Source organism: Thalassoroseus sp. (assembly GCF_984380535.1).
Map to the genome: position 1 here is coordinate 57,672 of NZ_CFHRBF010000023.1, position 89,508 is coordinate 147,179.

Consider the following 89,508-nt stretch of genomic DNA (forward strand, 5'->3'; position numbering starts at 1 on the left):
GGGCGTTCGTGAAGTTGGAAGACGGGATCGAAGGTCTGGTCCACATTTCCGAAATGTCTTGGACCAAACGGATCAACCATCCGAGCGAATTGGTCAGCATCGGCGACGAAATCGAAGTCGTTGTGCTGGGCATCAATACCGACAAGCAAGAAATCTCGCTCGGTATGAAGCAAACCCAAGCCAACCCTTGGGATCATGTCGCCGAGAAGTACCCCACCGGCACCAAAATCGAAGGGACCGTACGGAACCTTACGAACTACGGTGCGTTTGTGGAGTTGGAAGAAGGTGTCGACGGGTTGCTGCACGTCAGCGACATGTCCCACACCCGCAAGATTTCCCATGCCAACGAGATGCTCAAGAAAGGCGATGCGATCAGCTGTATCGTGCTTTCGGTCGACGAAGACCGCAAGCGAATCGCTCTTGGTATGAAGCAACTCGAAAACGATCCCTGGGAAACCACCATCCCGGACAAATACCGCCCGGGTACGATCGTCAAAGGCGAAGTCACGAAGATCACCAACTTCGGTGTGTTCGTGCAACTCGAGCCGGAACTCGAAGGCTTGCTGCACATCTCGGAACTCTCGGACGACAAGATCGAGAACGCTGAAGAAGTGGTCAAAGTCGGCGAGGAAATCGAAGTTCGTATTCTCCGAGTGGACATCGAAGACCGAAAGATCGGTCTCAGCCGGAAACTCGAAGGCGACTTGGAAGAGATCGAACAGGAAGCCGCCGCTGCAACCGGTGCCAAACCGGAAGCGGCTCGTGCGACCAGCGAACCACTTTTGGGTGGAACCGGTGGCGGAGCGGGTCCGTTGTTCCAAATGCCGATTGGCGGACAACAGCCTGAAACTGCAACCGAAACGGAAACTGCAACCGAAACGGAAACCGCAACTGAGACCGAAACGGCAGAAACTCCGGAAACTCCGGCGGAAGCTGTCGAAGAGGCAGCGGAATCTGCTTCGGAGGAAGCCAGTTCCGACTCTGATGACGACGATTCCACGATCACGCAGTCTTAATACTGTCTGAATTGACATCACATTTTGATGCCTGGACCGGCTGTTGGACCTACCAACAGCCGGTTTTTTCGCGCTGTCGTAGGGGTTCTACCGGGTCTGAATCCGGTGTGGTTCGACGTCTGGAAGGATCGATCGGCATATTCGAAACGCACGGATCGATTCGGAAACTTCGCGTATCTTCTCCAAGATCCGGCGAAATCGGCGTTTCAGCGGCCTGAGACCCCGATTTGAGGCCGGATAATTTACCTAACCGGACCAAGCGTCACAATCAGCACAATAGTTGACGTAACTATTTTGGGATTTAGCAACTTAAGAAGTTCAAGGGTGTTTCGAGTCGCCGCCGATACCACTCACCAGTCCCGCAGAACCCGCTTCTACGAGACAACCCAAAACTGAGAAACAACCCTTCGGTGGAACGTCGGAAAATGGAGAGCGGCCTGGCCGTGAGTTTCCGACACCGAAAGGGATGCCCAAGCAGGGCCGCCTGCAAAGTCGCGACCCAAGGCACACCCAGCGCGGCTGCCGACCTTCGCTTCTGCGTGCGGTCTGTGCAGAGACCTGCTTCGATTCCAAGGGAAGGATACGAAACATGCGATGGATCCGTTGTTTTAGCGTCGCGAGTCTGATGGTTGTCGGACTCGCCGCTCAGTCTCAAGCAGGACTGTTCGACTGCTTCAAGAAAGATGCTGAATGCGGTTGTGCTGCTCCCGCTCCGATCTGCACAACCAGCTCGGCTTGTGCTCCGAAAACCGTTTGCAGCACGAAACCGGTCTGCGGTGATTCCGCTTGTGCTCCTGCTGGATGTGCAAGTTCGCCGAAACCACGTGGTTTGTTCTCTTGCTTCAGCAAGAAAGACGACAAAGGCTGTGCACCTGCCGGGTGTGCTCCTACCTCCGTCTGCGAACCAACCTGTGCAACGCCAGAGAAAAAAGGTCTCTTCTCTTGCTTCAGCAAGAAAGACAAAGGCTGTGCACCTGCTGAGTGTGCTCCTGCCACCGTCTGTGAACCGACCTGTGCAACACCGGAGAAAAAAGGTCTCTTCTCTTGCTTCAGCAAGAAAGACAAAGGCTGTGCACCTGCTGAGTGTGCTCCTGCCACCGTCTGTGAACCGACCTGTGCAACACCGGAGAAAAAAGGTCTCTTCTCTTGCTTCAGCAAGAAAGACAAAGGCTGCTGCCCAGAACCAACCTGTGCCGCTCCTTGCAACGCGACCGTTTGTGCTCCTGTGCGAGTTAGCAAACCAGTTTGCTGCACCACCGACCCTGGCTGCACGAAGACCGCTTGCGGCTCCTGTGCTGCTTGCACCACCCGTGCTCACGTCGGCATGACCGCTAAGAAGCCTGTAACCAACGTTGCTGTTGTCCCGAACCAAAGCGGAGCGAAAACCATTCAACCGCTGCCGTCCGCTCCTCCGAAACCAGCGACCGGAAACTACTTCCCAAGCCGGATTCAAGAGCAACAACCGACCGCTCGTCGGGATCAACTGAACGACCTGTTCGGCGTCCAAAAATAATTGACCGCTGAACGAACTGATCGACGGCTTTCCAACCGTCGTCCTCCAGAAGCGGCTGCCGAGTTCTCTCGGTGGCCGCTTTTTTTGTTTGATCAGCCGCCAACCGATGTTCACTCACGACGATGCATTCTCGACAACCGCCGGTCGATTGGAACCGGTTTCTGTCTCAGGTCCGCAGCTGGGTGTCGTTTCCCAATCGGGAGCTTCTCCGGTGATCAAGCGGGCGGATCGGTTGAAGGTCAGGTAGTTCCATCCCCATTGAATCAGCACCAGCAGACGATTCTGAAACTGCACGATTTGCATGAGATGGATGAATAACCAGATCATCCATGCGAAGAAACCGGTCAACTTCCAGCCACTGATGTCTGCGACTGCCGAACCACGTCCGATCGTGGCCATTGTGCCGCGGTCTTTGTATTTGAAGGGCGATGGTTTTGCGCCCCGCAAACTTTGTCGAATCGTGTCGGCAACATATTTTCCTTCTTGGATCGCCACTGGTGCCAACCCCGGCAAGGGCTTTCCTTCTTCCATTTCCACGCGGGCTAAATCGCCGATGACAAAAATCTCGGGATGATTCGGGACCCGCAGTTCTGAATCGACAATCAGTCGGCCACTGCGATCTGTCGCCGCTCCGGTCGCCTCCGCGAGTTTTTCCCCAAGCGGAGACGCCTGCACACCCGCTGCCCAAATAATCGTGTGACACGCAATCTGTTCGACATCGTCGTTCACTTTCAGTGTCACGGAAGTCGGCGTGATCTCGGTGACCATGACATTCGTGCGTACGATAATGTCACGTTTCTTCAAGTCGGCCTCCGCCCGGTCGGAAAGTTTGTCCGGGTAGTTCGACAGCACACGCGGGCTGGCATCGACGAGAATCACCCGTGCGTCCGCGGGGTCGATATGGCGAAACTCGGACTTCAGCGTATGCCGAGCGATTTCGGCCAATGTTCCGGCGAGTTCCGTCCCCGTTGGCCCCGCTCCGACGATCACGAACGTCAACCACTGTTTACGTTTGATAGGGTTGAGTTCCCGCTCGGCGTGCTCGAACGCGGTCAAGATCCGACGGCGAATTTCCAAAGCATCTTTAATACTTTTCAACCCCGGTGCGAAACTCTTCCACCGATCGCGACCAAAGTAGTTGTACTCTGCCCCGGTTGCGACCACGAGCGTGTCGTAAGTGATCTCCCCGTCTTTCAGAATAACCTTGCGATTCTCCGCATCGAACCCCGTCACTTCCGCGAGCAGCACTTCACAATTCTTCTGCCGACGGAAGACACTTCGCAACGGAGCCGCAATGTTCGCCGGCGACAACCCACCTGTCGCCACTTGATACAACAGGGGTTGAAATAGGTGGTGATTCTGACGATCGAGCAGAGTGATATCGACGTCGGCCTTGCGGAGCGATCGCACCACATTCAGCCCGGCAAACCCACCACCCACCACAACCACATGCTGTCGCTCACTCACAGGACCCGCACTCCCTTCTCGAAAGTCTCGAACTAGGGCAATTATAGGAATTGTGAGCGGCAATCAACCGTCTGCGTGTTTTATCGTTGCATGGAACTGACAGTCAGCCGGGGGTATGTGCACATTTACAGTTTTGGGGGAGTCTTGGGAAGGCTCACCGGCAGGACACAACGGAAACCGACATTTGGGAGTTGATCCGTCGAGCGACCGTGATCGCGACGCCAGACGGTCCAATCGGTGGCCGACCCTTTGATGACGTGATGGAAGTCGGGTTGGGCGGATTTTGGACCGGTCCAGTCGATCAGCGGCAAACTATCTGCTTTCGCAGCCAGTTGGAAGGCATCATCGCGATACCAGTCCGCACACCACTCGCGTGCGTTGCCGGCTAAGTCGTGAATGCCGTAGATGCTGACATCGTTACGGAATGATTGCACGGGATCGACTTGCCCCGGCTTCCGCGAGCGAGACCAGAATGGTTTTTCACTCCCCCAGGGATAACGATACCCCTTCGAGCCACGGGCAGCTTTCTCCCACTGAGCTTCAGTTGGCAGTTTCTTTCCGCCAAAAGCTTGTCCGCACCAGTTCGCGTACGCTTCCGCATCTCGCCAAGCGATACCCAACGCGGGGTGGTCGTCCGGGTCTTTTTCGTTGGCGGCTTCATCCGGCTTACGACCGCGGACCGCTCTCGATGCCGCTTGGTAGAATTGTTCGTACTGAGCGACCGTGACCTCGTGCACGTCCATGTAGAAGTTGCCGAGTTCCGTTTCGAGTTGCGGCTGAGTATTTGCATCACCTCCGTTCGTCCCCAACACCGATGCTCCGGCAGGCACGAGGGCCATTTCCATGCCGTCGATCTGCGTACGAATCCGCCAGGGCAAACCATCTTGGTTAAATCCGGCCGAAGTGATGATCTCAATGGTCGGCGGAATCTTCAAAGCCGGGTTCAATTGAGACTTCTGATCCGGTTCCGGTTCCTCAGGAAACACCGGCCAAAACGTGCGAGAATCAAACCCCTCTTTGGGAACCTCAGCGAGAAAGCGATTGGCATTCTCCGTCTCTGGCAGAATCTGGAAATCTTGACCGGGCGGTGAATCTTCCAGAATCGTGAACGAATTCGGCGGCGGTGGCGGGGCCTCTTTCGGAGTCACCGGCCGTTGGGGCGAATTGTTCGCAGGAGCTTGAACCGTGGGAACGGACGGCACCGTGGGCACCCGGGGCGGTGCAGGTGGTGGTTGAACCGGAGCAGTTTGCTGAGCGGTTTCGTCGTCCCCCCCTCCACTGCAACCGACGAGACCACAACACATTCCGACAAGAACGAGACCGCCTACGATTATTGAACGCATCCACATAGTTCTTCATCTGCAAAGTTCAGATTTCATCCAGCGAGCACCAATTATCGCTAGCCGCGAAGAAACTCACAATCCTTTTCGTGAAGACGTCTTCACAAACAGTCTTCGAATAGTCCGGTCGGAGCGGCGATCGGCTCTGGAATCTCAGTTGGAAAAGCGGGATGATTGCCACCAGACAATGAGTCGCTCATTCCAGCAAGCATCAAGGAGTGTTCTCCGTGAGAGTGCTTTACGGACGACAACTACGGGAACTGGCGGAGAAAGTCGAACAGGAATTCTTCCGTCTTGAAAAGGAGAGTTTCTGGCGGTCCGGCTTGATCAACGGCATCATCGCTGGAACAGCGGTCGGATTGGTCGCGTGGGCAGTGGCGGCGGTCGAGCAAAACTATTTCGAAATCGACCAGAACGACTTACTGCTTTTCGCGTGTTTGGGTTCGTCGGCAGCTTCGGTGGTCTTTGCACCACTTCAGAAAACCAACAGTCTCCGTTCCATCACAATTGCCTACACATTGGCGGCATTCGTGTGCATGTTGTTGTTCGGTCTTCGAGACTACCTCGGCAACGATGAACGTTTTTTCCCGATCCCGGTACAATGTGCGTTAGCGGTGGCGTTATCGATTTCCTGTATGCGGTGGGCTCAGGCAATGCACCCGGCAGCCGTCGGCAGCGGTATGGCGTTCGTTATTTACCACCGCGAGGTGCTCAGTTTGCTCTTGTTGATGTTGGCAGTGGTGGCGTTGATTTTCACTGTCAAAATCTTTGCGTACATCTATCTCGAGGAACTGGCCTTCAAAAACTTTTGGCGGGAATTCACACGGAACTACTACGGGAAAGAACTCCGCGTCTCTGTCGACAAAAAAGGAACCGAAGAGGAAATCACCGTGACTTCCGATCCGCAACGCCAATCGGATTGATGCCTAGATTCGATCGGCAGAATGTCATGGTTCTGCTTTACGCAACCCGAGTAAAAACCAAGTGGTTGCGGTAATCAGCAATACGGCGCCCATGATCAGGGCTGCTTGGCCGATCGGTGGACCGGTCCGCTCCAGAACCTCGATTTGCCAGTCGTTTGGCTGGTCGGTTGCTGCCACTCCCAGCATCGCCAGACCGCTCCCCAATCCGATGACCACCGAAAAACATAGACGGCTCACAAACCGATAAACTCGGTGAAGTGATCGCTTCCCAAATGACCAAATCGACCGACCGAACCCAGACAAATTCTTGCCGAGTTTATGCCAGTCGATTTCAAAGTGATCGATCTCCTCGACGTAGCCTTCGATGTTATTGGTCTTCCAGAGAAGAAATGCCCCCGCAACGCCCGCTGCTAGTACGCCCAAGATCAAGGGGGTTTCTTCGAAGATTCCGCAAGCCACAAAGGCCGCGATTGATCCCAAGACCAAGCCGGAGCCGACTCGGCGGACCATCCAGGCGAAGTGTGTCGGCGGCGATTCGATTCTTGGTTGTTCCGAGGGAACCTCGGAGAATGCGGAAGATGGATACATTTCCAAGCCACTCCTAATCAGGCCTCACGAACGATCACGCGGTTACCTTCCACGCGTACCACTTCGATGGGGGTACCAGTATCAATATAACCACCGTCACTAACCACATCGACCAATCGCCCATCAAGGAGCGCTTTGCCGGCCGGTCGTAGCGTGGTTTGTGCTCGACCGGTCAGACCAACCATGCCGCTTCCGTGGGGATCGTTGATCAAATCTGGACGTAATTGCGGCCCATCCGCAGTTGCGGTGCTTCCGGGCGGAGTGAGAATCATCGCCCCCATGATCGGCATGTGTGGCAGGAACCGATTCAGCACCACCGCAATCAATATCACGGCACCGATCGAGAGGCTCACCGTCGTCAAGTTCCGCGCGAGCAGAACCATATCGCGTCCTGGTTCAGAGTGCCCAAAGGTTTGACTGGCCATCACGACGGACATCAACAGCAACACCCCCCCGGAAATTCCGAAGACACCAAATCCTGGCATCACAAAGATTTCAAGGGCCATCAGAATCAGTCCGAAGGCGAACAGGATCACTTCCAACCAACCGGCGGTTCCGCCCATGTACTTGCTCCAGAAGAACAATGCAAAGAACAACGCCGAGCCGATCGCCATCACGCCCGTCATAAAGTGCAATTCGATAAACAAACAGACCATCGCCAAGGTCAACAGGGTGCCGGTCCAGGCAGGGTTATTGAGGTTGAACACCATCGAATCGACCCACGTTTCCTTCATGGGAATCAGTTTTTGATCGGCGGGGATTCCCAGGCGTTCCTTGAGTTCACTTTCGTCGGCCACCGCCGGTTCGGCCAATTTGTACTTGTGAGCTTCGGTTCCGAAGATGGTCAGCAATAAACCATTCCGCGACTCCGGCACGATCGCCCCGCGAATCCATTCGCCGTTCGAGGCATGGATTTCATCTTCGGTCATGAACCAGACCGCTCCCGTGTCGCGGTTCGTGACTTCGTAGACTTCGAGATTTCGATCGACCATCGATTTCATGATCGCCGCTGGTCGGTTCTTTTTCTCGGCAAGTTCTTGCATTAGCTTTCGCATGTAGCTCACGATTTTTTCCGGGGCATGCTCGAAGGCTTCCCCCGGACGCATTTCGATTGGCCCTGCATCACCGATCTTTGCATGCGGCTCCATGTAGAGTTCATCACAGGCCAGCGAAATCACGGCGGCAGCACTGATGGCATCTTGAGGCACGTAAGCAACAGTGCGGACGGTGTCCGGATCGAGATCGGAAATCGTGTAAGCAATTTCCTGCATCGCATCCAAACGACCGCCAGGCGAATCGACTTCGAAAATCAGCAGATTCGCCCCCTGCCCCAACGCTCGTTGCACTTGTCGTTTGATGAACGCCGCCTGCGGACCATCGATAACACCGTCAATCCGCAACAGGCGAACTTTCAACTCGCCTCCTAATGTAGCCACCTCTCGAAGAGCCGACTTAGGCAGTTCATACAGTTCCGCCAACTCGGATCGCGATTCTGCCGTCTGCGTGACGAGGACATCCCAATCACGAGCCGTCTTCCCCGTAAAAACGCCCTTCATCCCGGCGTCGAGCAACGTGCGTGGTTCGACCGTGGCTTTCGTCTCCTGCAGCACTCGCAGTCTGTTGTTGGTGATGATTTCTGTTTGTTCGGGGCCGTCTTTGGTTTGGCGATACTTCACCTTGAGCAAACTCACCGAGGGATCAATCATTTTCCGAGCAACGGCTTCGTTGACTTTCGGATTGTGTGCCTTCTGCACTAGACTGATGATGTCGCTTTCCTCGTCACGATCGAGCGGTTGACCACGCCCGATGTCCCCCAGTTCGGCATCGGGATGCATGATGATCTCGCGACATCCCAACGCGAGCACAACGTTGTTTCCGGTGACATCTTCCGGAATCCAGGCAACAGTATTGACGGCGGAGATCTCGGTAGACGTGAGGAATCTGGCCAGTCCCTGAACTTGGTAGAACGGACTCGTGCCCGGCGTGATTTCCAGCACCAACACGGCCGACTGCCCACGACGTTCGGCTTCGCTTTGCAAATTCAAAGCGGCGTTCCGCACTCGCGCAAACTGAGCATCGCCCAATGGGCTTTGGACCTTGAGAAACAACGCGAGTTTTTGGCCGGGTGTTTCACTGTCAGGCGTGTCAGCTTCGTTACTTGGCGGAGCGGTAGCGTCCTCGAGCGTGGGTTTTGCCGGGGGATCATCCGCGAACAACCGATTCGCCCCCACGGCCAATAGACAAACCGCGAACAACGCAGCCGCAAGACTCCGCAGGAAAGGTAATGTTCGTTCCATCGCGGACACCGTTTGAGTGAGTTTCATCATTAAATCCGAGTTGCGTCATTATACACCCGCTGGAAAATGCGGGTCAAATCGCGGATTGGGAAACTTCGTGGGTCGCCTCTTGACAATGACGCCGGTTGATCGATCATCATAGATGTATTGAACAACAGTAACTCCATTTCGTTCGCAACGGTTTCCGTCTGGGTCGGACCGGAAAACATGACTTTTCCGTTTTACCACAGACCGGAATATGGTTTAGACAATTCGGTGCCCCACCGGGTTCTCAGAAAATAGGAGAGAGAGTCACATGCCGGAGTTTCCCTCCGAAGCCGACACGGCTGTCATCGATGAACCAATCGTTCGCCCGAAAGCCGAACCGAAAAAGAAGCCTCAGGAAGACACAAAAAACCGCACGAAGCGACAACCTCCTTACGCCGTCATCGTGCACGACGACGACTTGCACACTTATGAATACGTGATTGAATGTCTGCAAAAAGTTTTCGGTTATAACATCGAAAAAGCGTTCACTCTGACACGCGAAATCGACACGGCCGGTCAATCCATGGTGTGGTCGGGAGCGATGGAAGTCGCTGAGTTGAAACGCGATCAAATCCGCAACTTTGGCGATGACTTGTACGCCTCCATCCCGGTCAAATTCCCGTTGGGAGTCACCATCGAACCGCTCCCCGGCGACTAACGGATCCTCCCCGCACCCGTGTGAACGCATTCCGCGAAAGAAAAGTTCATGGCAACCCAGCAAAAATTACTCACGGCCGAGGAGTTTTTCGAAACAATTCCGTCGACGGAATTCTGTGAGTTGATTCAGGGAGAGGTTGTTTCAATGAATCCGCCAGGACACCGACATGGCCGAGTCGTCGCACGAATTTGCCAATCGCTCTGGAATTTCGTCGACCAACATGATGTGGGTCATGTAGCTGGTGCGGACTCCGGCGTCATCACAGAACGCGATCCCGATACGGTGCGTGGGGCGGATGTGATGTTTCACAGTTACGACCGCATTCCGAAGGGTGCCGAGATTGTGCAGTACCCAACGGTCTCACCGAATGTCGTCTTCGAAGTGCGTTCGCCGAGCGACCGTTGGCCGGACATCCATGAGAAAGTCACTGAGTATCTGCAAGCCGGCGTGGATTGCGTCGTCGTGCTTGATCCCGAAGACCAAACCGCCCGCCTATTCTACACCGACCGAGGCAACGAAACCCTGACCGCCGATGATGAACTCACGCTACCCGCACCGCTCGATGGCTTCCGAGAACGCGTTTCGCGATTTTTCGAGTGAACTCGCAGAGTGCGTGAAGAGAAACGCAACGCACCAAGCAGGTTGACGATGAACGGTGGCAAAAACACAGCGTGTTTAAGTCGGTGCGTCACGCTTCGCTGCACGCACCCTACGAATCTTGATTTGGCTTCGGTTCGATGAGTTCGCCGTTTTCATCGTAGTCGGGAATTTCCTCCGGCGGAATCTGCACGACTTTCCCGTCCCGATAACTCACCACCGACCGCCCCATCAACTTGTGCTCCCGCATCGCTTTGCCAAGACTGCGGTTCATGGCGTCCGTAACGGCTTCGACGTCGGATAGTCTTCGCTCGATTTCTGCGGAACTTAGTCTGTTTCGATTGCTCATACCGATCACGATATCACAAGCTAACTCGCTTGACGCATAAAAAAACCGCCGGTGGGAACCGGCGGCTTGTGAGAGATTTCGGTATGTCTGACTCAGCAACGATCAGCGGTTGACGCCGATGTAGAAGCTGAAGATTTGACGGTCGTCGGTGTCTTGATCGACGATCGGCACAGCCCAGTCGAAGGCCAACGGAACCGGACCCAAGGCGGGCACGGAGACTCGCAAACCGGCACCGACCGAAGCCCGGAAGTCTTCGAAGGCGACGTCGTCTTCGACGGTCCCGAAGTCGGAGAACACCACACCTTGCAGCATATCGTTGGCAAGCAACGGGAACTGATATTCCACGGTCCCGAGCGCCATCCACGTACCACCGAGTCGCACGCCGACTTCTTGCGGACCGACGCCGCGGAAATCGAAGCCACGGAAGGTTTGGAAACCACCAGCGAAGAAGCGTTCAAAGATTGGCGTATCATCGCCAGTCCAACCGACCTGACCACCGACGGCGAGAGTATGCCGTCCGCCGCCATCCGGTCGTTCACGGAGCGTAAAGTATTGCCGAGCTTCACCCTCGATTCGCGGATAGTCGAAGTCGCCGAAAGCTTGTTCGTAGCTCAGTTCTGCCCGGTGTCCTGAACCTGGCAAGAACGCTGCATCACGAGTGTCGTGCACAACGGACACACGCCCGGTCGACAGGAAACTGTCACCCACCGCATCGGCAAGAAGCTGCGGAGCAATCACGTTCCCTGGCAGCAACACCAAGTCGGCATCGTAAAGTTCAACGTTCTCCAATCGAATCGCAGCCGACGCAGACCATTGCGGCGAGAACTGGTAACCCACGTTGATCCGGCCACCTTCGCGTTGTTCGCTCCAGTCTTGGAAGTAACGTTGGTAGTAGAAACCGCTGAGGGTCAGGCTGTAATTCGTATCGAAGATGTAGGGATCGGTCCAACTCACCAAGTACCGACTGACTTCGGTCCCCGGCACGGCTTCCAAGCGGAAGCGTTGTCCGCCACCTCGGAACGCGGTGCCATCGAGGATGTCTTGGAAACTCCGCGGCGGACGGAACAAGTCGAAGTTCTGTTCGCTGAGCACAATCGAACCAACCAACCCGGACGAACTGTTGACCCCCACCCCGAACATCAATCGTCCGGTTTGAGCTTCGGTCAATTCGTAGAGCAAGTCCAACTCACCTTGTCGCGGTTGACGGAGTGCCGGGTCGAGCGGGTCCCCTTGCGGGTTCTGTTCGATCAGCGGATTCAACGGCGGAATGAAAGGTTCGAAACTTTGACCGCGGAAGATCAGTAAGTCGTCATCCATTTGAGCGACCGGCATCGGTTCGTTCGCACGGAGAACAGTGTAGACATCCGGGTATTCGATGGCCTGAGCCGGATCGAGTTGCGGTTGGTATTGGGATTGCGGCTGCGAAATCGGCTTCACAATTGGAGCCTCTCCCGCATGCGGCGTCGGCACATTCTGCAAAGGACGGAACGCACCGGGAGCACCGTCGGGGCTTTGCCCACGAATGTTGGCACCGCGTTCGAGTTCCGGTTCGACCCGCTGCATATTCACCTTCGGAGCCGTCGGGCCGCTGCGTTCGAACAACCCGGCACCGCCGAGACGTTTACGACTCAGTTCAATGTCTCGTGCGTTGGCCAACTCGCCGGGACGAGTCAACACGCGGTTGAGCACCACGGATTTCTTCGTGTGCGGATGCTCGCCTCGAAAGACGACATCGACCCGCCGAATCCGATAGACCATGTCTTCATCGATCTCGTAGACCAAATCGACCACGCCCGGTTCTTCGAGGAATCGCGGTGTCGCATTGACCTTGGCGTACACACGACCGAGTTCACCATACTTATCCTGCATGGTGTTGATGTCTTGAGCGAGGAATCGGGCATTGAAGTAATCCCCTTCCTGCAACTTCATGTCGACACGGTGGTTCTGCTCGGGGATGACTTCGGAACCGTACACATCAATTCGATTGACGCGGTAACGAATGCCTTCTTCGATGATGTAATTCACATGGGCGTGTGCTCGCTCGCCGGGCAGAGGAACCCAATTCCCATCGGCGAATTGCACGTCTTCCGTGATCTTCACGTCGAAGTAGCCCAGCCCGTGGTAATACTGTTTCAGGGCGGCGATATCTTGCGGAATCGTCGCCTTCTCGTACTGTCCACCGACCAACCCGAGAAACGCCGTCTTGCTGACAGTTTTCGTTTTGAGCAGCGTATCGGGGAAGGTTTCGTTGCCGGTGAAACCGATCTTCGTCACGACAACTTTCGGACCTTCCGTGATCTTGAAGACCACTTCGCGATCTTGCCGAGAACCGCCTTTTTCGAGTTCCACCGTGGCAAAAGCAAAACCTTTTTCCTTGCGGTAATACTCTTCTAACACCTGAGCCGCTTCACGGTTGGCGGCGACATCGAACGGGCTGCCCGGTTCGATCCCCGTGCGAACCGCAAGGTGCTTGGTTTTGATTTGATCATTTCCCTTGTATTCCACGCGACGAACGATCGGTCGTTCCACCACACGAAACACAAGCACCAAACCTTCTTCCGTTTGTCGCAGGCTCGGTTCGACACTCAGGAACCATGACGTGCCATAGACGGCTCGCACATCCTTGCGGATTTGGGCTTCGTCGACCGCACGACCGGCACGAGTCGTGATGTACTTCGCGATGGCAGACGCCGGAATCGTGACGTTGCCTTCGACACGCACGTCGACCAGTTCCGCACCGGTATCCGGCAGGTCGCTGGTGCGGATCGGTTTCGCATCGAAACTGGAAACTGGAGGCGAACTGAGCCGAGTCGGCTCTTCGAAGCTGGTCGGCACAGGGGCATTCGGTGCCGCTCCACCGGGAAAACCAGATTGGCCCAAAACCGGGGAGGTGATACACGCTCCAAGACTGAGCCCAAGGACGATCCGTCGAATCGCTCGCCACTTGTTCCGTGCCGAGTACGAATCAAACTGAACCATCGCGCGGCGTTCCTTGCCTAACGAACGGCTGTTCATGGTGCATCCATTCCGTCGTGCGATACGATGCAAACGTTGGTCTATTCAACGAACCGTGACACCGCCTCCTGCGGGTCACCAGACTTGCAATTGCTCGCAAGACTCGCCGAATCAAACAGACCGAAGTGTTTGCTGTCAGGTTTCAACCGGAAATTACAAGATTGGTATCGAGTCGAGAGTTGCAGCGAACGATTTCCGACGATGTGCTTGGATCGAAGCCGAATTGTCGTCGAAAACAAACTCCGTTTTCTGCCCTTCTCAATTCGCTTGAAGGGTTCCCGAACATATCGCAGTCCCGCCCGCGAGACGTCCGGTTCCGGCAGAAATACTGAAAATCCCCACTCGCAACAAGAGGAGTTTCCGCGAAATCACTCGGAAAATCTTTATTGACAAATCTCTCAAGATGGGAGAGATTTGGCTAAAGTCGAGCCGTTTCTCAGCCGGTGTGAGTTCCCGACAGACACCGGCTCTTCGGTGCCAACTTCCGACGAGAGTGGATCGATCTCGTCAGACGTTGGATGATAGAACGTGCGTTTCGCGCGAAACCCCAGCGAGCGATACAAGTCAATCGCCGCCTCGTTGGAACCGGTCACATTGAGCATGACACGTTGCATTCCCAGTGACCGGAAGCCATTCAAACACTTCAGCACCAGTGCCCGACCAAGCCCGCATCCACGATGTTCCGGCACCACGCCCACGTTCTGAATGGCCCCCAAGTACCGTGACTTCACGATCCCTTGAATCGTTGCACAGTCGAGGTTCGTACTCCAGGCGTCGAACGGAATTCGAGCGATAAGCCAAGTGACCTTGGGGGCGAAACGCTCATGCCGAGAGATACACCGCATCAGTCGATGACAATTCGCGTACGACTGGAAACTCGTAAAAAGCTTCGCATCGAACTCTTCCCGAAAACTCAGGTACTTCACCGCTGCATGACGTTCGAGAGCGGTGAACGTCCACGGAACCCAACGGTACCCTTCCGGTAGAATCGGCGCGGGGAGCGGCTGCTGAGAGAAATCTAATTCCATTCGCAATCGGCGAACGTAATTTACGGCAGCAGTCATGACCAATGCCTTGAAAAGGCTTTGATGGGGCGCGGGTTCGACAAACAACACCAGCGTCGCCTGGAAAGCCGATCAGACGGATTGATCGATGACGATTTCGCATCGTCAAAAAACAAGAGGCGAACACCGACGTTTCGGCTATCGCCCCATTCTACCCTGCCAACTGAAGTCGTCAACGTGCTTGTGTCCACGCCGCACTAAGAAGCGGAGACGAACTACCCCCGACTGCGGTTACTTTGCCAGCTTTTTAGCGGCCCCGGCCATGCCTTTGGAGACGGTATCAATTGCGTCGGCGGCGTCCAACCCGGCGAGAACGAGGAACGCTTCGGAAAGAACCCGCTTTGTTTCTGCAACACTAATTTGAGTTTTGTCGGTGTCGACGCGGCGGGCAACTTCGTTCTGGAAATCGGAAATCTTCATGGGTGCATCCTCTCAGAGTGAAAACAAGAAAATGGTGGAACCTGCCACCATATCAGCACTTGCGCGCTTCATCGTCCGAAAACTGATAAGAATGTCAAGATAGGATTCTACGGATTCAATGAATTTCGCCGGTTTTTCGGCAAAATCAAAGCCCATCGTTCGAAATCCTACGAGCCCATTGGGTTGCGGAGCATCTGAGCGGCTCGGAAGACGTAAATCACACCACTGTAAACCGTCAGTCCAATCGCCAGCCAAAGCGATACGTCTCGGAACGTCGGCATCCATGACCAAACCGCAACGACTTCCGGACTCAGGGCCAACAACACCACCGTGACGGCTAAGCACTGGGCGGCCATTTTGAATTTACCGCTCCAACTCGCGGAGAAGTCGATGCCATGCTGCTCCATGAAGCCACGCAGACTGGTGATGAACATTTCGCGGCCGACGACGATCAGCACCATCCACGCATTTACGCCACTTCGTTCGACACCCAAACCAAGCAAGAACACGAACGATCCGCAGATGATGATCTTGTCGACAAAGGGATCCAAGATGCGGCCCAATGTCGTGACCAAGCCATATCGCCGAGCGACCCAACCATCGAGGAAGTCTGTCGCGGCTGCGAACAAGAACAACGCAGCCGCCGTTCGCCACCAACCGTCGATATCAATCAAAATGAACAATACAATCGACAACGCCAATCGACTGATGGTGATGGCATTGGGAAGGTTGAGGGCTCCGCTGGTCAAAGGACCAATCCGCGGAGTTTGCGTTTCCGAGCTGATTTGGGGATCTGTCGTCGACATCACGGCGCCTTTTCTGAATCGATCTTCTTGCCGACGAATCTCGATGTGTGCGAGAGCGATGCTGCCATGGGAAAATGATCGGTAGTGACTTCCCATTCCCGACGCCGACTCGGAATTAAGGATGGAAGATGGAGCATCGCTAGTATGAAACCGCAATCCTCGATCTTTGATCCTCAATACCGAAACTCGAAACGTTCGGAATGGGCCTGTAACTACCGTCGTCAATTCCGTATGAAAGTCGTGCTCAGTCCTCGTCGGCCTCCTCGCTGATGGGCACTCCAATCAAATCATAACCGCGACGCTCAAGAATCTCGACCGGAACGAATTCTCCAATTGGAAGATTTTCGCCTTGTACGAACACGGTGCCGTCAATCTCCGGCGCATCCGCGTAAATGCGGCCAGCGTACAAACCGTCTTCGAGTTCCTCATCGATGAGCACATCCAACTCGTATTCGAGCAGCGTATCTCCGAAGGCAAATGCAATGTCCTGCTGCAATGCCATCAGTTCGTCCACGCGGGCCTGTTTGACTTCCTCCGGCAGATGCCCATCCAACTTGACCGCAGGCGTGCCGGGTTCGAGCGAGTACGGGAACACCCCCATTCGTTCAAAGCGAGACTCGTACACGAAATCCTTGAGTTCCTGAAACTCCTCTTCGGTCTCACCGGGGAACCCCACTACGAACGTCGTTCGCATCACCAGATTCGGAATCCGCTCACGGAGTTTGGTCACCAGTTCAATCGTCTGTTCTCGATTGACCCGCCGCTGCATCCGTTTCAAAACACGACTGCTGATGTGCTGAAGGGGCATATCGAGATAGGGAATGATCTTCTCGGATTCGGCGATCGTCTCGATGAGCTCATCCGTGAAGTGAATTGGATAGAGGTACATCAGGCGAATCCACTCGATGCCTTCGACCTTTTCCAACTCCTTCAACAACTGCACGAGCCGCACTTCGCCGTAGAGATCCAAACCGTAATACGTCGTGTCTTGCGCGACGAGAATGAGTTCTTTGGTCCCGTCGGCTGCCAACTCCTCGGCTTCCGCGACGACCATCTCGATCGGCTTCGTGACGTGCTTGCCTCGCATGCTGGGAATCGAGCAGAACGTGCACGTCCGGTCGCAACCCTCGCTGATCTTCAGATACGCAAAGTGATTCGGCGTAATTCGCAATCGAGCGCGATCGTCGAGGGCTTGAATCGGAGCCGGTCGGAAGACGTTGCGTTGTTCGTCTCGCATTTCCTCGGCTGACGGTCGTTCGGTCTGCCCGACATCCCGCACCAACCGATCCGCGACCTGATTGATTTCATCGCGACCGAACACACCGACGACGTGATCGATCTCCGGCAGTTCGTCTCGCAGTCCGGCCGCTCCCAACCGCTCGGGCAAGCAACCGGCGACGATGACCCCCTTCGTCTTCCCAGCTCGTTTCAAATCGAGCATTTCCCGAATGACGGCTTTCGATTCCTCCCGGCTGCTATCGATGAAGCCGCAGGTGTTGACGATCACAAAGTCCGCCCCCTCTGGCTCCGACACGAGCGAATACCCCTCGACCGCCAATGTGCCGAGCATCTTCTCGCTGTCGACCAAATTCTTCGGACACCCCAAACTCACAAACGCATAACGCCCCTTGGCATCGGACACTTCAGGGGCATCCACGAGCGTTGGCTGGGTCGGCTGGGATTGATCGAGAATAGGAAGCTGTTGCATGGATTTCTCAGATGAGCTGTCGAACCCCCGATGGATACCGGCGATTCATGAACAATGCGTTTTCAGAGAATGAATGGAGATCATCCCCAGAAATATTTTTCCCGTGAACGATTTTACTGACCACACGCGAAACTCGACAGCAGAAACTTAATCGTCTTTCCCGGCATCGAGGACAGACAGGAAGGCTTTCTGCGGAATCTCGACTTGGCCGAATTGTTTCATCCGCTTTTTCCCTTCCTTCTGTTTCGCCCAGAGTTTGCGTTTACGGGTGATGTCCCCGCCGTAACATTTGGCCGTCACGTTCTTGCGGAGGGCGGAAATCGTTTCGCGGGCAATCACTCGGCTGCCGATCGCGGCTTGCAGTGGGATCTCGAACATGTGTTTCGAGATTTCTTCCTTGAGGCGTTTGCACAATGACCGACCGCGTTTTTCGGCGTTCGAGCGGTGCACGATCGTCGACAGGGCATCGACCTTGACCCCTTTGACGAGAATATCCATCTTCACCAAATCGGCGTCGCGGTAGCCGATGATGTCGTAATCCATCGTGCCATAGCCCCGTGTGGCACTTTTGAGTTTGTCGTACATATCGTACACAATTTCCGCCAACGGCAACTCATATACGATCTGTGCCCGGGTTGTGCCCAGGTATTCCGTACTTTTGTAAATCCCGCGACGGTCCTCGCAAAGGGCCAATAGCACGCCAATATTTTCTTCGGGAATGATGAACGTCACGCGGGCAATCGGTTCGCGGAACTCCTTGATTTGCCCCGCGTCCGGCACATCCTGCGGGTTGTCGATCTCAATCTCTTCATCCTGCTGATTGAGAATCCGATAGGTCACGTTCGGGGCGGTTTGGATGAGGTCGATATTCTGCTCGCCCTCCAACCGTTGCTGGATGATCTCCATGTGCAACATCCCCAGAAAACCGCAGCGAAAACCGAAACCAAGGGCGTCACTGGTTTCCGGTTGGAACGTAAAGCTGGCGTCGTTCATGCTCAGCTTTTGGAGTTCGCCACGAAGTTTTTCGAAGTCGGTCGCGTCGATCGGGTACATCCCGCAGAACACCATTTGCTGCGGCGTTTGGTACCCGGGCAACGCTTTTTCCGGTTTGCGTTCGGGATTACACACCGTATCGCCGACATGCACGGTCGAAAGGTCTTTGATACCGGTGAGAATGTAGCCCACTTGCCCCGGCCCGAGCTTCTTGCAGGGCGTGAGATGCGGACGGAATTGGCCGAGTTCCAGCACTTCATTCACCGTGCCGGCTTTCATGAATTGAATCTTTTGGCCGACCTCGACAGTTCCTTCAACCACCCGCACATAAGTGATCACACCGCGGAAGCCGTCGTATTTGCTATCGAACACCAATGCCCGCAACGGATCTTCGGGTTTGCCACTTGGCGGGGGAATGCGTTTGACGATCGCTCCGAGCACGTCTTGCACACCCAACCCGGTTTTAGCACTGCACTTGATCGATTCGAACGGATCGAGACCGAGAACCGTTTCGATTTCTTCCATCACTTCGTCGATTCGCACCACTGGCAAATCGATTTTGTTGATGACCGGCACAAGTTCGAGGTCCGCTTCAATGGCTGCGTAGGCATTCGCCACGGTTTGAGCTTGAACGCCTTGAAACGCATCGACCAACAACAACGCCCCTTCGCAAGCGGCGAGACTTCGCGACACTTCATAGTGAAAATCGACGTGCCCGGGTGTGTCGATCAAGTTCAGCTCGTACTCTTGCCCTTCGTGCTTGTAACGCAACGCGACCGTTCGAGCTTTCACCGTGATTCCCCGGCTGCGTTCGACGTCTAAATCGTCGAGCAGTTGAGATTTGAACTCCCGTTCGGTAATCGCCCCGGTTTGCAGCAGGAATTGGTCGGCCAACGTGCTTTTGCCGTGGTCGATGTGGGCGATGATCGAAAAATTCCGAATGAACTGCGGGTCCATAAACTGTCCGTTTGCAATCGCAAAGAAAGAAATGCTCTGGTCGGTCCCACCATGCGGACCTTCAGCGCGGTGCCTATTATAGTTGAAGACGCCCGGTCGGGAATAGGGGACGGCAATCAGGGATCAAGAGTCAGGGGCAGGAATCAGATTGAAACTGACTCCTGTCGCCCGAACCCTGTCTCCTGACACGTGTTACCGGCCTCCTGCCGCCTGACTCTTGTCCTCTGGGGCGAAACTCCACCAAAAGGTCTTCGGAATGGAACCGGCAATGATCAGCAGCAAATGAGCGAAGATCACTGCAAAGAGCATTTTGATCACGCCGTCGGTAAAGCCGTACGAGTGCAGGCCCTTCCCGAGTTGGTTCACGCCGAACCAAGACCAACTGACCGCAATGTTCCCCGCAATCGCCAGCACTGCGAGACCACGATCTTTCACCATGCCACCCCACCGGGCATGGAGCACCAATGCGTTCCAAAGCACGATGATCAGAGCCCCGTTTTCTTTCGGGTCCCATCCCCAGAAACGGCCCCAACTGTCGTCCGCCCAGAGTCCGCCGAGCACCGTACCGACGAAACTAAAGAAGATCGAAAACGCCACGGTCCCGTAGATCATGCGGGTCAGTTCGCGATCCATCTTCGGCGTGAGCTTTGGCGTGAACATGCCGAGAACGACGTACACAATCCCCAGCAACCCGGCGACGTAAGTCGTGGAGTAACCAAGAGTAATGCACACCACGTGTGTTGCCAGCCAGAACCCAGTATCGAGAACGGCTTGCAACACTTTGATCGTGTCACCACCTTCGTTGAGGACTTCCGTCGTCAGCAGGTGAGCAATCGTCAAAGTACTGCAACCCGCGACAGCCGCAGCGAGGTTCCCAATACCGATTTTCCAAATCAACTCGAAGACCAACCCCAGGGCGACACATCCCCAACCGATAAAGATGGCCGAGGAGTACAAGTTCGTCACCGGCGGGCGACCGGAAATGTAGATTCGCCCCCATAGTGCCAGTGTGTGCAGCACGAAGGTAAACGCAATCAGCCAGAATGCACTCGCGTTGAGCACCCGACTCCACCCCAACCAGGCCCCCATCGAAAGAATCGCGGCGAACAGGTAAAGGAACAGCAGGTGATAATCCGGAGCCATCTGATTGAAGTACGCTTCGAAATCGGTCCGTTCAACGTCCAAATCCCCTTTTGCCTTGCCGGGAAGTTCTGGAGAAATTGACTCCACAGCGGCGTGATAATTCGCAACCGCTTCGTTGAACGCTTGTGGCTCATCCGCTGCATAAGCGGCCAAAATTCGAGGCAAGACGTTGGTCGAAGTTTCATCCGACTCGGCATCGCTGGGCAGATCACGCAGGACCGCATTGACCAACAGTTGTGCGCGTTGCCCCATGCGACCGGCTGCATCTTCAATTTTTGATTCCCGATTATCGCCGGGGAATGTGTCGATTGCCTCTTCGAAGATTTTCTGCACGACACTATCGGGCAATTTGGCCGCAACCGTTGTTGCGTTGCCATCTCGACCGGCATCGGCAATGGCTTCCATCACGGTTTTCCATTCACCGTCGATGCCCTTGAACGAGCCACGATCGAGTTCGAAACGGGCAAGGTCCGAAAGCGGAATTTGCTTCGCTTGTTCGCCGACCGTTTCCGCCGCCTTGTTTCGCATCATTTCGAGATAGTCGTAAACCTTGCTGACTTCGATTTCCGTCAGCAATTGCGGCAGGCTTTTGCGGGCGATGTTTTTGGCGGTTTCTTCGAGACCGTGTTTTTCGACCAACTCCGCCAGCGTCAGCCGTGACGCGGCCAACACATACGGTTGCCATTTGCCAACGGTCGGCGAGTAAATCAACATCGGGAACGCATCGAGCATCTGGCTGTCTTGCAAATTCGCGACCAAGCCGAGATTGTTAATTGCCATCCGTCCGGTGAACGGGACGGTTTTCAACATTTCCCGCCGTTCCTGAACGATGGAAATCCGCCGTCGCAAGTCGAGCAGTCGACTGTGATAAATACTGCGGAACGGAGCCGGATCCCCCTTCGCGTTCTTGACGGCCTCTTCCGCAGCGGCTTTCGCATCTTTACCAACTGCCTGGGAGAGTTGTTTCTCGGCTTCCTTCTTTGCGACTTTATCCGCGGCGGCTTGGGCCTGAATTTCCGCGGCCGCGATCTCACGATTGATGATGTCTTCTTTCTTGATCAACTCCGCGTACGAATACAGATGCCGATCCCGGTCGAACAAGTCGAGTTTCGCGAGCACCTGTGGGTGATCGATCCGGATGATCTTGTGATCGAGCTCCTCTTCCGGCAGCGTCATCAAGTCGAGTAACCACTTCGTCGCCGGCAAACGGACTTCTTCCGTTTCCCCGTCTTTTTCGACTTCTGCAAGAAGTTCCTGTCGACCGGAAAGCATTCGCAGTGTGGTGCGGGCGACCGTGTCAATTGGCTTCACGCGGCCTTCATTGACGACCGGAATCTCACCGAAGTTGTAGTAACTGAATTGCCCTTCCTCGACCGAAGGCACCCGAGCCTTCCCAGCGAGCCAACCGGCCCAAAGAAAGACGATGAGCAACGGGACGCCGAGATACAATAACGCGTCTCGCTTTGTCGGACTTTGGTCATTGGGATCGTCAATCCCCATTTTCCGACGTGCGTATGCTTCGTCGGCTTTCTCGCCAGCCACTCGACCAAGTCGTCCAAACAGAAAACCCAGCAGATAGAACTGACTATGCTGTTCGAGTCCTTGCGTCTGAAGCCGGTCACGTTGCCGCCGATCCAAAAATCGTAGCAGGATCACGCCGAAGTGGGCCAACATGCCAACGGCGACGATCATGCAGGAGACGTAAGGAATCATCCAACTGCGGTTTTCGACGACCTGCAGTGTGGTTGTCTCCACACCGGTTCGCGGGTTGCGATCGTAACCGCTTTGATAGAACGTCTCGCCTCCAAAGCGAAGCGGGTTGTTCATCCAAATATCGACGGTGCTGGTCAGGTCCCGCGTTTTATCGAAGACTTGCACTTCGGAGCGATAATCGCGAGGCGTGTCCGTGCCGATGTAATCGGTTTTGCTGACATCAATCAGATGCAACGAATACGGCTTGTAAATCCGATGGAACCGCAGTGTTACACCATATTGTTTGCCATCGACGGTGATGACTTGCGGTTCGGAGAGGAACAAACTGAACAACCATGTGCCGCGTTTTTTCTCGGTCTTCTTGTCGATCACATCGACATACACGGCGGACATATCGACCATGCTAGCGTTGTCGGTCCCGGTGCTGATCGGCATCGGAAAACTAAACGCCTGCGTGCCGACGCCCTCGGTTGCGAGGTTCTTATCATCCGATTTCGCCGTTCGGAGGTCGGAGTTCTCGTAAAACTCTTTCACCACGAAATCGAACGGCAGTTTTTCGTTTGTGATCGGCTCGCCGGTGCGGTGACTTTTCTTGATCATCCATTCCGGCACGACGACTTCGCTGTACTGTTCGTCTTCTTCGTCGGCATCATGTTGGACAGCGAGTTCGATTTTGCGGATATCGAAGACGTAGTCTAGGGTTTGTCCTTCGCGGAGTGTCATGCGGGCTTCGACGGCACTCAGGCCGACGAGCAATTCACTGAGCATCATCAAACCGATTCCGCCGTGCAGCAGCACGACACCGGCACGCTTCTTGAACAACAGCGAGCAACCGGCCAGCAACACCATCGCGGCGAGCGTGGCTTTGATGAGTTGCCAAAGAATCCGCATGCCGGAGTAGTTCTCTTTGACGGATGTTTCGTCAATCCCCACAAACAACGCGGCGGCAGTCGCAGCGAAACCGACGGCGATGATCCAACAAAACACACGACCCGGCCAAACGGGTGTTTTCAAACGGGCTCCCACGTAACCAATAATCGCCCCGATCGCAACGAGCGAGACCAGAAACGCATTCCAAATTTCAACGGCTCCGAAGTTCCCAGTCGAGGAAAGTCCGTCTTTGTTCGAACCTTCACTAATCACCCACGCGGTGAGCAATCCACCGACGCCCAATAACACCGAACCGGCGATGGCCGCAGTTCCGCGACCTTGGACTTTAAAACGAATCAAGTGAGCTGCCAACAAGTTGGCCGCCATCACCACACCGACGGTCCAACCTTTGGGAAACCAAATGCCGCTGGTGATATCCGTCGCGATCGTATAACCGATCGCCATCGGCAAATAGACGGCCAACTTCACTGGCCAGTCCCAACTCTTCGGCATGAAGAGCAGCAGCAACGCCATCCAACCGAAACCCATAAAGATCGACGTGCCAAGCCGCACGGGGTCCATCGGCGAATCCAATTCCGGCCGCCCTTGCCCGGCGAAGAACGATGGCGGAAAGAGCAGTTTCATGTCAACGTGCACGAACCACTCTTTCGGGTGGACCATCTCCTTGACGACTTCCCAACTTGTTTCCGTGAATGCGGAGACGGAGGTGGTATCGAAAGTCGCGTCGGTCTCCAAGCGGAAGTACTTGCTGACGACCGTCCAAATTCCGTGGTCGGTTTGGGCAAGTGTGCCTGCAAGGACGATGAAAATCGCCAACGCAAACAACGCGACGGTCAATTTCAGCGACGCGAGAGTGGTTAGAATCTCCTGGATCGCGGACCCAAACCCGCCAATACGAGATTCTTCGGGCGTCGGCAAGTTTTCAGCGGATTTCGAATCCATGGCGTCGGCACTCATGATTGAAACATCCTCGATTGATCTCTGGATTCGGCTTTATCTTCATCGTGTGCAACGGCTCTAGCAGCCGTACTAAGTGACCCTAGTCACTTCCAGACCGCACGACTCACAGAGCCGTGGCACACATCTCATGTTTATTCGAACTTTGCAGAGCGAACGAAGTCGGCGAAGGCAGCTTGTTCTTGGGCAGCGAGTTTCGGTGGCCCGATCAGTTTGAAGAACCAGATGCGTCCGCCCTGGGGCACGATCGCCCCATACAAAGCATTTTCGGCACCATCGAAGAACATCAGATGTCCGGGTTGCCCGTCGACGGTGATCGGCTCGGTCACGGTTCCAACGGTGCTGTCGTCGACCGGGTCCAAACCGACCTGGCGTCGCCAGCGGTTCACATTCGGCAACAACGCACCCGCTCCACCACCAAGTGAGGTCACGGTGATCCGCAGCGATTCGTCGCCATCGACGACTTCATAAGCAGCGGCACTAAATTGGTCGTTTTGCGACTTCGTCCAATTGTCCGGAGCTTTCAAAATCGGTTCTGCACTCGCGGTGACCGTCGGACGCATTGGTCCGTTGTTCTCGCTGGGTGGCTGAGAAGTTGTGGGGGCAGTGCCGGCAAACGGAGGTTTCGGTGCAGACATCGAATCATCGCCACCGCTGCCGACAATCGAAACCACATACACGGTATTCGGATCCGCTCCGGAGTTCTCGCTGAGTTCGAACTGGACAACACCATCGGTGTCTTTGGACGGATCGTGATAGCTCTTTGCCAACATATTGAGCGGAGACAAGCCGAGCTGATTCCGCCAACGGTTGATGTTGTCTTTCAAGTAGTCGTCCCAACTGCCATCACTGACAGGCAACGGAATCACACTGACTTCCAGGGTATCGGGATCGGTCTCGGAACCCGTTTCGATGTTCAATGTCGCGAACCGTAAGCCCGTTTCCTCGGTCGATGTCCACCCCTCAGGAAGTGTCCATTCGGGTTTGCCATCGTCGTTGAATCGAATGCTTTTCACGAAGGTCTCGAAGGCGTCCTTAACGGCATTGACCTTCGGCTTGGCGTCTCGAATCTTGAAAAACCAAGCCCGATCGTCTTTGCGAACCACCGCGCCAAGGATTTGCTCTTCGAGCCGATTCTCCGCCAACAACGCCTTTTCCGTGCGAACAGTGTACTCGCTAATTTGATTGCGTGGACCACAACCAACGGACACGAGAGCACACAGACCTGCCAAAACAGTCACTAACGGTGTCACAGGCGGGACGCGGAGCGCAAAGATTCTAGGCATAAATTCAACGCGAGGCTGGTGTTGTGACCGGGCAATCTTGCCGGCATTGATTGTCGTAAAACGATCCCCCGTTGCTATTTACGCGGAACCGACACGAGCTGGAAGTTCACGGGCAGGAAAATGGGGCAGTCACGTGCGACTCCATTCCTGTGACCGACAGCATATCCAACTTCGCTCAAATCAAGCGAAATTGATGTCTGTTACCTTATTATAGTCGGCTCGGTTCCAAAAGGTACACGCTGTCGTCGGAGAACCTCCCGAAATCGACGGAGATTTCTCGCGGTCCAAATTGACGTTCGCACCAATAAAGAAGCCGTCGTCTCTGGGAACTTCCAGAAACGACGGCTTCGCAGGGTATGTGATACTCGACTTCGAGTCGCTCGTTTAGTTCGATTTCAACTCGAACGGGAATTCGTTCTCGCCGTCGGGAGTGACGGTAGCAGACAACTCGGTTCGGTCGTTGTACTTCAGCGGAATATACATTTCGCCGACCGGTTCCGGGGTGCCGTTGGAGTTGTCGAATTTGCCGGGAACTGGTCGCGATGCAATGATTTTCACTTCCATCGCGCCTTCCTCGGCTTCCAAGTCGTATTCTCCGTTCACGATCTCGCCCGAGAACGCTTTGCGTGGCGGTTCTGTTTGACGGAAAGTGATTCGGCCGGTTTCGATGGGTTCGCCATCGAACGTGGCCGTACCGCTGACGGCATAAGTGACCGGTCCCTCGGAAGCACCCCCACAACCGAGAGTAGCGAGAAAGACCGCGAACAATCCAATCCCGGGTGCACGAGGGGCGAGCATGGCGGGGAGTTCTCCGTTTTCAAAAGCAGCCGGATATTCAGCAGAAAGCCGGCTTGCGTGTTCGATTTCGTCTAAAACAGAAGGCATGACAACAACTAAGGTCTAAAACTCGCTAATAACTTGGCCATCGTTGCGGATGCCGATTCGCATCCAAATTTGCCGGTCGATCGTGTCGCTAAAGAAGCGGACGGAACCGTCAACCATTGCACCCTGCACACCGCCAGGATGGAAACTTCGGGCGAAGTTCCAGCGACCGGTGAGTCCACTTGTGTTACCGCTTTCACAGGGTGCATCATTGGGAGCAGCAGGGACCGAGGCGGCTTTGCAGGTGTAGACACGGTCGGGCACACTTGTGTTCGGTGGTTCTGCGGAAGAAACCCCATACGAACCGTGCGGTGCACCGCCCCAGTAGCCGCCCAGTTCTCCCCAGGAAGCACTCGTTCCGGTCCGAATGATGCCTTCCGAAGCCATCAGGGTGTTGGTCGAGCCATCAATACAGTCGCGGAATGACGTCGACGACTTTTCGAAGAACATCCCCTTTGGATCGCCATAGGCAATATCGCCGGCGGTGACCGAAATCGTCGCGGGGTTGGTGGTGGTATCGAGCGTATAAGCCCCGACACCTGCTGCCATCGCATAGTTACCCTGGAACGCCGTGGTTCCGCCGTTCGCTCCTTTACCTGGTGCTCCCGGATCCGACGGGCATGTCATCGCGGGCACCACAGTCTCTGCAATGTAAGCCGTTGCTGTATTGGCGGTTAAGGCGTGAATCCATTGCGTCGTATCGGTTTCGTAGGCTTCGGAGAGTGCGTTTTGCTCGATAAAAGGCAAGAAACGTTGGAACCAGCAGTCACGGATGTGCGTAATCGTTGAGGGTGACGAATCACTGCGGTGACCGTATGGAAACACTTTGAAAGTGCTTTGGTAATTGTGCATCGCCAATGCGAGTTGCTTCATATTGTTCTTGCATTGTGATCGGCGGGCCGCCTCACGGGCTTGCTGAACGGCAGGCAGCAGTAGAGCAATCAGAATTGCGATGATCGCAATTACGACAAGCAATTCGATCAGCGTGAACCCCACGCGGGACCGGGGGCGGAAATTAAGTTTCATTGAGGCATCTCCGGAAGGAAAACAGGCGGGATAACAGGCAGGTTGAAAACAGAGGACTAGGCAACAATGCATATTTCGCGCCGTGTTTTCACCTAGTCCAAAAAATCATTGGCAACAACGATTCTCCAAATCTGACAAGTAAAAAACGCAACCTTCTTCCTAACAAGAACTTGCAACACAACGTCGAGGCGAGTGTGCTTGAGAAAAAATTGGAGACCAGTCAACATCCGCACCGGAGGGGGCATTAGGTCGGAAATGCACGGCTGCCTGCTTTTCGGGCAGGGTTTGTCGTCGCAAAAGTCGTGCGTTGCTACGAATAAATTTTTGCCCGACTAACCACGAAGCAATTCCGGCTCACTTGCGTTGTCGCCGACGATGCGTGATCTTTGAAGTTTTCAAGAAGACACGCGACCATTCCCCCGGCAGTCCTCATGACTGATCACCAAGGAAACAATACAATGATCGACGGGCGAACGATTGGCCATTTGATTCTCACGATGGGTTTGATGCTCGTCGGTATGGCCGTCCGACTGTGTGCAGACGAGCCAACACCAAAAGACGAAACCTCGCTGGCCGATTACTACGGCTTCGACGCGCTCGAGATCTTCAAGTTGGAAGAACGATCGCAAGGTATGCTCGCGGGGGATTTGAATCACGATGGCAAAACCGATTTGGTGCTGATCGACAATAGCCATAGTCGACTTGATCTGCTCATCCAACGCGACCCTGATACCGCAACTCCCGAAGCCGATACCGACGACGTCAATGCCCTCGAGAATGCACCGCGGTTCGATCATCAGAAATTGTCTGTCGATGCAGAGATTTCCACGCTGGCCCTGGGGGACTTTAACGGCGACCAACTTACCGACATCGCCGCACTCGGGAAGCCGGATGAATTGACGATCTACTTCCAATCGCCCGAGAACGTACCAGCCTGGTCAAAGCGGTATGAAGTGCGGCTGCCAGACGTGAACGCTTCGCTGTGGGTGATGGCGGCAGGCGATTTGAATTCCGATCAACTCACCGACATTGCCGTTCTGGGCGAAAAGGCGACTTACGTGCTGTATCAACAGGCGGACAAGTCGATGTCGACACCGAAACGGTTGATGAACACCTCCGACGAACTTGGTTTGGCTCAAATTGCCGACCTCGATGCCGACGGCTTGAACGATCTGTGTTACACCGCCGGTGCATCGAACGATCGCGTGCTCTGTGTGCGTCGCCAGTCGCCCGACCATACGCTCGGCCCGGAGTTGGAATTCGACCTCAGTCGACCGCGTTCGCTGAGCATCGGCGAAGTCGATGGGAAACCCGGTAGCGAATTGTTGGTGGTCGACTCACGAACCAATCGCGTCAAAATCCTGCAAATGCGATCGGCAGACAAGAAAGATGAACTCGCGCCGCGACTGATTCAATACGGATTCGGCGATGGTGGTTCCGAACGCGAACGTGATCTGGCGACCGGAGACATTGATGGCGACGGTTTGGAAGATGTCGTGGCGACTGCACCATCATCCGCGCAAATCTTGGTCTATCGTCAACAGAAAGGCAGCGGACTTGGGCCGGCGGAGTCGTTTCCAAGTCTTGTCGGAATCACGCAGGTTCGGGTTGCAGACATCGACGGCGATTCTCGCGCGGAAGTGTTCGTACTCAGTCCGAAGGAAAAAACGATCGGGATCAGTCGGTTCGAAAACGGTCGGCTGACCTTCCCGGAAGCAATCACGACGAAGGGCGAACCGGAGGCATTCGAAGTCGTTCAGCCCGACGAAACTCAGCCGCCACAGATCGTGTGCTTGTCGAAGCTCGACGCGAAAAAATCTGGCGTGGAAACTCTTACGTTCCAAAAGGACGGAACAGTCAACGCTCTCAGCGTGCAACCCATTGAACTTCCCGGCACACCTCAGCGTTTGGTCGAAGTCGACGCCGATCGCGATGGCCGTCCTGATCTGCTTGCGTTCTTCAGTCTCGGACGACTTCCGGTTCTATTGAGTCGTGGCAAGGATTCGGACGTCTTGAGTGCAGTGAAAACGTCAGGCGGTATCCAATTGGGGAATGTCTCGTCGAGCGAACTTTTTGTGCTGCCACGAGACACCAACAAAGAACGCGGCGCATTGATCGTTGCCCGCGACGGTTTCGCCCGTGAGTTGATCCTTGGAGACGATGCACAATGGAGCGTCGTCGATCAATTCAATGCGACCGACTCGAACACGGAAATCGTTGGGGTGGCCGCTCTCGATCTGGATCAGCAAACCGGCGAAGAAATCGTGTTGGTCGATCGAGGCATCGGTCGCTTGCGAATCCTGAAACGGGCGGAAGCTCTGTACGAGCCTTGGAAAGAAGTCGAGATCGGTAAGTTTCCGTTTCTGGGAACGCGAGTGGCGGACGTCAACGGCGATGCGAAACCGGATTTGATTCTCGTCGGTCGGGGTAAGTTCGCGGTGCTGTATTCCGGCGGAGCGAAAGTGGAACTCAACGAATTGGCGAATTACGAGTCGCCACTCAAAAAGGTATTCTTCACGGACGCGGTCGCAGGCGACATCAATGCCGACGGCAAAGCCGACGTTGCGTTATTGGATGTGAGATCGCACTTCATCGAGCTTCTGGCTTACGACGAAAAACACGGTTTACGACATGCCACGCACTTCCCCGTTTTTGAAGGCAAGAGCTTCAGCGATTCCGCCGGTCCCGGTATCAATCCGCGAGAGGCATTGGTGGTCGATGTCACGGGTGATGGGCATCGTGATTTGGTGTTGCTGACCCACGATCGCGTGATTGTGTATCCGCAGCAGACCGCTGCCAAGGACAAATAATACCCATGAATCGAACGTGAAGAACAGCGTTGAACTACCGTGGAATCGAGGTCTTGGCAGTTGGGTAACTAGCTATTCGCAAGGAGTGTCTCATGAAAACTGTTTCACGTCGGACTTCAGTTGTTGTCTGCGTTCTCGTCGCGACTTCGACACTCATCATCGCTGGTTGTGAGGGGAGTCGCGACACAGAGACCGTTTCGATCCAAGGAAAAGTGACTTTTAACGGTGATCCCGTGCCGGAAGGATCGGTGCTGGTGTTCGAGTCCAAAGATGCCGGTGCATCGCGGACGACCACCCTCTCTGCTGACGGCGCGTATGCACTCAGTGGCGCATCTGCAATACCGCCGGGAAGCTACAAAGTCGCGATCACACCGCCCAGCAGCGACGAGTCAGAGTCGCCGGAGGAGAACGAGACAGACTTCTCCGTGCCTCAGAAATTCCAATCAACCTCGACGACCGATTTGACAGTCGACATCACCACCGACAAACGCACTTACGACATCGACTTCAAGGATTGATCGCATTTTCGATCAATTCGCTTTCGGAGCAACTTGCGGAACTTGCATGTATTGACCGGCGGTTGCACCCATGGAAATGTAGATGCTCATCAGCCCGTCGATCGACATATTCGCGGGCTGAACGTTTTCTGCGGGCACGAAGAACAATCCGCCCCCGACTGGGACCGGGGCGGTCGGTACAATGACGACTTGGTAGTCGCGATCGTTGATCCGATACTTCTGCGGTGAGACCAACAACGCCAATAACCCGGCCCCCGTTTTCTCGCCGAACCAACAAAATACCGGGGTCATCCCGGAGAGTTCGGCACTTTTCTTCTTATCGAGTAAACCGACGAATTGTTCCGTTGTGCCATAAATGCTCCCTAAAATCGGCACACGTCGAATCACTGCATTCGTCAATCCGGAGAACAGTCGTTGCATGCCCAACTGCAATAACACGCCCAATGCAAAGATCACTCCGAGGACAAATAGCCAACCAATGATGTAGGCCAGTACCGAATTCTGGGAATACCGTAACCCGACCCGACTGAGCACATCGCCAATTGCGGTACCGGGACCAACGAATCGCTGAGCGAAACTTACGACCCAACTGACGATCGCAACCGTAATCACCAAGGGTAAAATCGCCAGCACCCCGGCTACAAAGCAACCGAGAATCCGCCCCCAAATCGATTGAAAGAACTGTCGCATCCCACCCGCTTTCTGGTTGTTGATTCTATTGCTAGCAACGTCAGTCAGGCTAAGCCTGACGCAGGCCGTTTCACTTGCGTGGATTTGTCAGGCACATTCTGACCTACGAAATTAGTTGTTCTCGCCGCCGGATGGTTTATTCCGTGAAGACTTGATGACCGTCAGGACATCGTCGGCGTCGGTCAGCATTTGACGTTGGTCTTCGTAACGCACGATGAGTTTCCGGGAGAGAATTTCCTGAGCGATTACGCGACCTTGACCGATTTTCGTTACCACAGTGACCCCCACGCGGGGCAACTCGCGACGGTACTCTTCGTAGGTGTCGTACTCGTAACGCAAGCAGCATTTCAGCCGACCGCAGCGACCGGAAATCTTGTTCGGGTCGAGCGTGGCTTTTTGAATCTTCGCCATCTTCATCGAAACCGGCGGCATCTCTTGCAAGTGCGTGTTGCAACAGACGGGTTTGCCACAGTCTCCGTAGTCGGCCAGTAACTTGGCCTCATCACGCACACCGATTTGTCGCATCTCGATCCGCGTTTTGAACTCCGACGCCAACGCCTTGACCAACTCACGAAAGTCGACACGTTTTTCCGCCAGATAATAGAACACGATTCGCTCGCCACCGAACAGGTGTTCGACATCGATCAAGTCCATCTGGAGTTTCCGCTCGGTGATGCACTCCTGACAGACGGAAAACTCACGGCGTTCGAGGTCGCGAATCTCTTCGGCCAAGTCGCGATCTTCCTCGGTCGCTAGCCGAACGATGCGGCCCTTCGGTTCAGTTTGCCCGAGATAGTCTTGGGTGCGTTCGGTCGCGGAACACAGAACAGTTCCCCATTCCTGTCCGCGATCGCTGCGGATGATCACATCGGCATTGCGAACAAACCGCGTTTGTCCCTTGCCGGAGAACTCCGCAATGTGTCGTTGCAAACCGTAACGGACGATATATTGGTTCGACATGATTCGATTCGTTCGATCAGAATTCTCGATTTCCGTCTGACTCCGAATGAGTCTGGAGCCGATAGTATAACGCACCGCACGCTTCCCGTGCCATCAAGTACAGCATCCAATAAACCCGCTGTGCCCCCTAACTTCACCAGCCCGTTTATCCCCGTCCGCTTGTGGAAGCGTTTTCATCGCTTTACCATAAACAATCGATGAAGACTTCGTTTTCAGCGTGGCTCACAGTCCGCACAATGTGAAACGCATTTCCACAGTTCGAGAGGAGTTTTGACCCAATGACGCAATCAACTAATCGTCGTGACTTTTTGAAGCAGTCCGCCGCTGTCGGCGCGACCGCTTGGTGGGTGAGCACGCAATCGCTGGCCGCACAAGAGAAATCCCCCCTTGAGCGATTGAACATCGCGTGCGTGGGTGTGGGCGGAAAAGGCAATCAAGACTGCAATGAGTTGGCCAAGTTCGGCAACGTCATCGGTCTGTGCGATATCGATGCAAACGCTGCCAAGAAGCAAGGTATTCGTCACAAGAACGCCAAGCAGTATTCCGACTTCCGCGAAATGTACGATGACATCGGCGACGAAATCGATGTCGTCAGTGTCAGCACGCCGGACCATTCGCACGCAGTGGCCGCCCTGCCCGCCATGCGGATGGGCAAGCACGTTTACGTGCAAAAGCCGCTGACTTGGTCGGTTGAAGAAGCCCGTTTGATGCGGGAAGTCGCTGCCAAAGAAGGCATCGTCACCCAAATGGGTAACCAAGGCACCGCTGACGACGGCATGCGAACCAGCGTGGAAATCGTGCAAAGCGGCGCGATTGGCGACGTCAGCGAAGTCCACATCTGGACGAACCGTCCGATCTGGCCACAAGGCACCGGACGCCCGGAAGGTTCCGATCCCGTTCCGCCGAACTTGAACTGGGATATGTTCCTCGGCCCAGCTCAAGAGCGTCCCTACAAGAATGGCGTGTACACACCGTTCAAATGGCGTGGTTGGCTCGACTTCGGCACCGGGGCATTGGGCGACATGGCTTGCCACACTGCCAACATGCCAGTGATGGCGTTGAACTTGTTCGATCCGACCAGTGTGGTGGCGGAATCTGCCGGGATCGTGGAAAACGAAACCTACCCGGCGTGGTCGATCATCACCTTCCAATTCCCGGAAAAAGACGGTCGTGGCCCGGTCAAAGTCGTTTGGTACGACGGTGGAAAACTGCCACCGAAGGAATTGCTCGAAGGCGAATCTCCCTCGGGCAGCGGTTGTGTGATCGTGGGCTCGAAAGGCAAGATGTACTCCCGCGACGACTACGGCCGGACCCGTATCTTGTTGCCGAAGGACGAATTCGCGGACTACAAAGAGCCCGAGAAGACGCTCCCACGCACCAAAGGTCACTACGAAGAATTCATGATGGCCGCCAAAGCCGGCGATCCGAAAATGACCATGTCGAACTTCGGCTACGCCGGTCGACTGACCGAAACCATCTTGCTGGGCAATGTCGCCTTGCGAGCCGGTCAAAAGATCGAGTGGGACGCCGAAAGCATGAAAGTCACCAACATGGACGATGGCGGCGAATCGTTGATCCGTCGCAAATACCGTGAAGGTTTTGACATTGCGAAGTACCAAGAAGCGTAATTTCGTTTCGCCATTGTGATTGTTCTCAGCCGATACCTGCGGGTATCGGCTATTTTTATTGCTTCATCGTCCGAGCCTATTGCATACAATTCGCAACAGACGCACCAGAACGCGGGTTATGATCGATGCAACTGAGAATGGAGCACACGGATGCCGGCTTGGTTTGAGAACCTGAAGAATCACATCCGTTTGGCTGACATTGCCGACATTGCTTTGTGGACGATTCTCGTCTACTTCGCGATCAATTGGATTCGGAAGCGAGCTTCCTATGCCGTCGCGTTCGCGTTCATTGTGGCCGGTTTGCTGTATCTGGCTGCTCACGTGTTCGGTATGTACGTCACGCTGTTTATTTTCCGTGCCGGATTGACGGTATTGGCACTGAGTCTTGTCATCATCTTTCAGCAAGATCTACGACGAGCGTTCGAACAATTTTCGACTTGGCGTCCTTGGCGACAGAACCGGATGGCCGAGTCTGAGAAGTCACGCATTGCCATTATCGAAGCCGTCATGAGAATGTCCGAACAGAAAACCGGTGCGCTCATCGTGTTTCAGGGCAAAGAACCGCTTGAGCCGCACATTCGTGGCGGGATTCCGTTGGGCGGCAAAATCAGCGAACCGTTGTTGCTAAGCATCTTCCACTCCAAGACTCCGGGACACGATGGGGCCGCGATTATCTATCATGACCGACTGTCCCACTTCGCGGTGCATTTGCCGTTGTCGTCGAACCTGGATTCGCTTGGTCCCGGTGGCACGCGACACGCTGCTGCGCTCGGGTTGGCTGAATGCACCGATGCGTTCATCATCACGGTTTCGGAAGAACGTGGAACCGTCAGCGTGGCTCACGAACGACAACTCACGCCACTCGAAAACCCGCCGGAACTGCGAAATTTACTGGCTGAGTTCGAAGAAAAGCATGCTAAATCTGCCGAGTCTGAAGATCGTGTCGGTGGGTTCGTCGGCGGACTGGGTTTGAAACTGGCGTCGTTGGTATCGGCGGTTCTTTTGTGGATCGGTATTGCTTATCAAATCGATCCGGTGATGCGTTCGTACGAAAACGTGCCCGTCGAAGTTCGCAACATGCCGGAGGGATGGGCCGTTGACGACGTTTGGCCTAGTGAAGTGCGGTTGGCAGTCACCGGAACCGAGCGGTCGTTCCGTGATGTTCGTCCATCCGATTTCACGGTCTCAATCGACCTCGCCGAACCGAAGCGGTCGGGTCATCGTTCATTCCCGATCACCGCCGAACGGGTGCGACTGCCATTGGGAATGTCACTCAGTCAGGCCGATCCCGCGGCGGTTCAGTTGCAGTTGTATCGTGTGCACAAGGTTCGTGCGCCGATCGGCGTCAGCACCGATGGCAAAGTTGATAATGGCTGGGAACTCGCCGAAGTGCGTATCGACCCGCCATCCGTTCGAGCCATTGTTCGTGATGGAGCCTTCAAAACGGTTCCCGAGATCCCTACGGAAACAATCGAACTCGGCGAGTTGACGGTTGAAGGCACGATGACAAATCTTACCGCCGCTCTGCTTCCGCCCGAGGGTGTTCAACTTGAGGAAAACGAACCACAGCAAGTGGACGTCACCCTCATTTGGAAGAAAAGCCCACCTCCGAAACCTGCAGAAGACAGTGCAAAACCGGATCAGTAGTTAGCCATTCGTCTGGCTATCAACTCAACGGCGGTTCTTCGTTCGGTGTTTCTTCCAGGGTGGGATGGACGACGTCGTGATGGTGACTGGGTTCGCCTTCTTCGATGGGATGACTTTCAAACCACTTCGCGACGAGTACGTCGGTCGACGAGTGTAAGACGATGGAGCTGACGACGACGATCGCGATCAGGTGGAATAGTTGGTCGCCAGTGTCGTGGCCGGACTGGACGATCAACAGTCCATACACCACCGAAGCAAACCCCTTCGGACCGAACCATGAGGCGGCCACCCATTCTTTCAGCGTCAGCTTGGTGCCAATCAAAGCAAACGCGAGTGCCACCGGGCGAACCACAAACAACGCCAGAGCCGCAAAGATATAACCGCTTTGGGGAATCTCTTGTAAGAACTCAATCGAGATCAACGCCCCGAACACCAGAATCGCGAGAAACTTCAGCAGCTCCGCCACTAGGCTACCGAACTCGTGGAAGGCATCGCGGAACATCGGGCTGACCGTCGCGACCGTGATCCCGCCGAAGAATGCTGCCAGAAACTCGTTCGCGTGATATTTCTCGGTGATTGCAAACAGCAGCAAGCCAATCGCAAATGCGTTCAATGCGTAGTAATCCTGCGACGATTCGAAGAACTTGCTGCCTTCGAGTTTTAACGCGATCCAGGGAATTGCAATTCCAAGTGCCAACCCGAGCACCATTTGAATCGCCAACGCGGATGGTGCGTCCGCCTGGTCCCCCGCGGCGGCCAACAGCCCGATCACCACGGGCAACGCTAACCCGTCGTTGAGTCCGCTTTCCACATTCAGCAGGTGACGCAAACGATGCGGCACGGTTTCACGGCCGACAATCGCGGCGGCCAACACAGGGTCGGTCGGGCTGAGTACCGCACCGACAAGAAACGCATCCAACCACGACAACTCCGCCACATAGTGAGCGAGCAACGCCGTTCCCACGAGTGTCAATGGCATGCCGAAGAACAACGCCCGCCCCGGCAATCGCCACGCCGAGCGTAGATCTTGCAGACTCACATGCATGCCATCGGTGAACAGCACGGTAAAGAGTGCGATCGTCGACAGCACGCTGACCAGTTCCATCGACGGTTGGCCGAACAAGTACCCGGCGAACAGAAACAGAACCGCCGCCGACATCACGCTGCGTTCCGCCCACCCCGACAACAAAACCGCCACCAACAACGTCGCCGCGTAAATGACCAACAATTCCATGAGAACGATACATCCTTGAGAGTCAGGTCAATCGGTCGAAGCGTCGAACCGCTCCTTGAGTGCTCAGTCCCCACACGTTGACGTCGATGAGCCGTTCGATCAAGTTCTAGCGGATAGATTCTCAGGAATTCCCGGTTGCTTGTTGTCGCGTCCAATCTGGTTCCCAGGGCGTACGACGGGGAATCCATCGAGGAACGGCGACGCGGTATTCGTCGTAATCGCTACCGAATCGGCGGCGGAGTGAGCGTTCCTCGACGAATGGAATGTAGATCGATTTACCAATCACAAAGATGATCAGCCATAACAACACCGCCGGTGATGCGGTGATCATCGCTTCGCCCAAAATGACCGCGAATACGCCGGAGATCATCGGATTCCGCACGTGTTGATAGATGCCCTGCACGACCAACCGTTGTGTTGGGTCCCAGGGTGCAATGGTGCCGTTGCCGATGGCTCGCAGCATTGCGATTGTCGCAACAATCAACCGCAAACCAGCGAACACGAACATCACGCCGACAACGGCCAGCAAAATCGCCCATAGGCGATGTTCCGTCCAAAGCCCATGTGGATCGACACCAAACCGCCACCACAAAAAGACAGGCATAAAGATAACCGCCGTGCCGGGGAGGATCACAATCGCACGGAGATCTTGCCAAACGGTCTTCATCGATGGCTCAAAGTGGGTCAGTGTTCAATGGGGGGGCGAAGATTCACTTTGAGAAACTGTAGTACGGGCGTCAACCGGATGGGTCATCTTCTGCGTTACGACGCCCGTCCAACCAGAGCACAAGAATCCCGGTCGGCACGAGATATCCACCCTCGATCGCCGCCCATGCTCCCGGCATGCCGACGATCAAATCGAGCAACGAAAAACCGATTCCTGCGATGACGACGCTGGTGCCCCACAACCGAACCAGCGGGGCATAGCGAGGCAAATCCGATGCGAGAATCCAAGTTGCGATTCCACACAAACCGTATAACGCCGAGAGCGTGCGTGTCAGATAGTTGAACAACGGCGTATCGGACGGCATCCCCATTCCCAAGGCGACTGCCGCGGAATTCATCCAAGCTTCCGGCATCACGACGGCCGGAAATGCGAGCATCAACACGATCGCATTCAATCGCAACACCCGTCGCAACCAACGCGATGCAAGCCGTGAAGTCATGGAAGTTCGAAGTCAGAAGTTCGAAGTTGGAAAACCGTAGAATAGAGAATCACCTTTGATCGTGCACTCGCTATCCTCAATCTTCCATACTCCATCCTCGATACCCAACTCGTTTTGGTGTTGAACCGAGAGAAATCACTGTCCCTAAGTCAGCACGAGCGGGCATCAGTTCGCGTTGATCATGTCGTCGCCGTGGTAGGTTTCGTAGAAGTTCTTGCCGATGTCGTCACTGAGAACTTCCAGGTACTCGCGTTTGAAGGTGGAGTACTTCGTCTCATAGGACGATCGAGCCACGGCTCGCGGATACACGGATTCGACATCGCGGCTGAAGATCTGCTCGCCTTCGTCTTCGTCCATTTTCCAGACCGAAACCATCACATCGGAACGCCCGCGGAACAGTTCAGCACTGTTCTTTTCGTAGAGGCTGAAATCCTTTAGCTCCACATACACGACGTAATCGACCTCAAATTTCGCGCCGAGTTCCTCGGGCGTGTCCCAATCGGGATTGCGGTCGAGCCAATCGTTCACACGATCGGGGTTGATGACCTGAATCTTCTTGAGGTGCATCCGCATTGCGACATACTTCGCCAAGTCCGAATCGATGTTCGAGAACTGAAGTTGCACATCCGGCGGCGCGGTACAGACGACTGCGACTTTGATGTCTTTCTCAGTCATCGACATTCCGGTTTCGCCGTCGAATGCCGGTTCGATCGAAGGCGGACCACCGATCAAATACGCTCCAAGCATAAACAAGTTGCAACCGGACAATGTGCCAACTGTCAGCATCGATGCCAAAAGCATCAAGCTAATGCGTCGGTGATTTTTGTTCGCGAAGACCATGATTGTTTCCTTCTATCCTCGATCTACGATCCTCGATCCTCGCCGAGTCTAAAATACTTCCGTCGGTGCGGTGTGATCATGCAAGATGTGGCCGAGTTGACTCGCTAGACGTTGCACGAAACGGCGTTGAAAAATCCGGGGGGAATCGACTTGCGATGCCGGAATCGGGCTGAACTCGGGATACGTTGTTCCGAACCCACTCGAGAAAACTTGCCGAGCGATCCGACGTTCTTCGCCTTCTTCGCTGTCCTCATCTTTCTCGACGCGATAGCCGATCAAATCTCCCTGAGCTTGCCCACGGAAGAGATCGGGACTGTTTTCTTCATAGAAGCTGACGTTCAACAGGTCGACGTGCACGATAAAGTCGACATCGAACTCGTGGGCGAGATCGCGAGGATCGTCTAGCCGTCCGCCGTTGTCGTCCATCCAGTCGCGAACCTTGTTGCTGTCGACCACTTTCACACCGGCTCGCTGGAGTTGCCGAGTAAGTGTCTCCACGAGCTGATGACTGAGGCCCGTCATATCACCATCGCGAATCGCTGACGGCGCGTCGCAGATGATGATGACCTTGTGCTTGCCCTTCGTCAGGTCAATACCGGTAGCCAATTTGAAAGGGCTGTCGATCTCCGGATCACCGAAGATCATCTTGTTGATCATCACGACTGGTCCACAGCCGACGACGGCCAAAACCATGCCGAGACAAACCACCAACATTGGCCACGCGATCTGAGAATGGCGGCCGCTTCCGTGCGTCCGTTGCATAGAACTGCCAAGTTGAAATTGAGAAAAACGAACTATCCATGCGGTTGAGTGGCATGCCCACAGCTTGGGGTGGGCATGGACTTTCCGCGATCGAACATCGAATCATGCCCACGCAAAACCGTGGGCATGCCACCCGACTTGAGTTTCAAAGTTGAGATATCTGAACTACAGAATTCCCAGAAACCGGGGCAGCCATTGGAGACTGGCTATGATGAAGATCAAGCCGCAGGTCCAAATGGCGACGCTGGCAGGTGGAAATCTGCGAGGCGATCGACCGGTCCAAGCGATGTATCCCGCCCAAGGAATCTGGAAGAGACACGCCGCCGCCAATGCCAGTCCCCCGACATTGGCCCGCGCGGATTCGATCCATCGACCACGAACAAATAATGAAATACTGGTTGTCATGCCGCACCCCGGACAGGGACGGCCTATGAGTTCCCAAAAGGAGCACGCCGGCAGACCAAGTTGTTCGTGAGTCCCGTACCCCCGCGGGTCAGGATTCAACGACGCTGCCAAAGCGAAACACAGAACCAGCATGATGCTCCAAGACAGCAACAAGCCGCGTTCGAGACGCCCTAGCAAAGGTCGTTCAGCGAATTCCGAATGAGTTGTCATTGAGATTTGAGAGAGTGCGGGAGTCTTACCGGTTTCGCCCATTCGCTGCAAGAGCGATTTTCGAATATAACGGAATGTGTGGTTGAACGAAGTCCAACTGGCAAGATTGTCATTTGACCATTCGTCCGATTTCGAGGGTTCGTTCCTGAGGATGGAAGATTGAGGATAGCAAGATTCTGGACGTTGTTACTTACGATCCTCGTATCCGACATCAGGTTGACGCCCTTTCGAACAAACCGTTGCATGTCCATCTCATTATCTGAATAAAAGCCCATGGTTTATCTGAATCGCATTTATACGAAAACTGGGGACGACGGTCACACTGCGCTCGGCGATGGTACACGCGTCCCGAAAACGCACCCACGGATTCAAGCTTACGGTGGCGTGGATGAATTGAATTCGGTGCTTGGTCTCGTGTTGACGACCGAATTACCAGCCCCGCTTTCCGAACGACTTCAACAAATTCAAAACGATTTGTTCGATGTCGGTGCCGACTTGTGTGTGCCGGTGCGTCCCGATGAAGACTCCGCCGAACACCCGCCGTTGCGACTCGGACCGGGGCCTATCGAACGCATGGAGAAATGGATCGACGAAGCCAACGAACGGCTGAAACCGCTGACGAGTTTCATTCTACCCGGCGGAACTGCGGCTGCGGCCCATTTGCATCATGCCCGCACGGTTTGCCGACGTGCCGAAACCGGCGTCGTCGCCCTCGCTCAGCAAGAACCGGTCAACGCCCAAGTGCAGGTGTACCTGAACCGCCTGTCCGACTTGTTATTCGTCTGGGCCCGACTCACGAACGACGAAGGCCGGGCCGATGTGCTTTGGAAACCGCAAGGGAAATGAGAATACGTAAAACGCGCCAAAACGCGTTTTACGTATGCGGTATTTGTAGAGGGTGGAGAGTGGAGTGTAGAGAGTCGGAGAAATCGGAATCGCATACTAACCTTTTCTGTACTCTCCACTCTCTACTCTCAACCCTCCACATCGAACTCATCTGGCCAGCCATCCCCCGTCGATTGGCACTACGCTGCCGTGCATGTAGTTCGAGGCGTCTGAAGCGAGAAACACGGCGAGGGGGGCGATTTCGTCGGGTTGGCCCCATCGGCCGCAGGGGATGCGATCGAGAATTTGCGGTCCTCGGACCGGGTCGTTTCGTAAGCCATTTGGTGGATCGGTGTCGAAATAACCGGGCGCGATGCAATTCACATTGATGCCTTGAGCACTCCAACCGGTCGCCAGCGATTTCGTCAAACCGGCTATTCCATGTTTCGCCGCCGCGTAAGCCGGGATGTGCCAACCGCCTTCGAAACTGAGTACCGACCCGATATTGATGATCTTCCCCCGCCCATGCTCCAGCATGAACTTGGCCGCTTGCTGCGACAGATCGAACGTCGCATCCAAATGGACGGCTAACAAGTTCGACCAGTTCTCCAGCGGGTATTCCTCCGGCACGAACCGTTCACCGTTGCCGGCGTTATTGATCAGAATATCGATCCGCCCAAACTCATCGACGACCTTCTGCACAAGCCCGACACGCTGATCAGCTTGTGACAAATCCGCTCGCAAGTCGAGGAACCGACGGCCTTCACCTTCCACGAGTTCGCGTGTCTCGGCTGCCGTGTCTCGTCGCGAGACGTTCGCCACATCGGCCCCGGCTTGAGCCAATCCCCAGGCCATCGCCTGTCCCAACCCGTGACTCGCCCCCGTCACCAACGCCACTCGGCCATTCAATTGAAACAATTCCAACACGTCGCCAACCAATCCATCAAGACCCTTGGATGAAATGGTGTTGTTATACCGGCAACGTCAGACGAACGCCAACACGCGGAACGGGTGCCACGGCTCTGTGAGCCGTGTTTGCCAGTTGGGAGGATTGCTCAGCACGGCTCACAGAGCCGTGGCACACTTCCGATCTTCACGCGGCAGGGTGGCATGTCCACGGCTTTGCGTGGACATGATTTGACATTCGCAAGTCGCTCGCTCATGCCCACCCCGAGCTGTGGGCATGCCACACAAGTAGGAATCAAGCGATAAAGGTAGATGCATTCCGTCCATGCACTTCCCGGTATTGCCACCCAATTTCGAGAAACGATCGCCCGATACTTCACGCCGCTCGACGTTGTTCGTTGTCATCGCGGTTGTCGAACAGACGAGCAACTTCGACGATGGACAACCCTGTCAATTCCGCGATTTCCTGCACGCCGTAACCGGCTGTGCGGAGTTGCCGGACGACTTCGCGGTCGCGGGGGGTCGAGTTCACGCCCGACCGATTCGAGGGCAACGTTTGTTCGAGCAGCGTTTCCAATCGCACGATTTCGTGATCCGCTTCCTCGATGAGTCGATCGAGCAAAGCCAGTGTTGTTTCCACGCGACCCGTGATTTCGCGGTCGTAGTCGTGTAATCGCACTTCGAGTTCGTTCAGGCGTTCGCTCGCCGCTTGAACGGGGGCGACTTCCTTCGCCGAAATCGACGGTTCCACGTTGCGGTACAGCCCTTTGCGACGACGGATCGTCATCCGCATCATCGTGACTGTTAACAGTCCGATGCCGAGAGCAAACAGCGTTTGTCCGTCGAGAAGTTCAGAAAACATCGGGGCATCCTTGCCGGTGGGTGGGAACGGTCAATTGTGGTGATCATGGTCACGATCATGTGAGTGACCGTGGTGGTCATGGTCGTGGGAATGACCGTGATGATCGTGGTCGTGCGTGTGGTGGTCGTGGTGATGATCCCCGCTGCCAGTCTCGATGGGAGAGACGCTCGCCGGGTCGAAATTCGCTTCGGCGGCTCGGTAAACATCCCGCAACGGCACGCCCGCCTTCTCAGCGACTTCCGCACAATGTTCGAACTCGGGCGTAAAAATCGCTTGGTTGCCGTGTCGAAACCCGAGTTTCCCCTGGACTGCGCCGAACACCGTCTCCACGGTATGTGGTTTTCGCGTGCGTTTGGATCGCCACAACAGATGCCGACGAACACCGAATGTGCCGGTTTCCTCGAATAGAATCGATTCGAGTTCGTCCACTTTCGCCGGCGAACACAGCACGCTGAGCACCACGCCCGGACGGTCTTTCTTCATCTGAATCGCGGTGGTGAAGACATCTAACGCGCCGGCGTCGAAGAGTTTGCGTTTGGTGAAGCCGACGACTTCACCGGAAACATCATCGAGATTCGTTTCCAACAACGCGACTTGATCGACTTCGTCCGAAGCAACCGCCGACCCCACGAACAACCGCAACACATTGGCCCGCTGCGGGAAATCTTTGGTACCGGCTCCGTAGCCGATCGATTCAATCCGCATCTCTGGCAAACCCGGTGTGAACCGATCGACGAACGTCGTCAGGATCGCCGCTCCGGTGGGTGTGGTGAGTTCCGCTTCCACGGGCACATCGGTCAGCGGGATCCCTTTGAGTAACTCCGCCGTTCCCGGTGCAGGCACAGTGCAAACGCCGTGATCGATCAAAATTTGCCCGCGTCCGGTCGGCACATGCGAACACACAATCTGGTCGGCGGCGAGCAAATCGAACCCCACCGCGGCTCCGACGATGTCCACAATCGAATCAATCGCGCCGACTTCGTGAAAATGCACCTGATCGATCGGCATGCCATGGACCGTCGATTCGGCCCGGGCCACATGACCGAACAATCGTTTTGCCAAATCGCGTTGTCGATCGGTAAGTTCTGCGGCTCCGTCGATCAACGCATGTACGTCGGCCAAATGCCGGTGAGCGTGTTGTTCCGGGTGTTCCACTCGCACATAAGTTGCTTTGAACCCGCCTTTAATGACCGAATCCACATGCAACCGCACGCCGTCGATTCCCAGCGAAGCAATCGCGGTTTGAATCGCATCGGCAGGCACACCGGCGTCGATCAGGGCGGCGAGCGTCATATCACCGCTGATTCCGGTCGAACAATCCAGGTAGGCAATCCGCACGTGGCACTCAACTCGTGGTAGAACGGGAACTTGCGATCGTCTCCCCATTGAAGAGGGAGAAACGTCAAAACCGGTGAATTCTACCGACCGGCCTTACGATGACCAAGGTCAAAACTCCGGATTGGCAGGTTCTTTTTGACTCTGTCGTCGTGTGACCTATGGTGAACATGGACTTTGGAATTCCTCGCGCACTCGCACTCCGTAGAGTGAACCGCTTTGTGGGGTTACCAAGTCTGTTAACTCCGTTTTGTGAGATTTCCCCCATGCTCAGCGAAGATCTTTCCAGTTTGATTGCCGAGTTGCGTCAATCGACCGGCATGAAACCGCAAGAAGCCGACACCTGCATGCTGCCCGGCCCAGTGGCACCGAACGAAACCGTTCCGTCAACTCCGCCGATGGCTTGGTTTCCGCGTGAACCAAGGGACCTCAAATCGGCTGGGGTTTCGGAACCGACCATTGAAGCGATCGCATTGAAGTTCCTGCTCAATGCCGGGGTTGCGTCGGCTCGGAAGGTCGCGGAGCAAATTCGCTTACCGTTCGCGATTGTGAACGACCAACTTCGCCGCATGAAAAGCGAACAACTCGTCGCCTACCGTCGCTCGGCCGGGGTGAACGACTACGAACACGAACTCACACCCGAAGGCTACGAACGTGCGGGTCTCTTGATGAAACGCAGCACGTACTTCGGTGCGGCTCCGGTGCCGTTGAAGGAATATTGCGACAGCGTGACGGCTCAATCGTTGCTCCGCGAACGTCCCACGGAAGCCTCGCTGCGAAAAGCATTGGGAGATTTGCAACTCGGATCGGAAGTGATTAGCCAACTCGGCCAAGCATTGATGTCGGTTGCGGCAGTGTTTCTCTACGGTAATCCAGGGAACGGGAAAACCAGTATGGCCGAACGGCTGACACAAGCCTTCGGCAAAACAATTTGGCTGCCACGGGCGATCACGATCGGCGGAGAAATCGTGCGATTGTACGATCCGACCATGCATGAAATCGCCAAGCCGCCGGATTTAGGCGAAGACGTCAAAGTCGATGCACGTTGGGTTTGCATCGAACGTCCCACGGTTGTTGTCGGTGGTGAACTCACGATGGAGAGTCTGGAACTCTGCGTCGATGCCGCGACCGGTGTGCTCGAAGCCCCTGTGCAACTCAAGAGTAACTGTGGAACGCTCGTCGTCGACGACTTCGGTCGCCAACGCATGAGTACCACCGAACTGCTCAACCGTTGGATCGTGCCGTTGGAGAAACAGTACGACTTCCTCAACACCCCCAGTGGCAAAAAAATCAAAATGCCCTTCGAGCAATTGCTCGTCTTCGCAACGAACCTGGTTCCCGAAGAGCTTGTTGACGAAGCATTCTTGCGTCGCATTCCGTACAAGATCGAAGCCCGCGACCCCAGTGAAACGGAATTCGTGCAACTCTTCCACAAGCTCGCCGCCAAGATGGGCATGGAGTGCGACGAAACGCACATTCAATATCTCGTCGAGAAGCACTATCAGGCTGTCGGCCGCACATACCGCTTCTGTCAACCACGCGATTTACTGAACTTGATGCGAAACTACCAACGCTTCCACCAACTTCCGCCGAAACTCACAACAGAAATGATCGACGCCGCCGCACGAAACTACTTCGCCGTCACCGGCGCAAAATGATTCGGCTTGGATTGGCAGTCACTCTCAAACTATCTCTTGCCCACCTATTAGAGACGCCGCACGCTTTGCAGATCGCGTGGGTTCTTCGCAACAAATTCATTTTTACGTTGCAACTGCCCCGATCGCGCGTTAGCGTGCGTTCCTCTTCAATCCTCTTTTCACATCTATTCGATCGTGTGGGCCGATGCAATTATTCTCCTGGACGTCCAACTTGCGCGCAGTTTGTGGCCTGACGAACCGTCCCAGTCGGCTTCGCTCCCGTCGATCCCACCGATCCCGACTGCCGGTAGCTGCGGATGTCCTCGAAGACCGTGTGTTGCTCGCGACGATTACGGTCAACAGTTTGGAGGATAACCAAAATCTTGACGATTTTGTGACGCTTCGTGAAGCCATCGGTATGATCAACATGGGAATGCCATTCCCTGATCTGACACCGGCTGAGCAGACACAAGTCGACACGGGTCAGGCTTTTGGTACGAACGACACTGTTCAATTTGATTCGTCGCTGGTAAGCAACGGACCAGCCGCAATTACAACTATGGGTCGTTTTCAGCTGACCAACGACTTCAACATTCGCGGGTTGGGGGCAAATCAGTTGACAATCGACGCGGGAAATTTATCGCAGATTTTCTTCGTTGATGGCGTGATAAACGGGTCGATCACTGTGGAAATCTCAGGCTTGAACCTACAGCGCGGACGCGCCAATGGTGGCACCCTGGACTCCAACAACGGTGGGGCGATCTTCAGCAATGGTGCAAATCTCACACTCAGTGACGTTAATATTTCAGTCAGCCAAGCAGACGGAGTCGGTGGAGGACTTGCCGCGGTCAATGGAACACTGACCGTTGACGCGTCCAACATTGCCCTCAACACTGCCGCGACAGAAGGCGGTGGAATTTTTGCGACCGCAGCGACCGGGGCCACAAACACAGTTCGGAATACAACCATCACTAACAACACCGCAGACTCCGGTGGCGGTATTTATAATGGTGGAGGGGCGTTTTCGGTCATCAATGCCACAATCGTACAAAATGGGGCCGGAAGCACCGGTGGTGGTATCTTCACAGTCGCTTCGTTAGCGAACCCGGCCACGACGACGATATCGAATACGATCGTGGCGGGGAATGTCGGTGGCACGACGCAGACGAGCGACGATGTCGCCAATGTGAGTCTAGGCGCTGGCAGCGTCAACAACTTGATTGGTGACCCCAACTCAGCCGGCGGATTACAACATGGCACACAAGGAAACATTCTCGGTGACGGAAACGGTAACATACTGCCGCTGAATCAAATCGTCGCGGACCCGGCAAACAACGGTGGTCCCACGATGACCCGTCGCCCAGTGCTAGGAAGTCCCGCCATCAACGCCGGAAGCAATGCCGCGGCAATTTTTGTTGAAACGAACGTGCCCTTCCCGCTCGATCAGCGTGGCCTGGGATTCGAACGCATTCAGGGGGGTACGGTCGATATCGGTGCGTTAGAAAGTGAAGTCGATCTCACGACGACTGTCACCGACTCTGATGCTTTCGGTGTTCTGGGTCAATCCCTGTTATACACCGTTACGATTGCCAACAACGCTGGGCCAGCCACTGGAATTACAGTGACGGCGACGCTTGGAAACAACGTCGAATTTGACGCCTTCGGAAGTACATCCGGTTGGACTGAGACACCTGCCGATAGCGGAATCTTTCAGTTTACCCCCTTCAATCTTGATGTTGGCGCGACACGAAATCTCTTTTTCTCGGTGATCCCCAATTCCCGTCCGGCGACTGGAACAACAACAACCAACTTAAGCGTCAGTGCATTTTCAGATGCAACAACCGGCGGGGACGTCAACGTCAACGACAACTCCAGCATGGATTCTACACCGCTAGTCACACCGCTCAACACCGTGCAGGACTCGCCGTTCAACGCGGGAGCAATTAACGGTTCCTACGCCGTCAACGTGGCCGGGAACTTTGATAACAGCTCTGTCGGCTTCCCTGGTTTCGCCAATGATGACATCTTCTTCTGGAATCCCCTCACCGGTGAAAACCGAATTGTCTTCGGGGACGGCCAGATCCTTACGAACCCTATCGCAACCGGGGCCTTGAACGGAAATGACTTCGTCCAGGTTGTCGCCGGAAACTTCGACGAGGGCGGAAACGACGACCTCTTCTTTTGGAACCCCGTCAGCGGACGCAATCGACTCATCCACTTCAACGGCAATCCTGGTTCAGTCACGTCGGTCATTGAAACCAACGTCGTTGCAACAGGCGCGATCAACGGTAACGACTTCCAACAGTTGGTCGCTGGAAACTTCGACGCGGGCAACGGCGAAGACCTCTTCTTCTGGAACCCCGTCTCCGGACGCAACCGTATCGTGCACTTCGATGCTGTGACTCCTGGGACCGCCTCGCAATCCATCAACATCCAGACCAATGTCGTGCCAACAGGTGCGATCAACGGCAACGATTTTAATGAAATCGAAATCGGGGAATTCGTTTCGCCGGGTTTGGATTCGATTTTCTTCGTCAACTACGCCAGCGGCAAAAACCGCGTCGTTTCATTCTCGATTGACACCTTCGGCTCTGCCAACAGTCTCGGTGCCGTGCAAACAAATCTGATTCAGGATATCGCCATCAACGGCAACGATTTCAGCGAACTCGCCAGCGGCGACTTCAACCAAGACGGCCTAGACGACATCTTCTTCTGGAACCCGACGACTGGAAAGAATCGCATGGTGGTTTCCGACATCTTCGCTATGCAGCCCACCTTGAACCGCGTGTTCTCCGACTTCGTCGACCGCCCTGCCCTCAACGGCAACGACTTTAGCACTCTGATTCCGTTCAACGATGCCAATGCATCGAACCCGGTTATCGGTATCGACCGGCTCTTCTTCTGGAACCCCATCACCGGCAAGAACCGCAGCGTCTTCACCGACCAAACTATCTTCGGATAGACGTACGTTATGGACCGCGCGGAACATCATCACATGAACTATCCGCGCGGTTTTCTGCATCCCTTGAACGTCATTTTCGTCACCCTCGATGATTCCCGTTTGCTTGCAGTCGCGTTCTCCTCGCCGCACAATGATCAAAGGATGATCACTGGTTCATCGAGGATGAGTTTCGGATGCTGGCGAAATTGCTGACGTATTCCTTGTTCGGCATCGACGCGAAGACCGTCGAGGTGGAAGTCGACATCTCACCCGCTGCAATGCCGAAGACCACACTGGTCGGCTTGGCGGAAGCAGCGGTGCGGGAGAGCACGCACCGCATCGAGCGAGCGCTTATCAACAGTGGTTACACACGACCGATCGATCGCATCGTCATCAATCTGTCCCCGGCCGATCTTCCCAAAGACGCCGCGGGTTTTGATTTGCCGATTGCGTTGGGCATTCTTGCCGCCAGTGGGCAATTGACATCCGACCAATTCGCGAATTACGCCGCGACTGGCGAACTCGCGTTGGACGGTTCCCTCCGACCGGTAAACGGTACCCTGTCGATGGCCGTTGCCGCCCGTCAGCAAGGGTGCACCGGAATCGTGGTCCCCATTCAGAACGCCCGCGAAGCCGCTGTCGTCGACGGACTCGAAGTGATCGCAGCGGGCTCGCTCGCCGAAGCTGTCGGGTTTTACACCGGCGAGTTACCGATTGCTCCCGTCGAGTTTTCGTGGACCAACGCCGTCGACGAACTTGGCCGCTACCCCATCGATTTCGCCGACGTCAAAGGCCAAGAGATGGCTAAACGTGCCGTGACCGTGGCCGCCGCGGGCAACCATCATCTCCTAATGATCGGTTCCCCAGGAACTGGAAAAACACTACTCGCTCAACGTCTAGGAACGATTCTTCCCCGCTTATCGTCCGAAGAAAGCCTGGAGACCACACGGGTCTGGAGCGCAGTTGGCCGGTTGCCAACGGATCAATCCTTGATCGTGCTCCGTCCCTTCCGCACGCCACATCATACGGTGAGCGAAGCCGGACTCGTGGGCGGCGGTAGCACACCACGCCCTGGCGAAATTTCCTTGGCCCACAACGGTGTGCTGTTTCTCGACGAACTGCCAGAGTTCAACCGCCGCACGTTGGAAGTCCTTCGGCAACCACTCGAAGAAAACACCGTGACCATCTCCCGAGCGATCGGCAGCATTACCTTCCCAGCAAACATCATGCTCGTCGCGGCTATGAACCCCTGTCCTTGTGGTTATCGTGGCGATCCTCGACGACAATGCCAATGCAGTCCGCAACAAGTCGAGCGTTATATTCATCGGATTAGCGGTCCGTTGCTCGATCGTATTGATATCCACATTGAAGTGCCTCCGGTGCCGTTTCGGGAACTCTCGAATGCCACCAACGGCACCACCAGCGAACAAATGCACGAGCAAGTTCTCATCGCACGAGAGATTCAACGCAAGCGATTTCACGAGCACCCGGATCTTCTCAATGGGAAAATGGCGCCTCGACAAATCCGCCGATTTTGCCGTTTGGATGCCGATGCGGAAACTCTCCTCAAAAACGCGATGGAAGAGATGGGCTTTTCTGCGCGTGCTCATGACAAAATCCTTCGCATCAGCCGCACTCTCGCCGACCTAGACCAACAAGACCAAATCACTGCCCTGCACCTCTCCGAAGCGATCAACTATCGGACACTTGACCGAAGATATTGGCAGTAGCTTGAATCGCTGTCAAAAACTCGATCAACAACTAGCAACGAATCCAACGTTATGATGCACCGGCAATTCCAACAAACCCTCGCCTTCTGCGTTCTGAGTTCTTGCATAGCAAGTCATGCAACAAGTTTTGCGAACGATGTCAAAATCAGTTCGCTGTCGCCTTCAATGCCTTACTCGGCAACAAAGAGTAGCCCCGTCACGCATCAGGTCGATTTCTCTGTGATCGTGACACCTCCCTACCATTGCAAAGTCCTGAAAGTTTGGATTCCGATCCCGCAAACCGACTCGGCTCAGGAAATTTGCGAAAGTCAGTTCAGCACGTTTCCAACTAACATCAAACCAAGCATCAACACTGAACCTGTTTATGGAAATCAGTTTGCATACTTTGAATTCCATGATCCGCAAGGTGCGCAAATCATTCGGCATCAGTTCCAAGCCAAGCTGTGGAACCTCCATTGGGATCTCAAACCGACCAAGATCTTAGACGTCAACAAATGGCCCACGGATTTTGCACCCTATCTTCAACCACAATCGTTGAATGACGAGCGAGAGTTTCAATCGGTATTGAACTCAATTCTTCCGCAACAACGCGATCAACAATCCGACCTATTTGCAGTGATGAATTGGATCGACGAAACGATGACTTATGATCATGTGGATGCGTCATTGCAAGCCGATGCCAATCACGCCTTTGAAAAACAGCATGGGCATTGCAGCGACTATCATGGGCTGTGTGCCACAATGGGTCGAATGATCGGCCGACCAACCCGTGTGACCTACGGACTAGCACTCTACCCAAAGAACTCGCCATCTCATTGTAAGATGGAAGCCTTTCTTCCCCCCTATGGATGGGTGAGTTTTGACTTGTCCGAAACTCAAAAACTTGTCAGCAAGATCCAATCGACGAAAACACTTAGCCAAGACAAGAAGGAAGCCCTGGCAATCGCTGCGCGTGATCGACTCAAGTCTGGTTTTCGCGAGAATAGTTGGCTGCTAGTGACAAAGGGCACCAACTACGAACTCGCACCTCGAGCGACGAAGCCGGTGAAAGTGGTGCGGACTGCATACATCGAAGCCGACGGAGAACCACTTCCTGAACCGGACCCCGCTAACCCCCATGAACGCAAATTCTCTTGGATGACGTCACATCGCTATTCATCTAGCAAGCCGATCGTTAAACCGTTTGCCGACTTTACGACGCTAGAGAAAACAAGAACATCAGAATCCGAGTAAAACCAGCGGCCTAGTCTTCGTCATCCAATTCACTCAACAACTTTGCGCGACGTTCGCGATAACTGCGATGGGCTTTCTCATATTCTTCAGCTTTGCGATAGGAATAAAAACTCATCGCAATCCCCGCGAAGACAAAAACCACGCCGAACAGCGGAAAAAGTTTCGCCTCGCCTAGGGGGATTTGAGATGTGATTCCAGCCGCAAGGATTGTCCAAATCGCACCAAATACAGAAACGATAATCCCACCGACAATAGTTCCAGTCTTCGTCGGGATTTGGGAATTTCCGTGTTTATCGGTGACTAGCATCGATTGCCGTTCCGCCTGCCACTCTCGATCGAGTGCTTCCACTTCATTCTGTTGAGTAAGTTTGGCGACTTGTTCCCGAAGATCGTCAATCACTTCGGTGAACCGGGCACTCTGCGTGCGATGGACCGCCAAACGTGAATTACAATGGGTGCAAGTCACATAGTTCGCGTCTTCCGGCACGTCAAGCGGCGCTCCGCAACTGTTACATGTAATAGACTCAAGCTTCATTGATGCATCCGGGACGAATTCAATGACGTTGTTGGAACAAGGGAATCCAGAACAGAGCAAAAAGTGCAATCACGACGATCAATGACAGAGTGTGCAGAATTATGAGATAGTAATACACACTCAATTCGTCTTGATTTTGGACTTCGCAGCAGAGCCGGCGATACGCTTTGATATCCGCGTAAAACCCCCAACTCCACCGGACGTTCGGAGCCCAACCTTTTGCCCTGAGTCGAGGACAAATATAACCGTGATAGACAAATGCCTGCGCAATCAACAATGCGAAATAGATGACAAGGAGAAACGCGAACAATTGCCCCATTTATTGCCTCTGAGTCCGATGCGAAAGCATGTTTAATCCATGCCAACATTCAAAGGCTGTAAGTCATCGGGAACGAAACGACCATCTTTGCGGATGAGTTCGCCATCGAAGTACACATCTCCGCCGCCGTACGCTGGAGTTTGGATCAACACCAAATCCCAATGCACACGACTGCGGTTCCCATTGTCGGCGTCATCGTAGGCATTGCCCGGCGTGAGGTGAAAACTTCCGCCGATCTTCTCGTCGAACAGTGTGTCTAGCATCGGATGCTTGACGTTATGGTTCGTACCCAGTGACCATTCGCCGATGTAGCGAGCACCTTCATCAGAGTCGAGAACGGCATTCAGTTTTTCAGGTTCATTGTCGCATGTTGCTTCGACGATTTTGCCGTCTTCGAAACGGAATTTGATGCCTTGATAGACAACGCCCTGATACCGGGAGGGTGTGTTATAGGCAATGGTACCGTTGATACTCTCGCGAACAGGCGCGGTGAAGATTTCGCCATCGGGAATATTACATTGACCGGTGCAAGGAATGACAGGAATGTCCTTGATAGAGAACTTCAGGTCGGTTCCCGGTGCGGTCAAATGCACTTCGTCGGCTTTTAACATTCGCTCTTCGAGCGGCTTCAAGTCCTCTGCCATCTTGGCGTAGTCTGTTGTGCAGACGTTGAAGTAGAAATCTTCGAAGGCATCGGTACTCATGTTCGCGGCTTGTGCGAAGGACGGCGTGGGATAACGCAGCACAACCCACCGAGTTTTCGGCACACGAACCTCAATATGCACAGGCTTCCACCAGTGCTTTTGATAGAGATCCATTTTGTCTTGCGGAACGTCAGCAAACTCGTTGGAGTTCGCCGACCCACGCACGCCAATATAGGCATCGCACTTTGACATTCGTTCGGCTTCTAGTTCGCCGATCAGTGTCATTTGCTGTTCGCTACCAGTCTTATACAGACTTCGCAAAATCGCGTTGTTCTTCCAAGTCACTAATGGAATCGCGCCCCGTTCGGCTGCTAGTTCGACAAGCTGACACACGAGATTCGGCTCCGGAAGATCAATCGCCTCAATCAGAATTTTCTCGCCAGCTTGAATGCGACAACTATGATCGAGCAGAGTCTTTGCGAGAGTTGTAATTCGAGGATCGTGCATGGTCGTTCCATCGTTGATATTGAAAAGAAACCGAAACTAGTTGTTTGCGTCGAATAGACGAAACTAGTTGTTTGCGTCGAATAGACGAAACTAAGATAGCCGAATGCTCTGAATTTTATAGCACGAATTTACTGAGGTCTTCATCCTCAGCAACGGAGTGTAGTCGCTGTTTAACGAAGTCGGCGTTGACAATAATTTTCATCGAACCGTCGTCGGGAGCGCGGAAACTCACGTCTTCGAGGAGTCGTTCGGTCATTGTATAGAGACGGCGGGCACCGATGTTCTGTGTGGTTTGATTGACGCGGTACGCATAGTCGGCAAGGGCTTCGATGCCATCTTGCGTAAACTCCAATTCGACGCCGTCTGTCCCGAGCAACGCCGTGTACTGTTTCGTGAGTGAGCCGGTCGGCTCGGTGAGGATGCGAACAAAATCTGCCTGCGTGAGGTCCGCAAGTTCCACACGAATCGGGAATCGCCCTTGAAGTTCCGGCATGAGATCGGACGGTTTTGAGCGGTGAAATGCGCCGGCGGCGATGAACAGAATATGTTCGGTCCGCACGGAACCATAACGCGTTTGCACCGTCGTGCCTTCGACGATGGGCAGCAAATCACGCTGCACGCCTTGTCGAGAGACATCGGAAGAGCGTTGCCCCTGTTCGTTGCCACAGACTTTGTCAATTTCGTCGATAAACACCATCCCGCTTTGTTCGGCGAGTTGGATGGATTCTTCATGGACGGCGTCTTGGTCCATCATCGCTTCGGCTTCCTGATCGGTTAGGATCTGCCGAGCCTCTTTGACGGGGACCTTCCGCTTTTTCTTTTGCTTCGGGACGAGTTTGTCCATCATGCCTTGCAGGTCGATATCCATGTTTTCCATGCCCATCGGACCGAACACTTGCACGCTGTTGCCACGTTGTTCGACATCGATTTCAATTTCCCGGTCCTCCAGTTGACCGGCCCGCAACATCCCGAGAAATTTCTCGCGTGTTCGCTGATGACGTTCGCGGGCGGCGGAAATTTCCTCTTCCGTGGTACCCGAGAAATCTGGTGCGGGAATGAGTTCGTTCAGCAAGCGTTGCTCGACACGATCGCCGACCTTGCCTTTTAATTCCTCGCGTTTCTTTTGGCTCACGAGATTGATCGCGGCGTCGAGCAGATCCCGGATCATGCTCTCGACGTCTCGGCCGTAATAACCGACTTCCGTGTACTTCGTGGCTTCCACTTTGATAAATGGAGCACCGGTCAGACTGGCCAATCGTCGGGTGATTTCGGTTTTCCCTACGCCCGTCGGGCCGATCATGATGATGTTTTTCGGCGTGACTTCCTTGCGAATTTCGGGAGCCAACTGACTCCAACGCCATCGGTTCCGTAGAGCGACCGCGACAGCGCGTTTTGCGTCGGCCTGACCGACGATGTGTTGATCCAGGCGGGCGACAATTTCGCGGGGCGTGAGTTCAATCATGTGTCAACCGGGTATCAGGAGACGAAAAGGCTATTCACGTTGCATGAATTGCGTCAAGCTTAACCGATTCCGCCGCGCATGAAGAGGCCTCGCCGAACTAAATTGCGGAGAGTCCGACGAGGCTTGGGGGGTTCATTTGGACCGTCGATTGTGCCACGTTTCAAGCAAGATTGCAACAATGAAGATCCAGATTCAACGAACACGGTGCTCGGCGTCCGACTTTCCCCGGCTTACGGCGGATCGTAGCCGCCCGGATGGAACGGATGACATCGCAGAATCCGCAGCGTTCCCCGCCACATCCCACGTAATACACCGTACTTGCGGACGGCTTGAATAAAGTACTCACTACACGTCGGTGTGAACCGACAGGACGGACCGAGTAGAGGACTGATAAAGCGTTGATAGCCCCGCACCAAACCGATTAGGACGGCTGCGATCATCCGCTGGATTGCCCGCAACACGTTCACGATGGTTCGCCCTGCTCGACCGCCTTTAACCGTTTGGCCAACCGCTTCGCTGTTGACACAAGAGAACGGCGATAGTCGTCTAAAGTGGCTCCCGAGTTCTGCCGTGGAATCAGAATCATATCGAGTCCCGTCGGCAACTCATGCTGCGACAACCGAAACGCTTCTCGCAACAGACGCTTCAGTCGCCCGCGTTGAACGGCATTGCCATGCTTCTTGGAAACGCTCAAACCGAACCGCGACCGCCCCTTGGGGTTAACGCCTCCGAAAATCAACAAGTGCGTATCGCCCGCCCGCACTCCCCCAGCGTACAGCCGCGCAAAGTCTTCAGACCGCCGCAACCGCTGATCTTTCGAAATACAAAAACGCTGAGGGGACATATCAGTTCACGTAATCCTAGGCACCTTGGTATGCTCGATTGTAACTCAGTGTGTGCGAGCACTGAAAGAGTCTCCTGAATGATATCGGGTTCGCCGATTTTTATGCTCCCAGCCGGAACTGAATTGAAATGCCGAAGGCGATTGAATCTCTATGTGTGTTCTGCGGTTCCAGTCTGGGAGCCGATGCGGTCTACAAGGAGGCGGCTGCGGAATTTGGTACCGAAATCGCGCGGCGGGGAATCCGGTTGGTTTATGGAGCGGGGAATATCGGTTTGATGGGTGTCATCGCGGACGCGGTGTTGGACGCCGGGGGCGAAGTTGTCGGCGTGATTCCGCAGGCCTTGTTGGAAAAAGAGGTCGCTCATCAATCGCTGACAGAACTCATCGTCGTCGAGACCATGCATCAGCGGAAAGCAAAGATGGCCGATCTCGCAGATGCGTTCGTCGCAATGCCCGGCGGTTTCGGCACCTTCGAGGAATTCTGCGAAGTGCTCACGTGGAACCAACTCGGCGTACACAACAAACCGTGCGGTTTGCTCAACGTGGCGGGTTATTACGACGCGTTGCTCGGACTTTTTCAGCGAGCCGAGGACGATCGATTCCTGCGTGCGGAGCATCACCGGATGGTGCTCACTGCCGACACAGTCTCGAAATTGTTCGAGCAACTTTTCACCTGGCAACCAATGCCTCAGAATCAATGGATCGATCGTGACGAGACTTGAATCGAAGAACAATTGGTTGCAATTGATGAAGTAGGTATCGGGATGTCTGCATTGGTCTACGGAATTGCCGTCGCTTTACTTCTGCTGGTGGTGTGGGATGCATTCATTACGGTACTCAGCACGGCGGGTGGTGGCATACTGACGAACTGGTGGACGCAGAACACTTGGAATGTTCTGTTGCGGATTCATCGGCGACGATCGATTCACTCCATTCTCGGTTTGACGGGGCCGGCGATGATGGTGGGGGTAATTCTGCTGTGGTATCTTCTACTCAGCACGGGCTGGTATTTGATTTTCGCTGTCCATAGCGATTCAGTCATCCGAAACTCCACCGGCGAAACGACGAACTTAATTCAGAAGTTCTATTTCGTCGGGACAACACTTTCCTCGGTGGGTTACGGCGACTATGTGCCATCGATGTTCCCTTGGACGTTCATCAGCAATCTGGCTGCGTTGACCGCGACCCTTATCATCACGACCGCGTTGTCTTACTTTCTTCCCGTGTTATCGGCGGGAATCGAACGTAAACAAACCGCTGAAGCGATCTTCGGAGTCGGTCATTCGGTCGAGGAATTTATCGAAGCGGCTTGGGTCGGCCGATCGCGTGGTACGTTGGACAATTATCTTTTGAATAGCGTTCTCAGCCAGGTGGACCGACTCTCGCATCGGCATTTGGCGTATCCCATTCTCCACTTCTTTCACAACCCCACTTCCAGCAAATCGACAAGTCGGGCGATTCTGTTGCTTTCCGATTCGATCTTTCTCATTGGCAAGGGAACCCGTGTCGAAGACCGCCCGCCGAACAGTTTGCTGCGTTTGGCCGAACGAACGATCGAAAACTTTGTGGAACTGACCGACAGTGGAGTCGCGACGCCTGACGATGGCGATCCCAAGAATTTTCCGAAGACGCTCTCGCTCGATGTTCTCAAGAAACACGATTTCAAGACCGTCTCAGACAAGGAATTTCAAACCGCCATTGAAGAATATCTGCCGATGAGAAAACGGCTCGTGATGCTTTGCGACATGGATGGTTGGCGTTTGGATGACGATCAACGCTGCTAGACCGTATTACGGTCTGATGTATCCGTGAAGGACGCTGAAACCCCTTCGATTTCTGACTTCCACAAGACGGAAGCCGCTACGATTAGACGGTCGCCGATCAAGAGGTGATCTAGCGACCGTCTTCACGAATTCGCAGGGTGCGCTGTATCGCGGTTTGGCTGCGATTACAGAATCGCGGCTGCTTTGACGTCGATGCCTTTGAGCATCATCTTGAGTTCGTCCGGGTTCGGCGAAATCTCGAAGGCATCAGCCCGGCTAATAAATTCGCGGTCGATGAACGACTTCAAACTGTCGTTGAACTGCTGCATCCCTTCGTCTTTCCCGATGCGAATCGCCGCCGGCAGTTTTTCGTCGGATTCTTCACGCACGAGTTTACGGACCGTGGGGTTGAACTTCATGATTTCCACAATCGGCACCCGCGAGGGCACATCGACGATGGTTTTCAGCAATTTCTGACCGACGATGGCTTTCATGTTCATCGACATTGTCGCACGAATCGCTTTGTGCATCATTGGTGGGAACAAGTCGAGAATACGGGCGATCGTCCCTGGTGCGGAACTCGCGTGGATCGTTCCGAACACCAAGTGACCGGTTTCGGCGGCGTGAATCGCGGTTTCGAAGGTTTCTCGGTCCCGCATTTCCCCCACCAGCATGATGTCCGGGTCTTCCCGCACCGCGTGCTTCATTGCCACGTGGAAGTCGATCACATCTTGCCCGATTTCCCGCTGGTTGATCAGACACTTATCGGAGGTGTAAACAAATTCGATCGGGTCTTCGATCGTGAGAATGTGTTTGCGGTAGTTCTGGTTGATCCAGTCGAGCATCGAGGCGATCGTGGTCGATTTCCCGGAACCCGTCACCCCGGCAAGTAGCACCATCCCTTGGTCATACTTACACAGTTCTTCCATGACCGGCGGGAGAAAGAGTTTCTCGAAGGGCGGGATCGAGCGTTCGATTTTCCGGGCCACCATCCCGACTTTGCCAAGTTGGGTCATCAGGTTGATTCGGAACCGCCACGGTTCATCGTCGGAAATCATGGTCTTCGCAAAGTCCGCCCCGCCGTCGCGGTGGAAGATGTCCAGGTTTCGCTGGTCCATCATAGGAAAGCAAAGTTCGATCATCTTGTCGTTATCGATCGGGTCCATCTGCAATTCCCGCAGTGAACCTTTGATTCGGAATACCGGCGGGCGTCCAACCTGCAGGTGAATATCGGAGCAACCATGCTTGATCGCCAACCGGAAAATCTTGTCGATTTCGATTTCCTTGCCCTGCTCGAAAGTCGACTTTGTCCATTCCGATGCCAGAACCATATTACTATTCCTCAGAAACCCGTTTGGGAGAATTGTTCGTTACCATTAGACTACGCCGAATCGTGACGTTCATCCAGTAATTTCCGCAAGCGTTCCACCTCGGCTTCCGCTTTGGCCCGGGCTTGTGCTTCGGATTCCGCTCCGGTTAGCAATTCGTGACCGGTCAGCGAATCGAACAGCAGCAGCCGTTGCTCGACAAGTTCTAACTCAATCGCCAACTCCTGGCATTCCAACCGCCCGGCCGAATTGGTTTCGATCGGCTCGTATCCGCCGTCAATCAACCGATGCCCTTGAAACGCAGGCACGAGATAATCGGCTGTCGGATCGAACAGAAAATATTCACGCACGCCCATCTCGGCGTACTGCCGGAGTTTGAAGATGCTGTCTTGCCGACGCGTGGAGCGGGATGTGATCTCGAAAACCACGTTCGGCACACGATTTTCGACCCACGTCTGAAAAATTCGCCGTGGGCCGGGTGCACAATCTTTGACCACAAACACATCCGGCACCACGAAATTCCGTGGCACACCTTCTTCCGGGTAGATCAGCAAGTTGCTGCCGACGTAAACCTGTTGATCGCGATACCGGAACTTCAGCATATCTCGCAGGCGAATCATCCATTCGATGTGCAAGTCGGTTTCGCCCATCGGCTGCCCATCCGTTTCGGGATAATCGATGTCGGTGAGTGATTCCGCGGAACTCATGCTGGGCCTGTGGATGCGCTCAAGGAGTCAAAGTGGTTTCCAACCGCACGGGCACACCGGCGGCAGCGAGTTGACGCTTGGTTTCGTCGATCGTGTATTCACCATAGTGAAAGATACTAGCTGCCAGGGCAGCGCTGGCGTTGCCGGCGGTTAGAGCTTCCACCATGTGAGCCGGCGAACCGCAACCGCCACTGGCTACGACCGGAATCGTTACTGCATCGGAAACGGCCCGAGTGATTTCGATGTCGTAACCGTCTTTCGTGCCGTCGGCGTCCATGCTAGTCAGCACGATTTCTCCGGCCCCCAGGCGTTCGACTTCCTTCGCCCACGCGACCGCGTCCAAACCGGTCGGCAACCGGCCGCCGTTGATGTGCACATCCCAATACACTTCGGACTTGCCGTCGCGACCAGCCCGCGGACGAACCTGAAGATGTTCCGGCCATTGGGCCTTCATGTCCGCGGGTTCGTTCTCGATCGGCACCCGACGTGGATCGATATTCACCACGATGCACTGGCTGCCGAATCGCAAGGCGGCTTCGCGGATGAATTCGGGCGTTTTGACGGCGGCGGAGTTGATCGAAACTTTATCGCAACCGGCTTTGAGCAGCGTGCGAATGTCGTCCAATGTGCGAATCCCGCCCCCCACCGTCAGCGGCATGAAAATCACTTCACTCGTACGGCGAACCACATCAAGAATGATCTCGCGTTCCTCGTGGCTGGCGGTGATGTCCAGAAACACCAACTCATCGGCCCCTTCGGACTCATAACGGGCCGCCACTTCCACGGGATCGCCCGCGTCCCGCAAATTGACGAAGTTGATCCCCTTCACCACCCGACCGGCGTGAACATCGAGACAAGGAATAATCCGTTTGGCAAGCATAACGCCTTCACTGGTTGAGACAGGTTCAAAACCTCATTCTATCCGACCAAACGGCGTGGTCAACGAGCGATCAACCCATGAGTGGCAAACCGTTCATCAAGCCCAACCCCGCACAATATTGCACTTTCAAAACCCCAGGGGGATACTGAAGCGTGAAGTCGACAGATTTCCCCTCTGGACCGCCGATGCGAATTTCCTGCGTGAACTGCGTAGCGATATCGACCCATAAGAAGAAGGATCGCCGAGATCCGTTCCATTCTCTTGTTGCTGGAGAGCGACCGATGATAAGTGCTTTAGCTTGGATCGCCGGAATCAGTCTGTTTTTGAGCGGCTTCGTGACGCCAGGCATTGCCCAGGAGACAGCTGACATTGCGACGAGGAACGTCGTGGCCGCACCCCAGGCGGAAACTCAACTGGAGGTCTACACGCTGCAGTATCAGTCCGCACAAGAGGCAGCCAAACTGCTCAATCAGCTGATGGAACGGGACAAACATGCCACGATTGTGGCCGAACCCGTCTCAAATTCGCTCTTCGTTCGAGCGACCGCCGAATCACTCAAGCAAATTCGAGAGGTCATCGAACAACTTGACCAAACACCGGTGCAGTTTGATTTCGACGTCTACGTCTTGCAGAGGTCACCGGCCTTTGACAAAGTCGATTGGAAACTCTTCCAAGGCGAATCAGAGCAAGCAGTCGCACAAATTGAGCAAGCACGAAAGACGGGGAAAATCCGGATTCTCGACCAACTGCAACTGACCACGATCTCCAATCAGATGGGTCAGGTTGAATTCGGCCAACAGGGTTATCGAGCAACAAGCCGAGATCGCGCGATGACCGTCCGCGGCGGTGTGCCCCGCGAAATGCGTGCCACAGGTGTCATCCTTTCGGTCCAAGCCCAACTGAGCCGCGAGACGAATAAAGATATCGTCGCCTCGATCAATCTGCAGAAGTCTTGGACTCCTTCTTCGCCTAAAGACGTCAAAGACGAGCAGATGCCCGACGACATCGAAACGTTCTCAATGAAGTCCACGCTCCGCATCCCCCGAGGCGAAGCGGTGAAGCTCGGCGAACATCAATCGACGTCCACGACCGACACACAACACATCGTCGTCATTGTCATTGGCCAACAGAAAAACAACGGCCATTGAACGTTTGAAGACAGTCACAGTCCCCGAGAGACACCGTGGCATTCTGTTTAGACATGTCGCGGTGTTATTCTATAGTCGCTTAATTACGAGTTCGTTTTTGAGACCAAGGAATCATACGATCAAATAGTTTGCCATACTTTTGATAGTTGTTATAAGGCACGGCATGTGTTTTCCAGGCGTTGAGTTCAGCATCGTACTTCTGACGCATGGAATCTAGCATCGCTTTCGATCCGGAATCACCGGCTAAGTTCTTCATCTCCAAAGGATCGACAGCTAAGTGAAACAGTTCTTCGACTGGCTTCATTTTCTCATCACCGTACCACCAGTAAGTGTACTTCCAATCTTGAGTCAACACGCTCAGACTATGCACAGGGAGTTTGTCGAAGGTATTGATGAATGCGAGCTGTTCACGCACTTTGCGGGTCGGGTCTTGCAACAAGGGTAGTAAGCTTACGCCGTCCATATTTTTAGGAATCGGCAGACCGGCCAACTCGAGAATTGTCGGCGCAAAATCAATATTGCCTGTCAGTGAAGCACACCGCTGTTGCTTGCCGACTGATGCACTACGCGGGTCATAGATTATCAAAGGCACCCGCGACGATTCCTCCATCGGCAACACCTTGGATCCATAGCCATGCGCTCCACAGATATAACCGTTGTCGCTCGTGTAGAAGATTACTGTATTGTCGGCGATACCTTGGGCTTCCAACTCATCGCGAATCATGCCTAATGCCACATCAATCGCATAGACTTGCTGAAAGTACTTGGCCATTTCAGCATCGTAGTCTGTGTCGTATTTCCATTCTCGAAACCGAGGATACTGACGACCTTGCTTGCTCTGCTCTGAGAGATGCCTACCAGCTTCCCGACCAAAGTTTGCAGGCTTCGTGAACTGCATTCCTCGATAAACGTGATCGAATTTCGGATCGGGAGTTGCAGGTTTATGCGGAGCTTTAAAACTGATCGACAAACATAACGGCTTATCCTGTTTGACGGCTTCACGAATTGCATCTTGTCCAAACGCGCCATAAGAAAGTGTCGAGTGAGGAAACCGCTTGGCATACTTTGCCATCGATTTATTCTTGGCAGTGACATAGCTAGTCTGTCCAGGTCCGCCACCCCAAATATCAAAGTCGTCTTCGCATAGTCCATGCCCTTCGACCACGATGCCAAACTTCCCTGCAAAAGCCGTGAGATACCCCGCTTGCCGGAGAAGCACAGGATACGACTTCTGCCAAACTTCCGGCTTCATGTTTCCATGAGAAAAATTCGTGCCGGTTTTGTATTCGTACATTCCAGTCAATATATTCGCGCGACTCGCCATGCAAATTGCAGTGGTGTTATAGTGCCGATCAAAGACCACACCATCTTTCGCCAGACGATCCATCTGCGGCGTCTGAACTTCCGGGTTACCGTAGCATCCCATCGACAGTGTGTTTTGATCGTCTGCTAACAGAAAAATGATGTTTGGTTTGCTGTCTGCATATGCCGATCTCGTCGCACTCGTCAACAACAGCAATACAATAAGCCCAGGGATTGACTGAAGCAGTCTTCTTCGTTCTGGTCCGACCATTGTAGATTCCCTTGAGATGCCCGTTCGAAAGATCGACGATTACTACATATTCTCGACTACGTCGACAAGCACGTCTGCGAGTTTTGGTGATGTGATGACAATCATGCTATCTCACCTCGTACGACTGTGACAGCTTGTCCGCCAAGAATCATCCGATCACCAACCACACGCACACGTAATATGCCGCCGCGTGGCGAAGCTTGGAAGGCCGTCATCTCGGACTTTCCTAGCTGTCCACTCCAGTATGGTCCTAGGCAACAATGGGCCGAACCACACACGGGATCTTCATTGACACCAGCCGCTGGCGCAAAGAACCGAGAAACAAAATCGAACTGTGGGTCATCGGAACGACTACTAACAATCACTCCTCGCATGGGAATTTTTGCGAGACGGATGAAGTCCGGCTCTAACGAACGAACAATTGTCTCGGAATCGACGACCACCAACCAATCAAAGCAGGATTTCCCGACGAACACCGGTTGAACGCCGAGTGCTTCTAACAGTTCCGAGGGCGGTTCCAATGCCGTTGGTGGTGTGGCAGGAAAATCGAGTTCAATCCAATTGTCGGTTTGGCGACACGTCAAAATACCACTTCTCGTCTGAAACTGAAGTTGAGATTGATCGGTAATTCCTTCCGTCCACAACGCATGTGCCGTTGCCAAGGTGGCGTGTCCACACAGGTCGACCTCGATTGTCGGCGTAAACCAACGTAGTTCGAAACCTTCGTCAACTGCTCGAACGAAGGCGGTCTCCGAGAGATTCATTTCGGCGGCAACCGTCTGCATCCACTCCGAAGATTGTTCGTGTTCCACGAGACACACAGCGGCTGGATTGCCTGCAAACGGCCGATTGGTAAACGCATCGACGATGTAAAGTTTCATGCTATCCTCACAATCTAGGATCGACTGGCTCACTCTCTAAAGCAAGCACGCCGAAAGTGCATTCGTGGACTCGCCGGAGCGGTTCACGTCGAACGAACCGTTCCAACCCCTCGATGCCGAGGGCAAATTCACGCAGAGCCAACGACCGTTTGCGACCGAGGCTTCGGTTTCGCAATCGCGGCAGGTGTTCCGCAGAATCATAATCAGGACTGTAGATGATTCGCAGGTACTCCTTCCCCCGACATTTGACGGCCGGTTGAACGAGACCTTTCTTCCCTCGCACGATCCAGTCCAACGGCTTGACGACCATACCCTCGCCACCGTTTCCGGTGAGGTTTGCCCACCAGTCGATCCCAGCGGCGATACTATTAAGATCGGCAAGATCGATCATCTTGAAGTCGGTCGCCAGCAGGATATCGGTATCTGCTTGGCAGATTTTTGCCAGCGTTCTCATGTGCCAAGTATGGTTCTGATCCGTGTGAACTTTGCCTTCAGTTGCGAGGAGATGAAAGGGGGCCAGCTTCAGATCGGTAAGCGATTCCACATGCCAGCAGTACTGGCGATAGGCATCTACGAATCGTTCGACACTCCGTTGCCGACCACTGTATCTTTTCAGAACGCTCATCGTCTTGTCTCGGCTTACGCTTTCCATTCGAACCGCCGTTTGTTCGAGCGCCTCAATCGCTGGCGGGAGAGATGCCCGTCCTGCAGCACCGACAGCGGCATACTGCGAACGAAGCAACTCTTGAGCCTTCGCTGACCATGGCATCAGTTCGCAATCCAGACACGCCCAGGAAGTCTGGAACTCGTCCCAGAACCCAGACGAAGCCATCGCAGCCCGGATTCGCTTGAGAAATTGAGTCTCCAACTCCGTGTCATTGAAGAACCGTCGACCGGTCCGCGTATAGACGATGCCGGTTTCACCATCGGTCACTCCGAATCGCTCCCGAGCTGTATCGTCATCTCGGCAAACCACGACGACCGCCCGTGATCCCATGTGCTTCTCTTCGCAAACCACTTGGGAAACACCTTGGCTGCGGAAATAAGAGAACGCCTCCGCGGGATGCTCCAAAAGTCCGGGTTCGTTTGACGTTTCGCACGGCGACATCGTTGGCGGCAGATAAATGAGCCACTTCGGATTGGCAGCGAAACGACTCATCACTTCCAACGCTGCCGTTGCATTCTCCTCCCGAACTGTGATGTTCCGCCCAAGCCGTGTGGATATAATCCGTTTGCCTTGCACGTCCTCGATATCAAGGATGTCATCATGACTATGCTGAGCCGAAAGCCCGTTATCGTAAAGGAACGGACGAGCAGGTTCGCAATAGGTTTGCTTTGCCGGAACCGAGACGAACTCGTTCTCAGGATACCGCAACGCTGTCAGTTTGCCGCCGAAAACGCAGCCGGTATCAACATTGACTGTGCGATTGAGCCACTCAGGTTCGGGGACCGGCGTGTGACCATAAACCACCATCGCCGATCCGCGATACTCTGCCGCCCAATTCGCCCGCACCGGCAACCCGAATTCGTCGGTCTCGCCGGTCGTTTCGCCGTACAATGCGAACTCCCGAACTTTACCCGATCCCCGTCCCTGAAATTCCTCCTTCATCCCTGCATGAGCGACCACCAACTTACCGTCGTCGACCACGTAGTGACTGACGAGGCCGTCAAGAAAACTCGCCAACTCCTTGCAGAATGCTTGCCGAACGTCGTCGGGCAACGCTTCGATCTCGGCCATCGTTTCCGCCAAGCCATGCGTAAGTTTCGGGTTCTTGCCCCGCAACTTGCGTAAAAGTTTCACATCATGGTTCCCAGGAACACACAACGCATCTCCGTTCTCGACCATGTTGCGTGCAATCCGCAGCACATCCAACACTCGCGGCCCACGATCCACAAGATCACCCACGAAGAACGCTTTTCGCCCTTCGGGGTGACGGTACGAAACCTCTCCCCAAACCGAGTTTTCTTGTACGGCCTGACGTTTATAACCCATCGTTTCGAGCAACTGCTCCAACTCGTCGCAGCACCCGTGCACATCACCGATGATGTCGAACGGGCCATGCTCGCTCCGCTTGTCGTTCCAAAGCGGAACTCGTTCGACGCTTGCAGACTCAATGGCTTCAACCGAATCCATAACAAAGATGTGTCGAAACCCCTCGCGTTTGAGAGCTTTCAACGAACGCTTGAGCTGCGAACGCTGTTGTCGAACGACATGCGACCCGAAAGAACGATCACCTCGGTCCCGATTGCGGTCGTGACAAACTCGCTCGGGAGGATTCAAAACGATCGCCACCGGCAAACAGTGATACGTTTTCGCTAACTGCACTAACGGCTTGCGAGATTCTGGCTGAACGTTAGTCGCATCGATAACCGTCAACCGTCCACGAGCTAACCGCTTAGCCGCCACAAAGTGCAAAACTTCGAAAGCATCCTTCGTTGCCGCCTGACTGTTCTCATCATCACTGACCAACCCGCGAAAATAGTCAGACGATAATACCTCACTTGGCAAAAAGTGTTGACGCGCAAACGTACTCTTCCCCGCCCCAGACGGACCGACCAGAACAACGAATGAGAGTTGAGGAATCTTGATATTCATTCTAGCAACAATTCAACCGAACTAACGCAGCAAAAACCTAAGTAACAATCACAAGTCATGGGACTTCAACCGACCCTGCAATTGATGATTAACATTCATGGCAATCCTTCCGCGACCGCAAGCCTCCGAGCTTTGAGCAGAAAGGCATTTGCTTTCTCGTAGTCAGGACGTTCCGGCAATTTGGTTTGCTCCAAAGCCTTGTCAAACTCGACATGCAACGAGAGTCGCCACTTCTCAGTCTCTTCCCAAAGCATCTCACCACGTTTGATGGCTAATAGTTGGTCCCGATGACTACCGACATCCACTGGCACAAATCCGTCTCGTAGCACTTGAATTCCTGAAATCAGCAATCGAATCAGGTGCATGACGTGCTTCCATTTGACCTGTCCTTGATTGCGAATGTCAGCTTGCATTTTCTTGAATTGCGACATGACATACCCATTGTATGTTTGATAGACCAGCCGCGACAAAAACATATTTCGATTTGCTAGCAACTCATCAGCCAACAGCGTTGATTTCTCAACCAACGGCGAGTAAAGACATTCGAGCACATTCGGGTTCGCCTTCAGTGCCAAGACGAGAAACTTTTGAATCTCCCAGTATGCCTCCTGTGTAGACTCGCATTCGATTTGTTCCGGCACTCCGTAAAGTGACCAATGCAATTCAGCCGGTGGTAGAAAAATACCACGTCGATCAATATCCGAATCTTCGTCCGCCAAACCATAGGCCTGTGATCCAATGATGCACTGAAGAATGACCCATTCATAGAGTTCACTCTGAATGACAGTCGCATCATGATTCCCAATATCACCTTCTTTGAACTTCGCTAACGATGTCACTTCACTAGGCTTCAATGCTTCCTCGAAACCGTCAGGAAACCGAATGCGATACGAGTGTTCGAGATCGATCGGCGCCGCAATAACGAGACCGACTGAACCGCGGGGATGTAGTGTCCGACCGTTCTGACTTTTGATGTCCTTCAACGACACAACTCGGGTGCCTACCGAAAAGATCAAACTTGGATGATGATGCACGCGTTTAGTCACGTTCGAAGACTCCCATTTGCGTCGGTGCCCCCACGCTCTCGTCGAGTGGACCGACCGGATAGAATCGGACTCGATAGTTGGTTTTTTCAGCGATTCGAGTTGCCCAATCTTGAAACTCTTCGCGGCTCCATTCAAAACGGTGATCGGAATGCCTGAGTTTTCCTGCGGGTAATGACTCCCACATGACGTTGTATTCTCGATTCGGCGTTGTGAGCACAATCGTTTTCGGCCGAGCAAATTCGAACAAGACGCGTTCGAAAGCAGACAATCGCGGTGGATCCAGGTGCTCGACGACTTCAACAACGGCGGCGGCTTCAAACCCTTCAAGCCGTTTGTCACGGTAAATCAACGAACTATGGATCAACTTCAAACGCTCGGCTTGCTGATCCGGGAGTCGATCTAGCTTCAATCGCTTTTGAGCGATCTCAAGGGCACGAATTGAGACGTCCATACCAACGATCTGCTCGAACTGTCGATCTTGAATCAACTCACGCAGCAACTTTCCTTCCCCACAGCCCAGATCCAAGACTGTACGAGCACCGCTCTCACGGAGTGCCGTCATTACGGCGTTCAGACGCTGAGCATTTAATGAAACGTTTGAATCTAAAGTGCTATCATTCGAGTCGAGTTCCGCAATCTCGTCGTCTTGCAGTTCACCGCCTTCATCCTTGAGCCGCTCGAGCGCAGCGTGATAAAGACTAGCACGGTACTTAAGGTATCGCCGCGTTATCTGATCTTTCTGCGGATGCGTAGCTAACCAACCACCACCTTTGGCTAGCAACTTATTGAGTTCGTCCTCACCGACAAAATAGTGCTTCTCGTTATCGAACACAGGCACAAGAACATAGAGATGTGTCAACAGTTCAGCAAGCGTTTTCACACCGCTGATGGTAACAGAGTAATACGGACTTTCTCCCCATTCAGGAAAACGCTCATCAAGAGAATGCCGCATAGTTTGCACAGTGTATCCGAGCGGTTCAAAAACTCGGTCCACAAAATCTTCGCCGCTACGTACAGGCAAGACTTCAAGTCGGGCGAATAGTGGAATTGGCGTTGTGACAAGTTCCGGACGGTCTTTGCAACGGCCACCCATCGCTGTCCCAAACACCTGTGATATTGCGACACTCAGAAATGAAGACGCCACGAACGGACGGTCGTTCACATAGTGACCGGGCAGGAAACCTCCGGTATTGTCTCGGCGCTTTCCACGCGCTAAGCCAACTGGATCGACATCGAGCAACAAGCAAACTGTGCAACGATGATTCGCTGCTTCGGGATAGAACACATGAGCTTTCCCAAAGCTTAAATCAAAACTTTGAAAGCGACTTGGATGCTTATGCAGCAGAAAACCAAGATCAGTTGCGGGCTTGTGGTCTGTGGAGATTGTCAGGAGCATTGATACTGTTTAACAGTTGGAGAACCCATTTGTCGATCGCGATCGCTTCTAAACGTTGATCACTAGGCTATCATAACCTTGATAAAAAGACTGTACTCTTCCTTCATCGGTGACTCACGGTCTTCGCGAATCCGGCGGTGACGAGTCGTGACGTACCCTGCCGTTGCTGGATTGACGGATCAAAAGGTCCATTGAATCGTCGATCTCGGCAAGAAAAAAAGTACCGAAGTGCCCACCAAGAATGACACCAAGCGAACTCTATAACCGAGATTCAATTCGTACTAAGTCCGCCGTCGACAATGAAGATGGAACCTGTGATCCACTTAGCTTCCGAAGTTGCTAAATGCACGGCGAGATGAGCCACGTCACTTGGTTCTCCCAAGCGTCCTAAAGCGAATGATTGTTGGACGAACTGATCGTACGTTGCTTTTCGTTCTGCCGAGAAGTTGGCAATCATTTCCTGAGTGAGAGGTGTCTCCACGGTGCCCGGAGCGATGGCATTGACGCGGATACCCTGTGGACCAAGCTCGAGAGCCAACGCCTTCGTGAGCGAGTTCAAACCACCTTTGGTCATCGCGTAGACGGACGCCGGCCGACCGGGAATCAAGCGGTGGGCTGAGGTCGAAGTGATGTTGATGACGTTGCCCTGAGCTTCCTTCAACAACGGCAAAAGTTGCTGAGTCAGCCAGTAGGGCGTCAATAAGTTGAGTTGCACTTGAGCGTGCATCTCCTCAGCACTGACATCGGCAAACTCCGTGAACCGAGCCATCCCGGCATTGTTCACTAAGACATCCAACCGATCCCAGGTCCGGGCGATCTCCTCAGCAACCTGGTTTACGGTCGTCGGATCCGTCAAGTCGGCAGCGGTCAGGTTCACGTTAACGCCCTGAGCCTTCAATGTTTCCGCCGCAGCCGCCAACTTCTCTTCGTTGCGGGCAATCAGCCAGAGATCGGCCCCCTCAGCGGCAAAGGCCGAGGCAATCGCGAATCCAATACCATCGCTCCCGCCAGTAACAACAGCCTTGAGCTTGTCCAGTCGACCTCGCATACAAATCCAATTCTGACAAAGGGTGTCACTGAGTACATCAACTCCCGTCAAGACCGGACACAACTCCTCTGAAACGGTTCGCCGGCAACCAAACTTTCAGCTTCGATGACAACCAATAAAGCATTTTGTTGATATCCACCGACCATACCCGCCCGCAACGCCAATGCAATCCCGTTACCAAACCAGCCACCCATAAAGATCTTGGTCTCCAATAAGACGATCTCCAGTCTGACGAGTTCTGGCAGCCGCTCAACGCTCAGTCATCATCCTTCTGCTTGAATAACTTCCGGTGCTGCTCCATTTGGTCTTCCAAGTCTTTGAGGATCGTCTCGCACACGAGATGACAAATCTTCTCGACCACAGGGTCATCTAAACGATAGAGGACATGCGGACCGTCCTTACGTCGAGAAACTAATCCGGCGTCGGCAAGTTGCTTCAAATGCTTAGAAACGTTCGCTTGCGTGCTATCGGTATGCTCGACGATTCGTGAGACATTCAATTCCCCGTCAGTCATCAATGTACGCAGGATGATAAGGCGGGTCGGATCGGAGAGCATCCGAAACTTCTCCGCCATCAGCAGCAGGATTTCATCCGGTATCTTCTCTGGCATCGTTTCAGGTCGCTTCTCGCAGTCGGTGACGTTCTTGAGCGAAGCATTTGATTGAGCGAAGCACTTGATTGGTCAGGTTGATTTTGAAGAGGGCAAGTTGGTCAAGAACCGACCATCCTCTACGGCGACTTTTCGGATTTCTGACCCAGAGTCGGTCGGTACATGATTTGCACGTATGGTTATATGGTTGAGCAAGTGTGGGACAACTGATGCAAATTACAGTTCGTCCCGGAATCTTGAATCTTGACCAACCAAGTCACTGGTCGAGCTCGGAAAACGGCACACGGCCCATCTTATGCGAAGGAGGACGCTCATGGCAGACAAGATGAAAATCAATGACGAAGTGACGGTGGGACCGCAGCCATCTGAAGAGGTGATCAATCAACTCAATCAGCAGGGCTTCAAAACCGTCGTGAACTTCCGCACGGACGGTGAGGATGAGCAACCGCTTTCGCCCGATGCCGAGGGAAAGACAGTCACGGCGGCAGGTATGGAGTATATGCACATCCCTGTGTCTATGAAGTCGATGGGGCCGGAATTGGTCGATCAGTTCCGAGCGAAATATCCCGACCTCCCCAAGCCCGTGTTCGCCCATTGCAAAAGCGGAAAGCGGGCGGGGGCGATGGTCATGATGCATATGGCCGTCGAACAAGGCATGAGTGGCGAACAGACCCTTCAGAAGGCGGAAGAGATGGGCTTCGAGTGCGAACAGGAGGAACTGCGAGAGTTCGTCAAAAGCTATGTGGACAACCACGCCAAGTAACCTTTCGCCAAAGGTGTCCTCATGACGGTCGGCATGATTGTCTCGTTGGCATTAGCTCTTGTCATCGGGTTGACGCTCGGTGCTCTTGGTGGAGGAGGATCAATCCTCACTCTGCCGGTTTTCGTCTTCGTGGCCGGCATTCCGGCTCAAGAGGCGGTGGCGATGTCGATGGTGGTAGTCGGCGGCACGAGTTTACTCGGTGCGGGTCTTCACTGGCGAAACGGGAACTTCCACATCAAAGCCGCATTGCTATTTGCAGCGACGGGGGTTATCGGAGCTTATGCGGGATCGTTCTTGACACATATGGTTTCGCAACGGGTGTTGCTAGGCATTTTTGCCGTCCTGATGCTCGTCACCGGCATCGCCATGATTCGCAAACGCCCTGAAAAGAAGCACCAGCAACAGTGTCGGTTCTGGCCCTGTCTTTTGATCGGTGCCGCTGTCGGTGTACTGACCGGATTCTTGGGGGTCGGTGGCGGATTTCTGATTGTTCCTGCCTTAGTGTTATTTGCCGGAGTCGAGACGAAAGCCGCTGTCGGATCGTCGTTGGCGATCATCGCTTTGAATGCGGTCGGTGGATTGGGTGGGCAATTACAGCAAGTCTCACTGGACTGGCAACTTGCATCAATGTTCCTTGGATTGGCGATGATCGGAATGTTTGGCGGATTGTTCGTCGCCAAAAAGGTGCCGAGCGAGTCGCTGTCCAAAGCCTTCGGATGGTTCGTTGTGGTTTTGTCACTGGTCATCGGCGGCTTGGCAGCGGCGGGAGTTCAAACCACGGCCCTCAACTGACAGGAGAAAATCATGCTGTTTCATCGACGCTTACCGGGCTTCGATTGCCTCCTCATTTCTTCAGCGAGAAGGCTTTGATGATGTCCCCAACGCAATCGGCGGGATGTCGGCCTGGAAGACAGCAAACTTAATGACAGTCTGACGACACCAAGAGATATCGTCTAACTCTTGCAGTTCTGAAATGCGAAAAACGACCTCTATGGATTCAATCTGAAGATCGAGAAACCTGTCACAAGAAACGCAACTCGAAATGAGGAGAATCACTATGAAATCAGTCATCGCTTTCACCCTCGCGACGCTCTTCACGACGACAGCCTTTGCTGATCCTACAGGCGACCCTCATTATAAGCACCCGGTCATCAAGAACCACGGCGGGATCGTCGTGCTGCCGGACGTCGCCCACCAACCCAAAAAGAACTCGAAGGTAATTCTTGACATCACGTCAGACGACAAGTCGGGGAGTGTTATCAAGGGCTTTGACCGGGCAGCGTTGATCCTCAACCAATACACCGCAGCCGGAGCCGGGATGGACAAGGGATTCAAGATGGCGATTATTCTGCACGGCCCCGCCACGAAAGCTGCTTTGTCCCACGAGGGCTATGCCAAACACACCAACTCTTATCTGACCGACAAAGGAAAGACAAAGAATCCCAACTTGGAATTGATGGCCAAACTTAAGGAAGCGGGTGTCGAGATTTTTGTCTGTGGTCAAGCTCTTGCTCACCACGGCTTTGCTACAAGTGAAGTTGCTCCCGAAGTCAAAGTGGCTGTCTCAGCGGCGACGGTCAATATCAATCTGCAGATGGATGGCTATGCCTATATCCCGTTTAAGTAATCGGCTTTGAGTACTATGCGATCTCTATTCCTCAGCCTTCTGCTCACTGGAGGGTTTTGTCCTTTCAGTGAGGCAGAGGATAACAACGAAACCAACCGTTCCACTATAGTGACGATCCTTCACACTTGTGATTTTCATGGTCGGCATATTCCTTTTGCTGTCGTTCCCGAAGACGCCACTTCACAAACTGGCAACCCTCAACAACCGGACAACCGGTTTCAGGGGGCAGGACGGATTGGCGGATTTGAAGCTTTAGCCGCAGCGGTTGAACGGATTCGGGAAAAGCGAGGCGAACAGAACGTCCTGCTTCTCCACGCAGGCGACACCTTTAGCGATGACCTGTTAGGAAATCTCACAAAGGGCGAAGCCATCATTCATATGATGAACGCTGTGGGCTACGACTATATGGCTCTCGGCAACCATGATTTTGATTACGGCATCAAACAAACTCGCCACCTTCAACAACTCGCCACCTTCCCTATGCGGGGAGCAAATATTGTTGAGGAAAAGACCAAACAGCCTGCTTTGGGAACGCCATTCAAAATATTTCTAGTAGACAATGTGAAAGTCGCAGTCTTGGCAATCGGCTATCACAACACTCATCAGACGACCGCACCGAAGAACATCCAAGGACTTCGGTTCACAAGTGGCATCGCTGCCGCTCACCGCTACATCCCCAAACTTCGCCGAGAAGCCGATGTGGTCGTTGTACTATCTCACCAAGGTACAGCGGTGGACAAAGTGCTGGCTGAAGAAGTTGACGGAATCGATCTGATCGTGGGCGGACATTCTCACGACCGCCTGCATCCGGCCATCACTATTAATAAAACCAAAATTGTCCAAGCCATGTCGGACACAGCAGCTCTTGGTGAAGTTCGCATCAGCCTTGTCGATAGAAGGATCACGAAGATCGAAGACGAGATTCATTTGCTTTGGGAACGGGACTTTTCACACCCAAAGATGGCAATGCTGATTGCTGAGCTTCGCCAACCGCATCAAGAGGAGCTAGAAGAGGTCATCGGAACAGCGAAAACCCCGATCCCTAGACAGTACAAGTACGAGAGTCCGTTTGATGTGTTTGTCGCCGACTTACTTCGTCAGCAGACAAAAGCTGATATCGCCTTGCTACCTGGTGTCGGGTACGGGGTCACATTGCCTCAAGGAAAGGTGACTCGTGAAGACCTTTACACGCTGTTACCTCATCCTGTCAAAGTCGCTACATTTCGACTCAAGGGCCGACAGATTCAAAACCTAGTAGAGCAATCCGCAACGAATCTATCTGCCGAGAATCCGTTGGATCGTGTGGGCGGACTCATCCAGACATCAGGAATGACATGGACGATTGACTCCACCCGCGCAAAAGGAAACCGGATTCGTGATATGCGAATCAAAGGAGTTCCGTTGGTCAGGAACAAGTCCTATCAAGTCGTCTCGCACAGCGGCATGTTAAACGGCATTCATCGTTACGGCGAAATGCGAAAAGCGGAAGACGTTCACATTAGTGATGAAAAAGTTGTAGACATTGTAGAACGCCACTTCCAAAGATCTGACTCGATTTCCGCTCCCCGACCGTCACACATCAAACGGATTCCAAACCCGGACTAACCTATGACTACCTATTGTCTGGTGTAAAAACAATTGAAGCCGTAACTGCTTTGCCGAAGAAGGAACCGACAATGCAAAGACAAGACTATAGGATTCTAACCTTGCTGGTTTTCAGCTTACTAGCTTTTGGAGCATCCGTCCTGCTGCATTCGGCAGAGAATAGGAAGAGTGATAATTGGACGCCACAAACTTCACTCCCACCTGGCGAACTAGGCAAGGTCGTTGCTCTCGGCAAAGAGATTGTCGAGAACACCGGCGAACATCCTCTTTCGAAGCCTTATGTCAACAACGCTCTGACTTGTAGCTCATGCCATCTGGATGCCGGGACTGACCCAAAGGCGGCAACATTTCTCGACATCGCCTCGGCTTATCCGGCATGGTCCCCTCGTGAGAAGCGAGTGATCACCCTCGAAGATCGGGTTTTGAATTGTTTTATGCGGAGTATGAATGGTGTGCGACCTCCCAACGGAAGCAAGGTGTCGGTTGCAGTAACGGCCTACATCACTTGGCTATCTGGTGGCAGTCGTATCCGTATGAATCCCGAAAAGCCTCTTGGCCCACGTCATGTTCCGCCACTCAAACTTGATCCAAAGCAGGCCGACCTCAAACGGGGCAAGACATTGTACGCCGAAAAATGTGCGGATTGTCATGGCGAAAGTGGACAAGGCACGGATGAAGGTCCACCGACTTGGGGACCACAATCCTACAACGACGGTGCTGGGCTGACTCGTAACGAAAAACTGGCAGCCTGGCTGAAGGTCGCCATGCCGCTCGGCGACCCTAGCCTCTCCGAGCAAGAGGCTTTAGACATCGCGGCTTTCGTCAACTCACACGAGCGACCGAAATTTGTTCTCGAAGAACATCTGCCCAAAGCCGAAAAACGGGGCGAATACAACGCAGAACCTCGGTAGACCTACAACAAATCATTCCTTTCCCGAATTGGAGGAACTTCCGCATGAAACGCTTTTTGACTGCGACCTCCTGGTCGCCGTACGTCGTCGGAGCTGGGATCGGCGTCCTCAGTTGGTTCGCCTTTCTCACTGCCGACCATCCGTTAGGAATTACTACAGCAATTGAGCATACGGCGGCTCTCACCGAAAAAGCGGTGGCTCCTACGATTGCCGAAACCAATAGCTACTTCGAGAAAGAATCGCCCAAAATCGGCTGGGAGTGGATGCTGGTTCTTGGCGTCTTCATCGGAGCCTTCGTCAGTTCCAAATCCTCAGGGGATCGAAATGATCCCGCAGTCCCGCTCCTTTGGCAAAAACGCTTTGGTTCATCCAAGGGCAAACGTTATACGGCGGCTTTCCTGGGAGGAGCTTTGATGCTGTTCGGCGCTCGGATGGCTCAGGGTTGCACTAGCGGTCACGGAATCAGCGGCACACTGCAATTGGCCGCATCAAGCTGGCTATTTACGATCATCATTTTTGCCACCGGAATCGCTACCGCATTTGTCCTCTATGGTCGAAAGGGAGCAAGCCATGTTTGACCCCATCTGGAAACTCGCACTGGGATTGTTCACCGGCATCCTCTTTGGGGTGCTGCTTCAAAAAGGCCGTGTGGCCAAGTATCAGGTGATCCTCGGCCAGTTCTTGCTCAAGGATTGGACTGTCGTGAAGATCATGGGGACTGCCGTGGTTGTGGGAGCCGTCGGTATCTATGCCCTCTTGCCGACTGATGCTGTTTCACTGCATCTCAAGCCGTTGGCCTGGGGCGGAATTATCTTGGGTGGTCTTTGTTTCGGCATTGGAATGGCAGTCCTCGGTTACTGCCCAGGAACCGGAATCGCTGCTTGCGGTGAAGGCCGGAAAGATGCCGTCGTCGGTGTCGTCGGGATGTTGTTCGGAGCGGGCATTTATGTCGCTGCATATCCGCCGCTCAAGGCGTTCACTGAGCAGTTCGGCAATGCAGGGAAGATCACGCTGCCGGAAATTACCGACACCAATCCCTGGTTATGGATCGTTGGTTTAATCGCGGTAGCGCTGGTGGCCATCATCTCCAAGAAAAACTGGCAATCACCGATCTCAACTGAGGGGTTCAAGACGCGGAAAACAACTTGATAAGAGTGGCTGTAGGTATTGAAGAAAAAGATAGCCAGTTCTGGCCCAATTGCTGTTGGGCGGGAGGCTGTGTGCGGAAACGATTGGCGAATTGAGTGGGCTGCCAAAATGGTGCAACAGCTTCCTGTTCAATGCTCGTCGTGGCTCGCACCGTGGTAGCCTGGATGAATGACCGAACTTCTACGGGTGCTTTTCCTCAACCTTCTGGAATAGCCGTTGCAATTCCGATGGCTCAGCCGGCTTGACCAGATGGTAGTCGAAGCCGGCGTCCGTGGTCCGTCGCTTGTCTTCCTCCTGTCCCCAACCGGTCAGAGCGATCAACAAGATATGGGTGCCCCATGGCTGCTGTCGGATGTGCTGGGCTGCCTCGTATCCGTTCATTTTCGGCATCCCAATGTCCATGAGAATGACATCGGGCAGATATTCGGCGGCAACCTCGACGGCTTCCCGGCCATCGTTGGCGATCCGAACTTCGCTGCCAAGCATCTTGACAACGAGACTCAGCATTTCTGCAGCCGCCTTGTTGTCATCGACCACGAGAACTCGCCGCTTCGACTTAACGTTCTGCTGTTTGGCGGCCTCGTCGGTCTGGTGATCTTTGTCTGGCATTTCGATCAGAATCGGCAACCGCACAACAAACTCACTGCCCCGATGCTCTCCCTCGCTGAACACTTCGATTTTGCCGCTATGCATCTCGACAAGCGATTTCACTAACGTCAGCCCAATGCCCAAGCCGGTGTAGCCTCGCTCCATCGGCCGTTCAATTTGGGCGAACATATCGAATATCGCGTTCTTCATCTCAGCTGGAATCCCGATTCCCGTGTCTTTCACAGAAATCCGGACATCGTTGCCCTGCCTTTCGACCGTAAGCCAAATCTGGCCTCCTTCAGGAGTGTACTTCGCCGCATTGTTGAGCAGGTTCGAAAGCACCTGCGACAAGCGGTGAGGATCGGCATGCAGGTCGAGCGGATCGTGCGGCAGCTTCACGGAAAGGGAATGATTCGCTTCGTCAATAAACGGCTGGGAAGCTTCCACACTACTCTGCACGATTTCGTCGAGCTTGACTCGGCACTTTCGCAGTTCGAGCTTGCCCCGGGTGATACGAGAAACTTCCAGTAAATCGTCCACCAGTGTGATCAGCTGCAGCGTTTGCCGCTCCATGGTGCTGCGGACTTGCTCGATCAATTGCGGATTGTGACGCTCTCGCTTGAGAACCTCTAGGCCCATGCGGATCGGAGCCAGCGGATTGCGAAGTTCATGGGCGAGGGTCGCCAAGAATTCATCTTTGCGACGATCGGCCTCAGACAGTTTGGCAGCAATCTCCCGCAGTCGCTCCTGCGTCTCGCGTTGCTCAGAGATATCTGTGTTCGTGCCAAACCAGAAACGAATTTGGTTTTGACTGTCGCGTAGCGGATTGATTCGGGTCAGAAACGGTCGGAACTGCCCGTCCACGCCCTTGAGCGGAAACACCATGTCGAACGGTTCGCCGCTGGTAATGGAACTTTTCCACCGCTCCAGCACCGCTGGCAAGACGTCCGGATCACTCACGGACTGCCAACCCCAGCCCTCCATCTCTTCGGGGGATGTGCCCGTGTATTCATGCCAACGGCGGTTATACCAGAAGACGTGTCCATCCGGTCGGGCCATCCATGCCAACTGGGGGATCGTATCCGCCATCAGACGGAACTTTTCTTCGCTCTCTCGCAGTTGCTCTTCGGCCTGCTTGCGTTCAGTCAGGTCAAGCATCGAACCAACCATGCGAAGCGGTGTTCCCTCCGGATCATAGACGATTGTGCCCCGGTCGAACACGTCGGCGTGGCTACCATCGGCTCGCCGATAGCGATACTCGTCGTGCCAAACTGTTTCACCATTATCGATTGCGGCGTGGATGTCCTGAACGATGCGATCACGGTCTTCGGGGTGAATATGTTCGTACCACCACTCGATATCTTTACCGATCTGCTCCGGTGCGTAGCCGAAGCGAGCTTGCAAGCCCTCATTCCAAACGACTTCGTTGGTCACCAGGTTCCAATCCCAGATCGCATCGTTAGCGGCTTGACCAATTAACCGATAGCGAAGCTCACTTTCCCGGAGGGCGGCTTCGGTCTGCTTGCGATCGAGATACTGAGCAATCGCCTCCCCCAGCGGGCGAAGATCGGCCATGACGATCTCCGAAAGTTGTCGCCGGGCAAACATCGCCAACACGCCGACTACCTTATCTCCGATGAGCAACGGGTAGCCGGCAAAGCCAATCATGCCTTCTCGCTTGGCCCATTCCGGGTCGCTGATATTCGGATCGTTCGGAACATCGTTTGTCAGCAGCGGCTCTCTGTGCTGAGCGATTCGCCCAATCTTGAACTTCCCAACCGGAACCCGACTATGAGGACCGTTCAAGTGCGTGTACTGTCCGGCACTCGCTCGCAGTTCCAAGACGTCATCAGCTTCAGCCAGCGTCCAAATGCGAACGAAGGCCATATCGAGATGTCGCACGAGTGCCTCGCTACAGCGTTGGAGCACATCTCGAAGAGGGTCGGTGGTCGCCAGTGCCGTGCTGACGTCCGCTCGCATTGCCATTAGGCGGGCCTGTTCAGCCAACTCGTTTTCCGTTCGTCGTCGCTCGGTCACATCCCGAAACACGAGTACACAGCCGACGACATCGCCGTCTTTGCGGATTGGAGCGGCGCTGTCGTCGATCGGACATTCCGTTCCGTCTTTGGCGATCAAGATGGTGTGATTCGCCAAGCCCACGATCACACCGTCTCGCAGTGATCTGGTCGCGGGATTTTCGACAGTTTCTCGGTTGTATTCATTGACGATGCGAAAGACGGATTCCAATGGCTTCCCGTTTGCATCCTCCGCTGTCCATCCGGTCAACTCCTCAGCCACGCTGTTCATGGTCGTGATCCGTGCCTGCGGATCGGTGACGATCACGGCATCGCCGATACTTGCCAGAGTCACCCGTAGCAACTCGGCGTGTTCCCGTTCTCGACGTAGGTCCGCGAGTTCTTTGAGGATTGACTGTGTCGTCTCGTCCGATTGGTGATCACGCAACACACATTCCGCCAGGGCTTCATGGACTGAAAGCAACTGTTGAATGTCGTCTTCCTGCTTGAGTTCGGGATGTACCTGCGTCCAAAAGTGGGCGGTGCGGACGAAAGCCAGAAAGACAAGGAGATGCTGCAGCGTAGCCCCATCGAATGCAATCCGCAGGGCCTCCAGACTTCGCGGAGCGTCCGCCGTTTGCAGAAACACGTGCGTCGCACAGGCAAAGACCGATTCTTCCGCCTCTGACTCAGAGTCGGGCGGAGCGATGGCCGATTCGATTCTCTCTAGCTCCTCGATGTAGGGTGTCAGCAACTCACCCTCAGGGAGCGGACGACGGATCAACCGCACCACTTTCTCGAGTGACTCCGGCGAAGCCAGCCTGTCTCCTGACGGTTGACCCAAGCCGATCAGAAAGCCCACGTGCCGGGCAATGCAGTAGCGAACCTCGCAGAATCGGGAAAGATAGACGAACAGCCGCTCCTTGAACAATGGTGGTAGCGGGTTGTCGAGATAGCCGAATTTGGCGAACCCCCACAGGTTTGTGGTGACCTCGGGCGCCTCCGGTGCCAACCGAAAAAAATTGGGAAGGACACCGAAGCGCTCGGCCACCTCATCCTGAAGGGCGGTTGGCTCTGAGGCTGACTTCGGTTGCTTGTCCATACGCCAAATGACCTATTCGTCTAAAACCACCCATGACCGCATCGATAGGACGCAACGCGAATCCTCTCGCCAAGTCGCGTCGCTGACCGCTGCCATGGAGAATTCGTCGATGTCCTTCCGCAGTGTAACGTCTGGGCAGATGAGCGTCAGCCAAGCGCTTCGACAATACCTTGCGACATGGCATTTGAAGTAGTTCTGTCGACAGCCACTTCAAGACCCACGAAGTTCGATATCTCGTGCACGGCGACGAATAAATGCTTCAACCGGCATTCAATTGCCAGATCGTGAAGTTCAATACGCTGGCAAAGCTGACCCATGCCAAATACGGCACCATCAACCAGCCGGCGATTTTCGAGGACCTGAAGAACGCCACTGTCGTTGCCACAATCGCCAGCCACAGAATCACGATTTCCACGCAGGCCCAGCCAGGCTGATGCATTGCAAAGAAAATCCAGGACCAAGCGACATTGAGACCGAGTTGTACGGCGAACAGCGTCAATGGTAACACCGCCGCTCGGAAGCCTGCAGGTTTCCAAACGATCCACGCCGCGACTCCCATCATCATATACAATGTGGTCCAGACTGGCCCGAAGACAAAATCGGGAGGATTCCAGGCCGGCTTGGCGATCGTCCTGTACCAGCCGTTAATCTCCGTTGTCGTCGCAATAGCTCCTAAGGCACCGGCACCGAGACAGACGCCGATCCAAACCACAAGGCCAATCCCAAGCGTCCTGTTCGTCATTGATGGCGGCGGTGCATTTCTTCGGTTGTTGCCCAGTTCCAAATCAGTCGAAATGTCGTCACTTCCTTTGCGATCGTGTCTCGTTGGATTGACACGCCATTCCCACGGTCCTTGGCCCGGCTATCAATGTTACCTTGAAGATCACTAGACCTCAAAGCACGAACGAGCAACCGTTCATCAAGATGTCAGCGAAGATGTTTGGAACAAATCTTCTCGCCAGCCAGCGTCGACTCTTCTCTCACGCCGCTGGAGGAAATTCTCCACGCAGATTCGGTACAAATCCGCAACCGTGCGAATCGAAGGCTAAATCGCCTTTTTCTCAACCCAACGGATGAGAGAATCGTATGGCGGAGAATAGTGCTGGCCATCGATACAAACCCAATTCAAGACCAGCGTATATGTCAGATTCGTGTCGGATTTCGAAGTGGCATGAAAAAAGGACTCACGTCGATTTGACGTAAGTCCTTTGATTGCAAAGTACCGGAGGGGGGACTCGAACCCCCACATGGTTTACCCATACTGGATTTTGAATCCAGCGCGTCCAGTATTGCTCACACATTGCTATGGCATAGATTCATGCCATAAAACCAACAGGATGAAGCGATTAAGGCGTAATCGGTGTGGTTGGATATCGCTGTGGTGTGGCTCGTATGTTGCCAATACTGTTACCAATTTGTTACCATCTGCGAGGTGAGTTCCTGACATAGATTTGGTAGCAGACACATGGCGAGTTTAGTGAAAGTCGGTGACGTTTATCACTGCAGCTTCCGTTTTGGCGGAACGCAGTTCAAACCAAGCCTAGACGTAAAGAATCGGCGAGAGGCAGAAAATCAACTCGCTCAGATCGAAGAAACGATTCGCCTACTAAAAACGGGCCGCTTGGCGATACCAGCGGGTGCCTCCCGTGAAGAGACGCGTTTGTTCATCTGCTCGGGCGGCAAACTGACCGAAAAGCCGATCGTTACGGAATCGTACACACTGTGTGCGGTGATTGACGCCTATTTCGAGGCCAGCAGCAGTGACAAGGAATCATCAACAGTTGCCGGTGAGAGAATCCATACCACTCATTTCCTCAGACTACTGGGCGAGAATACTCCCTTAGACCGCATCAATACCGATGTGTTGCGAGAATATGCGGCAAAACGGCAGAAAGAGCCAGGACAGAACGGAAAAACGGTTTCCCCGCGTACTGTCGAGAAAGAGTTCCGAACCTGGAGTCAAATTTGGAAGTTTGCGGTTGAGCAACAGATTGTGACTGGTGAAAGCCCGCACAAAGCCGTTCGCTTGGCACGTTCCGACCAGCCGCTGCCATTCAAATCTTGGACAGAGATTGAACTCATCATCAAGCGCGGGAACCTCACGAAGGAGCAGCAGAAAGCCTATTGGGACTGCCTTTTCTTGGATGAAGATCAGGTTTTGGAACTTCTACAGTTTTTTCAGGCCAACGCGCGGCATCCGTTCATTCACCCAGCAGTCGCAATCGCTGCCTTTACCGGTGCCCGGCGGTCAGAAATTATCCGCTCTGAAATCGAGGACTGGGATTTCGAAAGGGCATTTGTTCGACTGCGAGGTCGCAAGGATTCAAGAACACATCGAACGACCCAACGTGAAGTGTTCATGCACCCTAGACTACGTGAAATCATGGAAGCGTGGTTTAACGGCCCGCATCCGGGAGGTCGTTACAGTATCGCAGTGATGGACAATGGCGAACCAAGGCCGATAACCGAGAGCCAAGCCCACCACCATTTCAAAACCACACTTTCTGGCAGCAAGTGGGAGGTGATTCGTGGCTGGCACGTTTTGAGGCACTCATTTTGCTCCAACTGTGCTCGGAGGGGTGTTTCCGACCCAATCATTGACCGATGGATGGGCCACCAAGGAAACGAAGCGGTCAAGCAACGCTATCGCCACTTCTTCACCTCCGACCAGCAGGATTACATGAATCGGCTCTTTGCGTAAACTCGTACCCGATCCTCAATCTCGCTTCTTGCAACGAATTCAGTCTCCGTCTACGCCTTTCCCCCCCCATGGGAGTTCGCGATCGTTGTGCGGCTTGGGTAAATCAAGCGTCAGAATGAATGATCGCCAGAAATCTTCGCCCCTGCTTGCAGCATCGCAGCGTTTCAAGCAGGACCCAATATCTACGATTGGTCAGCATCCTCTCCACATTTTTCCATTGCTGCTGTTCTCTCCTGAATTGCGATCCGGGCAGATTCCACAACTGCGTTTACAATCTGACGTTCTTCTGCGACTTCCACCTGGCTGGCCAAATCGCTCATCGAAGCGACCACTTCCTCAGCATCGTTCGAGAAGAATGCAAAAAAGATCTTTGGATCAATTGTCCACGGCTCCCGAAGAATTCCTGAGTCCCGTGCCGCAACTAAACTGGCGATCCCAACAGCAATCACGGCAATTTCTCGACGCAATGCGTCGAGAAGGACTGGAGATAACCACGTCCAAGCCGGAATATCGCCAGTTCCCTCAGGGTTGTGATTACCAAAATCGAATACAAGTTGTGAGAACACATACGGGTGTTGTGAACAAATTACCTTTCCCAGTGCTTCACCGCTGGAAAGAGCCGCTTGTAGTGAACGAATCTCATGCTCTCGGACCGCATCGAGGTCCTCCACTTGCAAAATCGAATATTGGCCTGAACAGTAAAAATGCCACAAGCTGTTTACCAGATTGAGGCTGACGGATGCTGCCTCAGTAATTCGTGCTTCTAGCCAAGTACGGTTCTCTGGTCGGGGAGGTACTCGCCGGTTAGCAAACCGCCAAGTCGCAACAAAGCCTTGCGAATTGTGTGACGCCGCCGCTCCATGTTCTTGCAGGACTCGACTCAGCACATGCTCACAAACTTGCAGGATTCGGTCGGGTTGGTCGGCAAGAAGCCTCCCTGCCAACTGTTCCCAGATGTCACTGAACCGGGACGAAAAGGTCAGGCTGGTAATTAACTCAGCTTCGGCACTCGGATTCTCCATCCACTGCCGAGTCTGCCGAATTATCTGTTGATCTCGAACATCGTTCTCATCAATCACTTCGTTAATGGCTCGTAGCCAGTACCGCTCCTGGTGGACAGCCGAGTATACGAGGGCAGCACACCGAGCTGGGAAGCAAGATCGGCCTCGAAGCGATACGTCCCGTTCAAAACACGGGTCAGTTCCTCGGCGGCTTCGTAGCGGAAGGCATCACTAATGACGACAAAGGTTTTCCGTCGATCGGATTCCTTCAGTCGAGGTCGGATTTGCTTCTCGAAGAATTGCTGCTGGTTGGGAATTTTGTCGATTTTCCAATTCGCCAGTAGTCCGGCATTCACGAACTTGCCCCAGGCGAGCGACATCTGCGTGATGTACCAATTGACATAAGCGGCTTCGATCCGCTCCCGCAGGTTCTTCAGTACGTCGAAGCTGTGGGCCTCGGCGGTGTCGGCAGCTTCGCAGAAGTGCCGGTACAACTGGTCGAAGCGGAACAGGTCGTTCTCATAGGCTCGGTACATGGCCGAGGCGGAATCGAAGTCGAAGCCGTCCTGGTGTCGATTCTTCAGGTCGAAAAAATCCGCCGCCGCCACAAGGGCGTCGTAAACACCCCGGAGTGCTTTTCGAGGAATATGCGGTGCCCCTTGAACGCTCGGCGATACCCAATGGGCATTGCTGCGAACAACCGCAATGTCGTAGACCGATTCGGCGTTGATTGTGTCTGTTGTTGATTCCACACGATCTCGCAAGCAACGACAGATTGCCTTCTCGACATCGAAGAACGTGTTCACGCCAAGCAGCGCGTCGATGTCCAGATCATGCAGGTACCGGCGTGCGAACAAATCATCTTCACGGTGGTCGTTGCGGCATCACGAACGTTTCTTGTCGCCAGAGCCAATCTCGACAGCTGGCGTCTTGGCGACCAACAGATTGACTACGTTGATATTTCATTGACTCCAACTCCATTTGAAATGCGCGTAGGTGGTCGGGACATGCCCCGGAAAATAACCCGGAGGGTTACCGATTGCCTCGACGCCATGTTTAAGCAAGAATTCGATGAACGCTGACGGCCCGAGTCGGAACAGGGAATCGGAACGTCAGATTGCAAGGCGACGCTGCAGTTCTTTGGCCGAAACCAGTTGTGATGCAAAGGCCTGACGAAGATTCGTTTCTTTACATCAATCAATGCTAATGTGATCAGGTCACTGAAGTGTCGCAACCTGTTGCTGACAAATAGCTTACAAAGGGAATGGCTCCGGTTGTCCGGAAGGCGCGATTCCACGGACTTATGAGATTGAGCGACGCGGCAGGCGCAATCTCGCAGTGCAGAAAATGGTAGCTAGTCATGAGTTCCAATTCCCGTTGTGAGCATCTCTTACACTAGGGTATTTCCCGCTCAAGCAGTTTTTTGGGGTCGGTTTCTGAGAATTTCTGCGAAATAAATCACACATTTTCGTCAAACCGTGTTGGCTGATCTTCCTAAAGCAATTCCTGCAAATGGCTAAAAGAAAATGGGCCGCAGCAACCTTATCAACGAGATCATCGGTAGACAGGAAAGGCCTGAGTCGCGGACGGAGTGTCCTTCGAAAACTGGCTCCCGATGTACCCGAACCGATACAATTCTCAGGGGCAACCAGCTCGGTACTACCGCTTGAACAGGCGAGTGGGCCATTTGAAGAGATCGGGATGCGACGTCCTCATTGGGTGGCGAATAGGCTGGGTTGGTGAAGCTCACCCGACCTAGCTGGATTGTGCCCGTTTGAGCACTCTCCAGGCGGCCGTAGCGGTCCATGGGAGGCTGCGGGACGTCGTGTGACCATTTGCGTTCAGATGGTCAGCGATGGCCTGATGCGAGGCTCCTTCGGCCCGCAATCGCTGCATCAACGGCAAGAGAAAAGCGTAGTCCTCGTGGGCCTTTCGCGAGCGTTGTTCGGCGGCGACCTTCGTGGCCGCTCGCCATCCCCGCTTGTGTTCTCGCCCATCCCAATGTCCCGGCCGTGCGGACCCAAGCTTGACACCCCGCTTCTTGGCGGCAGCCAGGGCGGCTTTCGTGCGCTCGCTGATGCGGTGAGCCTCGTCCTCGGCCACCGCTGCCAGAACATGGATCGTCAGCTTGTGAGCTGTCGGATTGTCGCAGGCGACGAAATCAACGCCGGACTCCAGAAGGGCCGAAAGGAACGCTACGTTCCGGGCGAGACGATCCAGTTTTGCGACTACCAACGTGGCTTTGCCGAGACGCGCTTGACCGATAGCGCTTGCTAAAGCGGGGCGATCTTTGCGTTTGCCAGACTCCACCTCGGTATAGGTGTTGACAATCTCAGCCCCGTGCCGTTTAGCAAATTCCTCGACCGCGTGTTGCTGTCCTTCGAGCCCTAGTCCCGATTTCCCCTGGCCTCTCGTGGAAACTCGATAGTAGGCGATGATCTTCATTTGCAGTGTATACACGCGCTTGGCCTTTAGAGTGATTTTCCCAATATTACACCATCATTGACGACCGTCGATGGTAATGTAATATTGGGTCAGACATTCTCTCGTTGCGGATTGTCAACATGCCCGAGGATGCCGATTATCCCTAGCCGAAAACCATCCCAACCAAATGTCACGATCCGGAATCGTGAAAAACAACCTCATCAATCCAATTCGTGACCAGGATCGCTATCACCTGCAAAAAGAGTTATAGCAATGGGCGATGGAGGGGGAGGAGGGTCAAATCCGCCCGAAAAGGCGACCGGCGTCCCGCTTCATTCTTCGAGGCTCTTCTGACTATCGAAAGACGGTGTCAGAATGGTCTGCCGCGTCAGCGGCCTGAGTGAGGAACCCGTCTTTATCAGATTCGAGTCGACAATTTGAAAGCGGGATGAGTCAGCGGGGGATGGCCTCACCAGGATTGAGTTCAGGACGCCGTTGTCGGCAATCGAGTCCGTCAACTCCAGGTATTCGAGACATCCCTTGTCGATCATCCTCAGTAGAGCGATCGGTGGATCGAGATCAGACAACCGCAGTGTTGCGGCGGTCATGGATTTGCCTTCGATCCTCGTTCGGTGTCACTTCCCTACACCCTACTAGAGTGCGTTTTAAGCCAAAATATAGTGAAAAAATCGGCCAAACGGGAATTTTTCCGGGATTGGTGGTTTTCGGGGGTTTTCAGGCGGGGTGACGGAAAGGTAACCAGGTGACGATTCCGGGGGTCGGCCACATACTGCGCTATAGTAACCCTTATTCCTAACGTCACGAAATTTCAAAACACGTAATACATTCGGTAATAGTGGGTAATGGCGCGGAGGCCACTATCGTCACCTTGTCAAGCCCAAAATGGCCATTTATTTTGGAAAAAATTCCCATTCTAAGGATTTTTTCACTATATTTCGTCTTAAAACGCTCTCTAGTAGGTTGTGCAGGTAACTTTTCTTACCTCGAACTTTACCTATTTGGAGAAAAGATGGCGACAGTTTCAGAGGTGTTGCATAAGTTCCTGCTTATGCAACAGGCAAATCACAACTCCCCGGACCTCTTGGAGAGGATGAAACCGGGTATGGAAGTCCAAATCAACGTGTCCGCCGGGGACGAAGAATTGGTCCGAGGCGCGAGTAGTCGAATGCATGCTTTGCCAATTTCAGAACATCCATGTTTGCCCCCCCGCAAACATTTACTAGGTCGCACACTCTTTATTGTAACTCTAGGAATCCTGTTAAAGGATTGCTGAGTCATTAAGCGTCGCCAGAAGCGAACTGATATATGCAGCGACGATCACCTTTCGCCAAATGCTCAATGACCACTACGCTGACTCCGTCGCCCAATGCCTTCCTCAGGAGGTCTGATTCGACTTCCCAGAGCAGCGGAAACGCCACACAAGCTGTGTAGAGCGGTGAGTGGTACTCGACTAGTTGGTAGTCACCATCCACGGTCTTCCATTCAGTGACGTGTCCTTCGGCGTCTCGAACCGTCGCCAAGGCACGGAGCCGTCGCTCCAGTCCGACTTCTCCGTCAAGTTTCTTAGTGTATTTCTCAATCTGATGATCCCCCCATTGGGAAACTAGAACATCGACTCCCCGCTTGCCCAATTGCCGTTCGATCGAACTTAGCAACCAAACTGCCAGTTCCGCATGACGGTCCCCAAACTTCGAGTGACCGGCTGGCGTCAAGGTCCACCGACGCTGGGGACGGCCGATCGGTTGTGGCTCGGTGAATGTCTCGACTTCGCCAGTTGCTTCTAGCTTGCCGAACTGTTGCCTGGCGGCTTCGCGCGTGATGCCTAACGCATTGCCAGTCTCAGTGGCGGACATCGGCCCGTTCTTCTTCAGCAACACACGAATCTGGTCGGCAGTTGCCAACTTTTGCAAGTTTTTGTTTGACACTAGCCCCTCCATGGCGCATTCTTTTGCCAGCGAATGCTTGCACAATACCGGTTCAGTTCATTTCAAGCAAGCCGAAACAACATCTGAGAGAGAGCAACACATGACGAATGAATTTACTGGCAGCATCCATTTTTCTTCCGAAGCTTTGATGTTCAGCGGCGAGCACGAGGCTTACTACCGGGAAATCAAAGGAAAAATCCGCACGATAAAGGAGAATGACAAACAGCAAGCGGTAGGTACAATTGGTGGCGTGCTTGTGCTGACGGATGACGCAGTCACCGACGAGATGGACTTGATGCATATCTGTGATGCTCATTCAGCGGGATTGCTCGAAGCTTATTTCGCGATCTTTGAGTAGCAGGCGATCGATCGGGATGAGTTGGAGATCGAACCCGGTTGGCGTAATTTTCTATA

75 protein-coding genes (1 of these 75 cut by a window edge) are annotated in these 89,508 nt (G+C 54.1%); 26 read left to right on the forward strand and 49 right to left on the reverse strand.

What is annotated here, in order from left to right; translation table 11 throughout:
• Both rpsA and AC5DDB_RS26480 read left to right on the forward strand, forming a co-directional pair.
• On the forward strand, positions 1 to 1,016 hold the 3' portion of the coding sequence (gene rpsA / locus AC5DDB_RS26475) for a 30S ribosomal protein S1 (protein ID WP_491742776.1). 922 nt of this gene lie to the left of the window's left edge; only the last 1,016 of its 1,938 coding nucleotides appear in the window; the start codon falls outside the window, past its left edge; the stop codon is at positions 1,014 to 1,016.
• 589 nt (positions 1,017 to 1,605) lie between these two features.
• Positions 1,606 to 2,529, forward strand: a complete 924-nt coding sequence (locus tag AC5DDB_RS26480) for a hypothetical protein (RefSeq protein WP_491742777.1) — start codon at positions 1,606 to 1,608, stop codon at positions 2,527 to 2,529.
• A gap of 114 nt (positions 2,530 to 2,643) precedes the next feature.
• Here the strand turns inward: AC5DDB_RS26480 and AC5DDB_RS26485 are convergent, their stop codons facing one another.
• Together AC5DDB_RS26485 and AC5DDB_RS26490 are read right to left on the reverse strand one after the other, a co-directional pair.
• A complete protein-coding gene (locus AC5DDB_RS26485) occupies positions 2,644 to 3,996 on the reverse strand; it encodes an NAD(P)/FAD-dependent oxidoreductase (RefSeq protein WP_491742778.1) in 1,353 nt (450 codons plus the stop codon).
• A 125-nt stretch (positions 3,997 to 4,121) separates the two neighbouring features.
• Entirely contained in the window at positions 4,122 to 5,339 is a 1,218-nt protein-coding gene (locus AC5DDB_RS26490; RefSeq protein WP_491742779.1) for a formylglycine-generating enzyme family protein, read from the reverse strand.
• A gap of 224 nt (positions 5,340 to 5,563) precedes the next feature.
• On the opposite strand from AC5DDB_RS26490, the gene AC5DDB_RS26495 reads away from it, so the two are divergent.
• The gene (locus AC5DDB_RS26495; RefSeq protein ID WP_491742780.1) at positions 5,564 to 6,259 is read left to right on the forward strand and encodes an HPP family protein; all 696 of its coding nucleotides are present in this window, start codon (positions 5,564 to 5,566) and stop codon (positions 6,257 to 6,259) included.
• Between the two features lie 24 nt (positions 6,260 to 6,283).
• Here AC5DDB_RS26495 and AC5DDB_RS26500 read toward each other — a convergent pair whose 3' ends face one another.
• Positions 6,284 to 6,847, reverse strand: coding sequence for a hypothetical protein (locus AC5DDB_RS26500; RefSeq protein WP_491742781.1), 564 nt, complete (start codon positions 6,845 to 6,847; stop codon positions 6,284 to 6,286).
• 17 nt (positions 6,848 to 6,864) lie between these two features.
• Positions 6,865 to 9,144 (reverse strand): NfeD family protein, encoded by a 2,280-nt coding sequence (locus tag AC5DDB_RS26505; protein WP_491742782.1) that lies wholly within the window; start codon positions 9,142 to 9,144, stop codon positions 6,865 to 6,867.
• Positions 9,145 to 9,439: 295 nt separating this feature from the next.
• Here AC5DDB_RS26505 and AC5DDB_RS26510 point away from each other — a divergent pair, with 295 nt between their 5' ends.
• A complete protein-coding gene (locus AC5DDB_RS26510) occupies positions 9,440 to 9,829 on the forward strand; it encodes an ATP-dependent Clp protease adaptor ClpS (RefSeq protein ID WP_491742783.1) in 390 nt (129 codons plus the stop codon).
• Between the two features lie 48 nt (positions 9,830 to 9,877).
• Positions 9,878 to 10,429 carry a Uma2 family endonuclease gene (locus AC5DDB_RS26515; protein ID WP_491742784.1) on the forward strand — a complete coding sequence of 184 codons (552 nt, stop codon included), beginning with the start codon at positions 9,878 to 9,880 and terminating at the stop codon, positions 10,427 to 10,429.
• Positions 10,430 to 10,538: 109 nt separating this feature from the next.
• Here the strand turns inward: AC5DDB_RS26515 and AC5DDB_RS26520 are convergent, their stop codons facing one another.
• From AC5DDB_RS26520 to AC5DDB_RS26570, 11 genes are all read right to left on the reverse strand, one after another.
• Positions 10,539 to 10,775, reverse strand: a complete 237-nt coding sequence (locus AC5DDB_RS26520; protein WP_491742785.1) for a hypothetical protein — start codon at positions 10,773 to 10,775, stop codon at positions 10,539 to 10,541.
• 102 nt (positions 10,776 to 10,877) lie between these two features.
• The gene (locus tag AC5DDB_RS26525) at positions 10,878 to 13,790 is read right to left on the reverse strand and encodes a BamA/OMP85 family outer membrane protein (RefSeq protein WP_491742786.1); all 2,913 of its coding nucleotides are present in this window, start codon (positions 13,788 to 13,790) and stop codon (positions 10,878 to 10,880) included.
• 398 nt (positions 13,791 to 14,188) lie between these two features.
• On the reverse strand, positions 14,189 to 14,854 hold the full coding sequence (locus tag AC5DDB_RS26530; RefSeq protein ID WP_491742787.1) for a GNAT family N-acetyltransferase: 666 nt from the start codon (positions 14,852 to 14,854) through the stop codon (positions 14,189 to 14,191).
• Between the two features lie 231 nt (positions 14,855 to 15,085).
• A complete protein-coding gene (locus AC5DDB_RS26535; protein ID WP_491742788.1) occupies positions 15,086 to 15,274 on the reverse strand; it encodes a hypothetical protein in 189 nt (62 codons plus the stop codon).
• Positions 15,275 to 15,441: 167 nt separating this feature from the next.
• Positions 15,442 to 16,080 carry a CDP-diacylglycerol--glycerol-3-phosphate 3-phosphatidyltransferase gene (pgsA, locus tag AC5DDB_RS26540; RefSeq protein WP_491742789.1) on the reverse strand — a complete coding sequence of 213 codons (639 nt, stop codon included), beginning with the start codon at positions 16,078 to 16,080 and terminating at the stop codon, positions 15,442 to 15,444.
• Positions 16,081 to 16,324: 244 nt separating this feature from the next.
• Complete coding sequence (rimO, locus tag AC5DDB_RS26545) at positions 16,325 to 17,788, reverse strand: 30S ribosomal protein S12 methylthiotransferase RimO (protein WP_491742790.1); 1,464 nt, start codon at positions 17,786 to 17,788, stop codon at positions 16,325 to 16,327.
• 147 nt (positions 17,789 to 17,935) lie between these two features.
• The gene (gene lepA, locus AC5DDB_RS26550; protein WP_491742791.1) at positions 17,936 to 19,738 is read right to left on the reverse strand and encodes a translation elongation factor 4; all 1,803 of its coding nucleotides are present in this window, start codon (positions 19,736 to 19,738) and stop codon (positions 17,936 to 17,938) included.
• A gap of 192 nt (positions 19,739 to 19,930) precedes the next feature.
• Positions 19,931 to 24,442 carry a cytochrome c biogenesis protein gene (locus AC5DDB_RS26555; protein WP_491742792.1) on the reverse strand — a complete coding sequence of 1,504 codons (4,512 nt, stop codon included), beginning with the start codon at positions 24,440 to 24,442 and terminating at the stop codon, positions 19,931 to 19,933.
• 134 nt (positions 24,443 to 24,576) lie between these two features.
• Positions 24,577 to 25,728, reverse strand: a complete 1,152-nt coding sequence (locus AC5DDB_RS26560; RefSeq protein WP_491742793.1) for a hypothetical protein — start codon at positions 25,726 to 25,728, stop codon at positions 24,577 to 24,579.
• Positions 25,729 to 26,112: 384 nt separating this feature from the next.
• Positions 26,113 to 26,526 (reverse strand): hypothetical protein, encoded by a 414-nt coding sequence (locus tag AC5DDB_RS26565; RefSeq protein WP_491742794.1) that lies wholly within the window; start codon positions 26,524 to 26,526, stop codon positions 26,113 to 26,115.
• A 102-nt stretch (positions 26,527 to 26,628) separates the two neighbouring features.
• Positions 26,629 to 27,636 (reverse strand): DUF1559 domain-containing protein, encoded by a 1,008-nt coding sequence (locus AC5DDB_RS26570; protein ID WP_491742795.1) that lies wholly within the window; start codon positions 27,634 to 27,636, stop codon positions 26,629 to 26,631.
• Between the two features lie 458 nt (positions 27,637 to 28,094).
• Between AC5DDB_RS26570 and AC5DDB_RS26575 the strand changes: the two genes are divergently transcribed.
• A complete protein-coding gene (locus AC5DDB_RS26575) occupies positions 28,095 to 30,446 on the forward strand; it encodes an FG-GAP repeat domain-containing protein (protein ID WP_491742796.1) in 2,352 nt (783 codons plus the stop codon).
• A gap of 92 nt (positions 30,447 to 30,538) precedes the next feature.
• Positions 30,539 to 30,964: a carboxypeptidase-like regulatory domain-containing protein gene (locus AC5DDB_RS26580; protein WP_491742797.1), complete on the forward strand. Its 426-nt coding sequence runs from the start codon at positions 30,539 to 30,541 to the stop codon at positions 30,962 to 30,964.
• 12 nt (positions 30,965 to 30,976) lie between these two features.
• On the opposite strand, the gene AC5DDB_RS26585 is transcribed toward AC5DDB_RS26580, so the two are convergent.
• Both AC5DDB_RS26585 and AC5DDB_RS26590 read right to left on the reverse strand, forming a co-directional pair.
• Positions 30,977 to 31,654, reverse strand: coding sequence for a DUF502 domain-containing protein (locus tag AC5DDB_RS26585; RefSeq protein WP_491742798.1), 678 nt, complete (start codon positions 31,652 to 31,654; stop codon positions 30,977 to 30,979).
• Between the two features lie 111 nt (positions 31,655 to 31,765).
• Complete coding sequence (locus tag AC5DDB_RS26590) at positions 31,766 to 32,614, reverse strand: PSP1 domain-containing protein (protein WP_491742799.1); 849 nt, start codon at positions 32,612 to 32,614, stop codon at positions 31,766 to 31,768.
• 278 nt (positions 32,615 to 32,892) lie between these two features.
• On the opposite strand from AC5DDB_RS26590, the gene AC5DDB_RS26595 reads away from it, so the two are divergent.
• Both AC5DDB_RS26595 and AC5DDB_RS26600 read left to right on the forward strand, forming a co-directional pair.
• Positions 32,893 to 34,242, forward strand: coding sequence for a Gfo/Idh/MocA family oxidoreductase (locus tag AC5DDB_RS26595; protein WP_491742800.1), 1,350 nt, complete (start codon positions 32,893 to 32,895; stop codon positions 34,240 to 34,242).
• Between the two features lie 150 nt (positions 34,243 to 34,392).
• Positions 34,393 to 35,889, forward strand: coding sequence for a diadenylate cyclase (locus AC5DDB_RS26600; protein WP_491742801.1), 1,497 nt, complete (start codon positions 34,393 to 34,395; stop codon positions 35,887 to 35,889).
• 19 nt (positions 35,890 to 35,908) lie between these two features.
• Here the strand turns inward: AC5DDB_RS26600 and AC5DDB_RS26605 are convergent, their stop codons facing one another.
• From AC5DDB_RS26605 to AC5DDB_RS26630, 6 genes are all read right to left on the reverse strand, one after another.
• On the reverse strand, positions 35,909 to 37,123 hold the full coding sequence (locus AC5DDB_RS26605; RefSeq protein ID WP_491742802.1) for a cation:proton antiporter: 1,215 nt from the start codon (positions 37,121 to 37,123) through the stop codon (positions 35,909 to 35,911).
• Positions 37,124 to 37,244: 121 nt separating this feature from the next.
• Entirely contained in the window at positions 37,245 to 37,790 is a 546-nt protein-coding gene (locus AC5DDB_RS26610; protein ID WP_491742803.1) for a methyltransferase family protein, read from the reverse strand.
• Positions 37,791 to 37,860: 70 nt separating this feature from the next.
• On the reverse strand, positions 37,861 to 38,289 hold the full coding sequence (locus tag AC5DDB_RS26615) for a hypothetical protein (RefSeq protein ID WP_491742804.1): 429 nt from the start codon (positions 38,287 to 38,289) through the stop codon (positions 37,861 to 37,863).
• Positions 38,290 to 38,454: 165 nt separating this feature from the next.
• On the reverse strand, positions 38,455 to 39,129 hold the full coding sequence (locus tag AC5DDB_RS26620) for a hypothetical protein (protein ID WP_491742805.1): 675 nt from the start codon (positions 39,127 to 39,129) through the stop codon (positions 38,455 to 38,457).
• A gap of 48 nt (positions 39,130 to 39,177) precedes the next feature.
• Complete coding sequence (locus tag AC5DDB_RS26625) at positions 39,178 to 39,891, reverse strand: hypothetical protein (RefSeq protein WP_491742806.1); 714 nt, start codon at positions 39,889 to 39,891, stop codon at positions 39,178 to 39,180.
• Positions 39,892 to 40,056: 165 nt separating this feature from the next.
• The gene (locus AC5DDB_RS26630) at positions 40,057 to 40,506 is read right to left on the reverse strand and encodes a DUF2752 domain-containing protein (protein WP_491742807.1); all 450 of its coding nucleotides are present in this window, start codon (positions 40,504 to 40,506) and stop codon (positions 40,057 to 40,059) included.
• Between the two features lie 273 nt (positions 40,507 to 40,779).
• Here AC5DDB_RS26630 and AC5DDB_RS26635 point away from each other — a divergent pair, with 273 nt between their 5' ends.
• A complete protein-coding gene (locus tag AC5DDB_RS26635) occupies positions 40,780 to 41,352 on the forward strand; it encodes a cob(I)yrinic acid a,c-diamide adenosyltransferase (protein WP_491742808.1) in 573 nt (190 codons plus the stop codon).
• 147 nt (positions 41,353 to 41,499) lie between these two features.
• Here the strand turns inward: AC5DDB_RS26635 and AC5DDB_RS26640 are convergent, their stop codons facing one another.
• The 3 genes from AC5DDB_RS26640 to larC form a co-directional block, all read right to left on the reverse strand.
• Positions 41,500 to 42,258, reverse strand: coding sequence for an SDR family oxidoreductase (locus tag AC5DDB_RS26640; protein ID WP_491742809.1), 759 nt, complete (start codon positions 42,256 to 42,258; stop codon positions 41,500 to 41,502).
• 355 nt (positions 42,259 to 42,613) lie between these two features.
• Positions 42,614 to 43,099: a hypothetical protein gene (locus AC5DDB_RS26645; protein WP_491742810.1), complete on the reverse strand. Its 486-nt coding sequence runs from the start codon at positions 43,097 to 43,099 to the stop codon at positions 42,614 to 42,616.
• Positions 43,100 to 43,129: 30 nt separating this feature from the next.
• Entirely contained in the window at positions 43,130 to 44,437 is a 1,308-nt protein-coding gene (gene larC, locus AC5DDB_RS26650; protein WP_491742811.1) for a nickel pincer cofactor biosynthesis protein LarC, read from the reverse strand.
• A 263-nt stretch (positions 44,438 to 44,700) separates the two neighbouring features.
• On the opposite strand from larC, the gene AC5DDB_RS26655 reads away from it, so the two are divergent.
• From AC5DDB_RS26655 to AC5DDB_RS26670, 4 genes are all read left to right on the forward strand, one after another.
• Positions 44,701 to 46,092, forward strand: coding sequence for a DUF8689 domain-containing protein (locus AC5DDB_RS26655; protein ID WP_491742812.1), 1,392 nt, complete (start codon positions 44,701 to 44,703; stop codon positions 46,090 to 46,092).
• Positions 46,093 to 46,276: 184 nt separating this feature from the next.
• Entirely contained in the window at positions 46,277 to 49,033 is a 2,757-nt protein-coding gene (locus AC5DDB_RS26660; RefSeq protein ID WP_491742813.1) for a choice-of-anchor Q domain-containing protein, read from the forward strand.
• A gap of 173 nt (positions 49,034 to 49,206) precedes the next feature.
• On the forward strand, positions 49,207 to 50,742 hold the full coding sequence (locus AC5DDB_RS26665; RefSeq protein WP_491742814.1) for a YifB family Mg chelatase-like AAA ATPase: 1,536 nt from the start codon (positions 49,207 to 49,209) through the stop codon (positions 50,740 to 50,742).
• Positions 50,743 to 50,793: 51 nt separating this feature from the next.
• Entirely contained in the window at positions 50,794 to 51,975 is a 1,182-nt protein-coding gene (locus AC5DDB_RS26670) for a transglutaminase-like domain-containing protein (protein ID WP_491742815.1), read from the forward strand.
• Positions 51,976 to 51,985: 10 nt separating this feature from the next.
• On the opposite strand, the gene AC5DDB_RS26675 is transcribed toward AC5DDB_RS26670, so the two are convergent.
• The 6 genes from AC5DDB_RS26675 to rnpA form a co-directional block, all read right to left on the reverse strand.
• Positions 51,986 to 52,510: a hypothetical protein gene (locus tag AC5DDB_RS26675; protein ID WP_491742816.1), complete on the reverse strand. Its 525-nt coding sequence runs from the start codon at positions 52,508 to 52,510 to the stop codon at positions 51,986 to 51,988.
• Between the two features lie 19 nt (positions 52,511 to 52,529).
• Positions 52,530 to 52,829 (reverse strand): hypothetical protein, encoded by a 300-nt coding sequence (locus tag AC5DDB_RS26680; protein ID WP_491742817.1) that lies wholly within the window; start codon positions 52,827 to 52,829, stop codon positions 52,530 to 52,532.
• A gap of 32 nt (positions 52,830 to 52,861) precedes the next feature.
• Positions 52,862 to 53,980: an aminopeptidase gene (locus tag AC5DDB_RS26685; RefSeq protein ID WP_491742818.1), complete on the reverse strand. Its 1,119-nt coding sequence runs from the start codon at positions 53,978 to 53,980 to the stop codon at positions 52,862 to 52,864.
• Positions 53,981 to 54,095: 115 nt separating this feature from the next.
• Positions 54,096 to 55,442, reverse strand: a complete 1,347-nt coding sequence (gene hslU, locus AC5DDB_RS26690) for an ATP-dependent protease ATPase subunit HslU (RefSeq protein ID WP_491742819.1) — start codon at positions 55,440 to 55,442, stop codon at positions 54,096 to 54,098.
• A 230-nt stretch (positions 55,443 to 55,672) separates the two neighbouring features.
• On the reverse strand, positions 55,673 to 55,882 hold the full coding sequence (yidD, locus tag AC5DDB_RS26695) for a membrane protein insertion efficiency factor YidD (protein WP_491742850.1): 210 nt from the start codon (positions 55,880 to 55,882) through the stop codon (positions 55,673 to 55,675).
• Positions 55,883 to 55,905: 23 nt separating this feature from the next.
• A complete protein-coding gene (gene rnpA, locus AC5DDB_RS26700; RefSeq protein WP_491742820.1) occupies positions 55,906 to 56,286 on the reverse strand; it encodes a ribonuclease P protein component in 381 nt (126 codons plus the stop codon).
• Positions 56,287 to 56,414: 128 nt separating this feature from the next.
• Here rnpA and AC5DDB_RS26705 point away from each other — a divergent pair, with 128 nt between their 5' ends.
• Both AC5DDB_RS26705 and AC5DDB_RS26710 read left to right on the forward strand, forming a co-directional pair.
• The gene (locus AC5DDB_RS26705) at positions 56,415 to 57,008 is read left to right on the forward strand and encodes an LOG family protein (RefSeq protein WP_491742821.1); all 594 of its coding nucleotides are present in this window, start codon (positions 56,415 to 56,417) and stop codon (positions 57,006 to 57,008) included.
• 42 nt (positions 57,009 to 57,050) lie between these two features.
• Entirely contained in the window at positions 57,051 to 58,070 is a 1,020-nt protein-coding gene (locus AC5DDB_RS26710) for an ion channel (RefSeq protein ID WP_491742822.1), read from the forward strand.
• Positions 58,071 to 58,234: 164 nt separating this feature from the next.
• On the opposite strand, the gene AC5DDB_RS26715 is transcribed toward AC5DDB_RS26710, so the two are convergent.
• The 3 genes from AC5DDB_RS26715 to hisF are packed head-to-tail and all read right to left on the reverse strand — an operon-like array spanning position 58,235 to position 60,964.
• The gene (locus tag AC5DDB_RS26715; protein ID WP_491742823.1) at positions 58,235 to 59,380 is read right to left on the reverse strand and encodes a type IV pilus twitching motility protein PilT; all 1,146 of its coding nucleotides are present in this window, start codon (positions 59,378 to 59,380) and stop codon (positions 58,235 to 58,237) included.
• A gap of 50 nt (positions 59,381 to 59,430) precedes the next feature.
• A complete protein-coding gene (locus AC5DDB_RS26720; protein WP_491742824.1) occupies positions 59,431 to 60,084 on the reverse strand; it encodes a Uma2 family endonuclease in 654 nt (217 codons plus the stop codon).
• 19 nt (positions 60,085 to 60,103) lie between these two features.
• A complete protein-coding gene (gene hisF / locus AC5DDB_RS26725) occupies positions 60,104 to 60,964 on the reverse strand; it encodes an imidazole glycerol phosphate synthase subunit HisF (RefSeq protein WP_491742825.1) in 861 nt (286 codons plus the stop codon).
• A gap of 281 nt (positions 60,965 to 61,245) precedes the next feature.
• Between hisF and AC5DDB_RS26730 the strand changes: the two genes are divergently transcribed.
• Positions 61,246 to 62,112, forward strand: coding sequence for a secretin N-terminal domain-containing protein (locus tag AC5DDB_RS26730; protein WP_491742826.1), 867 nt, complete (start codon positions 61,246 to 61,248; stop codon positions 62,110 to 62,112).
• 79 nt (positions 62,113 to 62,191) lie between these two features.
• Here the strand turns inward: AC5DDB_RS26730 and AC5DDB_RS26735 are convergent, their stop codons facing one another.
• From AC5DDB_RS26735 to AC5DDB_RS26765, 7 genes are all read right to left on the reverse strand, one after another.
• The gene (locus tag AC5DDB_RS26735) at positions 62,192 to 63,685 is read right to left on the reverse strand and encodes a sulfatase family protein (protein ID WP_491742827.1); all 1,494 of its coding nucleotides are present in this window, start codon (positions 63,683 to 63,685) and stop codon (positions 62,192 to 62,194) included.
• Positions 63,686 to 63,786: 101 nt separating this feature from the next.
• Positions 63,787 to 64,566 carry a PhzF family phenazine biosynthesis protein gene (locus AC5DDB_RS26740; protein WP_491742828.1) on the reverse strand — a complete coding sequence of 260 codons (780 nt, stop codon included), beginning with the start codon at positions 64,564 to 64,566 and terminating at the stop codon, positions 63,787 to 63,789.
• Between the two features lie 7 nt (positions 64,567 to 64,573).
• Positions 64,574 to 67,162: a polynucleotide kinase-phosphatase gene (locus tag AC5DDB_RS26745; RefSeq protein ID WP_491742829.1), complete on the reverse strand. Its 2,589-nt coding sequence runs from the start codon at positions 67,160 to 67,162 to the stop codon at positions 64,574 to 64,576.
• Between the two features lie 95 nt (positions 67,163 to 67,257).
• On the reverse strand, positions 67,258 to 68,208 hold the full coding sequence (locus AC5DDB_RS26750; RefSeq protein ID WP_491742830.1) for a nucleotidyltransferase domain-containing protein: 951 nt from the start codon (positions 68,206 to 68,208) through the stop codon (positions 67,258 to 67,260).
• Positions 68,201 to 69,604, reverse strand: a complete 1,404-nt coding sequence (locus AC5DDB_RS26755; RefSeq protein ID WP_491742831.1) for a 3' terminal RNA ribose 2'-O-methyltransferase Hen1 — start codon at positions 69,602 to 69,604, stop codon at positions 68,201 to 68,203. The genes AC5DDB_RS26750 and AC5DDB_RS26755 overlap by 8 nt, the downstream gene beginning before the upstream one ends.
• Before the next feature lie 271 nt (positions 69,605 to 69,875).
• The gene (locus AC5DDB_RS26760) at positions 69,876 to 70,652 is read right to left on the reverse strand and encodes an SDR family NAD(P)-dependent oxidoreductase (RefSeq protein WP_491742832.1); all 777 of its coding nucleotides are present in this window, start codon (positions 70,650 to 70,652) and stop codon (positions 69,876 to 69,878) included.
• Positions 70,653 to 70,908: 256 nt separating this feature from the next.
• Entirely contained in the window at positions 70,909 to 71,262 is a 354-nt protein-coding gene (locus tag AC5DDB_RS26765) for an ArsR/SmtB family transcription factor (protein ID WP_491742833.1), read from the reverse strand.
• Between the two features lie 313 nt (positions 71,263 to 71,575).
• Between AC5DDB_RS26765 and AC5DDB_RS26770 the strand changes: the two genes are divergently transcribed.
• From AC5DDB_RS26770 to AC5DDB_RS26800, 7 genes are all read left to right on the forward strand, one after another.
• Entirely contained in the window at positions 71,576 to 72,025 is a 450-nt protein-coding gene (locus AC5DDB_RS26770) for a protein tyrosine phosphatase family protein (RefSeq protein WP_491742834.1), read from the forward strand.
• 21 nt (positions 72,026 to 72,046) lie between these two features.
• Positions 72,047 to 72,817 carry a sulfite exporter TauE/SafE family protein gene (locus AC5DDB_RS26775; protein WP_491742835.1) on the forward strand — a complete coding sequence of 257 codons (771 nt, stop codon included), beginning with the start codon at positions 72,047 to 72,049 and terminating at the stop codon, positions 72,815 to 72,817.
• Between the two features lie 265 nt (positions 72,818 to 73,082).
• Positions 73,083 to 73,652 carry a DsrE family protein gene (locus AC5DDB_RS26780; RefSeq protein ID WP_491742836.1) on the forward strand — a complete coding sequence of 190 codons (570 nt, stop codon included), beginning with the start codon at positions 73,083 to 73,085 and terminating at the stop codon, positions 73,650 to 73,652.
• 108 nt (positions 73,653 to 73,760) lie between these two features.
• Positions 73,761 to 75,257, forward strand: coding sequence for a bifunctional metallophosphatase/5'-nucleotidase (locus AC5DDB_RS26785; protein WP_491742837.1), 1,497 nt, complete (start codon positions 73,761 to 73,763; stop codon positions 75,255 to 75,257).
• 101 nt (positions 75,258 to 75,358) lie between these two features.
• On the forward strand, positions 75,359 to 76,168 hold the full coding sequence (locus tag AC5DDB_RS26790) for a c-type cytochrome (protein ID WP_491742838.1): 810 nt from the start codon (positions 75,359 to 75,361) through the stop codon (positions 76,166 to 76,168).
• Between the two features lie 44 nt (positions 76,169 to 76,212).
• Entirely contained in the window at positions 76,213 to 76,746 is a 534-nt protein-coding gene (locus AC5DDB_RS26795; protein ID WP_491742839.1) for a YeeE/YedE thiosulfate transporter family protein, read from the forward strand.
• A complete protein-coding gene (locus tag AC5DDB_RS26800; RefSeq protein WP_491742840.1) occupies positions 76,739 to 77,317 on the forward strand; it encodes a YeeE/YedE thiosulfate transporter family protein in 579 nt (192 codons plus the stop codon). Before AC5DDB_RS26795 ends, AC5DDB_RS26800 begins: the two co-directional genes overlap by 8 nt.
• A gap of 180 nt (positions 77,318 to 77,497) precedes the next feature.
• On the opposite strand, the gene AC5DDB_RS26805 is transcribed toward AC5DDB_RS26800, so the two are convergent.
• On the reverse strand, positions 77,498 to 81,022 hold the full coding sequence (locus AC5DDB_RS26805) for a hybrid sensor histidine kinase/response regulator (protein ID WP_491742841.1): 3,525 nt from the start codon (positions 81,020 to 81,022) through the stop codon (positions 77,498 to 77,500).
• A 259-nt stretch (positions 81,023 to 81,281) separates the two neighbouring features.
• Positions 81,282 to 81,764 (reverse strand): TspO/MBR family protein, encoded by a 483-nt coding sequence (locus AC5DDB_RS26810; RefSeq protein WP_491742842.1) that lies wholly within the window; start codon positions 81,762 to 81,764, stop codon positions 81,282 to 81,284.
• A 723-nt stretch (positions 81,765 to 82,487) separates the two neighbouring features.
• Between AC5DDB_RS26810 and AC5DDB_RS26815 the strand changes: the two genes are divergently transcribed.
• Entirely contained in the window at positions 82,488 to 83,723 is a 1,236-nt protein-coding gene (locus tag AC5DDB_RS26815) for a tyrosine-type recombinase/integrase (protein WP_491742843.1), read from the forward strand.
• 182 nt (positions 83,724 to 83,905) lie between these two features.
• Here the strand turns inward: AC5DDB_RS26815 and AC5DDB_RS26820 are convergent, their stop codons facing one another.
• The 5 genes from AC5DDB_RS26820 to AC5DDB_RS26840 form a co-directional block, all read right to left on the reverse strand.
• Positions 83,906 to 84,745: a hypothetical protein gene (locus AC5DDB_RS26820; RefSeq protein WP_491742844.1), complete on the reverse strand. Its 840-nt coding sequence runs from the start codon at positions 84,743 to 84,745 to the stop codon at positions 83,906 to 83,908.
• A gap of 53 nt (positions 84,746 to 84,798) precedes the next feature.
• Positions 84,799 to 85,581: a PglZ domain-containing protein gene (locus AC5DDB_RS26825; protein WP_491742845.1), complete on the reverse strand. Its 783-nt coding sequence runs from the start codon at positions 85,579 to 85,581 to the stop codon at positions 84,799 to 84,801.
• Between the two features lie 898 nt (positions 85,582 to 86,479).
• Positions 86,480 to 87,184 carry a recombinase family protein gene (locus tag AC5DDB_RS26830; protein WP_491742846.1) on the reverse strand — a complete coding sequence of 235 codons (705 nt, stop codon included), beginning with the start codon at positions 87,182 to 87,184 and terminating at the stop codon, positions 86,480 to 86,482.
• A gap of 296 nt (positions 87,185 to 87,480) precedes the next feature.
• A complete protein-coding gene (locus AC5DDB_RS26835; protein ID WP_491742847.1) occupies positions 87,481 to 87,756 on the reverse strand; it encodes a ParB N-terminal domain-containing protein in 276 nt (91 codons plus the stop codon).
• A 690-nt stretch (positions 87,757 to 88,446) separates the two neighbouring features.
• The gene (locus AC5DDB_RS26840; RefSeq protein WP_491742848.1) at positions 88,447 to 89,094 is read right to left on the reverse strand and encodes a helix-turn-helix transcriptional regulator; all 648 of its coding nucleotides are present in this window, start codon (positions 89,092 to 89,094) and stop codon (positions 88,447 to 88,449) included.
• Between the two features lie 100 nt (positions 89,095 to 89,194).
• Between AC5DDB_RS26840 and AC5DDB_RS26845 the strand changes: the two genes are divergently transcribed.
• Positions 89,195 to 89,452, forward strand: coding sequence for a hypothetical protein (locus tag AC5DDB_RS26845; RefSeq protein WP_491742849.1), 258 nt, complete (start codon positions 89,195 to 89,197; stop codon positions 89,450 to 89,452).
• Positions 89,453 to 89,508 lie beyond the last annotated feature (56 nt).

Excerpts from the sequence above, each read along its gene's own strand:
- AC5DDB_RS26765 (WP_491742833.1), bottom strand. The coding sequence starts at position 71,262 with ATGCCAGAGAAGATACCGGATGAAATCCTGCTGCTGATGGCGGAGAAG.
- AC5DDB_RS26600 (WP_491742801.1), top strand. The coding sequence starts at position 34,393 with ATGCCGGCTTGGTTTGAGAACCTGAAGAATCACATCCGTTTGGCTGAC.
- AC5DDB_RS26800 (WP_491742840.1), top strand. The coding sequence starts at position 76,739 with ATGTTTGACCCCATCTGGAAACTCGCACTGGGATTGTTCACCGGCATC.
- AC5DDB_RS26590 (WP_491742799.1), bottom strand. The coding sequence starts at position 32,614 with ATGTCGAACCAATATATCGTCCGTTACGGTTTGCAACGACACATTGCG.
- AC5DDB_RS26585 (WP_491742798.1), bottom strand. The coding sequence starts at position 31,654 with ATGCGACAGTTCTTTCAATCGATTTGGGGGCGGATTCTCGGTTGCTTT.
- AC5DDB_RS26595 (WP_491742800.1), top strand. The coding sequence starts at position 32,893 with ATGACGCAATCAACTAATCGTCGTGACTTTTTGAAGCAGTCCGCCGCT.
- yidD (WP_491742850.1), bottom strand. The coding sequence starts at position 55,882 with ATGATCGCAGCCGTCCTAATCGGTTTGGTGCGGGGCTATCAACGCTTT.
- AC5DDB_RS26525 (WP_491742786.1), bottom strand. The coding sequence starts at position 13,790 with ATGAACAGCCGTTCGTTAGGCAAGGAACGCCGCGCGATGGTTCAGTTT.
- AC5DDB_RS26735 (WP_491742827.1), bottom strand. The coding sequence starts at position 63,685 with ATGGTCGGACCAGAACGAAGAAGACTGCTTCAGTCAATCCCTGGGCTT.
- AC5DDB_RS26635 (WP_491742808.1), top strand. The coding sequence starts at position 40,780 with ATGGTTTATCTGAATCGCATTTATACGAAAACTGGGGACGACGGTCAC.
- AC5DDB_RS26615 (WP_491742804.1), bottom strand. The coding sequence starts at position 38,289 with ATGACTTCACGGCTTGCATCGCGTTGGTTGCGACGGGTGTTGCGATTG.
- AC5DDB_RS26770 (WP_491742834.1), top strand. The coding sequence starts at position 71,576 with ATGGCAGACAAGATGAAAATCAATGACGAAGTGACGGTGGGACCGCAG.
- AC5DDB_RS26815 (WP_491742843.1), top strand. The coding sequence starts at position 82,488 with ATGGCGAGTTTAGTGAAAGTCGGTGACGTTTATCACTGCAGCTTCCGT.
- AC5DDB_RS26795 (WP_491742839.1), top strand. The coding sequence starts at position 76,213 with ATGAAACGCTTTTTGACTGCGACCTCCTGGTCGCCGTACGTCGTCGGA.
- lepA (WP_491742791.1), bottom strand. The coding sequence starts at position 19,738 with ATGGACCCGCAGTTCATTCGGAATTTTTCGATCATCGCCCACATCGAC.
- AC5DDB_RS26555 (WP_491742792.1), bottom strand. The coding sequence starts at position 24,442 with ATGAGTGCCGACGCCATGGATTCGAAATCCGCTGAAAACTTGCCGACG.
- AC5DDB_RS26510 (WP_491742783.1), top strand. The coding sequence starts at position 9,440 with ATGCCGGAGTTTCCCTCCGAAGCCGACACGGCTGTCATCGATGAACCA.
- AC5DDB_RS26515 (WP_491742784.1), top strand. The coding sequence starts at position 9,878 with ATGGCAACCCAGCAAAAATTACTCACGGCCGAGGAGTTTTTCGAAACA.
- AC5DDB_RS26565 (WP_491742794.1), bottom strand. The coding sequence starts at position 26,526 with ATGCTCGCCCCTCGTGCACCCGGGATTGGATTGTTCGCGGTCTTTCTC.
- AC5DDB_RS26610 (WP_491742803.1), bottom strand. The coding sequence starts at position 37,790 with ATGAAGACCGTTTGGCAAGATCTCCGTGCGATTGTGATCCTCCCCGGC.
- AC5DDB_RS26705 (WP_491742821.1), top strand. The coding sequence starts at position 56,415 with ATGCCGAAGGCGATTGAATCTCTATGTGTGTTCTGCGGTTCCAGTCTG.
- AC5DDB_RS26675 (WP_491742816.1), bottom strand. The coding sequence starts at position 52,510 with ATGAAGCTTGAGTCTATTACATGTAACAGTTGCGGAGCGCCGCTTGAC.
- AC5DDB_RS26535 (WP_491742788.1), bottom strand. The coding sequence starts at position 15,274 with ATGAAGATTTCCGATTTCCAGAACGAAGTTGCCCGCCGCGTCGACACC.
- AC5DDB_RS26845 (WP_491742849.1), top strand. The coding sequence starts at position 89,195 with ATGACGAATGAATTTACTGGCAGCATCCATTTTTCTTCCGAAGCTTTG.
- AC5DDB_RS26505 (WP_491742782.1), bottom strand. The coding sequence starts at position 9,144 with ATGGAACGAACATTACCTTTCCTGCGGAGTCTTGCGGCTGCGTTGTTC.
- AC5DDB_RS26820 (WP_491742844.1), bottom strand. The coding sequence starts at position 84,745 with ATGGAGAATCCGAGTGCCGAAGCTGAGTTAATTACCAGCCTGACCTTT.
- AC5DDB_RS26730 (WP_491742826.1), top strand. The coding sequence starts at position 61,246 with ATGATAAGTGCTTTAGCTTGGATCGCCGGAATCAGTCTGTTTTTGAGC.
- rimO (WP_491742790.1), bottom strand. The coding sequence starts at position 17,788 with ATGCAACAGCTTCCTATTCTCGATCAATCCCAGCCGACCCAGCCAACG.
- hisF (WP_491742825.1), bottom strand. The coding sequence starts at position 60,964 with ATGCTTGCCAAACGGATTATTCCTTGTCTCGATGTTCACGCCGGTCGG.
- AC5DDB_RS26625 (WP_491742806.1), bottom strand. The coding sequence starts at position 39,891 with ATGCAACGGACGCACGGAAGCGGCCGCCATTCTCAGATCGCGTGGCCA.
- AC5DDB_RS26580 (WP_491742797.1), top strand. The coding sequence starts at position 30,539 with ATGAAAACTGTTTCACGTCGGACTTCAGTTGTTGTCTGCGTTCTCGTC.
- AC5DDB_RS26775 (WP_491742835.1), top strand. The coding sequence starts at position 72,047 with ATGACGGTCGGCATGATTGTCTCGTTGGCATTAGCTCTTGTCATCGGG.
- AC5DDB_RS26685 (WP_491742818.1), bottom strand. The coding sequence starts at position 53,980 with ATGCACGATCCTCGAATTACAACTCTCGCAAAGACTCTGCTCGATCAT.
- AC5DDB_RS26570 (WP_491742795.1), bottom strand. The coding sequence starts at position 27,636 with ATGAAACTTAATTTCCGCCCCCGGTCCCGCGTGGGGTTCACGCTGATC.
- AC5DDB_RS26805 (WP_491742841.1), bottom strand. The coding sequence starts at position 81,022 with ATGGACAAGCAACCGAAGTCAGCCTCAGAGCCAACCGCCCTTCAGGAT.
- AC5DDB_RS26665 (WP_491742814.1), top strand. The coding sequence starts at position 49,207 with ATGCTGGCGAAATTGCTGACGTATTCCTTGTTCGGCATCGACGCGAAG.
- AC5DDB_RS26670 (WP_491742815.1), top strand. The coding sequence starts at position 50,794 with ATGATGCACCGGCAATTCCAACAAACCCTCGCCTTCTGCGTTCTGAGT.
- hslU (WP_491742819.1), bottom strand. The coding sequence starts at position 55,442 with ATGATTGAACTCACGCCCCGCGAAATTGTCGCCCGCCTGGATCAACAC.
- AC5DDB_RS26630 (WP_491742807.1), bottom strand. The coding sequence starts at position 40,506 with ATGACAACTCATTCGGAATTCGCTGAACGACCTTTGCTAGGGCGTCTC.
- AC5DDB_RS26760 (WP_491742832.1), bottom strand. The coding sequence starts at position 70,652 with ATGCGAGGTCGACTGGACAAGCTCAAGGCTGTTGTTACTGGCGGGAGC.
- AC5DDB_RS26780 (WP_491742836.1), top strand. The coding sequence starts at position 73,083 with ATGAAATCAGTCATCGCTTTCACCCTCGCGACGCTCTTCACGACGACA.
- AC5DDB_RS26560 (WP_491742793.1), bottom strand. The coding sequence starts at position 25,728 with ATGCCTAGAATCTTTGCGCTCCGCGTCCCGCCTGTGACACCGTTAGTG.
- AC5DDB_RS26520 (WP_491742785.1), bottom strand. The coding sequence starts at position 10,775 with ATGAGCAATCGAAACAGACTAAGTTCCGCAGAAATCGAGCGAAGACTA.
- AC5DDB_RS26530 (WP_491742787.1), bottom strand. The coding sequence starts at position 14,854 with ATGACTGCTGCCGTAAATTACGTTCGCCGATTGCGAATGGAATTAGAT.
- AC5DDB_RS26720 (WP_491742824.1), bottom strand. The coding sequence starts at position 60,084 with ATGAGTTCCGCGGAATCACTCACCGACATCGATTATCCCGAAACGGAT.
- AC5DDB_RS26645 (WP_491742810.1), bottom strand. The coding sequence starts at position 43,099 with ATGTTTTCTGAACTTCTCGACGGACAAACGCTGTTTGCTCTCGGCATC.
- AC5DDB_RS26490 (WP_491742779.1), bottom strand. The coding sequence starts at position 5,339 with ATGCGTTCAATAATCGTAGGCGGTCTCGTTCTTGTCGGAATGTGTTGT.
- AC5DDB_RS26810 (WP_491742842.1), bottom strand. The coding sequence starts at position 81,764 with ATGACGAACAGGACGCTTGGGATTGGCCTTGTGGTTTGGATCGGCGTC.
- AC5DDB_RS26660 (WP_491742813.1), top strand. The coding sequence starts at position 46,277 with ATGCAATTATTCTCCTGGACGTCCAACTTGCGCGCAGTTTGTGGCCTG.
- AC5DDB_RS26715 (WP_491742823.1), bottom strand. The coding sequence starts at position 59,380 with ATGGTTCTGGCATCGGAATGGACAAAGTCGACTTTCGAGCAGGGCAAG.
- AC5DDB_RS26745 (WP_491742829.1), bottom strand. The coding sequence starts at position 67,162 with ATGAATATCAAGATTCCTCAACTCTCATTCGTTGTTCTGGTCGGTCCG.
- AC5DDB_RS26655 (WP_491742812.1), top strand. The coding sequence starts at position 44,701 with ATGCTCAGCGAAGATCTTTCCAGTTTGATTGCCGAGTTGCGTCAATCG.
- AC5DDB_RS26710 (WP_491742822.1), top strand. The coding sequence starts at position 57,051 with ATGTCTGCATTGGTCTACGGAATTGCCGTCGCTTTACTTCTGCTGGTG.
- pgsA (WP_491742789.1), bottom strand. The coding sequence starts at position 16,080 with ATGTCGACGACAGATCCCCAAATCAGCTCGGAAACGCAAACTCCGCGG.
- AC5DDB_RS26755 (WP_491742831.1), bottom strand. The coding sequence starts at position 69,604 with ATGCTCCTGACAATCTCCACAGACCACAAGCCCGCAACTGATCTTGGT.
- AC5DDB_RS26575 (WP_491742796.1), top strand. The coding sequence starts at position 28,095 with ATGATCGACGGGCGAACGATTGGCCATTTGATTCTCACGATGGGTTTG.
- AC5DDB_RS26680 (WP_491742817.1), bottom strand. The coding sequence starts at position 52,829 with ATGGGGCAATTGTTCGCGTTTCTCCTTGTCATCTATTTCGCATTGTTG.
- AC5DDB_RS26480 (WP_491742777.1), top strand. The coding sequence starts at position 1,606 with ATGCGATGGATCCGTTGTTTTAGCGTCGCGAGTCTGATGGTTGTCGGA.
- AC5DDB_RS26500 (WP_491742781.1), bottom strand. The coding sequence starts at position 6,847 with ATGTATCCATCTTCCGCATTCTCCGAGGTTCCCTCGGAACAACCAAGA.
- AC5DDB_RS26740 (WP_491742828.1), bottom strand. The coding sequence starts at position 64,566 with ATGAAACTTTACATCGTCGATGCGTTTACCAATCGGCCGTTTGCAGGC.
- AC5DDB_RS26620 (WP_491742805.1), bottom strand. The coding sequence starts at position 39,129 with ATGGTCTTCGCGAACAAAAATCACCGACGCATTAGCTTGATGCTTTTG.
- AC5DDB_RS26605 (WP_491742802.1), bottom strand. The coding sequence starts at position 37,123 with ATGGAATTGTTGGTCATTTACGCGGCGACGTTGTTGGTGGCGGTTTTG.
- rnpA (WP_491742820.1), bottom strand. The coding sequence starts at position 56,286 with ATGTCCCCTCAGCGTTTTTGTATTTCGAAAGATCAGCGGTTGCGGCGG.
- AC5DDB_RS26835 (WP_491742847.1), bottom strand. The coding sequence starts at position 87,756 with ATGACCGCCGCAACACTGCGGTTGTCTGATCTCGATCCACCGATCGCT.